We start from the raw sequence: 115,343 nt of genomic DNA, 5'->3' as shown, positions 1-115,343 counted from the left end.
AGCAATTTTACCATTAAGTTTTAAAAGGTAAGAACGCTCAAGTGTTTTAAAACCGAAATAATCGTAACCAAAATCACGATTATAAATGATAGACGAATCTAATTTGTCCTTATTATCCATGATGACTTTATAGACTTCATCACTTAATAAAGGTGCTTTTTTTCCTGTTCTCGGATTAACATATGTATATAAATCGGTCATGACCTCACTAAAGGTCTTTTTTGTGTTTTTATGTAAGTTAGATACCGAAATTCGAGCAGCCAAACGAGCATAATCTGGATGAGCAGTTGTCATGGTTGCAGCTTGTTCGGCAGCTAGATTATCTAATTCACTGGTGGTTACACCATCGTATAGACCATCAATAACTCGCATTGCCACTTTAATTGGGTCTACAAGTTCATTAAGACCATAACATAATTTACGAACTCTCGACGTGATTTTGTCGAACATTATTGGCTCTTTTCTTCCGTCTCTTTTTACTACATACATACGTTACACATTTTTTAGTTTTTTTCTGAAGCGACCATTCAGAAAAAGGGATTAGTTAGTTACTATTATTCAGTAGGAAACTGATTAATAGTTGATTAATTATTAGTTTTTATATTGAAATAAAACTGGTCGTTACTGTCTTAGGAAACTTAAAGGTTTCAGCAGAAGTGTAAACCAATTCAAACAATTCTGTTTTTACTTTTGAGTTCTAGAAATCGAAATTATCTGAACCAAAATCGTATTTGTTTTCTTCTTCTTCCTTATTTAGAACACCAGCTTTTTGATATTCTGAAACACGTTTTTCGAAGAAGTTTGTCTTTCCTTGTAATGAAATCATGTCCATGAAATCAAAAGGATTAGCTGTATTATATACTTTGTCACAACCAAGATCTGCAAGTAATCCATCGGTTACAAACTCAAGATATTGCGACATGAGTTTAGCATTCATTCCTATTAAACTTACAGGAAGTGATTCTGTAATAAATTCTCTTTCTATGTTTAGGGCATCTACGATAATTTCTTTAATACGCTCTTTTGGTACTTTGTTTACTAAGTGATTTTCGTGTAAGTGAACCGCAAAATCACAGTGCATACCTTCATCGCGTGAAATTAATTCGTTTGAGAATGTTAAACCAGGCATTAAACCACGTTTTTTAAGCCAGAATATGGAGCAAAAAGAACCTGAAAAGAAAATGCCTTCAACTGCTGCAAATGCGATTAAACGCTCAGCAAAGCTTGGAGATTCAATCCATTTTAAAGCCCATTCGGCTTTCTTTTTAATAGCAGGAAAGGTTTCAATAGCATGAAATAAAGTATCCTTTTCTTTTTCGTTTTTTACATAGGTGTCAATTAACAAAGAATAGGTTTCACTATGGATGTTTTCCATCATAATTTGAAAACCATAGAAAAACTTAGCTTCACTATATTGTACTTCATTTACAAAGTTTTCAGCAAGATTTTCATTAACAATACCATCACTTGCGGCAAAAAAGGCTAAAACATGTTTGATGAAATAGCGCTCGTCATCGGTTAATTTTTCTGTCCAATCTGTAATGTCTTGATGCAAATCAATTTCTTCTGCAGTCCACATACTTGCTTCAGATTTTTTATACCATTCCCATAAATCATGATGTTGAATAGGAAAAATAACGAATCTATCTTTGTTTTCTTGCAAAATTGGTTCTACAACTTGAGACATATTAGAGGTGTTTTTTATTAAAAAATTAACTGAAAAATTTCGTGTGATTTGGGACTAACAAAGATTCAAAAATGTATGAGATATTTTGCTTTTTTTTCGGAAACCTTTTCAACAAGTTTTTAACAATTGATAAATCGTTAAAAAAACTAAAGATTTGTTAAAAATAATTGTAATTACCTGTAAATCAACTAAATAAAATCAAGATAAATTATCAGAAAAAGTAAGTATAATCTTGTTAAATAGCCTCTTGAGACGCATGTTTACTGCGCTGAATAGATTGAAAATGTCTGTTTAAAATGCAACAAAAAAAGAGAGCGTCAACAGCTCTCTTTAATCCCTAATAATTAACATAACTAACTAAAACTATTGTATGATATAATAGTTAAAAGAAGATGATAAAATAGAAAGCCAGGATTAAACCTGACTTTCTATGATTAATAGCATTTAATCAAATAGTGAATCCCCACGATCACTTTTTTTTATATGTATTAATACATTGGTCATTAATGTTAGTTCAAATATGATATTTTTAATTTAATACTTAAATTGAATTTGTGTAGTTGGTATTAAAACATGTATAGTTGGTTGAGCTTTTTTTTAATGACTTATAAGTGTTTGTTTTTTGCTCAATACACATAAAAAAATGCTAACCATACATAATAGAGAGATTTTATTACATTATATAATATATTTGAAATTATGATTAAAGCTGTAATTGTAGACGATGAGCCAAAAGCAATCCAAAGTTTATCTTGGGAGCTATCTAACTTTAGTAATGAAATTGCTGTTATTGAAACGTTTTCTAATCCTGAAGAAGCAATCACATATTTAAACACGAATACACCAGATTGCTTGTTTTTAGATATTCAAATGCCAACGATGGATGGTTTTCAGTTTTTAGAAAAATTATCTAATAGAGATTTTGCTGTAGTAATTACTACTGCCTATGATGAATATGCCATTAAGGCTTTAAAGCATGAAGCTATTGATTACTTGTTAAAACCAATTGATTCGGATGATTTAGAGGTAACCATTCAGAAGATAAAAAAGCATAACTTTAGAGCTTTAAATGTTTCAAAAATAGAAGAAGTTCTAATTAATTTTAATGGCAAACTTGATAAAAAACGAATTACCATAAATGCAGATGGAAAGCTCATATTTCTTAGCATTGATGATATTCTTTATGTAGAATCTGATGGCAATTATAGTACTATATTTTTAGAGAATGCACCAAAATTAGTCATCACTAAAAAGTTAAAAGAAGTTGATGCAATTTTGCCAGAATATTGTTTTTTTAGAATTCATAATTCATACATCATCAATCTAAATAAAATTAAAGAGTTCATTAAAAGTGAAGGATATGTCGTGATGCAGTCTAATCACAAAATTCCAGTCGCAAGGCAACGCAAATCCGATTTTCTAGAGAAACTATAGAATGAAACTCTTACAGTATATAAATAGAGTTCTTTATGTTAAGAGTGTGTTAGTCATTCTTTTGATGTGTTATTTTTTGATGCCAATAAATCTTCAAGCGCAAAAGGTTTCAGGTTCTAGTTTTGCTTCTCGATTAACCTCTGTTATAAGCTCTAAACCTAAAACGGTTGAAGCTTTAGATTCTATTTTTTCAGATATTAAGAGAGATACAATAAAACTCAATCGACTAGCTCAAAAAGCGAAAGTGTATAGCTATCCTGAAGGCGAAAGTTTTGCACTAAATGCATTGGGTGTTTTTTATAGAAACAATTCGTTTTATGAAAAAGCAATAGAAGCACATCAAAAAGCCAATGCATTAGCTGTTGAGGTTGATAATTTTGAGTTGAATGTGATTAATCTAAATAATATTGGAGTGGCTTACCGAAGATTAGATTTGGTAAAGCCAGCATTAGATTTTCATACTAAAGCACTGGATATTGCTAGATCAATTGATAATCCTTCCAGAATTATAAAATACAATATTGCGGTTTCTCAAAATAGTATAGGAAATATTTATTTAGTCTTAGAACAGTATGAGCTCGCAATACGTCAATTTCAAAAATCTTTAATAATAGAAAAAGAATCGGGTAACCAATTAGGAATGGCTATCAATTACCAAAATATTGGATTTGCTTATGAAGCTCAAGGCGAATTAGATAATGCTCTACGTAACTATAACCTTTCATTAGATTATAATAATAAAATCGATTCTGAACTCGGACGCGTAATTTGTTACAATAGTATTGGTAAAATATATATCAAACAGAAACAGTTTAGTGAAGCAAGAGTAATTATTGAAGATGCCTTAGAAAAAGCCTTAATTATAGGAGATCAATTTTACATTGCGTCTTCATACATTAATTTAGGTTGGGTTCAAAAACATTTGAGATTGTTTGACTTGTCTGAAATTAATTTAAAAAAAGGATTAACTGTTGCGAAAACGTTTGGTTTAAAATCTTCAATTGTTGAAGCGCAAAAACAGTTGTCTTATTTGTATGAGCAAACCAATCAACCAAGTTTAGCATTAACAGCTTTTAGAGAAGCGATAGATTTAGAAAAAACAATTACTAATGATCGCAATTTACGATATGTAAATGATGTCATTATTCAATATGAAAATGAAGCTAAAAACAATCAAATTAAAGCTTTAGCTGACGAAAATGAGCTTGTGAAATCCAGATTAGAGCGTAACAAGAAGTTGTTTTGGTACTCTATATTAGCTTTAGTTATTATAGGAGCTATTTTGGTTGCGCTTTATAGAAATAGGCAATTGAAACAAGAAAAACAAATTCTTACACTTGAGCAAGACATGTTGCGAAGTCAGATGAATCCGCATTTTATTTTTAATTCGCTAAACTCTATAAAACTGTACATCATTAATAATGAAAAGGAAAATGCAGTATACTATCTCAATAAGTTTTCAAAATTAATTAGAAAAATTTTAGTCGCTTCAACCGAAAAAGAAATTTCTTTGGCAGATGAATTAGACACCATGAAATTGTATATGAATATTGAAAATATTAGATTTTCTAACGAAATTTATTTTGATATCAATATTGAAGACGATATCAATACAGCTCGTATTAAGGTGCCATCAATGATTTTACAACCATTCTTAGAAAACGCTCTTTGGCATGGTTTGTCGTCAAAAAAGGAAGGTCAGAAAAAAATTCTGCTTAATGTGTATCAAACAAATGAAGACTTTGTAAGCATATCAATTGAAGATAATGGTGTGGGAAGGCAGCGTTCTGCAAAAATTAAAAATGACAAATTATTAAAACGAAAATCTGTAGGAATATCTTTAACTAAAGCACGATTGGCGAATTTTTCAAAAGATTATACAAGTGATTATAACATACGTATAAAAGATCTATATGACACTAATCAAAATGCCGTTGGAACAAAAGTTGTTGTTGACATTCCAATTAATTCAACTGTATTAAAAACAACCTAAATCTTATTTGTGAGTTTTAGCAACCTTCTCTAATTCGGTATACCAATCTTCTCCAAATTTTCTAATAAGAGCTTCTTTGACAAATTTATACACAGGAACTTGTAATTCTTTTCCAAGAGTACAGGCATCATCACAAATGTCCCATTGATCATAATTTACTGCCGAAAATTCAGAATATTCCTTTACACGAATAGGATATAAATGACAGGATACGGGCTTTTTCCAAGAGATTTCACCTTGATTATAAGCCTCTTCAATACCACAAAGCGCAGTGTTTTTATCGTCAAAAATCACATAAGCACAATCTGCTCCATTTATAAGAGGTGTTTCAAAATCTCCAAAATCGGTTGTAATATGAGTGCCTTGAGTTTCAATAGCTTCTATGCCTTCTTTTCGTAAAAAGGGTTTGACTTTTGGGTAGATGTTTTTTAGAGTTTCTATTTCTTCAGCATCTAAAGGAGCTCCAGCATCACCATCAATGCAGCAAGCACCTTTGCAAGCAGAGAGGTTACACACAAAATCTTTTTCGATAATGGTTTCAGACACAATGGTTTTTCCTAATTGAAACATGAAAATTTTTAGCTTTTAAAGTGGTTGTAAAAATAGTTAAACTTTACGATTATTTAATGCTATAAAACGTTCTTAAAGCCTTATTTTTGCCGAAAATTTGTAAGTCATGAATCTTGAATTGAATTTTAAAGAAATATTTACTGCTTTTATGGTCTTGTTTGCGGTTATTGATATTATTGGAAACATTCCAATTATTATCGATTTACGTAAAAAAGTTGGTCATATTCAAAGTGAAAAAGCATCTATAATTGCTGGTGTGATTATGATTGTGTTTTTGTTTTTAGGGCAAAGTTTACTGTCGCTAATTGGAATTGATGTCAACTCGTTTGCAGTAGCTGGTTCTTTTATTTTATTTTTTATTGCACTCGAAATGATATTAGGAATCACCTTATATAAAGATGATGAAGATGGAGGTATAACAGCTTCAGTTTTTCCACTTGCATTTCCGCTTATTGCAGGTCCAGGTAGTTTGACAACTTTATTATCTTTACGTGCAGAATTTGCTACAGAAAATATTATTGTTGCTGTAATCTCTAATGTTCTTGTGATTTATCTTGTGCTAAAAACTTCGTCTAAAATTGAACGTATTATTGGCCCTAATGGAATTAAAATTATTAGAAAAGTATTTGGTGTAGTTTTGTTAGCTATTGCAGTAAAATTATTTGCTCAAAACATTAAGGAGCTGTTAGCATAAAACTTAAACTATGAAACTATTTACAATTATTGTAACTATTGTAGCCGTTGTATTAATCGGATTTAATATCATGCAAATTAATTTTAATGCACCATTTGAAGGGCAAAGTGTTGTTGCTTTAATCACAATATTTGCTTCATTATGTGCTATTGTTTTATTGCAGGTTTTAAGATTTTCTAAAAAAGTAAATCAAAAATTAAAAGAGAATAATTAATGTTTGATGCGTTTATAGTTGGAGGTGGAGCTGCTGGCATGTCTTGTGCTTTGGTTTTAGGATCGGCAAAATCAAAAGATTTTGCCAAAAACAAACGCATTGGGATTGTAATGCATCAACGTACATCGCACTTGCAAAATGCATTATTTAATAATGTATTAGGTTTAGCTCCAGGTACCACAGGAGCTTCAATATTAGAAGAAGGCAAAGCTCAATTATCACAATTGTATCCTCATGTTGAACAAATTGAAAACGAAAAGGTGAGTTCAATTCTTAAAACTTCGGAAGGATTTATTGTAACAACGAATAAGAACACTTATGCTTCAAAATTGGTTGTGGTTGCAGTTGGTTATACAAATTTGGTAAATATTAAAGGTTTAGAAAGTTTTATTGAAGCGCATCCTAGAGCAGTTGTAGAAAAAGAACGTATTTGGTTAAAAAATGAAAATCATTTAGTTGAAAACAACCTTTATGTTGCTGGAACAATGGCTGGATGGCGAAGTCAGTTTGCAATTGCTTCGGGAAGTGGAGCACAAGTTGCTACAGATATTCTCACAGTATGGAACGATGGAAAACATACCAAAGTTCATGATAAAATCTAATTTTAGACGATTTATTCGTTTAAAGTTTCGTTGGCTTTACTCAGCAAAACAACCTCTTCAATCATGGCATCATTTGTATTAATAATTTGCTCTGAAGCATTACTATTAAAAAGCTGGTTTGCCATTTCTGATTTGATAAGAAGTTTCATTTGCTCATAATAATTAACAAATGAAATGTTGGTTCTTTCTTTTAAATTAAGAAAGCCTTGAAATTCTTCAACCATATTATTGCTAACATTATAGGTTTCAATAAATTCTGAAATACTAAAATTGTTATATGTGCTTCGGTCTTTATCTAATTCTTCAAACACAAAATTACTCACATAGCCTCGACGCCTTATATAATTAAGTGTTTCGTTTTGAGCACTTGTATCTAAGGGTACAAATACATCTGGAATAATGCCTCCTCCTCCATAAACTATTTTTCCATTAGGCGTCGTAAATTTTAAGGAGTCTGCAATTTGAATGTTTTCGGCATTTTCAAATTCGCCATTACTTAATCGTTTGTAATAATCGTTATAATAATCTGTGTTGTTACCATTGTTGTATGGACGTTGAATTGAGCGACCTGTTGGTGTGTAGTATCTAGAAACTGTAAGACGAACAGCGCTTCCGTCACCAAGAGACATCTCACGTTGTACTAAGCCTTTACCATAACTTCGTCTTCCAAGAATGGTTCCTTTGTCGTTATCTTGCAAGGCACCAGCTATAATTTCACTAGCTGAAGCAGAGTTTTCATCTATAAGAATATAGACGTGTCCATCTTCAAAATCACCACGTCGAGTAGCATAATGATTTTCAATCTTACCAGCTTTGTTTTTAGTAAACAAAATAAGTTTATTGTTTTCTAAAAATTCATCAGCAATTTGTTTAGCAATTTCTAAAAGGCCACCAGGATTATCGCGAAGATCTAATGCTAATTTTGTTGCGCCTTGATTTTGCAACTTGTTCAAAGCTTTTTTAAACTCTTTATAAGTTGATTCGGCAAAACGATTAATTTTTATATAACCTAAATTATCGGTTAACATATACGATGCATCAACGCTTCTAATTGGAATATCAGAATATTTAACTTTAAAGGTTAGTAATTTATTTTCGCTAGGACGAAAGACTTTTAGTGTAATCTTGCTGTTTTTTTCGCCTTTTAGTTTTTTAATTATAGCATCGTTAGTCCATTCGCTTCCAAAAATCGAATCACCATTAGCCATAATAATTCGATCACCACCTTTAATACCAGCTTTTTCACTAGGACCATCTTCAATAGGTCTAATAACCGTTACAGTATCTTTATAGGTATAGAAGCTTACACCAATACCAACAAAATCACCTTTCATATTGTCTGTACTGCGTTGCATTTCGCTTTTTGGTATGTATATAGAATGTGGATCTAGATTTTCTAAAATGCCATTAACAGTGACATCTACAATGCTATCGGTATTTATATCGTCTACATATTCGTAATCGATGTAGTCTATAAGTCTGTTGAGTTTGTCTTTTTTACTGTTGGTTGTAAACAAACGATCAGAAGTATCAGTGAAATCTAATTTTCCACCAATAAATACACCAATTGCAATAGCGAGTCCTAATAGTAATGGTATGTATTTTCTTTGAAAGTTCATTTATGCTTTTAAATCTTCTATGTGTTCTAATTGAACGCCTGCTTTTTTTAAAAATTGTAACCCAGAATCATCCTTGTAACCTTGAGAGTAAACTACTCTAATAATTCCAGCCTGATGAATTAGTTTACTGCATTCTTTACAAGGAGAAAGTGTTACATATAATGTTGCACCTTTACAGGATTGTGTAGAAGCTGCTACTTTTAGTATGGCGTTGGCTTCAGCGTGAAGCACATACCATTTAGTGTAACCTTCATCATCTTCACAATAGTTTTCAAATCCGGTTGGAGTACCATTATAGCCATCAGAAATAATCATTCGATCTTTTACAATCAATGCGCCAACTTGTTTGCGTTTGCAATGTGAGAGTTTTCCCCATTCTTTGGCAATTCTTAAATAGGCTTTATCGTATCGAAGTTGTTTTTCTTTAGACATTTTAATGATTTAAAATCTACTGGACGAATATAAATTGTTTTTGAGTACTTTTCAAAAGTACTAATTAAACAAAAGAGACTGACATATAATTTTGAAGATTGCGTTAAAGTTTTACCAAAATTATAAGGGCTTTCTTAATATTTTAAGAGAAGAGTTCACTACGAATAAGCATTGGTAATACACAACCTAATACAACAGCAGAAATGACCATAATCCAATCACGTTTTGAAAATCTAAATATAGTTTGGCAAAGGAAACTTATAAAAATGACAATAAAAGCAATAACTAGTTGACCAATTTCCATACCCAATCCAATTTCTAAAATAGCTAAGAGTTTGTTTTCAGAAGCAGAAATTAGTGAGTTAAGCTCGTTAGTAAAACCAAGTCCATGAACCAATCCGAAAAACAGTGTGATAAAAAAGAGTAATCCAATTTTGGTGTGATGTGTTTTTTTGCCAGCAGTAAAAATATTGAAAAGCGCAACAACTAAAATGGTCAACGGAATTATAAATGAGATCACGTTGTTATTAACACTAATAACACCATAAGTTGCTAAAGTTAAAGATAAGCAGTGTCCAATAGTAAAAACGGTAATCAAGAATAAGATGCGTTTCCAGTCTTTAAAAAGGTAAGGAAGCATTAGTGCTGTTAAAAACAGAATATGATCGTAAGCATTAATATGTAGGATGTGGTAGATGCCATCTTGTAGGTTTGAAATAAAATTATCTATCATGATTAAAATATTTGGGTTGAACCAAAGTTACATTATATAATTTATACATAAAATAATATACCTATGATTAGTAGGTTGAAAACTGTTAAATAAGGAAGATTTTAACATTAAAATACATTTAAGTTAGTGAATACAAATCATTTTTATTTAAATTCGTAAAAAACTAGAATAAACTTAGGTATAATATAACGTTAAACCTTTATGCTCTAAGTGTGAATTTTATTTTTTAATTACAATTTTTTTATATCTTTAACGCTTAAACTAATAAAATTAAGAACTAGAACGATGAAAAGACTATTTTCTATCTTAGCCATAGCAGGATTAATGGCTTTCACTACTACTGTAAATGCTGCAACAACAATTGCAACAACATTACAAGACGCGGACGTACCAACTGAAGAATTATCTTTTACACAACAAGTAAAAGAACGTTTTATTGAAGGTGGTCCATTTTTTATGGGTATTGTATTGTTATGTTTAATCTTAGGATTAGCCATTGCTATTGAAAGAATTATTTATTTAAATCTTGCAACGACAAACACTAAAAAATTAACACAAAATGTTGAAGACGCACTTCAATCAGGTGGTGTTGAAGCCGCTAAAGAAGTTTGTAGAAACACAAAAGGTCCTGTAGCATCTATTTTTTATCAAGGTTTAGATAGAGCCGATGAGAGTGTAGAATCTGCCGAAAAAGCAGTTGTTGCTTATGGTGGTGTACAAATGGGACAGTTAGAAAAGAATGTGTCTTGGATTTCATTATTTATTGCTTTAGCACCTATGCTTGGTTTCATGGGAACTGTACTTGGTATGATTGATGCTTTTGATAAAATTGAAGCTGCTGGAGACATGAATCCTTCATTAGTAGCAGGAGGTATTAAAATTGCCTTATTGACTACAGTATTTGGTCTTATCGTAGCAATTATTTTACAGATTTTTTATAATTATATCATTGCTAAAATTGATAGTATAGTAAATGACATGGAAGATGCATCAATAACTCTTATGGATTTATTGGTAAGACATAAAAAGTAATAACCAAATTATTAAATCATAGTTTATTATGAATATTCAAAAAATAATCAAAATTGGTGCTTTAGTAATTGGTCTTATTGCAGTGTTTTTCTTAGTAAGAGTTATTATGATTGGTGATGAAGCATTTGAAGCAGATGCAGCCAATCATGGTGTCTTGTCAGGATTTGTTAATCTTGCACTTGTTGTACTTGCTATTGCAGCAATATCTGCAGTATTATTCAGTTTAGTAAATTTAGTAAGTAGTCCAGATAAGCTAAAAAAGTCACTCATTTCTTTTGGTGTATTTGCAGTAATTCTAATTTTAGGATACATGATGTCATCTGGAGAAGAAAGGTTACTAAATGATGGAACCACACTTACTGCAGCACAATCACAAATGATAGAAGGTGCTATCAAATCATTTTACATTTTAATAATGTTAGCAGCAGGTTTAATGTTGTTTTTCGGAGTTAAAAAGATGTTAAGTAAATAATAATACAAAACTAAATTATGGCAAAACGATCAGCACCAGAAGTAAATGCAGGATCTATGGCTGATATTGCATTCTTATTGCTCATATTCTTCTTAGTAACTACCACTATACCTAAAGATTCAGGTATTACTCGTAAGTTACCTCCAATCGAAGAAAATGATCAGGATGTAATTATCAAAGAGAAAAATATATTTACCGTATTATTGAATGGTAAAGACCAGCTTTTAGTTGAAGATGAATTGATGGAAATTGAAGATCTACGACAAGCAGCAGTAGCATTTCTAGACAATGGAGGTGATGGCTCGTGTTCTTATTGTAAAGGTGCTAAAGACCCGAAGTCATCTGATAATCCTGATAAAGCGATTATATCTCTCAAAAATGATAGATTAACGTCTTATAAAGCTTACATTACTGTTCAAAACGAATTGGTGGCAGCATATAATGAACTTCGTAACAGAAGAGCCTTAGAAATTGGCCCTAAAAGAGGATTTCCTGATATGGACTATATAGCTATGGAAAAAGCTTATGATGATGCAAAGTTTACTGGAAACAAAGAAAAACTTAAAGAAGTGATTGAGCAAATCAAAATTGAGATACCTCAAAAACTTTCTGAAGTAGAATAAATTAAAACATAAAACATGTCTAAATTTAAGAGTAAAAAAGATAATAGTTTGCCAGCAGTAAATACGGCATCTTTACCAGATATTGTATTTATGTTATTATTTTTCTTTATGGTTGTAACTGTTATGAGAGAAGATAATCTTATAATAGAAAATAGGTTGCCTCAAGCAGACCAAGTCGAAAAACTTGATAAGAAGTATCCTATTAGTTACATCTATGCTGGAAAACCTGCAAAAGGTTACGAAAAATTTGGAACTGAAGCGCGATTACAACTTAACGATAAATTGGCTGAAATTAGCGAAATTCAAGCATTCATAAATGCAGAAAGAGCTGCGCTTCGTGAAGAGTTAGTGCCTAAATTAACAGTGTCTTTAAAAGTTGATAAAGAAGCAAATATGGGTATTGTTGGTGATATCAAAAAAGAACTTAGAAAAGCAAGTGCTTTTAGAATCAATTATACTACTGCTACTGGAGATGCTAAGGCTAATCTAGATAGGTAAATTTAAGTTACATAAAATAAAAGCATCCTAAACTTAGGATGCTTTTTTTATTTATACTGTTTAATAATTTGTTCTCTATTACGTTATATTTGTAATATGAAGACAAGGGTTTTATACATTACTTTTTTTATCTTAGGATGTTACTTCTCTATGGCTCAAAATCCAAATAAGACTCCTGTTGAAACCGACACATCATTAGTCGATAATAAGTATAGAGAAGATCAGTTTTATATATCAGTTACCTATAACTTACTTGGTAACAAGCCCAGTGGAGTGGCTCAGAGTGGGTTTTCTAGTGGTTATCATTTTGGATTTATTAGAGATATGCCAATTAATAAAAGAAGAAATCTGGCTATTGGTGTAGGACTTGGGTTGTCTTCAAACTCTTATAATCAAACCTTACAAATCTCAGAAAACGATGATGGTTATCAATATGCTATTCTAAACGATAATGAAACAGAGTATAGTAAAAATAAATTTACAACCTACTTAGTTGAATTTCCCATTGAGTTTAGATGGAGAACATCTACAGCAACCGAATACGATTTTTGGCGAATATATACAGGCTTAAAATTGGGTTATGTGCTTTATAATTCTTCAAAATATAACAGTATTAATGGAGATATTAAATTATCTAGCATCGATGATTTTAATGCCTTTCAATATGGTTTAACCTTTAGCGCAGGATATTCTAATGTTAACTTTCATTTGTATTATGCTTTAAATAACATTTTTAATGAAGATGCTAAAGTAGATGGAAAATCTATTGAAATGAATTCAGTACGTATAGGATTAATGCTATACATCTTATAATACATTTAAATCCAATAATTCAATAATACCAGTTGAGGTATTAAACCAATAAAAAAGCCAATAAAAAGCTCTGTTGGAGTGTGAGCTTTTAAGTGTAGTCTAGATGTGGCAATTGCGCCAAGAATAATGCACATTAAAGCAATTGTTCCGTTGATATTGATTTTAAAATGAATGGCTAAAGCAACAGCAAACATAAAAAAGCCCGAAGCTGCTATCATATGAATACTTGCCTTAAATTTAATAACAGCTAAGGCAAAGCAAGTAATCGTTGAAATTAAAACTCCTATAAAGAAGAAATATAATTCTGGAATTTCATTTTGAGGAAGTACTCTAATTATAATCAAAAAGGTGATACAAATATTTAGAAATAATGGAAGTTTCCGTTCATTGGTTGTTTCGAGATGTACCGAATCTACTTTGTTTAGTGTTTTTAACAAATAATACAGCAACATTGGAAGAATTACTGTTAATATCGTTACCGAAAACAATTTGGCTTTAATAATGGGCTCAGGAATAAAACGAGGTGTTTTCGAAAAATAAAAAACGACTCCCAATAAAGGCATGAGCAACGGATGAAAAATGTATGATATGCTTTTTAGAAGTTGATTTGTCATATCTTCTTACGCAATCTCGCTACTGGTATATCTAACTGTTCGCGATATTTAGCTACTGTACGACGCGCTATTGGATAGCCTTTTTCTTTAAGAATGCTTGCTAATTTTTCATCAGTAAGAGGCTTACGCTTGTTCTCTTCTTCAACTACAGTTTCTAAAATCTTTTTAATTTCACGAGTAGATACTTCTTCGCCTTGATCGTTGGTCATAGATTCTGAGAAAAACTCTTTAATCAATTTCGTTCCGTAAGGTGTATCGACATATTTGCTATTTGCCACACGAGATACTGTAGACACGTCCATATCAATTTCATCGGCAATATCTTTAAGAATCATAGGTTTAAGCTTGCGCTCATCACCTGTAAGAAAGTATTCTTTTTGATAATGCATAATGGCACTCATAGTTACAAAAAGGGTTTGCTGACGTTGCTTGATAGCTTCAATAAACCATTTGGCAGCATCTAACTTTTGCTTGATAAACAGTACAGCATCTTTTTGTGATTTACTTTTATCTTTTGCTTCCTTATAGCCCTTCATCATGTTATTGTATTCTCTAGAGACATGAAGTTCAGGCGCATTTCTTCCATTAAGTGTTAAGTCTAGTTCACCATCAACAATTTTTATAGCAAAATCTGGAACCACATGCTCTACAATTTTATTGTTTCCAGCATACGAACCACCAGGTTTTGGATTAAGATGTTCAATTTCCTCAATGGCATCTCTGAGTTGAACCTCAGTAATGTCAAACTTTTGTAATAATTTTTTGTAGTGTTTTTTTGTAAATTGATCAAAAGCTTTATCTATAATATTGCAAGCCAACTCAATATCTGGATGCTTTTCTTTTCTGTGCAACTGAATGCTTAAGCACTCCTGAAGGTTTCGTGCTCCAACACCAGCTGGATCTAATTGATGGACTTTATGAAGGATGTTTTCAACGGAAGCTTCATCGGTATAAACGCCTTGAGTAAATGCTAAATCATCTACAATATCACTTAAAGAACGACGTATGTAGCCACTTTCATCAACACTTCCCACTAAAAATTCAGCGATATCACGTTCGTTATCATCTAATCTGAAAGTGTTTAACTGATTGGTTAAATGCTGTGTAAATGAAGTGCCAGCAGCATAAGGCACGCTTTTTTCTTCATCATCGCTACTGTAATTGTTTACTTGAGTTCGATAATCTGGAATTTCATCATCACTTAAATAATCATCAATGTTGATGTCTTCAGTATCAATGGTTTCATTGTCATTAAAGTCATCATCAGAATTGTCAAATTCATCAATAGCATCAAGCTCGTCTTTAGTTTCTTTTCCACTTTCTAAAGCTGGATTTTCTTCTAATTCTTGTTTTAATCGTTGTTCAAAAGCTTGCGTAGGCAATTGAATCAACTTCATTAATTGAATTTGTTGAGGTGATAACTTTTGAGAAAGTTTAAACTGTAAGTATTGTTTTAAAGCCATATAGTTTTAGCTCGAATTTAGCCAGTTTAATAATTAATTGTAAATACAATAGCTATAAATCTACAAGAATTATTCCAACTAAACTTAATTTTATTATTTGAATTACTTCTATATATAAAACTAATAAAATTGTCATTCAGAGTAAAGCGAAGAATCTATTAATTTTTAAGATTCTTTGGTCGTAGCAAAACTACTTCTATAAGATGCTAGATAATTGTGAATACTAAAATTCTGCATTTTGAGGTGTTCTCGGATAAGGAATCACATCTCTAATATTACCCATTCCTGTAGCAAACATGACTAAACGTTCAAAACCAAGACCAAAACCTGAATGTACAGCAGTTCCGTATTTGCGTAAGTCTAAGTACCACCACAATTCTTCTTCAGGAATATCTAAAGCTTTCATTTTTTCTTTCAAAACATCTAAACGCTCCTCACGTTGTGATCCTCCAACCATTTCTCCAATTCCAGGAAATAAGATATCCATAGCACGAACTGTTTTTCCATCTTCATTTAAACGCATATAAAAGGCTTTAATATTTGCAGGATAATCAAACAAAATTACAGGACATTTAAAATGTTTTTCAACTAGAAAGCGCTCGTGTTCACTTTGTAAGTCTGCTCCCCATTCTTCAATGATGTATTTGAACTTCTTTTTCTTGTTTGGTTTACAATTTTTTAAAATGTCTATGGCTTCAGTATAGCTTACGCGTTTAAAGTTATTATCGACTACAAATTTGATTTTTTCAATCAAACTCATTTCCGAACGCTGTGCTTGAGGCAATTTCTTTTCAACATCTTGCAAGCGCTTATCTAAAAACTCTAAATCTTCTTTATTATGCTCTAAAACATAACCTAAAACCGATTTCATAAAATCTTCAGCTAAGTCCATATTACCATCTAAATCCATAAAAGCAACTTCTGGTTCAATCATCCAGAATTCGGCTAAGTGACGTGACGTATTAGAATTTTCGGCTCTAAATGTTGGTCCGAACGTATACACTTTTCCCAGAGACATGGCATAGGTTTCGGCTTCCAGTTGTCCAGAAACTGTTAAGTTGGTTTCCTTTCCGAAGAAATCTTGTTTGTAATCAATATTACCTTCATCATTTAAAGGTGGATTTTTTGCATCTAAAGCACTTACTTTAAACATTTCGCCTGCACCTTCGGCATCACTACCAGTAATAATTGGTGTATGCATGTAGTAAAAACCGTTCTCATTAAAGTATTTATGAATGGCAAACGATAAAGATGAACGCAAACGCATTACTGCACTAAAGGTATTGGTTCTAGTGCGCAAATGCGCATTTTCACGTAAAAACTCGAAGGTGTGTTTTTTGGGTTGAATAGGATATGTGTCAGGATCTGAATCACCAAGAATTTCGATAGAGGTTACTTGTATTTCAATTTTTTGACCTTTACCTTGACTTTCAACCAAATCTCCTTTAATGTGTACTGCTGCACCTGTAGTAATTCGCTTTAAAATGCTTTCATCAGTGTTTTCAAAATCAACCACACACTGAATATTATTAATTGTAGAACCATCATTTAAAGCGATAAAGCGATTGGCTCTAAACGTTCTAACCCAACCTTTAATTTCGATGGGTTGCAAGGTGATATCTTGTGTTAATAATTGTGCAATTGAATATGTCATTTTTATAAAATTTTACGCAAATATAAATGTTTATGAAATGGTATCAACTTCTGAGTTATCATTGTCATCATCTGAATCTTCAGGAATGATATTTATTGTTGGCTCTTTTAATACTTCCTTATTAGCAATATTTCTTTCAAGAGATAATAAAAGAGAAGGTAGTAATAATAAATTAGACAGCATTGCAAATAATAAAGTTGCTGATACTAAAGCACCTAAGGCAACTGTACCTCCAAAACTTGAGGTTGTAAATACAATAAATCCGAAGAATAAAACAATAGAAGTATAGAACATGCTCACACCTGTTTCACGTAGTGCAGCATAAACCGATTTTCGTATTTTCCAATGATTGGCTTGAAGTTCTTGTCTGTATTTCGCTAAAAAGTGAATGGTATCATCAACAGAAATACCAAAAGCAATACTAAATACCAATATGGTTGAAGGTTTTATAGGCACACCTAAATAGCCCATTAATCCAGCAGTAATAAGTAATGGTAAAAGATTAGGAACTAGCGAAACAATAATCATTCTAAATGACCTAAACATATAAGCCATAAATAATGAAATAAGGAAAATAGCTAGACTTAACGAAATCACTAGATTTCGCACCAAATATTTGGTGCCTTTTTGAAATACTAAAGCTTTACCAGTCATTGTAACGTTGTAACGTTCTTTAGGAAAGACTTTGTTTATTTTTTCTTGAAGGTTTTCCTCTATGCGTTCCATTTTATCTGTACCAATATCTTTCATGAACGTAGTAATACGTGCATATTGACCTGTACTATCAACAAAATTTTTAAGCATATCTACATTAGAAGACGAGTTTTTAGCATAAGATAAAATAAAGCTGTTTTCTTGACTTGTTGGTAACTGGTAATATTTTGGATTGCCATTGTAGTATGCTTGTTTACTATACTTTACTAAGCTTACAGCCGAAATAGGTCTAGACAATTCTGGTGTTTCTATAATGAGTTCCTCAAGCTCATTCATACGCTTTAGTGTACTTAATTTCATAACACCTTTTTTTCGTTTGGTGTCTATCATAATCTCTAAAGGCATGATACCATTAAATTCACTTTCAAAAAACTTAATGTCTTTAAAAAATGTAGTATCCTTTGGCATATCTTCTATAAGACTTCCAGAAATTTTTATTTGATAAATCCCAATAATACTAGCAATTAACAGGATTAAAGACGTTATGTAGATGGTAATTTTTTTGTGCTTTACCATGCGTTCAATCCAATCTACAAATCCACCAATCCATCGTTTGTTTAAATGCTCTAAGTGTCTTTGTTTCGGATAAGGTAAAAAGGTGTAAATGATTGGAATAACCAACAAGCACAGCATAAAAATAGCTAATATGCTTAGTGAAGCCACAATACCAAATTCTTTAAGTAGTTTGCTTTCCGTTAAAATGAAGGTTGCAAAACCAGAAGCAGTTGTTACATTGGTCATTAAGGTTGCATTTCCAATTTTTGTAATGACACGCTGAAGCGATTTTACTTTATTACCATGTAATTTGACTTCGTGTTGGTATTTATTAATTAAGAAAATGCAATTTGGAATACCAATCACAATAATTAAAGGCGGAATTAATGCTGTTAGCACTGTAATCTCGTAGTTGAGTAATCCTAAAATTCCAAAAGTCCACATTACTCCAATGCAAACTACAATAAGCGAGATGAATGTCGCTCTAAATGATCTAAAAAACAAAAAGAAAATTAAGGAAGTAATACCAAGTGCCAAGCCAATAAAAAGCCCTATTTCATCTACAATATTTTGGGCATTTAAGGTTCTAATATATGGCATGCCAGAAACCCTAACATCAAGATTATAGTTTGCTTCAAAATCATCTACTTTATTTTGTAGTGTAAGTAAAACAAAATCTTTTCTAGCTGAAGTATTTACAATATCCTTTTTGAGATATATAGCAGTTCTAATGGTTCGAGTGTCTTTATTGAACAGGAAATTATCATAAAAAGGATACTTTTTAAATAATTCTTCTTGAAGCTTGTCGATTTGTTCAATAGATGTAATGGAGTCCTTAATAAAAGGCTCAAGATCAAATTTTTCAGCTTTGGTGTTTTTAACAAGCTTTTGAAGATCTTTAATAGATACTACAGTTTCAACTTCGTCATAAGACTTAAAATCTTCAGAAAGTTGGTTCCAAGCATTTAATTGTTCAACATTAAATAATGTTGAATCTTTAACACCAAGTACAATGAGGTTTCCTTCTTCACCAAAAATATCTAAAAACTCATTATAAACGAGATTAACCTCATGGTCATCAGGCAGTAAATTGGCTTCGGTATAAGTAAAACGCATGTGTTTCCATTGGTAACTAAAGAAAATAGTTGCCAAAATGATACTTATGAGTATGCCAATTTTGTTACGCAAAATTAAGCGCGCAACGACTTCCCAAAAACCTGTTGAAAATAATTTAAACATCTACCTATTAAAAAGGAGCGACAAAGGTAGAAAAAACCAAAGGATATGCTTTATAAATTATGACTAATTTCTAGTATTTATAAGCTGACATTAAATGTGAATTTTGCAGCAATATTATCTTCAATCTTAGGCAAGTGATAACCTCCATAGCGATACGCAAAACTGAGTCCGAAACCCAATAATAGTTTGTTAAGTTCAAATCCAGCTTCTGAGTAGCCTTTTTTAAGGGTATTGAAATAAATATTCTCGTGACGTTCAATATTACTCATGTTTCCTAAAGCAAATCTTGAAATTAAAACAAGCTGTGGTCTATAACGTTCACTTATTTTAAATGGTTTTACAAAGTGTTTTAGTTGAACAGTTGTAAATCGATCTGAAAAGAATTCGTTAAAATACATGGTTTCAAAACTGTTAACGCCTGCTACAGAAAAACGTTGCATAATGGTTTCTTTTGTAATATTGTTTGGATAAGCGTGATACAAATGGGTAAGAGGTGTGTTTCCAAATGCGAGTCCACTACTTAATACCATTTCTGTAAACACAGCATCATTATAATTAATTTTATGCTGAGTTCTAAAGTCTATTTTTGAAAAATTAAAATCGCCTTTTATTAAGTTTTTAAAACTTTGAGTGAGTTGAAGTGTGAATTTTGGAAATCCGTTTTTCACTTCTTTATCGACATCATTTATGGTTTCAAACTTGCTAAAAGGACTCCATTGCATACTAATTTTAGCCGTCGTAACATCAAATTTTGAATAGCTCTCATCATCAAGAATAAAATTGTAATTATAGGTTGGATTAATTTTACTTATGGCGAGTTCAGTTTCTGTTGTAAAATGGTTTGAAATTTGATGCTCAATGTTTATGGCTTTAGTGATGTGTTTATGAAACAAATTAATATTCAAAAGGCGAGGTTCAAAAAACTGAAAAAAGCGCTTGTCGGTTAAAAAACTTGAGCTTCCAGTTTCATTTAAATCATCAACGTATGAAAGATTAATCCAGGTATTTGTAGCTTCATTTACTCTAAAACCTCCTCCTATTTTATACTTAAAACGATGGTCTTTAAATCCATAAACAACATAGCTATCAATGCGATATTTTTCTGAAAATTCATTATTAGTAATTCCACCTAATCCAGTTCTTAGTCCTTCATATTGATTAAATTTGATTAGATACCTAAGATCGACATTTAAAAATCGAGTAGGAAAATATCCATTTCCTAGATGTCTGAGATAATCAATTTTAGTAATAGTATCTTTTTTGACACCTGTAGAATCTCGATGAGAAATTGAATTCTGAGAATGCAATGCATATGAACAAAGTGTTATAAATATTATAAGTAAACACTTGTGCATTGAGAAGGATAAAGGGTTAAATTATTAAAGCTTAAAAAAAAGCGACTTACTAAATGTCGCTTTTTTGGGTTTAAACAGTCATGATTTCATTTTCTTTGACTTCAAAAATGTCATCTATTTTTTTAACGTACTTATCTGTCATTTGTTGTACGTCAATTTCAGCATTTTTTTGTTGATCTTCAGAAACGTCATCAAGATGTTTAATATCATTATTTGCTTCCTTACGAGCATTTCTAACACCAACCTTAGCGTCTTCGGCTTCTGCTTTAGCTTGTTTAGACAATTCACGTCTACGTTCTTCGGTTAAAGGAGGAACGTTTATGATTATGGTTTCGCCATTATTCATAGGATTAAAGCCTAAGTTGGCAACCATTATACCGCGTTCAATTTCTTGAAGCATACTTTTTTCCCAAGGTTGAACAGTAATCGTTCTTCCGTCAGGAGTGTTTACATTGGCGACTTGATTTAATGCTGTTTGTGTACCATAATAATCGACCATGACACTTCCTAGCATTGCAGGACTTGCTTTTCCTGCTCTAATGTTTACAAATTGTTTTTCAAGATGCTTTAAAGCAGCATCCATAGCTTCTTGAGCTGTGTCTAATATAAATTTGATGTCTTCGTTCATGTTTAAAAACTTTAATTTGTAAAAAGCTTACCAAAAAATAAGCCAAACTTTATAGGTTAACTTTAGTGCCAATATTTTCTCCAGAAATAACTTTCATTAAGTTTCCTTTTTTATTCATATCGAACACAATTATTGGCAACTTATTTTCTTGACTTAGTGTAAATGCAGTAGTATCCATTACTTTGAGTCCTTTTCGTAACACATCATCAAAGCTAATGTGATCAAATTTTACAGCATTTAAATCCTTTTCAGGATCTGCTGTATAAATACCATCTACTCGAGTACCTTTTAAAATCACATCGGCTTCAATTTCAATGGCTCTTAAAACAGCAGCAGAATCTGTAGTGAAGTATGGATTTCCAGTTCCTCCACCAAAAATAACAACACGTCCTTTTTTGAGGTGGCTCATAGCTTTTCGTCTAATGAAAGGCTCGGCAACCTCATTAATTTTAATGGCTGTTTGTAAACGTGTTTTAACACCAGCATCTTCAAGTGCATTTTGTAGTGCTAATCCGTTAATCACTGTGGCTAGCATTCCCATATGATCGCCTTGAACACGATCCATACCATTCATAGCACCAGCAACACCTCTAAAAATATTTCCACCACCAATAACGATAGCAACTTCTACACCTAGATCTGTAATTTCTTTAATATCTTTAGCGTATTCAGATAATCGTTCGGGATCAATTCCGTATTGACGAGAACCCATTAGAGCTTCACCAGATAATTTGAGTAGAATTCTTTTGTATTTCATGTGATTGTGTCTACAAATTGTATAGATTCCTACTTTCGTAGGAATAAAGGTTTAGCAAATATAATGATTATTGTAATTTAGAAAAGTAGAATTTAAATATAAAAAAACCTCTCATTAATTGAGAGGTTTAATTTTATAAACGAATAAATAGATTATCCTACTGTAGCACGTTTAAATCCAGTAACAGTAACATCACCATAAGATTCAACATATTGAGCAACAGTTTTCTTTTCGTCTTTGATAAACTTCTGATCAAGTAAACATTGTTCTTGATCTAAAGTCGTGTTATCAGAAATAAAACGTTCCATTTTACCAGGTAAAATTCTATCCCAAATTTGTTCTGGTTTACCTTCAGCTTTCAATTCAGCTTTAGCAGCTTCTTCAGCAGCAGCTAACACTTCAGGAGTTAATTGCGCCATAGAAATGTATTGAGGTACATTTTTTAAGGTCTTGCCTAATCGTCCTAATTCGATATTATCTTTTTCGATAACTGCAATTCTTGCTTCAGTTTCTGAAGCGATAAATGCAGGATCAAAATCTTTGTAAGATAATGTTGTTGCTCCCATAGAAGCAACTTGCATAGCAACATCTTTTACTAATACTTCAGCGTTATCAACGTTTGCAGATAAACCTACTAAAGCAGCAATTTTATTGATATGAACGTATTGTCCAACGTAAGGTGCATCTAATCTTTCGAAAGCAGTGATGTCTAATTTTTCACCAATAACACCTGTTTGTTCAGTTAATTTTTCAGCAACAGTCATGCCTCCAAAATCAGCTGCTAAAAACTCTTCTTTAGTGTTGTAGTTTAATGCAACTTCTGCTAATTCGTTAGCTAATGCAACGAAGTTTTCGTTTTTTCCAACAAAATCAGTTTCACATCCTAAAACGATTGCAACACCAGAGGTATTATCTGCATTAATTTTTGCGATAGCAGCACCTTCAGATGAATCCCTGTCAGCTCTTTTTTCTGCTACTTTTTGTCCTTTTTTACGAAGTACTTCAATGGCTTTATCAAAATCACCTCCAGCTTCAACTAGAGCTTTTTTACAATCCATCATACCAGCTCCAGTAGCTTGTCTTAATTTATTTACTTCTGCTGCTGTAATTTTTACAGTATTTTCCATAGTGATATAAAATTTAAAAAAGTCGTTTAATCATTAGTTCTTAAAGACAACAATTAAACGACTTAATTATATTGTGTAATTGTTAATTTATTCTTCTTCGTTAGCGGCAACTGGTGCAACTGCTTCAGCTTTTTTCTCAGCTTTTACTTCTTTTTTTGCTGCTGGTGATTTTTCACTTTTAGCATCTTTCTCAGCTTTGTCTGATTTTCTTTCAGCTAAACCATCTGCTACTGCAGAAGTTACTACTGATAAAACTTTGTTGATTGACTTAGAAGCATCATCGTTAGATGGGATTAAATAATCTACTTCACGTGGATCAGAATTTGTATCGACCATAGCAAAGATTGGAATATTCAATTTTTGTGCTTCTTTAATTGCGATGTGCTCACGTTTAATATCTACAACAAATAATGCTCCAGGTAAACGTGTCATGTCAGAGATAGAACCTAAGTTCTTTTCTAATTTAGCTCTTTGACGATCAACCTGTAAACGTTCTTTTTTAGAAAGAGAGTTGAATGTACCATCTTTTTTCATACGATCGATCATAGCCATTTTTTTAACAGCTTTTCTAATCGTTACGAAATTGGTTAACATTCCACCAGGCCATCTTTCAGTAATGTAAGGCATGTTTACATTGCCAGCTTTTTCAGCTACGATGTCTTTAGCTTGCTTTTTTGTAGCAACAAATAAAATTTTCTTTCCTGAAGCAGCAATTTTGTGAAGTGCATCACAAGTTTCTTCAATTTTAGCTGCTGTTTTGTAAAGGTTGATGATATGGATACCGTTACGTTCCATATAAATGTAAGGAGCCATGTTTGGATCCCATTTTCTTGTTAGGTGACCAAAGTGTACACCTGCTTCTAGTAAGTCTTTGACTTCTACTTTTTCCATGTTGTAATTGTTTACGTTCTATTAAATTAGCAATGATTAAGTGGTCATTTATTTAAAATCGCCTTAATCATTTAGATGCTAAACTGTACCTGAACTCGTTTCAGGGTTTTTTAATTGTTTTGTAAAAGCTGTTCTGATGAATAACCAGAACAGCTTTTGAGATTTTTTATATTCCGAAGAAAATTCAGAATAATAAAAAAGAATAGGATTAACGTTTCGAGAATTGGAATTTCTTCCTTGCTTTCTTTTGACCGAACTTTTTACGTTCAACCATTCTTGAGTCTCTTGTTAATAATCCTTCTGGCTTTAATATTAGTCTGTTTTCTGCATCAACCTCACACATTGCGCGAGATAATGCTAAACGGATCGCTTCGGCTTGACCAGTAATGCCACCACCATAAACGTTTACTGTAATATCAAAGTTGCCATCGTTGTTAGTCATGGTTAAAGGTTGGTTTACCTTATACTGCAAAGTTGCAGTAGGAAAATAAACCTCCATGTCTTTTTTGTTTACCGTGATCTTGCCTTTTCCTTTAGCAAGGTACACACGAGCAACAGCCGTTTTTCTACGACCGATTTTGTGAATTACTTCCATTAGTTAACTTTGTTTAAGTCTATTGTTTTAGGTTTTTGAGCTTCATGTTTGTGCTCAGAACCTACAACAACATTTAGATTACGGAATAAATCTGCGCCTAATTTGTTTTTAGGGAGCATTCCTTTTACTGATTTTTCTACGATTCTTGCAGGATCTTTTCCAAACAATTCAGTCGCAGATAAACTTCTTTGACCACCTGGATAACCAGTGTGACGAATGTAAGTTTTGTCCGTCCACTTATTACCTGTTAAGTTGATTTTTTCTGCATTGATAACAATTACGTTATCTCCACAGTCAACATGTGGTGTGAAGTTAGGCTTGTGTTTACCTCTTAAAAGTATTGCTACTTTAGAAGCTAAACGACCTAGCGTTTGATTTTCAGCATCAACTAAAACCCACTCTTTATTAACAGTAGCTTTGTTTGCTGAAATCGTTTTGTAGCTTAATGTGTCCACACTTATTAATATTAGTTGCCTGTTCACGACAGGCGGTTAAACTGTTCTCTCTTAAAAAAGAGTTTGCAAATTTACGATTAAATATTTGATTAACAAATAGACTCGTGTGTTTTTTGATAGTAAAAAAACACCTATAATGTTTTACTGTTAAATTAAGCTTGAACAGTTGCACGTTGTAACCTGTCATTTATTGATTTTCCTAATCCGAAGTCTGGAAAACGTTCTGCAATAATAAGGTCTAATTCCTGTTTGTCGAGTTGATGCAATGCATCATATAATTTTGAAGCTGCTTCTTGAAGGTTTTGTGTTTCAGACAGTACAATTTGAAAAGCAACATTAGTATTTGTTTTAGGTGTTTTGAATGTTAAAATACCAATTTGTTTTCCTTGATGTATTTGTAAAGCTTCGGAAAGATTTTCTACTAAAATAGTTTGTGTTTTAGGTGCATAATGCCTGTCTAGCATTCCTGGAGCATCAGGAGTAATTTGTTTTTTATTCTTAATTTCAATTGTTCCTACGACAGCTTCAATAGCTTCAATAGGTGTAGAACCTAATCGGTAAATGATGGGTTCTTCATTGTTAAAGCCTATTATAGTTGATTCTATACCACGTTGACAAGAACCTCCATCGAGCACCATTGTTATATCATTTTCAAAATAATCGTTAACATGCTGAGCAGTTGTTGGACTAATACTTCCGAAGGGATTTGCACTTGGAGCAGCCAAAGGAAATTCTAAACGCTTTAAAAGTTCTAATGCAGTTGGGTGATTTGGAATACGAACTGCAACGGTATTTTTTCCTGCTGTAATTAAATCTGGAATATGTTGGTTCTTCGGAAGGACAAGTGTCAAAGGTCCTGGCCAAAAAGCTTCGGCTAATAATTTAGCTTTTAAAGGAACATGACTTACAATAGTTGGTAGCAAATCAATAGAAGCAATATGAACAATTAACGGATTAAAAAACGGACGCTTTTTAGTTTCAAAAATTAGTTTTATCGCTTTTTCTGAATAGATGTTTCCAGCCAATCCATATACAGTTTCTGTAGGAATAGCGACCAATTCTTCAGCTTCTAATAATTCTATTGCTTTCGATATGTCTTTTGAAATAATACTCATGTCTACTATACTTTGCAATATTACTTTAAAAATTCAAAATAGTTAAGAATTTTTATTGGCATAATGCTCATTTGTTTATTCTTAAAGTAGAAGCAGCAATTTTTGACTACTTTTGCAAAGGTATGAGTGAATTACAACTTTCAGATTGGTTACCTACCACGAACAAAGAGGTTAAGATACGTGGATGGGATGCGCTAGATGTTATTTTGTTTAGTGGAGATGCTTATGTCGATCATCCATCGTTTGGTCCTGCTGTGATTGGTCGTATTTTAGAAAGTTACGGATTACGAGTCGCTATTGTTCCGCAACCAAATGTTAATGATAATCTTCAAGATTTTGTGAAACTTGGTGCTCCAAAATTATTTTTTGGAGTTACAGGAGGTTGTATGGATCCTATGATTAGCAATTATAATGCTAATAAAAAGCGTCGTGATAAAGATGCCTATACGCCAAATGGAGATATTGGATTTCGACCTGATTATGCAACGACAGTTTATAGTAATATTTTAAAAGAAAAATGGCCAGAAGTGCCAATCTTAATTGGAGGTATTGAAGCGTCTTTACGTCGTGTCACACATTATGATTATTGGAGTGATAAATTAATGCCTACCATTTTAGAAAGTTCTAAGGCAGATATGTTGGTTTACGGAATGGGAGAGCAACCATTACGAGAAGTGGTTCGTTTACTTCAGAAAGGCGTTCCGTTTTCAAGTATTACAACGGTTAAGCAAACAGCTATTCTTATAGATAAAAATGCCAAAATTCCAAAAAATAGTAATTGGGAAGATGTAGAGATTGCTTCACATGAAACATGTTTGAAGGATAAAAAAACATATGCCTCTAATTTTAAAATTATTGAGCAAGAATCGAACAAACTTGCTGCTCGACGTATTTTTCAAAATGTTGGTGATAAGACTTTGATGATAAATCCGCCATATCCTACAATGACTGAGGATGAAATCGATGCCTCTTTTGAATTGCCTTACACACGATTGCCACATCCAAAGTATAATAAACGTGGACCAATTCCTGCGTACGAAATGATTAAGTTTTCTATTAACATTCATCGTGGTTGTTTTGGAGGTTGTAGTTTCTGTACTATTTCGGCACATCAAGGAAAATTTATTGCGTCCCGAAGTCAGGAGTCTGTATTAAGAGAAGTCGATACAGTAGCAAATATGCCAGATTTTAAAGGTTATTTATCTGATATTGGAGGACCAAGCGCCAACATGTATAAAATGAAAGGGAAGATACAATCTATTTGCGATAAATGTGTTGCGCCAAGTTGTATTTCGCCTGTAATTTGTAGTAATTTAGATACATCTCACAAGCCCTTGACAGAATTATATCAAGCTGTTGATAGTCATCCGAAAGTAAAGAAATCCTTTATAGGTTCTGGAATTCGTCATGATATGTTAGTGCCTGAGTTTAATAAAAATGCAGATCCGAAAGAGTTAGATGATTACACTGAAGAAGTGATGACTAAGCATGTGTCTGGTCGACTTAAAGTAGCGCCTGAGCATACAAGTGATCCTGTATTGAAATTAATGCGTAAACCGTCGTTTTCTTATTTTCATAAGTTTAAAGAACGTTTTGATAGGATTAATATTAAGAAGGGATTGAAACTTCAACTCATTCCTTATTTTATATCGAATCATCCAGCTTGTGAAGCTGAAGATATGGCAAATCTTGCAGCCGAAACAAAAGACATGGGTTTTCAGTTAGAGCAAGTACAAGGCTTTACGCCAACACCAATGACAGTAGCTACTGTCATTTATTATAGTGGCTACCATCCATATACTTTAAAACAGGTCAATACACCAAAAACACGAAAAGAAAAAGATGAGCAACATCGTTTTTTCTTTTGGTATAAAGAGGAGAATAAGGCTTGGATTAGAAAGACGTTAAATAAACTTGGTCGTCAAGATTTATTGGATGTACTACTGCCAAAAAAAGACGAAAAATGGCGTAAAAATAAACCTGGTAAACCCAAGCACACTTTTAATGATGCAGTGCCTTTTAATCAACGAAAGACTAAGGTGAAGTATAAGAAGAAAAAGAATAGGAGGTAGTTTTCTAATGCGCCTCCAACCAATTCAAACCAGTATCAATTTCAACATCTAAAGGTACTTCAAGTTTATAGGCATTCTCCATTTCAGATTTAATAAGTTTTGAAATATCTTCCAATTCAGGTTTAAAAACATCAAACACTAATTCATCATGTACTTGCAGTAACATTTTCGATTTGTAATTACTTGCTTGTAATTTTTTATGAATATTAATCATCGCAATTTTAATGATGTCTGCTGCACTACCTTGAATTGGTGCATTTACAGCATTGCGTTCAGCTGCTCCTCTAACCACAGCATTACGAGAATTGATGTCTTTTAAATAACGACGACGTCCTAAAATGGTTTGTACATAACCATGATCTCTTGCAAAATCAACTTGTTCGCTTATGTAGTTTCTGAGTTTCGGATAGGTTTCATAATAGGTGTCAATAAGATCTTTAGCTTCACCACGAGATAAATCGGTTTGATTGCTTAGTCCAAAGGCAGATACACCATAGATGATTCCGAAGTTAACAGTTTTGGCATTACTACGTTGCTCACGAGTGACTTCAGAAATAGGCACATTAAATACTTTTGAAGCGGTTGAGGTATGAATATCTTCACCATTTTTAAAGGCTTCAATCATAGTTTCTTCTTGACTCAAAGCAGCAATAATACGTAGTTCTATTTGTGAATAATCGGCTGCCAATAAGGTGTACTCTTCATTTCTAGGGACAAAGGCTTTACGTACTTGTCGACCACGTTCGGTACGAATAGGAATGTTTTGTAAATTTGGATTATTACTACTCAAACGTCCAGTAGCTGCAACGGTTTGCATATAATCTGTATGTACGCGATGTGTAGCTTCATCTACTTGAAGTGGTAAGGCATCAACATAAGTGCTTTTTAGTTTTGAAAGTCCTCTATAGTCTAAAATATCTTGAACAATTTTATGTTCTTTGGCTAAGTACGATAAGATGTCTTCACTTGTTTTATACTGACCAGTTTTAGTCTTTTTTGGTTTATCAACCAACTTCATTTTTTCAAATAAGATAATTCCTAATTGCTTAGGTGAGGCGATGTTGAACTCTTCTCCAGCAGCATCATAGATGCTTTTTTCAAGATTAATAATATCGTTGTTTAATTCTTTAGATAATGAATTTAAAAAGTCTTTGTCTAGGTTAATACCTTCTAATTCCATAGAAGCTAATACACGAAGCAACGGAATTTCAATCTCATCAAATAACTTTTGAGTGTTAGCTTCGCCTAATTCTTTTTCAAAATGTTCTTTTAATTGAAGCGTAATATCGGCATCTTCAACGGCGTATTCGGTTTGCTGTTCTAAAGGAACGTCTCTCATAGAAAGCTGATTTTTTCCTTTTTTACCAATAAGTTCTGTGATAGAAATAGGTGTATAATTGAGATAGGTTTCTGCTAGCACATCCATATTATGTCGCATATCTGGATTGATGAGGTAATGCGCCAACATGGTGTCGAAGAATTTGCCTTTGACATCAATATTGTACTTTGCTAAAACTTTGATATCGTATTTTAAATTCTGACCAATTTTCTCGATGTTTTCATTTTCGAAAAAAGGTCTTAGCATTTCAATTAATTTTTGAGCCTCACTTCTATCTTCTGGAAAAGGCATGTAAAAGCCTTTACCTGTTTCCCAAGAAAAAGCAATACCAACTAATTCTGCTTGTAACGGATTGATACTTGTGGTTTCAGTATCAAAACAAACTGAAGTTTGGTTGAGTAAGTTTTTTATAAATAGTTTGGTTGCCATTCCAGAAGCCACACTTTGGTAAAAATGTGAGGTGGTTTTGGCTGTTTTTCTAGTGTAATCGGAAACCACTTCTGTAGTATCTGAAGTGTCTCCTCCAAATAATGAAAATTGCCCTGAACCTGCGGTTTTTGAAGATGAAGTTGAAACCGAAGAAGATTTCTCGACAGAGCCTGTGCTGAGCGAAGTCGAAGTGCTCGAAATGACAGCAGTATTTTTTGAAGCTTTATCATCTTCTGTAGCAAAGGTTTTTAAGAAATTATCGGTGAGTCGTCTAAACTCTAAATTCTGAAAAATTTCTTTTACTTTTTCAACATCTGGATGGTCTAATTCAAAATCTTTAGCATCAAAAGTTACAGGAACATCCAACATGATGGTTGCCAGTTTTTTAGATAACAAACCTAATTCGCCATTAGCTTCTACTTTTTCTTTCATTTTCCCTTTTAACTGGTCTGTGTTAGCCAGTAAACCTTCCATGCTACCAAATTGATTGATGAATTTTTTAGCAGTTTTTTCACCAACACCAGGTAAACCAGGAATATTATCGGAAGAATCTCCCATCATGCCTAAAAAATCAATCACTTGTATTGGATCTTCTACTTCAAACTTTTTTTGCACTTCAGGAATTCCCCAAGTCTCGTAACCACCACCAAACACTGGTCTGTACATAAAAATATTGTCGGTTACCAATTGCGCAAAATCCTTGTCTGGTGTGACCATATAGGTTTTGTAACCTTCCTTTTCGGCTTGTCGCGATAAGGTTCCTATGATATCATCGGCTTCATAACCTTCTTTCATCACAATAGGAATGTGCATGGCTTTTAATATCTCATAAATATAAGGCACAGCAGTTTTAATGCCTTCTGGAGTTTCGTCACGATTAGCTTTATAAGCATCAAACATTTCGACACGATCTGCACTTCCGCCTTTATCAAAACAAACGGCTAAATGATCTGGTCGTTCACGTTTTATAACATCTAAAAGGGAATTCATAAAACCCATAATAGCTGAGGTGTCTTCACCTTTTGAGTTAATTCTCGGGTTTTTTATAAAGGCGTAATAGCCACGAAAAATTAATGCATAAGCATCAACTAAGAAAAGGCGTTTTTGATCAGACATTTGAATGAAATTGAAAGAAACTCAAAGCTACAAAAACTTATGCTTTAATGAATATTATTTGGAATGCAATTTGTAATTTTCGGCACTAAATTTTTTTTAATGAATACATTTTCAATAGCGATTCATGGTGGAGCAGGAACTTTAGTGAAAGGAATGATGACACCAGAATTGGAAGCCCAATATAAAACCGATTTAAAAGCAGCTTTAGATGAAGGCTATTTAGTGTTGTCTAAAGGAGGAACAGCTATTGAAGCTGTTGAGACTGCTGTGAAAATTTTAGAAGATTCACCATTGTTTAATGCAGGAAAAGGGTCTGTATTTACTGCTAACGAAACTCATGAAATGGATGCAAGTATTATGGATGGAAAGACCTTAAATGCAGGCGCTGTGAGTTTGATTTCTGGAATAAAAAATCCAGTAAGTCTTGCACGTGATGTAATGGAAAAAAGTGAGCATGTATTTTTAGCAGGAGAAGGAGCGATGCAGTTTGCAAAAGAATTGCATTATAAGGAAGAAGCAGCTTCTTACTTTTATGATGAATTTCGTCACCAACAATGGTTAGAGATAAAAGATACTGATAGTTTTCAGTTGGATCATTCTACAAAAAAGGATTCTAAGTTTGGAACGGTTGGAGCAGTGGCTTGTGACCAAGATGGAAATGTTGCAGCAGCAACATCAACTGGAGGAATGACTAATAAAAAATGGGGACGTGTTGGCGATTCTCCAATGGTAGGAGCAGGAAATTATGCAAACAATAAAACATGTGCTGTGTCTTGTACAGGAAGTGGTGAGTTTTTTATTAGAGGCGTTGTGGCTTATGATGTGGCTTGCTTAATGGAACATAAAGAAATGAGTTTGCAAGCAGCTTCAGAAGAAGTGATTAATAAACGTATTTTAGAAATAAAAGGTGATGGTGGATTAATTGCTGTTGATGCTAAAGGAAATATTGCCATGCCATTTAATACTGAAGGCATGTATCGCGCTTGTAAAACTTCAGAAGGGAGAGAAGAGATTGCGATCTATAAATAGCTGAGTTATATCTTTTTTCTTGATAATCTTATAGGTAAGAAGTAAAAAATAACACTCCAAATAAATATAGCGTTTAAAACAAATAATGCTGTTCTGTAGTTATAAAGAATGACATACATAGTCATATCTATAAACAAAAGGAACATAAAAAAGTTAGGTGTATATAAGAAGAGGTCTTTTAATGCATTATGATTATAAAGTGTTTTGCCTTTGGTTTTAAGACTTAACCAATGTTTATTTTCAGAAGTTAAAGAAGACCAAACCTGTTTATTGTCTCGATCTAAAAATTTAAAGAAACCTCTTAGTTTAATTAATATTTCCGACGGTTTGTAATTTACAATCAACTGCTCTTTTGGGATGCTTAAAAATGCTAATAATACAATAGCTAACGATTCAATAAAATGCCCAAATCGAAAAGCTGTAAGCGTGAAGAGTGTGGTATGAAAAATAATAATAAACCACAGTGTTAGAGATCTGGTTCTTCTAAATAAGATTAAGATTGCTATAGCAAATTCAGTAAACATAGCAATATATGATAGTAATTTTGCAAAGAGCATTTCGGGTAACGATTTAGAAATGTATAAATACACTGGATTTTCTCTTGCGCTTCCTAGCCAAGTATCCATAAATGCTCCAGACCACCAATCGGGTTCTAGGAATTTATTAATTGAAGCTCCAAAATATACCAAACTCAATTGAAAGATGAGCAAATAAGGAGGTTCTTTATCATTGGTTAATCCAGCTAAAAATAAGGCACAACCACAAATGAAATTATGGTTAAAAAACAAGGGTTTTGAAGCTAATATATTTAATATTACAACAAGTCCTATGATGATACTTGCTGTTCTCACTTTTATATTAAATAGTAAGGCAAACACACTACAAGCATAAACAGTTCTAAAAGTATATTTGAAAAGATTAGGATAATTATGAAACCAGTCTAATGCTGTAATAAAAGGAATATGCGGATCTTCAATTTTAAAAAACATATGATGTGCTGTCATTAAAATGACAAGTAATTTACACATCAATAACACATTTGGATGCAGCTTTGTGCCCTCAAATTGAAATGGTCTTAAGATAAATGTTGGAAAATTATTCATGCTTAAATGTCCATTTTTTTTCGTCATGACCATTTGTTGAATAAATCATAGTGACTTGTGCATTATCATCTTTACCATAAGTGTTTTCGTATTGAGATATTAATGAAAAAATATTATCAATAGAACGTTGTTCCCAGCCTTTCATTTTGTATTTATAACGAGCAACTGTTTCTTCTGGCGAAAGTGTTTTTCCATCTATAGAAACAAATACTTGAAATTTTGTGTGCTGATCATAAGGAGCCCAACAAAAAAAACGCTCAGGTATAAAACGAGCGTGGACAATTAATCCTATTTGAATGCATAAAAAAAGAATGCCTATGAAACCCCTAACTTTCATAAGACGAAAAGTAGACCTAATTACAATGTCTACAAAAAAAATTAGATAAAAGGCGCTTCTATTGGAAGAACTTCCACTTTTTTCTTTTTAATATTAAAGCGATCTCCATTCGATAAGATATGCGTTTTTAAGTTTGTGAGAGACATTGGAGTGCCTTCTTCTAAGATGTTATGGTTGTTATGCTTGATTTTACGACCATCAAAAACAATCACCATTCCTGAGCCTATAATTTCAAAGCAGTTGTTTTTTATAATTAAACCAGTGTCTTCAGCTAAACCTAAGCCTATAAGTTTAGGAAACTGCGCAACCGCTTCAGAAATTCGACCAAATCGTCCGCGTTTAATAAAATGAGTGTCAATGATTAATTCAGGAATTAAACCTAAACCTTTATACATGTTAACAGCGCCTTTAATAAAGGATTCAGTAGCACTTCCACCAGCAATCATTTCTTTCGCCATAGCCATAGCTCCTGCACTTGTACCTGCAATTACAAATCCTTCTTCATTTTTATAACGATGTAATAGAATGTCATGAATAATTGTTCCGCCAATTTTGTTTGCAATTTTTGATTGATCACCACCAGAAAACATAATGCAGTTGGCATTTTGAACTAAATCGATAGCATGTTGCGTTTCAGAATCTTCTTTTGAACGAATATCTAATACTTGAACATTTTTACAGCCTAATGTGTTAAAGGCAGTAAGATAATTTTCTCCAATTTCTACAGGAATACTCGATGCAGTAGGAATCACAACAATATTAGCATCTGTACCTCCAGCTTCTTTTACAACATGATATAAAATGCCTTCATCAATAAACTCTAAAGTATACATTTCATCAGCTTCGATCCCTTTATCTTCATTTCCTCCAATAGGAATTAATGTTCCTTTTATCTTCTGCATATTATCTGTTCTGTAGTTTTAATATTAAGCAAAAATAAACTAATTTTTCTATTGAAAAATGTTATATTTATAATCTTTCACATTAACTAACTGAAAATAAATTCGCATGGAAATTCGCAGTATAAATGCTATGAGAGGACCAAATTATTGGTCTGTTAGACGACATAAATTAATCGTAATGGTTCTAGATCTTGGAGGTATGGAGGAAAGACCTTCAGATACAATTGATGGTTTTTACGAGCGCCTTACCACAATGTTTCCAACGATGTACGAACATCGATGTTCTGTTGGAGAACCAGGAGGTTTTTTTCAACGTGTTAAAAGAGGCACTTGGATGGGACATATTGTTGAACATATAGCCTTAGAAATTCAAACGCTTGCAGGTATGGATGTTGGCTTCGGAAGAACTAGAGGTTATGGCGAATATGGTGTTTATAATGTGGTATTTGCTTATATGGAAGAGTCTGTAGGTCGCTATGCTGCGAAAGCATCAGTTAGAATTTGTGAAGCTCTAATAAAAGGAGAAGCATATGATTTATCTGAAGATATTCAGGAGATGAGAGAGCTTCGTGAGGCAGATCGATTAGGTCCTAGTACTGGATCTATTGTTGAAGAAGCTGAAGCACGTGGTATTCCATGGATTCGTTTGAATAAGTATTCACTATGTCAGTTAGGTTATGGCGCCAATCAAAAACGAATTCAAGCCACAGTTACTAGTGAAACAAGTAGTATAGGTGTAGAACTAGCCTGTGATAAAGAAGATACAAAGTATTTATTAGAGCAAGCCGAAGTAGAAGTACCAAGAGGCGATATTATTAGACGAGAGCGTAGCTTAGAGGACGCTTGTGATTATGTTGGATTTCCTTTGGTAATAAAGCCTATTGATGGAAATCATGGTCGAGGGATTACAGTCGATATTCAAAATTATGAAGACGCATTGCAAGCCTTTCATCATGCTAAAGAAAGTTCTAGAAGTGGTGCCATTATCGTTGAGAAATTTATTAAAGGTGACGATTATAGATTATTAGTGATTAATAATAAACTAGTTGCAGGAGCTATTAGAACACCTGCTCATGTTATTGGTGACGGAAAATCAACAGTTCAGGAGTTGATTGATGAGGTCAATAAAGATCCACGACGTGGTTATGGACATGAAAATGTACTGACTCAAATTTCTGTGAATGAATTAACAAAAACGATTATTAAAGATGCTGGGTATACTTTAGAGTCTGTAATTGCAGAAGGAGAAAGACTCATTTTAAAGGATACAGCCAATTTAAGTACAGGAGGAACTGCTGAAGATATTACAGATATTATTCATCCAGCAAATGTGAGTATGGCAGAACGTATTTCTAAAATTATTGATTTAGATATTTGCGGAATCGATATTATGACCACAGATATCACAAAACCTTTAAGTGAAACAGGAGGAGCAGTTTTAGAAGTAAACGCTGGTCCTGGATTTAGAATGCACTTAGCTCCAACAACTGGATTACCTAGAAATGTTGCTGCTCCAGTAATCGACAAATTATTTCCACAAAAAGGTGATACAGGTCGTATTCCTATTATAGCAATCACAGGAACAAACGGAAAAACAACAACCTCTCGTTTAATTGCTCATATTGCTAAAATGAAAGGCTATCGAGTTGGTTACACAACTAGTGATGGTGTGTATATTCAAAACCGATTATTAATGACAGGTGATTGTACTGGTCCTGCAAGTGCCGAGTTTGTACTTAAAGACCCAACCGTAAATTTTGCGGTTTTAGAATGTGCTAGAGGTGGATTGCTTCGTGCTGGTCTCGGATTTAAAAAATGTGATGTTGGTATTGTAACCAATGTGGCTGCAGATCATTTAGGACTTAAAGGCATTCATACTATCGAACAATTGGCTAAAGTAAAAGGCGTCATTCCAGAAACTGTTTTACCTGATGGTTATGCTATTTTAAATGCTGATGATGATTTGGTTTACGATATGCGTCGATCTGTCAATTGTAATGTGGCATTATTTTCTATGGACGAAAACAATCCTAGAATTAAAGCCATGCAACGCCTTAATGGAATTACAGCTGTGTACGAAAATGGCTATGTAACTATATGTAGAGGTGAATGGAAAATGCGAATTATGAAAGCAGAAAGTATTCCATTAACCTATGGTGGAAAAGCAAAATTCATGATTCAAAATGTACTGGCTGGAATTTTAGCAGCTCATGTGCAAGGCATTAGTATTGAAGATATGAAAGCTGGTTTAGAAACGTTTATTCCTTCAGCCTCTCAAACACCTGGACGATTAAACCTATTTAAATTTGAGAATTTCTCAATTCTGTTAGATTATGCACATAATGCTGCAGGTATGAGAGCTTTGCAAAAATTCACAGATGAACTTGATGCTACTGTAAAAGTTGGTATCATTGCTGGAATTGGCGACAGACGTGTCGAAGATAATAATGAAATGGGAGCTATTGCAGCCGAAATGTTTGATGAAATCATTATTCGTCAGGATAAACGCTTACGCGGAAAAACTGAAGAGGAGTTGATTAAAATGTTGAATGATGGTATTAAAATGAAGGATCCTAATAAGAAAACAACTATTATTCCTTCAGAAAAAGAAGCCATAACTTATGCAGTTAAAAATGCAGTCAAAGGGTCTTTAATTATTTTATGTAGTGATGTGATTCCTGATGCTTTAGATTTGGTCAAGAAATTTAAAGAACAAGAAGCAAAAGGTGAGTTAAATTTAGTGTAAGGCATCTGCAAATAGATATTATAATAAAAAAAGCCCGAAACTTAGTTTCGGGCTTTTTTTATTGAATTTATAATGTTCTTAACAAACTCTTACTTCTTTAACTTTAATGTTTAAGCTTTTTCTGTAAGCTTTAATGCTAATAATTGCGTTGCTTTTTTTACGATTATACTTAATAACTTGAGCTTTAATTGTAGACACTGCAGTAGTTTCTTTTTTTACTTCAGTTGTATTGCTTTTTTCAATTACAGTTTCCACAGTAGTAGTGTTTTTGATTTCTGTATTAGCTTCTTGAGCGAATGATAAAACTGGTAATAAAACTAAAACTAATATTGTAAAAACTTTTTTCATAATTGCTTGGGACTTTGTTTTAAACTCAGTTCAAAGAAACATCACAATTGAAGCTCAAGTTGAAATTTTTGGACAAAAGCGGCTGATTTTTAGATAAGATGAAATCGACTGTAAAAAATATCGATGAAATACACAAAAACAGCTTGTAGCCCAGTAAACACGTTGTCAGACGAAGTGTTTTATTTATTAGATAAGTGGTTTTTTGGTGTGTATTTCAACGGTAAAATTGACACTGTTTTTTGCAATCCCTTTGTTAGTGAGTGTTTCAAGTGTAATTAAGTGTTGGTTTGCCGTTCGTCGATGGTATTTTGAGTCTTATCGAGAAAATGATACGTTTGGATTTTTTGTATCTTTCAATTTTTACCAGAACAAAGCATGAATTACTCCAATAACACCTACGCAGCACTTTTTAATGCACAAAAAGAACATCAATTTCGTGTTGGTAATACGACTTATAAAGAGCGAGTCAAAAAACTGAAAGCCTTACAATATGCTATTGAAAAGACGTATAGAAAAGAAATAAGAGAAGCGCTTTATAAAGATTTTAGAAAACCTCAAATTGAGGTCGACTTAACTGAAATCTATTTAGTGGTTAAGGAAATCAAACATACCATCTCTCATTTAAAGGGTTGGTTGAATAAACAACGTGTAGATACACCTTTGTCTTTATTAGGAACATCATCTTACATAAAGTATGAACCCAAAGGTGTGTGTTTAATCATTTCTCCGTGGAATTATCCTGTAAATTTAACCTTCGGTCCATTAGTATCTGCTATTGCTGCAGGAAACACAGCTATTTTAAAACCTTCGGAAATGACGCCAAATACTTCTGCTGTAATGGCTAAGATTGTAAAAGAAGTGTTTAATGAAAATGAAGTGGCATTGGTAGAAGGTGAAGTTGAGGTGTCTCAAGAGCTCTTAAAGCTTCCATTTAATCATATCTTTTTTACGGGTTCACCTGCTGTTGGTAAGATTGTTATGCAAGCTGCTGCCAGACATTTAACGTCTGTGACCTTAGAGTTAGGAGGGAAATCACCAACCATTATTCATGAGTCTGCTCATATTGAAGCTGCAATAAAGAATATCGTTTGGGGAAAGTTTTTAAATAATGGACAAACCTGTATTGCTCCAGATTATGTGCTTGTTCATGAATCGATTAAGAATGAGTTTATTGATGCATTTAAACTGAAGGTGACTCAGTACTATTCTGAAAACCCTCAGGAATCCAATTCATATAGTAGAGTTGTAAACCAAAAACATTTCAATAGATTGGTTTCAGCAATTGAAGATGCTAAAGAAAAACATGCTAATTTTCATTTAGGAGGAGATTCTGATGCAGCTTCAAAGTATATAGCGCCAACTTTAGTGTCTAATCTTTCAGAGGATACTATATTATTGAATGACGAAATCTTCGGACCAATTCTTCCTATAAAAACATATACTTCTACAAAAGAAGTTGTTGATTATATCAATTCCAAAGAAAAACCTTTAGCATTATATATTTATGCTAATAATAGAGCGTTTGTGAATACCGTAATTCAGGAAACAAGAGCAGGAAGCACGTGTATTAATACCAATGCTATTCAATACTCCAATCATCATTTGCCATTTGGAGGTTCAAATAATAGTGGTATAGGAAAGTCGCATGGGTTTTTTGGCTTTCAGGAATTTACCAATGCAAGATCGGTGTTAAAGAAACATACTATAGGACCTTTACATTTGTTATTTCCACCTTATAATAACTTTAAAGAGAAAATAGCGAAAGCAACTGTGAAGTGGTTTTAAGCTTTATTAAAATAATCAGATTGTATTTGTTCATTCACACCATCTTGAAATTTGGTCATGCTAAACCATTGATGGATTGAGTAACTTCCTGTTTCGCCTTTTTTATTGACAGCAATATAACCAACTTGAAAATCTTTGTAATTGCTATTAGGTTTGTTGACGATTCTGCTAATAGCTTCTTCGCAAGCTTCTTGAGGTGATTTGCCTTGTCGCATCAATTCAACCACTAAAAAGCTGCCAACCGTTTTTACGACTTCTTCACCTAACCCTGTTGCTACACAAGCGCCAATTTCATTGTCTACAAATAAACCAGAACCAATAATTGGAGAGTCGCCAACGCGTCCTCCCATTTTATAAGCTAGTCCACTCGTCGTACAGGCTCCAGAAATATCACCATTTTTGTCAATAGCGAGCATGCCAATAGTATCGTGGTTTTCGATATTGATGATGGGTTTGTATTTCGCTTCAACTTTCCATTTTTTCCATGCTTTTTTTGAAGCATCAGTCAATAAATTTTCTGGATTGAAACCTTTAGAAATTGCAAATTGTTTGGCACCTTCTCCAGCGAGCATAACATGAGGTGTGTCTTCCATCACTTTTCTTGCTACTGAAACTGCATGTGTAATATTTTGAAGATAAACCACTGCACCACAATTACCATGCTTATCCATGATACAAGCATCAAGTGTGACATTGCCATCACGATCAGGCAAACCTCCTTTACCAACCGATTGTCCTTTTTCGTTAGCTTCTTCAATTCTACAACCTTGTTCTACGGCATCAAGAGCATTGCCTCCAGCTTGTAAGATTTCCATGGCTTTAGCAGTTGCATCTTTAACATGCCAAGTAGCAATCACTAATGGTAAAGTTGTTTTAGTTTCAGAAGCTGTGGTTACTAATTTTTTTTCTTTGGAAGGTGTTTCAGTACAACCAATAACAGTTGTGCTACTAACTGCCAGTCCAACTCCAGTTAATGATGCTTTTTTTAAAAAATTTCTACGTTTCATAGCATTGATTAACCATTAATAAGTAACGTTCTGTTTATCTAAAACTGTTTTAGTTCGGTATGCATAAAACAATAAATATGCAAAGCAAAATACAGCAATCCAATACGAGGATTGTATATTGAATACATCTGCTAGTTTTCCTTGAACAGGCGGAATGATTGCTCCACCTAGAATCATCATAATCAAAAATGCAGAACCTTGAGAAGTGTATTTTCCTAAGCCAGCAATACTTAATGTAAAAATACAAGGCCACATAATAGAGCAGAACAATCCACCAGATAAAAAAGCATATAAAGCCATGTTTCCAGATGAAAATAGACCAATCAACATTCCTAAAATTCCAAAAAAGCTAAATATTTTTAAAGTTTTAACAGGACTGTCTTTTGCTAAGAAGAATCCAAAAATTTGAACAGCGATACAAACTGCAAAAAAGAGGATTTCATTTGTTGTGAATGTGCTATTGAATGAATTTACCAAAAGAATAACTCCAAAAGCGATATAAGGAACGATAATAAGAAGGACTTTTTTTAATCCTTTACTCGGATTGAATACTGTAATAGCTCCAACCCAACGTCCAATCATTAATCCGCCCCAATACAACGAGATGTATTTGCCAATTTCAGAATCATTCAAGACAGGTAAGCTTAATGCATTTAAATTTGAATTTCCAACGCCTTGTTTTAATAGCTCTCCAAGGTTACTTCCAATAGTAACTTCAACACCAACGTATGTAAAAATAGCTAGCATGCCTAAAACGAGTTGAGGATATTTCATTGCTCCCCAACCTTTAGGTTGTTTTGATGCCATTGAGTTCGCTAAAAACACAGCAAGAATGACAGCAAAAAGTGCAACAAAAAGAATAATTAAACGTGTACTTTCAATAGCTTCATTTACATTGGTATCGTTAGAATAGGTACTAAAAATATAACCAAAGCAACCTAAGACCACTAAAGTTAGCAAGATTAATAAGTTACGCGCTTTGTTTGCAGGTTCAAAGACTGTTTCAGATTTTAAAGCAGGTAGTTTTTTTGAAAAATAAAATAATGCTGCAGCCACCAAAAATAATGCTCCAACACCAAGGTATAAGGTTTGTACAGTTACTAAAGTAATTTTATTTTCAGTAATCATTTGAGCTAATTCATCTGTGCTCCAAGTTGCAGAACCAAAGATTACAAAACTCACCACTATTGGACCTATGGTTGTTCCAAAGGAATTTATTCCACCAGCTAAATTTAAACGATGAGATCCAGTTTTTGGGTCGCCAAGTGCAATGGTAAAAGGGTTTGCAGCAGTTTGTTGTAATGAAAATCCTAGACCTACAATAAATAAGGCAATTAGTACTAAATAAAAGACACTAGTTTGACCTTGTTCAGCACCTGCTGTTGCTGGATACATGACAAATGCACCTAAAGCAGATAATAACAAGCCATAAACAATTCCGGCTTTGTAACCCCAATTATTAAGGATGTCTTTTTTGATTGCACTAGACATGACAAACAGTAAAAGTGCACCAATGTAATAAGCACCATAAAACGCAAAATCTACCAATTGCGATTGAAATTGATCAATATTAAAATAGGTTTTACAAAATGGAATAAACACGCCGTTTGATGCTGCTATAAATCCCCAAAAAAAGAACACAGTGACTAAAGTTGTTAATGCAGATTTGTTATTTTGATTTGTCATAAGTTAGTTTGTTAGTGTTATAAATATAGTTGAATATGTTTATCTAACTGAAATTTCATCAATAAAAATCCAGCTTCTGCCATCGTGAGGATGCCCTAAATGCCATTCTGGAAGTTCACCAAGTTTTTTGGCAATGATTTTTATGTGTTGAATTTTTTTATAGGATGGAATATTGAATGAAATAGTTTTGATTTTGGAATTTTCTGAAGGGATTGTATTGTCGATCTCAATTTTATCTATTGATTTAAAATCTTTTCCATTTACAGAATACAAACATTCAACACTATTTGGTAAGAAAATCCAACTGCGTTGATCTTCTAAAAAATTGATACTAACTTCTTTGAAAGGTGTGATTTTTCCAAAATCTACAGTAGCAATCACATCTTCGTTCCAATAGCCTTGCCAAGTTCCTGTTCTAAAATCTTGGGTTCCGAAAATACCATCAATTAGCGCATCATTTCCACCAGCATTGTACTGATTGGCATATTCGGTTTCTAGTTTAATGGATAGGTTAGGGTCAATTTTATAGAATTTGGTTTCAATCGTTGCACTTTTTTTTCCGTTCTTTTCAGAATAGATTTTAAGAGTTGTAGGTTCTGAAATGGTTAACGGATTGATGTATGCTTTATATTCTGAATCATCTATGCTGAAAAATATAGAAGTGTCTTTATCTACATTATCTAAAATCACTTTGGTTTGACCTTTAAAAGCAACATCGCCTTTGGCAATAAAAGGTACAGGAACGATAAGATGCTCATTAATGGTTGTAATAGGTTCTTGTCCTTTTTGAGTTCCCCAAACGGAAGGTTTATCTGTCATTTGAAACTCTAAAGTGCCACCATTGATAATATCTTGATGCGAGATAAATGTTTTTTGATGAGGTTTATCATTGAGTACAACCGATTCAATATAAATGTTACGATCATTCAAATTATGGGCTAGGATATTGAAGTGCTTTCCGTTTTCAAGATGTATAGTTGCGTTATCAAATAAAGGTGTTCCAATGATATACTGATTGCTTCCTGGTGTGACTGGATAAAACCCTAAAGAGGACAATACATACCAAGCACTCATTTGTCCGCAATCTTCGTTTCCTGAAATACCATCTGGAGCATTGGTGTATAATTCGGTTAAAATTTGACGAACTCTTTCTTGAGTTTTATGTGGTTTATTAACAAAATTATAGAGATAAGCCATATGATGACTAGGTTCGTTTCCGTGAGCATATTGTCCAATAAGTCCTGTGATATCAGCCTGACTTCTGCCTGAGGTTTTGGTTTCTGCAGTAAACAATTCATCTAATTGCGCTTCGAGTTGGTCTTTTCCGCCTAGCAACTTCATGAATCCTGAAATATCTTGAGGAACATAAAAACTGTATTGCCAAGAGTTTGCTTCGGTGTAATTAAAATTGACTTCGTATGGATCAAATGGTGAAAACCAAGTATTTCTAAATCGTCCTCGCATGAATTGTGTTTCTGGATCAAAAATGTTCTTATAATATTGTGCTCTTTCAGTATAAGTTTTATAATCTTCAGTTTTTCCTAATGCTTTAGCCATTTGAGCAATCGTCCAATCATCATAAGCATATTCGAGGGTTTTAGAAACCGATTCGCTTTCTTCTTCCACAGGAATAAAACCAAATTTCTTGTAGCTTTCTAATCCTAATTTATCTCTTGTTGCAGAATGTTTCATAGCCTCAAAAGCCTTTTCAGTGTTATAATCTTGAATGCCTTTTAAATAGGCATCTGCAATTACAGGAACTGCGTGATAACCTATCATACAACCTGTATAGTTAGCGCTCAAATCCCAAATAGGCATGATGCCACCTTCGTTGTATTTAGCTAAAAACGTATTAATGAAATTATTAGTTCTATCTTGCTCAATTATGGTATAAAGTGGATGTACAGCGCGATAGGTATCCCAAAGCGAGAATACAGTATAGTAATCAAAATCTTTTGTTTCATGGATTTTTAAATCCATGCCACGATAACGACCATCAACATCTTGATATAAATTTGGTGCAAGCATTGTATGATATAACGACGTGTAGAAATTAGTTTTATAATCGTTGTTTTCAGATTCAATAACGATTTTTTCCAGTTGACTTTCCCAAGCGTGTTGTGCTTCAGTTTTTATCTCATCAAAGAGTTTATTTCCTATTTCAGTCTCCAAATTTTTGCGAGCTCCTTCTTGATCTACTGCACTAATTCCGATAGATACAATAACAGGTTCGTTTGTTGGGTTGTCAAATTCAATAACAGCTTGCTTGCTTATAAATTTATAATTCTTTGAAATAGCTCTGCCTTCTTCAAGATAGGTAATGTTTTTTATTGTTTTTGAAAATTGAATATGATAAAAGAGACGTTGATCTGTTGCCCAAGCTTTAGAATGTCTGTATCCAGTAATTGTAGAATCGTTAAGCATTTGAATTTTATAATCTAATACTTCATCACGATGTTCTAAATCTAAAACGAGATATTGGTTTTCAGAGGAAGGATATGAGTATTTATGCATACCACTTCGGTTAGATACTGTTAATTCAACTTTAATATCTGTAGAATCTAATTTTACTTTATAGTAACCAGGTTCAGCAATTTCATTCTCATGAGAAAAGTGAGCACGATATCCAGATTTTCCATCATTACCGTTGTTAAAATGCATAGCGTTAGTTGGCATGAGCAAAATATCACCATAATCGCTAACACCTGTTCCGCTTAAGTGTGTGTGAGAAAAGCCATAGATGTAATTGTCGCTATAATGATAACCAGAACAGCCATCCCAACCGTCTAACCTTGTATCTGGCGAGAGTTGTATCATTCCAAAAGGCATTGTAGCTCCAGGATAGGTGTGACCATGACCTCCAGTTCCTATAAACGGATTAACATAGTTAATGAGTGATTTGTCTTTTTTTGCAATATGCTTTTCAGAAATTGAATTACAGCTTGTGAATGCTAGAAAAGTAAAAAGAAAGATAAATCTCATAAGAAGGGTTTAAATTTGATTGAAAAGATACTAAATCTTAACATACCGTTAAATGTAAATTGAGAATGAATTACCTTTTTAAATTCGGTTATATTTACGAAAAAAATTAGAATATGCCACGTTGGGTCATTCCGTTGTTGATATTTAGTGTGATTGTTATTTTGGTAGAAATCTATGCGTTTCAAGCTATTAAAACTTTAACCAAAAGTAAATTAATTCGTTATGGATGGTTGATTCTTGGAGTTTTGGCTTATGCTAATTTTTTCTTTATGATATTTACTTACGACCGATCTAATGGACAAACGAGTACTTTTCAATGGGCTTTGGCATTTGTGTTTATGGCATTGTTTCCTAAGTTGGTAATCTTATTGATAATGTTTGGTGAAGATCTTGTAAGATGGTTTGTAAAAGGATTAAGTTATGTGTCTTCAAATGAAACTGAAACAAAACCTATAGCTGGTCGACGCAAATTTATTTCTCAAATTGCCTTAGGATTGGCAGCTATTCCCTTTTTAAGTTTGCTTTATGGCGTTGTAAAAGGGAAATATAATTACAAGGTTTTAAAGTATAATCTTGAGTTTGATGATTTACCCGAAGCTTTTGATGGTTTTTCCATTTCGCATATAACAGATATTCATTCAGGTAGTTTTGATAATAGAGAAAAAATTGAATATGCTATTGATCTTATAAATCAACAAAAATCTGATGTTATTTTGTTTACAGGAGATGTGGTGAATAATTTTGCATCTGAAATGGATCCTTGGATTGATAGCTTTAAGCAGTTAAAGGCTAAGGTTGGTAAATATTCCATTTTAGGAAATCATGACTATGGCGATTATGCCGATTGGAAATCACCTGAAGCTAAAGCTGAAAATTTTCAAGCAATAAAAGAGATACATCCTAAAATAGGATTCGATTTGCTGCTGAATGAAAATCGATACATTGAAAAAGATGGACAGAAGATTGCGCTAGTAGGAGTTGAAAATTGGGGAAATGGCTTCAAAAAAGTAGGTGACTTAGTAAAAGCTTCGGAAGGTGTTTCAAAAGATGATTTTAAAATTTTAATGAGTCATGATCCAAGTCACTGGGAAAAAATGATAAAACGAGACGATTTTAATTATCAGCTTACTTTAAGTGGACATACACATGGTTTACAATTTGGAATCGAAATTCCAGGAGTTATAAAATGGAGTCCAGCTAAGTATGCCTATAAACAATGGGCTGGTTTGTATAAAGAGTTTAATCGTTATATCAATGTAAATCGTGGGTTTGGTTATCATGCTTTTCCTGGACGCGTTGGAATATGGCCAGAAATTACTGTTATTACACTTAAAAAGGGTTTGAATAACGCATAATGGTTTGTAAATGTTATATTTACACTAAAAATTGTTTATTTTTATAAATAAGTCTGAGGAAACCTACTAGGCAGCCTAATTTGAAGGGTTATCAAAAAAATGTGTAGGTTTGTATTAACATGTTTAATTTAAAGGTTTAAACGTATGTCAAAATTTGGGGAACTTATAGATGTTGATATTCCAGTTTTGTTAGATTTCTTTACGGAATGGAATGAACAATCTACAGCAATGCATCCTGTAATGCGTGATGTTGCAGCTGCTCTTGGAGATAAAGCCAAAGTGATAAAAATAGATGTTGATAAAAATAAAGAACTTGCTGAAGCGCTTCGAGTAAAAGGACTTCCTACATTAATTATCTATAAAAATGGCGAAATGAAATGGCGTCATAGTGGAGAACAAGACGCAAATACACTGATTGGAATTATTCAAGAATATATTTAAATCACTAACGATTTAAAAGCATACCCTTTATTATCAAAATGCTCTAAAACTTTAGGAAGTGCATACATCATGTTTTTTGAGGCTTTTATACTATCATGAAAAACAATAATACTTCCTACTTTAGTTTTAGAAAGTACGTTTTCGAGACATTCAGCTTCAGTAGTTTTCTCTTGCCAATCAAAAGATAAAACGTCCCACATTATTATTTTGTAACCTAATTCCATTAGCTTCTTGCCTTGCTTAGGTTTTATTTGTCCGTAAGGAGGACGAAATAAATTTGATTTTTTTTGTTGATGTAATTCAATGTGTTCTTCAGCATCTAAAACGTCTTTGATATAAGTTTTAGTTTTGGTTTTCCATCCTTTCACATGATGTTGTGTGTGATTACCAATTGTATGACCATTATTTATAATGCCTTTAAAGATGTCAGGATGCTTTTTAATGTTAGCTCCAACACAAAAGAAAGTGGCTTTAGCATTGTATTGCTTGAGTTGGTCTAGTGTCCAATTGGTGATTTCTGGAGTCGGACCATCATCAAAAGTTAAATACAACTCTTTAGCTTGATTAGGAATGTCCCAAATATAATTTGGAAACATTTTTTTAGCAATTAAAGGTGTTTTAACTGGAGTGATTTTCACAATTTACTATTGATCTAATTTCAAGATGCTATCTATAGTGTCTTTTGCTATATCACGATCTTCTTGATACAATTCTTCCTCATTAGGTTCTTCATCACCTATAAAGTGTTTAAAAAGTCTGAGGTAGTTGTTGAATTTTTCAGTTTCTTCTAAAGCCAAATCTGAATCATTATAAATAACTAGTAAATCAACTAAACCTCTGTAACGTTCAATATCTGAAACAATTTCATCAAGATAACGTGTTTGATTTTCGATGGTTAATTCACTGTAGTATTTTAGGTTTTCTTGATATTTTTTTGCAACATCATGATAAAGCTTTCTAGCTTTTTCAGTTTTTTCAATTTCGTAGTAACCTCCAATAAAAGGTTCAAGTAATGTGTAGTAACCAAATTTATCAACTGGCATTTTTTCCATTGCTAAGTCAGCAATTTGTTCTGCTTTATTAGCTTGGTCTTCATTGATGAGTTGCTCCATTAAACGTGCTAGGTTTCCTCTGTATGTAATACCATTTTTACGAGTTTCAACATCATGATAAATCGCGTCACTTCCACTATTTCCCCAATCCCAAGACATGACTTTGTCGTACATTAATTCAGAATCAATTCGTCCCATATCAAACGGATTTGCTCTATCAATAGGTGTTTTGATTGGTACTAATTTATAGCATAAACCATCTAATTGAAGGAAGTCTTTCATCCAAATATAATCTTCATCACCAAAAGCACCACCAGTAAAATAAATAGGACGTTCCCAATTGTTATTAGCAACAATATCTAACATTAACAATCTGTTTTTGTACAGTGCACTTCCTTTAATTTCAACATCTAAGTATGGTAAAATTTTATCTGCGTCTTTTTGTTTTACAATACCATTTTTTAGAACCGTTTGCTTGTCGACAGGAACTCTAATATTTCGGGTTGGGAAATAGTTAGAATTCAACAATTGTGAAGGATATACTGAAGGGTCCTCACCTTCACGTTGTAAGAGATATTTAAGCTTATATTTTGGATCTTCATTAGCAATAAAATTCATAAAGTCTTTTATCATTAATGTGTCGTCTGTTATTTCACGTTTCATGATATAATCTCTGGTTCCATATTTATATTGGTCATGAGTTAGTTGTGATGGAATAGGATCACTTTCGTAAGCTTTACGTTTCATTTGATCAATGTACCAATCGGTTTGAAATAGGCTAGTATTAACTACTCTTACATCTGTTCTAACACCTTCAATCTCTTGTAAGTACCAAAGAGGGAAACTGTCGTTATCTCCAATAGTAAATAATATGGCATTAGGCGCACAAGATTCTAAATACTTTCGAGCCATAGCATTGGCTGTGTATTTATCAGATCGATCATGATCATCCCAATTATTAGCGGCTAAAATTCCTGGAACTAGAACTAAACAAAGTACAGTAACGATTGGAGCTAAAACTTGAGATTTAACATGTGTCCTTAAAAAATCATAAATAGCATATACTCCAAAACCAATCCAAATGGCAAACACATAAAAAGAACCTACTACAGAATAATCACGTTCTCTAGGTTCAAAAGGTCTAATGTTTGTATAAAACTGAATGGCTAATCCAGTAAATAAGAAAAACACAAGCATTACCCAAAATCGTTTTGGGTCTTTGAGCATTAAATAAAAGAATCCGATGAGACCAAGGATGAAAGGAAGAAAATAGTACGTGTTTCTCGCTTTGTTGTTTTCAACATCACTAGGTAAATTGTCTTGCGACATTCCTAAATGTAACTCATCTATAAAATCAATACCACTAATCCAATTCCCATGTAAATCGGTGTATTTTCCTTGAATATCATCTTGACGTCCAGTAAAATTCCACATAAAATAGCGCCAATACATATAGCCTAATTGATAATCTATCATGTAGTAAAAATTATCAAGAAGTGAGGGTTTTTCAATATCTAAATACTCTTGTCCAAATTGCTTTAAAAATAAATGGTAGTCTTCATAATCAATTTGACCTTCCATGACATCTTTTCTAAAGGCGTTGACTTGCTCTTTAATTTTGCCTAATCTGAAGTTGGCATATTGACTAGCTTCTTCATTAGTATAGTTGGCATTTAATGCTTCATTATAAAACGAAAGACTTAAGTCTGGTTTAATTTTAAAATCCAATAATCCAGTAAACATCATGTAGTTTTCGGCATGTTCTGTACTCCACATTCGAGGTAATATAGCTGCTTGTTCCGAATTGTAATTCTGTTTTGAATTCTTATAGTCGTTAACAATAATATATTCCCCTTTTTCATAATCTTTTTCATATTTAGGTTTATCATCAACATAAGGATTGTTTTCATCTAAACCAGTATACTGTTCTGTAAAAAGTGGACCGTAAAACAAATGTGTTTCAGGGTATTGTTCTAAATTATAATACGCTAATAATTCTCTTGCACTTGAAGGATTGTTTTCATTTATAATAACATTAGCATTTGCACGTATAGGCAACATAAGCCAAGATGAGAATCCTATGAAAATAAAAATTAAACACAATATTAATGTGTTGGCATATTTATATCCTTTTTTTCGAGTTTCTTTTAAACCGAAGTAAAAAACAGCAATTAATACTAATCCTGCTATAATTGAGCCTGAATTAAACGGTAAACCAATAGTGTTTACAAAGAAAATTTCTGAAGCACTAAAGAGTTTAAGGGCATTTGGAAGTAATAATTTAAAAATGAATAATAAGATAGCAACTGCAATAATATTAGCAATGATAAAGTTTTTAGTGGTCACTTTTTCATAGTTTTTGAAAAAGTAAATTAAGCCAAGAGCTGGTATGGTCAATAATCCCATAAAATGAACACCAAAAGATAATCCAATAACAAAAGCAATTAAAATTAGCCATTTATGACCTCTAGGTTTATGCATGTCTTGTTCCCAACGCAACCCTAAATAAAATAAAATGGACATGATTAGAGTTGCCATAGCGTACACTTCGGTTTCAACAGCATTAAACCAAAAGGAATCTGTAAAAGTAAATGCTAAACTACCAACTAGCGCACTTCCTAAAATAGCTATAGAAGCATTTTGAGAGAGTTCATTATTACTTGAAATCAGTTTTTTTAACAACAGACTAATAGTCCAAAACATAAACAGAATTGTAAACGCACTAGCAACAGCACTCATCATATTCATCATCATCCCTATAGCTTCATTGTTTCCAAAAGTAAAGATTGAAAAGAATGCTCCTAGAATTTGAAACAAAGGAGCTCCAGGAGGATGACCAACTTGTAGTTTAGAAGAGGTCAATATATACTCTCCAGCGTCCCAAAAACTTACGGTTGGTTCAATGGTTAAGGCATAGGTAATCAATGCAATAGTAAAAGCAAACCATCCTAAAATGGTATTCCATTTCTTGAAGTTGAAATGTGTCATATTTAAGGTCTATTAGTGCGAGCGAATTTAATAATAATTATATGAAACACTCAATATTTTAAGTAAACGTTATGTTTTTTTGATTATTTTATAAAAAATTGTTTGCGCAAATAAAACTTTGTAGTAAATTTGCATCCTCATTTAGAGATTGGCCTATGGTGTAACTGGCAACACGTCTGGTTTTGGTCCAGAAGAGTCTAGGTTCGAGCCCTAGTAGGCCAACAAAATTTAATCCTGATTATTCATTTAATCGGGATTTTTCTTTTTGTACAAGAGATTAATGGATGAGAAATTTATGCTGAGCGTAGTCAAGGTGAACCTTTTAGTAGGTCAACAAAAAAGTCTTCCAATTGCGGAAGACTTTTTCTTTTTTAAATGCTTATTATGTTATATCTTAAACGTAATCACAGGTCGTTTTGCATGGTTCACTAAATCTTCACTAATGCTTCCGTTAAAGAAATGAGCAATACCTTGTCTGCCATGAGTACTTATTCCAATGAGGTCGGCATCAATGTCTTTAGAAAAATTCAGAATTCCTTTTTCTACGCTTTCGTCATTATAGATATTTATAGTGTAGTTTTTAAAGCTATAATCTTCAATAAAATTATGAATACGTTCTTTTGCTTTTTTGGTTGTAGTAAAATTTCCTGCAGTATTCACCATTAATAAATGAACATTAGCACCAAAAGCTGTCGCTAATTCTGTAGCTTGTCGATAGGTTTCTTTACTGTCGTTTTTAAAATCTGATGCAAACACAAAGTCATCAACACTAAACTCATCATGCTCGTTTTTAATAACTAAAACAGGAACATCAGAATTTCTTACAACTTTTTCGGCATTAGATCCCACAAACATTTCTTTAAGACCACTTGCGCCATGAGAGCCCATAATAATAATTTCGGCACCTTGTTCATGGCAAATATCAACGACATTATTAAATGAGGCTTCAGGTTTTACAATTTCATGAACTGTAATTCCTTTTAAATAATCACTCTCCATAATCTCTTCAAACTTTTTATGTGCCATTTTCATAAAAAACATCACTTCAGGAACATCAACATGCGCATTAACCTTATCAATTTCTTGCATAGGTATTTCTAACATGTGTAATAAATGAATTTCGCTACCATGTTTTTTTGCGATTTGAGCGGCTACTTTTAATGCATTTTCTGCTTCCTGAGAAAAGTCTGTCGGAACTAATATTTTTTTCATAAAATTTAATGTTGATATTGAGTACATAAAATTAATAATAAAAATCGACATATCACAGATTAGTGAAATCAATATAATTATTGTATATTTGCAGCGTTGTTTGAAGAAAAAAGAATAATGAGCGGACGAGAAGTCCGCTCTTTTTATACTAAAAATGTTCAAAGATTCTGTAAAAAAATTATTAGAAGATGGCTTAAATCAAAGAAAAGATTTGTTTCTAATTGATTTTGAAGTCTTAGGAGATAATACCATAAAGATTGTAATTGATGGCGACAATGGTGTTTTGGTTGAAGATTGCATGTTTGTTAGCAGAGCTATTGAACATAATTTAGATAGAGAAGAACAAGATTTTTCATTAGAAGTTTTGTCTGCAGGAGCGACTTCACCTCTTGTAAATAAGAGGCAATACAAAAAAAATATAGGTAGAACGCTAAGCGTTAAAACTGTAAATAATGAAAATATAGAAGGGAAACTTACAGAAGTAACTGACGAAAAAATTATTCTGGAGTGGAAAACTAGAGAGCCAAAACCTGTTGGTAAAGGCAAAGTAACAGTAAAAAAGCAAGCCGAATTATCGTACGATTCGATAAGTAAAGCTCAAGTTGTAATAAAATTTTAATTCATAAGAGTAATGGAAAATATTGCATTAATTGATTCTTTTTCAGAATTTAAAGATGAAAAGTTAATCGATCGTGTAACGTTAATGGCAATTTTAGAAGATGTCTTGAGAAATGCCTTAAAGAAAAAATATGGTGACGATGATAACTTCGATATTATTATCAATCCAGATAAAGGGGATTTAGAAATTTGGAGAAATAGAATTGTAGTTGCAGATGATGAAGTTGAAGAACCAAATCAAGAAATAGCCTTATCTGAAGCTCAAAAAATAGAACCTGATTTTGAAGTTGGTGAAGATGTGGCTGAAGAAGTAAAACTTGTAGACTTAGGTCGTCGTTCAATTTTAGCATTAAGACAAAACTTAATTTCTAAAATCCACGAGCATGATAATACTAACATCTATAAGCAATTTAAAGATTTAGAAGGTGAGATTTATTCAGCTGAAGTTCACCACATTCGTCACAGAGCCATCATTCTTCTTGATGATGAAGGGAATGAAATCATCCTTCCTAAAGACAAGCAAATTCCTTCAGATTTTTTCAGAAAAGGAGAAAATGTAAGAGGCATCATCGAAAGTGTTGAATTAAAAGGAAATAAACCAGCAATCATCATGTCAAGAACTGCTCCAGTATTTCTTGAAAAATTGTTTGAGCAAGAAATTCCAGAGGTATTTGATGGCTTAATTACGATTAAAAAAGTGGTTCGTATACCTGGTGAAAAAGCAAAAGTGGCAGTAGATTCTTACGATGATAGAATTGATCCTGTTGGAGCTTGTGTTGGTATGAAAGGATCTAGAATTCATGGTATTGTTCGTGAACTAGGAAATGAAAATATCGATGTTATTAATTATACAAATAACCTTAATTTATTTATCACACGAGCACTTAGTCCAGCTAGAGTAACGTCTATAAAAATTGATGAAGAAGGAAAAAGAGCTGAGGTCTTATTAAAACCAGAAGAAGTATCTAAAGCTATTGGTCGTGGTGGACATAACATTAGACTAGCAGGTCAATTAACAGGTTATGAAATAGATGTGTTTAGAGAAGGTGCTGAAGAAGATGTCGAGCTAACAGAGTTTACAGATGAAATCGAAGCTTGGATTATTGAAGAGTTTAGCAAAGCAGGTTTAGATACAGCAAAAAGTATTTTAGAACAAGATGTAGAAGACCTTGTAAAACGTACAGATTTAGAAGAAGAAACAATATTAGATGTTATTAGAATTCTAAAAGAAGAATTCGAAGATTAATGCCAATTAACAATGTTGTATTAATTTGGTATAAAAGATTTTTAAGTTATATTATAAGCAGTTTATGGCTCAAACAAGATTAAATAAGGTATTACGAGAACTCAATATTTCTATTGATCGTGCTGTTGATTTTTTAGAATCAAAAGGTGTCGAGATAGAAAAGAGCCCTAATACCAAAATATCAGAAGAGGTTTATGCAATTCTTTCCGACGAATTTCAAACAGACGCTAATAAAAAAATGGCGTCGCAAGAAGTAAGTGAAGCTAAGTTAAAGGAAAAGGAAGAATTGCGCGAACAACGTGAGCGTGAGCTTGAAGAGAGGGCTAAAGAAGCAGAAAAAAAGAAGAAAGAAGTTGTTAAGGCAAAAGCAGAATTAAGTGGTCCTAAACAAGTTGGTAAAATAGACTTAGACGCGTCTAAAAAAGAAGAAACTCCAACTGAAGAAAAGCCTAAAAAAGAAGCTGCACCTAAAGTTAAAAAGGAAACTGTTAAAGCTGAAGTTGTTAAGAAGGAAACTCCTAAAGTAGAAAAAGCTCCTGCTAAAACTGAAGAAAAGGTAGTTGCTAAAGCTGAAACTAAAGCTAAAACAGAAGAGCCTGTTGAGCCTGTAGACGAAACCTTAAAAACACAATATCAAAAACTATCTGGACCTAAAATTGCTGGAGAAAAAATAGACCTTTCAAAGTTTAATAAACCTAAAAAGAAAAAGGAAGAAAAGAAACCAGCAGAAAAGAAAACGGCTTCTGGAGATGCCAATAAAAAGAAAAGGAGACGTATTAGTAAAGGACCAGGTTCTGGTGATAATAACTTTAGAGGCGGAAATCAAAGAGGTGGATTTAAAGGAAAAGGAAAACGCTCTAATGTTGTAAAAGAAGAGCCAAGTGCTGAAGAAGTACAAAAGCAAGTTCGTGAAACACTAGAAAAACTTCAAGGAAAATCTAGCAAAGGAAAAGGCGCAAAATATCGTAGAGAAAAAAGAGAACAACATAGAGAGCAGTCTGAAATAGATGCGCAAATTGAAGATGCAGAAAGCAAAATTCTTAAAGTTACCGAATTTGTAACAGCAAATGAGGTGGCAACTATGATGAATGTGTCTGTAACCGAAATTATTTCAGCTTGTATGTCGCTTGGTATGATGGTTACCATGAACCAACGTTTAGATGCTGAAACCTTGTCTGTTGTTGCAGATGAGTTTGGTTATAAAGTTGATTTTGTCACTGCAGATATTGAAGAATCAATTGAAGAAGTTGAAGATAAACCTGAAGATTTAGTTGATCGTGCACCAATCGTAACTGTTATGGGTCACGTAGATCATGGTAAGACATCACTATTAGATTATATACGTAAAGAAAACGTAATTGCTGGTGAATCAGGTGGTATTACACAGCATATTGGAGCTTATGGAGTAACTTTAGATAATGGTCAAAAAATTGCCTTTTTAGATACACCAGGTCACGAGGCCTTTACAGCTATGCGTGCTCGTGGTGCTCAAGTAACCGATTTAGCTATTATTGTAGTGGCAGCAGATGATTCAATCATGCCTCAAACAAAAGAAGCTATTGCACATGCTCAAGCTGCCGAAGTGCCAATTGTTTTTGCAATTAACAAAATTGATAAACCTGGAGCAAATCCTGAAAAAGTAAAAGAAGGATTAGCAGGAATGAATTTATTAGTTGAAGATTGGGGTGGAAAAATTCAATCTCATGATATTTCAGCTAAAAATGGAACAGGAATTAAAGAATTACTTGAAAAAGTTTTGCTTGAAGCCGAGTTGTTAGAGTTGAAAGCAAATCCTAGTAAACCTGCTGTTGGAACTGTAGTCGAAGCCTTTTTAGATAAAGGTCGTGGTTATGTATCTACAATCTTAGTTCAAGCAGGAACATTAAAAGTTGGTGATTACGTCCTTGCTGGTAAAAATAGTGGTAAGGTAAAAGCTATGCATGACGAACGTGGTAACGAAATTAAAGAAGCTGGACCATCAACTCCTGTATCAATTTTAGGTTTAGATGGAGCGCCTCAAGCAGGTGATAAGTTTAACGTATTCCAAGACGAAAGAGAAGCGAAACAAATTGCAGCGAAACGTACACAATTGCAACGTGAACAATCTGTTAGAACACAACGTCATATTACCTTAGATGAAATTGGACGTCGTATTGCTTTAGGTGATTTCCAAGAGTTGAATATCATTCTTAAAGGTGATGTTGATGGTTCTGTGGAAGCCTTAACAGATTCGTTCCAAAAATTATCAACTGAAGAAATTCAAGTGAATATTATACATAAAGGTGTTGGAGCTATTACTGAAAGTGATGTGTTGCTTGCAACAGCTTCAGATGCAATTATTATCGGATTTAACGTAAGACCTATGGGTAATGCACGTCAAATTGCAGATAATGAAGAAATTGATATCAGAACATATTCTATCATCTATGATGCAATCAACGACTTAAAAGATGCGATGGAAGGCATGTTGTCTCCAGAGCTTAAAGAAGAAATTACTGGTACTGCCGAAATTAGAGAGACCTTCAAAATTTCTAAAGTCGGAACCATTGCTGGTTGTATGGTTACAGATGGTAAAATTTATAGAAACTCTGGAATTCGTTTAATTCGTGATGGTGTTGTGATTCATACAGGAGAATTGACGTCGTTAAAACGTTTTAAAGATGATGCTAAAGAAGTGGCTAAAGGTTACGATTGTGGTATCCAGTTAAAAGGCTATAACGATATTCAAATAGGAGATGTTATTGAAGCTTTCCAAGAAGTTGAAGTAAAAAAGAAATTAAAATAAAAAACATTAAGACTTAAAAAAGGCGACCAATTTGGTCGCCTTTTTTGTTTTATAAGAACGAGTAATTATTTCTTTTTGTCTTTCTTTGGCTCAAAAATAAAAGCATTGCTATATTTCTTTTTTATTTTTAAAAGAGCCTTGTCAGCTTCTAATCTACTTCTAAAATTACCAACCCATATTTTGGTGTTAGGAGAATCAAACTCCATACTAACAGGCCATTCATTAAACGAGTTTAAGAAATTCTGTTTCGATTTTTCAGCACCAGAACGTGTTCCCGAATAGACTTGAATCTTGAATAAATTTACAGTCTTAAGGTCTTTCTTAAATTCTAATAATTTATCAATATCACTATCTTGATCAACATTAACAATGCCTTCTTGAGCAAAACTACCAATTGTAAAACTTAAAAATACAATTGAAATTACTATAAACTTTATTTTACTTGTTATCATAACTATTTGATTTAATGCAAAGAAAATGATTTTTTTTAAGTGAGTCCATTTTTGTTTTATTTATATAGCTTGTTGAAGATTAAAACCGTTATTTAGAATCTGTATAAATTAACAATTAACAGTTCACTAACATTTCTAAAATCGACATTAAATGTTATTTTTGCGTGAGATTTTACAAACGGTTTTTTCAATTTAATTAATGAAAAAATCATACCAAAGTTTAGAAGATAATTCAACTAACACTATGATACAAGTGATTTACCGTAAACTAACATCAAAATTTCTCAATTTAGGGTTAGTTTTTTTACTCACGATTTCTACTTCACTTACTGCTCAAGAAGGTGATCCAGCAAAAGGAAAAACTTTATTTAATACTAATTGTGCTTCTTGTCATCAACTAGATAAAAAGATGACTGGACCTGCATTACGTGATGTTGAAACACGTTTGGCAGATGAAAAAGGCTTAGACAGAGAGTGGTTAGCTCAATGGATTCGTAACAGTGCTGGTATGGTAAAGGCTGGAGATTCTTATGCAAATGAAATCTTCAATGAGTACAACGGAACAGCAATGACAGCTTTTCCACAATTATCCGATCAAGATATTTCTGATATTTTAGCATATACAGCTCAGCCAAAAGCCGAACCTGTTCAAGCATCAACTTCTAATGTTGTAAATCAAGGTGGAGGAAATTCGGATGGAATTTCAAATAAATTGATTTTAGGTGCGTTAGCAATTTTATTTGCTTTATTGGCAATGGCATTAATCTTAGTGCGTAAGACTTTAAATCGTTTTGCAGAAGCTAAAGGTGTTGATGTAGCTAAAGAAGATAAAACGCTTCCGTTGTGGAAGGCTTTTGTTCAAAATCAATTTTTGGTTTTGGTTTCAGTAATATTCTTATTGCTAGCAAGTGCGTATTTTGTATATGGCTACTTATCTCAAATTGGTGTTGATCAAGGTTATGAGCCTGTGCAGCCAATTCATTACTCGCATAGAATTCATGCTGGTGATAATGGTATCGATTGTAAATATTGTCACTCTTCGGCTCGAGTTAGTAAAACATCAGGTATTCCTTCGTTAAATGTGTGTATGAATTGTCATAAGTCTATTTATGAAGTGGCACCAGAAACACAAGCTGAAGGAATGAATGAGTATGGTGTAGATTACAATGCCGAAATCAAAAAACTGTATGCTGCTGTAGGTTGGGATGATGCTGAGCAAAAGTACACAGGAGAAACACAACCAGTAAAATGGGTGAGAATTCATAATTTACCAGATTTCGCTTACTTTAATCACTCACAGCACGTTACTGTTGCTGGTGTAGAGTGTCAAACATGTCATGGTCCTGTTGAAGAAATGGAAGTGATGTATCAATACTCACCATTAACAATGGGTTGGTGTATTGATTGTCATAGAACAACTGAAGTTAAGGTAAAAGATAATGCGTATTACACAAAAATACACGAGCAATTATCTAAGAAATATGGTGTAGAGAAATTAACAGCTGCTCAAATGGGTGGACTGGAATGTGGAAAATGCCACTACTAATAAGTTTAATACGAAGTAATTCAATTATATAATATGTCATCAAACAAGAAATACTGGAAAAGTGTTGAAGAGCTAAACGAAAATAGCTCTATTGTTGAGACGCTAAAACAGAATGAATTTGTTAATGAGATTCCTACTGAAGAGTTTTTAGGTAATAAAGAATCTTTAGAATCTTCTAACACTACGCGTCGTGACTTTTTAAAGTACGTAGGTTTTAGTACTGCTGCAGCTTCACTTGCAGCATGTGAAGGACCAGTGATAAAATCAATTCCATATGTGGTGCAGCCTGAAGAGATTATTCCAGGTGTTGCTAACTACTATGCAACGACAATTGCTGATGGGTTTGATTTTGCTAGTATTTTAGTAAAAACTCGTGAAGGTCGTCCAATTAGAATTGAAAACAATACAATGGCAACTACTAATGGTAGTGCAAATGCCAGAGTGAACGCTTCAGTTTTAGGGCTATATGATATTATGAGAGTTAAGTCGCCAATGAAAGGTGGTTCTGAAATCTCTTGGTCAACTTTAGATACTGAAGTTGGTCAAAAATTAGAAGAATTAAAGACTTCTGGAAAGCAAATCGTATTGCTAACCCAAACCTTTGCTAGTCCTTCAACTGCAAAATTAATCTCTGAATTTTCTGCTAAGTATGGTAATGTGCGTCATGTAGTTTATGATTCAGTTTCTGAATCAGCAGCATTAGATGCTTATGAGGCTAAATATGGAGAACGTGGATTAGCGAATTATAATTTTGAAAAGGCAGCAACCATTGTTTCTATAGGTGCAGATTTCTTAGGTGATTGGCAAGGTGGAGGTTTTGATTCAGGATATGCAAAAGGACGTGTGCCTAATGAGGGAAAAATGTCTCGCCATATTCAGTTTGAATCAAATATGTCTTTGTCTGGTGCAAATGCAGATAAGCGTGTGCCTTTAACTCCTAGTCAGCAAAAACAAGCTTTAGCTAAATTATATAGTTTAGTTGTTGGTGGTTCTGTGTCAACAGATTTGCCAGAACATATCAATACAGCAGTACAAAATGCTGCAAATGAATTAAAGAAGGCAGGTAGTAATGGTGTGCTAGTAACAGGAATTCAAGACGTAAATGCACAAACAGTTGCTATTGCGATTAATGAATCTCTTGGTAGTAAGGCCTTTGATCCAAAAACACCAATAAAAACAAGACAAGGTAACGCAAAAGATGTGATGGCTTTAGTTGCTGATATGAAAGCAGGTAAAGTTGGAGCTATAATTATGAGTGGTGTAAATCCATTATATACGCTTCCAAATGCATCAGATTTTGCTGAAGGTTTAGGGAAAACTGAACTTTCGGTTTCATTTTCGATGAAAGCAGACGAAACATCTTCAGCATGTGATTATATAGCAGCAACACCTCACTATTTAGAATCTTGGGGAGATGTTGAAATGAAGAAAGGACATTATAGTGTAATGCAACCTACAATTCGTACATTGTTTGATACGCGTCAATTTCAAGAAGCTTTATTGAAATGGACAGATAATGATATGACTTACCGTGAGTATATTAAAGATGCTTGGGGAAGTTCAATATTAATGGGAACTGCTTTTAATAAAGCTGTTCAAGATGGTGTGTATGTGCCAGGAATGTTAGGTAGTAAGCCTAATAGCTCTACAACAACGACAACTCAATTAAAAGATAAAAAAGACAGAACATTTGTTGGAGGTGTTATTCACGATGTTGCTGTAGGTGTTGGTATTAAAGATGAGGACAAGGACGAATATGTAACGACTACAACGACTACAAGTAATGGTTCTGCTTCAGGAATAGCTGCAGTTGATGCAGGAACTGCTGCAAGAACGCTTTCTAAAGCTTCTAAATCTGAAGGTATGGAGTTACAACTCTATACTAAAACAGGAATGGGAGATGGCCAGCAAGCTAATAATCCTTGGTTACAAGAATTTCCTGATCCAATCACAAGAACATCTTGGGATAACTATATGACTGTTTCAGCTGCTGATGCAAAAGCATTAGGTTTGATAAATGAGAATGAAGCAACTGGAGCATTAAATGGAAGTTACGCAAATGTATCTGCTAATGGTACAACAATTAAAGTGCCTGTAATAATTCAACCAGGTCAAGCTAAAGGATCTGTTGGGTTATCATTTGGATATGGAAGAACTTCTGGTTTAAAAGATGAAATGAAAACAGGAGTAAATGCTTTTCCGCTTTACTCTAACTTTGATAATGCGCAAAGCGTAACCATTGAAAAAGCTACTGGAATGCATGAATTTGCTTGTGTTCAGTTGCAAAATACGTTAATGGGACGTGGTGACATCATCAGAGAAACAACACTTGAAGTATTTAATACTAAAGATAAAAAACATTGGAATCCAATTCCTGTAGTATCATTAAATCACGTTGAAACTCCAGTAACATCTCCTGAAGTTGATTTATGGGACGAGTTTGATCGCTCTATTGGTCATCACTTTAACCTATCTATTGATTTAAATTCATGTACAGGATGTGGAGCTTGTGTGATTGCTTGTCATGCAGAGAACAATGTTCCTGTGGTTGGAAAAGAAGAAGTAAGACGTAGTCGTGATATGCACTGGTTACGTATTGATAGATACTACTCTTCAGAAGATACTTTTGAACAAGATGATGCTAAAAAGGATGGTTTCTCAGGACTTTCTGGTGAAAAAGGATCGTTAGGAGGGTTTGGAGAAATGGAAAATCCGGCAGATAATCCACAAGTGGCTTTTCAACCAGTTATGTGCCAACACTGTAACCATGCACCTTGTGAAACTGTTTGCCCTGTGGCAGCAACTTCGCATGGACGTCAAGGTCAAAACCATATGGCTTATAATCGTTGCGTTGGTACACGTTATTGTGCAAACAACTGTCCTTATAAAGTACGTCGTTTCAACTGGTTCTTATACGCTCAAAATGATGAGTTTGATTATCATATGAATGATGATTTAGGACGTATGGTATTAAATCCTGATGTTGTAGTACGTTCGCGTGGAGTTATGGAAAAATGTTCAATGTGTATTCAAATGACACAGAAAACGATTCTTGATGCGAAGCGTGATGGACGTGAAGTTAAAACTGGTGAATTCCAAACAGCATGTTCAGCAGCTTGTAGTAGCGGAGCAATGGTATTTGGAGATATCAATGATAAAGAGAGTGAAGTTGCAAAACTTTTAAAAGATGATCGTATGTATCACTTATTAGAAAGCGTAGGTACTAAACCAAATGTTCAGTACCATGTTAAAGTGAGAAATACATCAGAAGCATAAAAATTAATTAAGAAACAATTATAATAACAAATTATGGCGTCTCATTACGAAGCACCTATTAGAAGACCCTTAGTTACAGGAGAAAAGTCATATCATGATGTAACACTTGATGTGGTAGCTCCAATTGAAGGCAAAGCAAACAAATCGTGGTGGATTGTATTTTCAATTTCATTAGTTGCTTTTCTATGGGGAATTGGGTGTATCATCTACACGATATCAACTGGTATCGGAACTTGGGGTTTAAATAAAACCGTTGGTTGGGCTTGGGATATTACTAACTTCGTTTGGTGGGTTGGTATTGGTCACGCAGGAACACTAATTTCTGCTGTACTTTTATTATTCCGCCAAAAATGGAGAATGGCAATTAACCGTTCTGCTGAAGCAATGACAATTTTCTCGGTTGTTCAAGCAGGATTATTCCCTATCATTCACATGGGTCGTCCATGGTTAGGATATTGGGTGTTGCCTATTCCAAATCAATTTGGTTCGTTATGGGTAAACTTTAACTCTCCATTACTTTGGGATGTATTTGCAATTTCAACATATCTTTCAGTTTCATTAGTATTTTGGTGGACTGGTTTATTACCAGATTTTGCAATGATTAGAGATAGAGCAGTAAAGCCATTCCAAAAGAAAATATATTCACTATTGAGTTTTGGTTGGTCAGGTCGTGCAAAAGATTGGCAACGTTTTGAAGAAGTATCTTTGGTTCTTGCTGGTTTAGCAACACCTCTTGTACTTTCGGTGCATACCATTGTATCTTTTGACTTCGCAACGTCTGTAATTCCTGGTTGGCATACTACGATTTTCCCGCCTTACTTTGTTGCTGGAGCGATTTTTTCTGGTTTTGCTATGGTAAACACTCTCTTAATTATTATGAGAAAAGTGTGTAACCTTGAAGATTATATCACTGTACAACATATAGAGCTAATGAATATTGTCATTATGATTACAGGTTCTATTGTTGGTGTGGCATACATTACTGAGTTGTTTATTGCATGGTATTCTGGAGTTGAGTATGAACAATACGCGTTCTTAAATAGAGCAACAGGGCCTTATGCTTGGGCATATTGGGCAATGATGACTTGTAATGTATTTTCTCCACAGTTTATGTGGTTTAAAAAATTACGTACAAGCATTATGTTCTCATTCTTTATTTCGATTGTTGTAAATATAGGAATGTGGTTTGAGCGTTTCGTGATTATCGTAACCTCATTACACAGGGATTATTTACCATCATCTTGGACGATGTTCTCACCAACATTTGTGGATATTGGAATTTTTATAGGAACGATAGGATTCTTCTTCGTATTATTCCTTCTATATTCTAGAACATTCCCTGTAATCGCTCAAGCGGAAGTAAAAACAATTTTAAAGTCTTCAGGACAGCGTTATAAAAATATTAGAGAAAGAGGTGATAGTTTAGTTGGTACTGGTTCTGATGAAAGAACATCTAGTAAAACAGTAGTTGCTACAACAAAATCTGAAACAAAAAAAACTAAAGAAGACAATTCTGCTAAAGTAAGTGACTTATTAGGAAGTATTGGAACATTTGATGCTAATACTGGTAAAGCAGATGAATTGCAAAAAATTAATGGTATTGGTCCTAAGATGGAAGATGTGTTAAATAGTATTGGTATTTACACATTTCTTCAAGTGAGCAAAATGACAAAGAGAGAATATGACTTGTTAGATTCAATTACAGGTTCTTTCCCAGGAAGAGCAGAACGTGATGATTGGTCTGGACAAGCTAAAAAATTAATAAACTAAAAATAGTACATGGAAGCTTCAAAAGTAATTCACGCTATTTACACAGATGATGACGTCTTAATGAATGCCGTTAAGAAGGTTAAAGCTGAAAGACATCACATCGAAGAAATCTATACGCCTTTTCCAGTTCACGGACTAGATAAAGCTATGGGATTAGAACCAACACGAATAGCTATTGCATCTTTTATTTATGGATGTATTGGTTTAACAGTTGCCATTGTGATGATGAATTTTATCATGATAGAGGATTGGCCTCAAAACATAGGTGGTAAACCAAGTTTTAGTTATATAGAAAACATGCCAGCTTTTGTACCTATTATGTTTGAGTTGACTGTGTTTTTTGCAGCGCATCTTATGGTAATAACGTTTTATTTAAGAAGTAGAATGTGGCCATTTAAAAAGGCTGAAAACCCAGATCCAAGAACGACTGATGATCACTTTCTTATGGAAATAGCGGTTCATGATAATGAAAATGAATTGTCAGACTTGTTAAAAGAAACTGGAGCAGTAGAAGTTAATTTAATTGATAAAGAGCACTAATTTATTCAGATGAAAAGCTTATTTAAAATTATAGTAGTATTAATGGTGTTTGCAAGTATGCTTTCTTGTAAGAAAGATACGAGACCAAACTATCAGTTCATGCCAAATATGTATGAGTCTGTAGGTTATGAAACTTATGCAGAATCTGATGCTTTTCCTGGAGGAGTAGAAGCTCAATTACCAGCTGAGGGTTCTATACCAAGAGGAGGCCATATGCCTCTCGAAATTGAAAATACAAATGATGGTTATCTTTTAGCTAAAACATCATTAATGAGTCCATTAGACTCAACTCAAATTGATAGCGAAAGAGGAAAAGAACTGTATGACATTTATTGTGGAATTTGTCATGGAAACAAAGGTAAAGGACAAGGGAAATTAGTAAAGCGAGAAAAAATACTTGGAGTACCAAGTTATGATGATGCTGGAAGAGCAATTACTGAAGGAAGTATTTACCATACTATTTACTATGGTAAAAATGCAATGGGTTCTTATGCCAATCAATTAAACGAAGAAGAACGTTGGCAAGTTGTAGATTACGTTTTAAAATTAAAAACGGATCTAGAAAAGTAATTTAGATAAAGATTATATATTCAGATATGTACACATTTTCAAGTAAATTAAAAATAGTCTCTATTATACTTATAGTTATAGGTGCACTTGGTGTAACTTATGGGTTTTTTGATTCTCATAAATCGTTAGATCAAGTTAAAGAGATGATTGCTCATGAAGAAGCTGGACATCATGGAGGAAGCCATGTAGCAGATATTGATACTCAAGATGAAGTTGTCCAAGGTCATGGAGAAGACACACATGCTGACGCTGAAGAGCATCATGGTGATGAACATGCAGAACATGTGATGCATCAAATACACAATAGACCTTATGCAGCTTTATATGTTGCAGCATTTTTCTTTTTTATGATAGCACTAGGAGCATTAGCATTCTACGGCATCCAATGGGCTGCTCAAGCTGGATGGTCTCCTGTATTATTTAGAGTTATGGAAGGGATTACGGCTTATGTTTTACCTGGTGGTTTAATTGTTTTATTAGTAGCATTTATAGCAGGAGATCATATCTTTATATGGATGGATCCTGAAGTTGTAGCTCATGACGAATTGATTCAAGGTAAATCAGGTTGGCTAAACAAAACAGGTTTCTTTATTAGAGGTGCAATCTTCTTAGCAGGTTGGGTGTTATACAGACAGTTTGCTAGAAAATTCTCTTTAGCTCAAGATAATGCAGACATAAATGATAATAAAAACTTCAAAAAGACGTTTAGAATTTCTGCAGCATTCCTAGTATTCTATATTTATACAGAGTCAATGATGTCTTGGGACTGGATTATGAGTGTTGATCCTCACTGGTTCTCTACATTATTTGGATGGTATGTGTTTGCATCTATGTTTGTGAGTGGTATTACAGTAATTGCATTAATAACGATGTACTTAAAGTCTAAAGGACATTTGCCATTTGTAAATGATAGCCACTTACACGATTTGGCTAAGTTTATGTTTGCAATTAGTATATTCTGGACCTACTTATGGTTCTCACAATTTATGTTAATTTGGTATTCAAATATACCAGAAGAGGTAACTTATTTTGTAACACGTTTCCAAGATTACCAATTACCATTCTTAGGTATGGTAGCCATGAATTTTATATTCCCACTATTGATTTTAATGAATAGTGATTATAAACGAATTCCTTGGTTTGTAGTAATGGCTGGTATTGTGATTTTATGTGGTCACTATATTGATGTGTTCAACATGATTATGCCTGCAACAGTTGGAGATAGATGGTATATTGGTATTCCTGAAATAAGTTCGATAATGCTTTTTGCTGGATTATTCATTTTTGTGGTATTTACTGCGCTTACAAAAGCTCCACTACTAGCAAAAGGGAATCCGTTTATTAAAGAAAGTGAACATTTCCATTATTAATAAATAAATAAAGAAGACAAACGACAATGACTGCTTTTTTAACACTTATAATAGTACTTTTTATAGCTATTGCTATTTGGCAAATGGTGAAAATATTTGACCTTGCTCAAGTAGGTTCAGATAATGGACAAGTAGCTACAGATAAAGATAATACGCTTAATGGCTATTTGATGATGGGATTTTTAGCCTTCATTTATATCATTACAATTCTTAGTTTTTGGTATTTAGGAGACTTGCCATTAATGTCTAACTCTGCTTCAGAGCATGGTCCACAAATTGATAATCTTATGATTATCTCGATGGTTATCATCTTTATTGTTCAAACATTTACGCAATTCCTATTACATTATTTTGCATACAAGTACAAAGGAGAAAAAGGACGTAAAGCATTGTTCTATGCAGACAATAATACTTTAGAAGCGATTTGGACATTCATTCCTGTTGTTGTTTTAGCTGGTTTGATTATTTACGGATTGTTTACATGGTCTAGCATTATGAATATTGATGAAAGTGAAGATCCTATTGTTATTGAATTGTATGCACAGCAATTTAACTGGAAAGCAAGATATGCAGGAGAAGATAATACTTTAGGTATGGCTAATGTAAGATTAATTGATATTGATCGTGCTAACATATTAGGTGTTGATGAATCTGATCCTAATGCTCAAGATGATATCATAACAACTGAACTTCACTTACCAGTTGGGCAACCAGTACTATTTAAGATGCGTTCGCAAGACGTATTACACTCAGCTTATATGCCTCACTTTAGAGCACAAATGAACTGTGTTCCAGGTATGATTACGCAATTTGGATTTACTCCAACTGTTACTACAGCTGAAATGCGTCAAAATCCTGATATTATAGATAAGGTAGCTAATATTAATGCTATTAGACTAGAAAACAAGGAAGAAATTGAAGCAAAAGGTCAAGAATTAACTTATGAATTTGATTACCTATTATTGTGTAATAAAATTTGTGGAAAGTCACACTACAATATGCAAATGAAGATTATTGTTGAAAGCCAAGAAGAGTATGATGCTTGGTTAAGTGAACAAAAAACATTCAAGAATTCTTTAATTAACTAAAAAAGATTTAAAAGAAATAGATTATGTCAGCACACGCAGATACTCACGCACACGACGATCATGGACATCATCATAAAGAGACTTTTGTAACTAAATATATATTTAGTCAAGATCATAAAATGATTGCTAAACAGTACTTAATTACTGGTACTATTATGGGAGTCATTGGAGTTTTGATGTCAATCATGTTCCGTATGCAAATTGCATGGCCAGAGCAACCTAATGTGCTTTTTGAAGCTTTATTAGGAAAATGGGCTCCAGAAGGAGTTATGGATGCAGATATTTATTTAGCATTGGTAACTATTCATGGTACCATCATGGTATTTTTTGTTCTTACAGCAGGATTGAGTGGTACGTTTAGTAACCTTTTAATTCCGTTGCAGATTGGAGCACGAGATATGGCCTCAGGATTCCTTAATATGGTGTCTTATTGGTTATTCTTCTTGTCTAGTGTGATTATGGTGATTTCATTGTTTGTTGAAGCTGGACCAGCTGCTGCAGGATGGACGATCTATCCACCTTTATCGGCTTTACCATTAGCACAATCTGGTTCTGGAATGGGAATGACATTATGGTTAGTATCAATGGCTATCTTTATTGCTTCTTCATTATTAGGATCATTAAATTATATCGTTACAGTAATTAACTTACGTACAAAAGGAATGTCTATGACAAGACTTCCGTTAACGATTTGGGCTTTCTTTGTAACAGCTGTAATTGGTGTTGTTTCATTCCCAGTATTATTATCTGCTGCCTTATTATTAATTATGGATAGAAGCTTTGGAACATCATTCTTCTTATCTGATATATTTATACAAGGTGAAGTATTACACTATCAAGGTGGTTCACCAGTTTTATTCGAACATTTATTTTGGTTCTTAGGTCACCCAGAAGTTTATATTGTAATTCTACCAGCAATGGGATTAGTATCCGAAATTATGGCATCTAATTCACGTAAACCTATTTTTGGATATCGTGCCATGATTATGTCTATACTTGCTATTGCATTTTTATCTACAATAGTTTGGGGTCACCATATGTTTATCTCAGGAATGAATCCATTCCTAGGTTCTGTATTTACATTTACAACCTTATTAATTGCAATACCTTCAGCAGTAAAAGCCTTTAACTGGATTACGACTATTTGGAAAGGTAATGTGCAGATGAATCCAGCTATGCTGTTTTCAATCGGTTTTGTGTCAACATTTATCACTGGAGGTTTAACAGGAATCATCTTAGGAGATAGTGCTTTAGATATTAATGTTCACGATACATACTTTGTCGTAGCGCATTTCCACTTAGTAATGGGTATCTCTGCACTTTACGGAATGTTTGCAGGAATCTATCATTGGTTCCCTAAAATGTTTGGTCGTATGCTAAATAAAAACTTAGGATATTTACATTTTTGGGTTACTGCAGTTTGTGCTTATGGTGTGTTTTTTCCAATGCACTTTATAGGAATGGCTGGTTTACCAAGACGTTATTATACAAATTCGAATTTCCCATTATTTGATGATACAGCTAATGCTAATGTTGTGATTACAATATTTGCAATCGTTGGTGGTATTTTCCAATTGGTATATTTATGGAATTTCTTTTATTCTATTTTCTACGGAAAGAGAGCTGTTAAAAATCCATGGAAATCAACAACCTTAGAATGGACTGCTCCTGTAGAGCATATGCACGGAAATTGGCCAGGCGAAATTCCTCACGTACACAGATGGGCTTATGATTATAGCAAACCTGGACATGATGAAGATTTTGTTCCTCAAAACATCCCATTAAAAGATGGAGAAGAAGAACTTCAGCATTAAAAGTCTAAATAAAATATTGAAAAGCCTTTCGTTAATTTCGAAAGGCTTTTTGTTTATATTTGCTTATATACTGAACTCGTTTCAGTACCTAATTAATAGATTATGAACGAAAACTTAGATCCTACAAACGATAACTTTTCTCCTGAAGAACTTGATGTAGAAAAAAAGTTAAGGCCTTTATCTTTTGATGATTTTACAGGTCAGGATCAAGTATTAGAAAACCTTCAAATTTTTGTTCAAGCGGCTAACGGAAGAGCCGAAGCTTTAGACCATACTTTGTTTCATGGACCTCCTGGACTTGGTAAAACAACATTAGCACATATCTTAGCGAGCGAGCTCAATGTAGGAATAAAAGTGACTTCTGGACCTGTACTTGATAAGCCAGGAGACTTAGCAGGTTTATTAACCAATCTAGAAGAACGTGATGTACTATTTATTGATGAAATTCATCGATTGAGCCCAATAGTAGAAGAGTATCTGTATTCAGCCATGGAAGATTATAAAATCGATATCATGATTGAGTCTGGTCCTAATGCTAGAACAGTTCAAATTAATTTAAATCCATTCACTTTAGTTGGTGCAACAACACGTTCTGGATTGTTGACTTCTCCAATGCGAGCACGTTTCGGGATACAAAGTCGCTTACAGTATTACAACACTAAATTGCTAACAACCATTGTGCAAAGAAGTGCGTCTATATTAAACGTTCCTATTTCAATGGAAGCTGCTGTGGAAATCGCAGGTCGTAGTCGAGGCACTCCAAGAATTGCTAATGCATTATTGCGTCGTGTTCGTGATTTTGCACAAATAAAAGGAAACGGAAGTATTGATATTGAAATTGCAAAATTCGCTTTAGAGGCACTTAATGTTGATGCACACGGCTTAGATGAAATGGATAATAAAATCCTCGAAACCATTATCGAAAAGTTTAAAGGTGGTCCTGTTGGAATTACAACGATCGCAACTGCAGTAAGCGAAAGTCCTGAAACTATTGAAGAGGTTTATGAACCCTTTCTCATACAACAAGGCTTTATTATGCGAACACCTCGTGGTCGTGAAGTTACAGAACAAGCATATAAGCATTTAGGTAAAATTAAAGGCCCAACACAAGGAGGTTTGTTTTAAATGAGTAGCGAAAAGCAAATACCTACAGTTTCACTAAACCGTTTCATTAAACATTCGTTAGAAATACTCCAAAACCCATTGCCATTTCATCATAACAATTTTATTGAACATGGTGACGTTTTTAGGTTGAAAATAGGTTTCAATACAGAAGCCTTTTTTTGTAGAGATGCAGCTTTAGCTGAATATGTCCTTCAGAAAAATCAAAAAAACTATGTCAAGTCTAAGATTCAAACCGAAGATTTAGCAAAATATGTTGGTAAAGGTTTGCTCACTTCAGAAGGTGAACACTGGCGAAAACAACGTAAGCTTATCCAACCAGCGTTCCATAAAAAACAGCTTCAGAACTTATTAGATTCTATTAAAAAAGCTATTCTTTCAGAATATTCTAGAATCAATACCAATAAAGTGATTGATATCTTTCCAATCCTAAATGATTTGGCATTTCAAACGGTTGTGAAATCACTTTTCAGTAGTGCTGCAAATCAAAACGATATTGATAGACTTCAATACATTACCGAATCTGCTCAAAAAATGTTGGTAAAAGAATTGCGACAGCCTTATTTAGGTTGGTGGTTTTCTTTGAGTGGTACAATTGATAAACATTTGAAGTTAACAAGAGAAGCAAGACAAATTTTAAAGAGAATTGTCAATGAGAGAAGAGCATCAAATATTAAGCAAAATGATTTGTTAGATATGTTGTTGGATGCTAAATATGATGATGGTAGTTTTATGGAAGAAGAACAACTTATAGATGAAATTCTTATTTTGTTTACAGCTGGTCATGAAACCACTTCAAATGCGTTGACCTTTACGTTTCAATTGTTGGCAAAGCATCCTGAATGGCAAGAAAACATCTACAAAGAATACATAGACATAAAACAGCAAACGGAAGATGTAATGACTCAAATTATGGCTTCTAAAATTTGCCAGCAAGTCGTAGAAGAATCAATGCGATTGTATCCTCCTGCGTATTTTATTGATCGCGTTAATCTGTCTCCAGATGATTTCAATGGCATGCATTTTAAAGCAGGTTCTAATTTGTTGTTTTCAGTGTATGAAATGCATCGACATCCTGATTTATGGGAACAGCCCGAAGTTTTTTTACCTCAAAGGTTTAAAGAAGGTGGACGTAAATTTTCATCTCAATATTTTCCGTTTGGAGCTGGACCACGAAAATGTATTGGCAATAATTTTGCCATGTTTGAAATGATAATTGCCGTAAGTGAATTGATCTCAAAATATAGAATTAGTCCAGAGTTTGATACTATTGAAATCACGCCATTAATTACGTTAAAGCCTAAAAATGCTTTTTTAAAGTTTGAACCAAGAACTAATAATTAAATGAATCTTAGTTTTTTAGCTTGATTATTAATCGTCTTATCGTCAGTGTTTTATGATTGTCTGATAAAAATGGATTTCATCTATTTTTTTGATGCTTTTAAATAAGACTTCATAATTTTCTTGAACAATTATAACCAATCAACATGAAACTTTCTAAAATTATTTGCAGGTTTTTTCCTGTAATATTGTTAATGGTAAGCACGTCTTGTGCTTCAGACGATGACTATGTTCAAGTTCCAATTGAGAATATTCTTGAGCAACGATTAGTAGATCTTTATGGATCTAAAGAAGCATTAATTTTACCATATTCAAACGAATTTAGTTCAATACCAAGTGATCCTAATAATCCAATAACAGAAGCAAAAGTAGCTTTAGGAAAACTGTTATTTCATGAAACAGGACTTGCAAAACTTCCTAATATGGAAGAAGGAATGCATACCTATTCTTGTGCAAGTTGTCATCATGCTAAAGCAGGATTTCAAAGTGGAATAAAGCAAGGTATTGGTGAAGGTGGAATGGGATTTGGGCTTTTTGGAGAAACACGTCATAAAAATCCAATGTATCAAGATGCCGATTTAGATATTCAGCCAATAAGAAGTCCGAGCATACTCAATGTTGCTTACCAAGAAGCTATGCTTTGGAATGGGCAATTTGGAGCCACTGGAATTAATCAAGGCACTGAAGCAAATTGGACGATAGGTACACCTAAAGAAGTTAATAATTTGGGTTTTGAAGGTGTAGAAATTCAAGCCATTGCAGGCTTAGATGTGCATCGACTTATGATTGATGAAACGTTTATTATAAATTCAGATTATAAAGATTTATTCGATGAAGCTTTTCCTAATATAGCTTTAGAAGAACGCTATTCAAAATTAAACGCTGGTTTAGCAATAGCTGCTTATGAAAGAACGGTCTTACCAAACCAAGCGCCTTTTCAAAATTGGTTGCGAGGTGATGTAAATGCTATGAATGCTAACGAAACCAAAGGAGCAATGCTATTTTTTGGAAAAGCTAATTGTTATTCGTGTCATTCTGGTCCAGGTTTAAATGGAATGGATTTTTACGCTCTAGGAATGAAAGACCTTGAAGGCGATGATGTTATTAATAGTGTTGATGAAGCGACTAAGAAAGGACGTGGAGGATTTACAGGAAATCTAGAAGATGATTATAAATTTAAAACACCTCAATTATATAATTTAAAAGATGTTTCCTTTTTTGGTCATGGTGGAAGTATAGAGACTATTAAAGCTGTTATAACTTATAAAAATCAAGCTGTAAAAGAAAATTCAAATGTACCTTCAGAATTAATATCACCTTTATTTGTGCCTTTAAACTTATCTGAAGTAGAAGTAAATTATATTACATCTTTCTTAGAAACTGCTCTTTATGATAATAACCTTCAACGATATCAACCAACCGAATTACCAACAGGAAATTGTTTTCCTAATGCTGATGAAGAATCTTCAATAGATATGGGATGTGATTAAACGGAAAGATTATTACAATCAAAAAAAATATTGCTATCTACTAACAATGTTTTAAATTTGATTGTGAATAAAGCTAAACATTCAAAAATGATTAAAGCCGAAGCTAAACGCCTCGGTTTTTTGTCTTGTGGGATTAGTAAAGCTGAATTTCTAGAAGACGAAGCGCCTAGACTTGAACGATGGTTGAAGAATAATTCACATGGCGAAATGCGCTATATGGAAAACCATTTTGACAAACGCTTAGATCCAACAAAATTGGTCGAAGGTTCAAAGAGTGTGGTATCGTTATTACTCAATTATTTTCCTTCGGAAATTCAAAATCCTGAAAGCTATAAGCTATCTAAATACGCATACGGAACCGATTACCACTTTGTAATTAAAGATAAACTAAAACACTTGCTGCACTTTATTCAAGAAGAAATTGGAGCGGTACATGGTCGCGCTTTTGTAGATTCGGCTCCTGTTTTAGATAAAGCTTGGGCAGCAAAATCGGGTTTAGGTTGGATTGGTAAGCACAGTAATTTATTAACGCAACAAGTCGGTTCGTTTTATTTTATTGCAGAATTAATTATCGACTTAGACTTAGAATACGATACACCAACCACAGACCATTGTGGAACATGTACTGCATGCATTGATGCTTGTCCGACAGAAGCGATTACCGAACCTTATGTGGTTGATGGCAGTAAATGCATTTCGTATTTTACGATTGAGCTCAAAGACAATATTCCATCAGAGTTTAAAGGACAATTTGACGATTGGATGTTTGGTTGTGATGTGTGTCAAGATGTTTGTCCGTGGAATCGGTTTTCAAAACCACACAGCGAACCCTTGTTCAATCCGCATCCAGAATTATTGTCGATGACCAAAAAAGATTGGGAAGAGATTACTAAAGACACGTTCAATAAAGTGTTTAAAAAATCGGCAGTAAAGCGTACCAAATTTGAAGGCTTACAACGCAATATTAAGTTTATTAAAGATTAAACTACTTAAACGTAAAGCCCATAGCGAACTTAAATACAAAATTATCGTTAGAGTCTGGTAAGTGATGAAATCCGTAACGATAAAAGCCTCCAGCACCAACACCTAAATAGCCAAGATCTAAATAATTAATTTTAATAATATTTCGTAGCTCTAAACCTGTTTCTAAAAAGAGCTCTTCTTTAGTTTTAAATGCAATATTTTCATGGTTAGATGCTTCAGATAAATCTCCTATGCCAAAGTTATTATGTAATACAACTTCAGGAGTAAAAAAGCCTTTATTATTAAGTAACATTCCGAAGTTATGATTGGTAAACAAGTGCGCATACCTGTCAGATAAAAACTCATAAGGCGTTGTGGTTTGAAAGTAATTTTGAAACACATAAGGGAAGTTGTCGTCATAACTACCTTCACCAGTAAACAATTGTCCGTAAGGAATAGATGAATCAATATACCCTAAATCTAATCGATATGTGGTTTTTCCGAGAGCTTTTATTCTAAAGCTATGATCTAATGTAAACTGAATTTTATGATAGTTAAAATCACTTCCAAAAAGGTTACTTAAACCTTTAGAGTAGTTTAGATTTAAAACAGGATCGTCACTTTCTAGTCGTGTGATAGCATTAAAGACATTGTTTAATTTTTCGTTTACAAAATAACTAATGCCAATGTGTATTTCAGAATTGGTATAGTTGGTAATGGTTTTAGAATTAGAGTTAAAATGATAGTTATAAAGCGGAACCACTTCCGAAGTATACAACCCAATAGACCAATCAATATTTCTGTAAAGCTTCATTTTGGTTTTAAAACTAAAGGCTTTTATCTGGTCCATTTGTTCAGCTAAAACGCTACGCGTATTAAATAAAGACAGATTATGCTTAGTAAATGAAGTTCCAGTTTCTTTTAAATTGTTTTCGTATTTGAATTGTATTTTAATATCCTTTTTACTTGGCACGTCAATTAAGAGCGAGCCACCATATTTCCATTCGTAATCTTGAAAACCATATCCTGCAAATCCTCCAATCGAAACGTGCTTAAATACAGTTTCGTTGGTATAAAAACCAGCACCAAGTCTTACACCTTCATGTTTGTTGTAGCTAATAATTTTAGATAAATCTAGATCAATGTATTTTAAAGGAAATCGTCCTTTAGCTATTTTTTCAGTGTACGAAAGAAGTTTGTCAAACTTGAGTTTTTCTCCAATACTATCGACTACAACATAGGTTCGAATTTCTTTAGTGTTTAACGAATCATGCCTTGCAGCATTCCAAAATAAACGATCTTTTTTTGTTGCCTCTTTTTGAATTCCGATAGGTAATACAGCAAAGTCTTTTTTGGTTAGCTGTGTATTGAGTTCAATTTCTGAAAGATAACTCTTACCAACATATTTAATACGTCCAAATTGTTCTCCAATAGTAATCTGAAAATTTAACTGTTCTGGAAACCAATGCTTATTATCTATAAGATTATATTTCTGTTGAATAGTCATTTCTATTTTTCCAGAGTTAAAGGTCGTTGCATCAACACTTTGAACTGCATAATTATTAGAATTGATATAGATAAGTCCTTTTAATCCTTCAAAATTTCTATTAGCATTCGGTTCAAACGAAATGACAAAAATGGTATCCTTGTCTCTAAGGTATTCGTCTTGAAGTCTAAATTTATATTTCTTGGTACTTCCTTTAGATATCGGATTTAAATAATCGGTTTCAAATAAAGAAAGATAGTCTTCGTAAAACGAAAAGGGTTGAATGGTATTGGCTAAAAAAGCAAAATTTGGTGTTTTAAATCCGGAGCTTCTGGTAGCAATGATGCTGTCTTCATAAAGCTTTGGCTTTAGGTACTTTCGTTTAGCAACAGTTTCGGTAATAAACAAGTACGATTGTTCTAAAAACTTGTCTATTTCTTTTAAAGAGTCTTCTTCAACTTTCATGTCTTCGGCATCAACAACAACTTTATCATAAGATTGATAAGAGAAAGCACTTAGGTTTTCAGGATTATTTAACGCCTTGTTTTTAACAGCAAGCTTAATAATGCGATGCGCAGGATTTACAGTATTTGTAATCACAACCTCATCTAAAGCACTTGCTTTTTGTTTGAGAAAAATAATCTTTGAAGTTAAATTAGAAACCTCAAGAGTTTTAGATTCGTAGCCAATATAACTAATGCTAATCGTTTGAACCCGTTTAGGAAAACTAAATATACCATCAATATCAGAAATGGTGCCACTGTAAACATCATTATCAAAAATGATATTGGCAAAAGCAACAGGTGCTTTTGTATTAAAATCTAGAATGGTAAACGAATTGTTTTGCGAATAACTTTTTAAGGCAAATAATGCAATTAGTACAATGAGTTTTTTCATTTTATTAATAGTAGTTGATTATTCTTACAACGTATTGAGTAAAAATAAAGTATCTATTTTTAAAAAAGAGTCTTTTGAAATTCCTTTTGCTATAAAACTGTTACATTTGTAGCTTAGTTTTTATTCAAGTTGAATTTTTGATTTAAATCACAATTCCATGAGCAAACAGAGCAAAAGAAGAGAAGCCTTAGTATATCACGCTAAACCTAAACCAGGAAAAATAGAAGTCATTCCAACAAAAAAATATGCGACACAACGAGATTTGTCCTTAGCATATTCTCCTGGTGTTGCAGAACCTTGTTTAGAAATCGAAAAAAATAAGGAAAATGCTTATAAATACACTGCTAAAGGAAACTTAGTAGCTGTGATTTCTAACGGAACAGCAGTTTTAGGCTTAGGAAATATTGGTCCAGAAGCTTCAAAACCTGTCATGGAAGGAAAAGGTTTGCTCTTTAAAATCTTTGCAGATATTGATGTATTCGATATTGAAGTAGATACCGAAAATATTGATGAGTTTATCCAAACAGTAAAACATATAGCGCCAACGTTTGGTGGTATTAATCTTGAAGACATAAAAGCACCTGAAGCTTTTGAAATTGAAAAACGATTAAAGGAAGAACTTGACATTCCTGTCATGCATGACGACCAACATGGTACTGCAATCATTTCTGCAGCAGCTTTAATTAATGCCTTAGAACTTGCTGAAAAAAAGATTGACGAAGTACAAGTCGTTATTAGTGGAGCTGGAGCAGCAGCAATTTCATGTTCTAGATTGTACCAAGCTTGTGGTGCGAAACGAGAAAACATGGTGATGCTTGATAGCAAAGGTGTGATTAGAAAAGATCGTGACAACCTAACGTCTCAAAAAGCCGAATTTGCTACAGGTCGAAACATTGATACACTTGAAGAGGCTATGAAAAATGCCGATGTGTTTATTGGCTTATCAATGGCAGATATCGTGACGCCAGAAATGCTTAAAACAATGGCAGCAAATCCAATAGTATTTGCCATGGCAAATCCAGATCCTGAAATAGATTATAAACTCGCTGTCGATACTAGAGATGATATCATAATGGCTACAGGACGAAGTGATCATCCTAACCAAGTTAATAATGTACTCGGATTTCCATTTATTTTTAGAGGTGCTTTAGATGTAAGAGCAACTAAAATTAATGAAGCCATGAAAATGGCAGCCGTTAAAGCCTTAGCAAAATTAGCAAAAGAGCCTGTTCCTGAGCAAGTAAATATTGCTTATGGCGAAACTAGATTAACCTTCGGAAGAGATTATATCATTCCTAAACCTTTTGACCCAAGGCTTATTGCAACAGTGCCTCCAGCAGTCGCTAAGGCAGCAATTGAAAGTGGTGTTAGTAAAGAACCTATTGAAGATTGGGATGCTTATGAAGAAGAATTGTTACAGCGATTAGGTTCTGATAATAAGATTGTACGTTTACTTCACAATCGTGCTAAAATAAATCCGAAACGTGTCGTTTTTGCCGAAGCAGATCAGCTAGACGTTCTTAAAGCAGCACAATTTACTTATGATGAAGGGATAGCTATTCCTATTCTATTAGGAAGAAAGGATGCTATCTTAGAACTTATGGAAGAGATTGAATTTGATGCCAATGTAGAGATAATCGATCCAAAGTCTGACGAAGAATTAACACGTAAAAACAAATATGCCGAAGTTTATTGGAAGAACAGAAAACGTCATGGAGTAACATTGTATTCGGCTAAAAAAGTAATGCGTGAACGTAATTATTTTGCGGCTATGATGGTAAATGAAGGTGACGCAGATGCTTTAGTTACTGGGTTTTCAAGAAGTTATCCTTCTGTAGTGAAACCTATGTTAGAGCTTATTGGTTTAGCACCAGGAGCTACTCGTATTGCAACCACGAATGTGATGATGACAAAACGCGGACCAATGTTTTTGAGTGATACATCAATCAACATTAATCCTTCAGCAAACGACTTAACACGAATTGCTCAAATGACTGCTAAAGTGGTTCGTATGTTTGGTATGGAGCCTGTAATGGCAATGACATCATATTCAAATTTTGGCTCTTCAAAAAACCAAACAGCAACTAAGGTTAGAGAGGCTGTTGAATATTTACATAAGCGTCACCCTAATTTATTAGTCGATGGAGAGTTGCAAACAGATTTTGCACTTAATAGTGAAATGCTTCAAGATATTTTTCCATTTTCTAAACTTGCAGGTAAAAAGGTGAACACACTTATTTTTCCAAATCTAGAATCTGCAAATATTACTTACAAACTCTTAAAGGAATTGAATAAAGCCGACTCAATTGGTCCAATTATGATGGGAATGCGTAAGCCTGTTCATATCTTGCAATTAGATGCTAGTGTAGATGAAATTGTTAATATGGCAGCCATTGCTGTTATAGATGCACAGCAAAAGGGAAAACTAGAAAGAGAACGCCTAAAACATTAGCAAAACATCATCTCAAAAATGTAAATAATTTTATTACATTTGAGCTTTTAACCTAAGCTAGTAAATGATTACGCATATTCAGGGGAAATTAGTAGAGAAAAACCCAACAGATGTTGTTATAGACTGCAATGGTGTTGGTTACTTATTAAACATATCTCTACATACTTATTCACAAATTCCCGATCAAGAAAACTTAAAGTTGTATGCGTATTTAATTGTGCGAGAAGATGCACATACCTTATATGGCTTTTCTTCAGTTTCTGAACGTGAAATCTTTAAGCTTTTAATATCAGTAAGTGGTATTGGAGCAAGCACAGCAAGAACCATGTTGTCTTCATTATCTCCTCAACAAGTTAAAGAAGGTATCGCTCATGGAGATGTGGCATTAATTCAATCTATCAAAGGAATTGGAGCTAAAACTGCGGCAAGAGTTATTTTAGACTTAAAAGATAAAGTTTTAAAAGTTTATGATATCGATGAAGTTTCTGTTAATACAAACAATACAAATAAAGATGAAGCGTTATCTGCTTTAGAAGTTCTCGGATTTGCTAAAAAGCAATCCGAACGTGTTTTAGATAAATTATTGTCTCAACAACCAGATGCAAATGTAGAAACCCTTATTAAGGATGCATTAAAAAATTTATAAATTTGATTACAACAACTAACTATACTTTGCTTAAATCTTTACAACGTGTTATCTTAATTCCAATTTTGATGTTGGTGAGCACAATTACATTAGCTCAACAAACGCCAACTACGCAAGATACTACGTCTACTCCAAAAACAGGATTCTCATTAGGAAACATGAATATGCCTAATCCGCAAAGTATTGTTTCAAAATATACTTACGATCCAGTTACAGATCGTTACATTTATACAGAGTCGGTTGGAAAATTCAATATTAACTATCCAATCATATTAACACCTGCAGAATATCAAAAATTAGTATTGCAAGAGCAGCAACAATTGTACTACAAGCAAAAAATCGATGCTGCAGATGGTAAGAAAGAAGGAACTGAAGATGAACAGAAAAACTTACTGCCAGAATTTTATATCAATTCAGGATTTTTTGAAACCATTTTTGGAGGTAACACTATAGAAGTTATTCCTCAAGGTTCTGTTGAGATGGATTTGGGAATTTTGTTTACCAAGCAAGAAAACCCTACATTCTCTCCGAGAAACCAAAGTAATTTTACTTTTGATTTCGATCAACGTATTAGTCTAAGTTTACTTGGTAAAGTTGGAACAAGATTGCAAGTTACAGCAAACTATGATACCGAATCTACTTTTGACTTTCAAAACTTGGTTAAGTTAGAGTACACTCCAACGGAAGATGATATCGTTAGAAAAATTGAAGTTGGTAATGTGTCTATGCCATTAAATAGTTCACTAATAACAGGAGCTCAAAGTTTATTTGGTGTAAAAACCGAATTGCAATTTGGAAAAACAAGAGTGACAGCCATATTTTCTGAACAACGTTCGCAATCACAATCTGTAACAGCTCAAGGAGGAGGAACACTTGAAGAGTTTGAGTTTTTTGCAAGGGATTATGATGAAAATAGACACTTCTTCCTCTCTCAATATTTTAGAAATAATTATGACGAAGCTATGCTTCGTTACCCGTTTATAAGTAATAATATCCAGATCACGAGAATTGAAGTTTGGGTTACTAATAGAAGTAATCAAACCAATAATGTTAGAAATGTTGTGGCCTTACAAGATCTAGGAGAATCTGATATTATAGGTTTAAACAATCCTCCATCAGGATTTGTAAATGTTGGTGCAAATCAGCCTCCTGATAATGGGAATAATGACTTTGACCCAACTAATATAGGTGGTCCTGGTTCAGAATTAAACCTTTTAATAAGAGATGTTACAACGGCTGGTCAAGGAATCAATTCAACATTAAATGCCAACGAAGGGTTTGATTTTGGGAAACTAGAAAACGCTAGAAAATTACAGCAAGGAACCGATTATCAGTTACAACAACAGTTAGGTTATATTTCGCTTAATCAAAGACTTTTAAACGATGAAATTTTAGCAGTAGCTTTCCAATATACGATTGGTGGAGAAGTCTATCAGGTTGGTGAATTTGCTAATGATGGAGTTAATTCTACAGCAACAAATAATGATGATGATGGAGATGGCATTCCTAATGATGCCGATGCTGATTTTGATTCTAATGGTGATGGAACTCCAGATAATGGAACAGATACTGATGGCGATGGGATACATGATGCTGCTGATGCAGATGTTAATGGCGATGGTGTAATCGATAATGGAGTAGATTTAAATGGAGACGGAATTAATGATAATGCCACAGTTGCCGATGGTTCTACGCAAAGTTTAGTTGTTAAAATGCTGAAGAGTCCTATTACAAACGTCGATCAACCGATTTGGGACTTAATGATGAAAAATATTTATGACACAGGTGCTTTTCAATTAGAGAAGGATGATTTTAAATTAAATATATTTTATACTGAAGCGTCTCCTCTAAATTATATTTCACCTGTCAAAGATGAGGATGGTAATATCATTGAACCTTTCCCTGTTTTTGATAATAATTCACCTTTTGATACTTCAGATGATGGTCAAATTGTAGACACACCTTTAATTCGCTTATTTCATTTAGATCGACTAAATTTTAATAACGATCCACAAGCTGGAGGTGATGGTTTTTTTGACTACGTTGAAGGCATGACTGTATTAAGTCAAAATGGTAAAATTATATTTACAAAAGTGGAACCATTTGGTCGTTACCTCTTTGATATTCTTGATACTGATGGTAACGCAAATAATAATGAAGTCGATTACGAGCAAGAGACTTACGCAAACATAAATCAAGAAAAATATGTTTACGATATTCTTTATAAGCAAACTAAAACAGCAGCATTAGATGAAGCTGAAAAAAATAAATTTCAAATAAAAGGACGTTATAAATCTTCTGGAAGTGATGGTATTCCTCTTGGAGCTTTTAATGTGCCAAGAGGTTCTGTTGTAGTTACAGCTGGTGGTCGTACTTTAGTTGAAGGTGTCGATTATACAGTGAATTATCAAATTGGACGTGTGCAAATTTTAGACGAAGCATTAAAAGCATCAAACATACCAATTAATGTTTCCGTAGAAAACAATGCAGTTTTCGGGCAACAAACTAGGCGTTTTTCAGGAGTTAATGTTGAACACCAATTCAATGAGAATTTTGTTTTAGGAGCAACGTTTTTAAACCTTAATGAGCGACCAATTACTCAAAAAGCTAATTATAATACCGAACCAATAAACAATACTATTTTTGGCTTTAATGGAAACTATTCTACCGAAGTTCCATTTTTTACTCGATTAGTTAATAAACTTCCAAATGTTGATACAGATGTGCCTTCAAATTTATCTGTTAGAGGTGAATTTGCATATTTAAAACCTGGAGCTCCTAAAGGAACAGATTTTAATAATGAGGCAACAGCCTATGTTGATGATTTTGAAGGGACTCAAGGCGCAATAAATTTATTGTCACCTCAATCTTGGGTGTTATCAAGTAGGCCAAGAGAATTAGGAAAATCTTATCCAGGATTTAATGACGAAGATGAAAATGGTTTGCAAAATGGATTTGATAGAGCCATGTTGAACTGGTATACCATTGATCCAATTTTTTATAGCAACCAAAGACCTGGAGGAATTACAGATGACGACGTATCAGATGTATATACAAGACGAATATTTATTGATGAAGTGTTTCCTGAAGTTGATGTAGCTCAAGGGCAACAAACTGTTATTAACTCTTTAGATCTGGCATATTACCCAACCGAAAGAGGGCCTTATAATTTTGATCCAGATGCTATAGATGGAACTATTGATGCTAATGATAGTTGGGCAGGTATTACAAGACAAATTACTTCTACAGACTTTGAACAAGCTAACGTAGAATATATTGATTTTTGGCTTCAAGATCCTTTCTTAGATGACACTGCACCAGCTCAAGGAGGAAAACTTTTCATAAACTTAGGTAACATCTCAGAAGATGTTTTAAAAGATGGTAAAAAACAATACGAAAATGGACTTCCTGAAAATGGAGATATTAGTGATTTAATAGCAACTAGTTATGGCACAGTTGTACCTAGAAATCAATCGTTGATTTATACGTTTTCGACAACTGGGCAAGAACGAACTAACCAAGATGTTGGTTATGATGGCTATGATGATAACGAAGAGGCAGTTCTAAGGGTTAATGGAACGGTTACTGGAGCGGATTTTGGATTAGACCCAGCAAATGATAATTATACATACTACTTAAATACTGATGGAGATATTTTTGAACGCTATAAGCGTTACAATGGTTTACAAGGAAATACTCCAGATGAATTTTCAGATACCAATAGAGGTTCTACTGCACAGCCAGATGTTGAGGATATCAACAGAGATAATACAATGAATACGATTGATAGTTATTTTCAGTATGAAATAGATATCACACCAACCTCTTTGGCTCTTGGAACTGCAAATCCTCAAATTAATGACACTAAAACTAGGAATGTAACACTTCCAAATGGAGAAGAACGCCAAGTGAAATGGTATCAATTTAGAATCCCAATTTCAAATCCTTCTGATGCTATTGGTGGTATTACAGATGTTCGATCTATTCGATTTGCAAGATTATTCTTAACAGATTTTCAGCAACCAAGAGTTTTACGTTTTGCAACTTTAGACTTGGTAAGAAGTGATTGGAGGCGATATACTTTAAGCCTTGATGACGAACCAAATAATGATAACGATAATACAGATTTAAGCGTTGGTGTAGTTGGACTTCAAGAAAACGATGGTAATTATGTGTTACCTCCAGGAGTAGAACTTGAACAGCTTAACAACAATAATAACATTATTAGGCAGAATGAACAATCGTTACAGGTTGAAGTTTGTGAGTTAGAACCAAGAGACTCTAGAGGTGTCTTTAAAAATATTAATATAGATATGCGTCAGTATAACAAATTACGTATGTTTATACACGCAGAAGAAGGTGAAACAGGTAGTTTAGGCGATGGAGATATGGTTGGTTTTATCCGAATGGGTAATGACTTTACTCAAAATTTTTATCAAATTGAAGTACCATTACAAGTGTCTTCTGGTGTGGCTTCTGCCGAAAATATATGGCCAGAGGTTAACGAAATTAATTTAGAACTGAGTGTTCTAGAACAAATAAAATCACTTGGAATTGCTAATGGAACGTTAGCTAATGAAGATCCTACTTTTTATAATTTAGTTGATGGTCAGCTAACTGAAGTTGATGAGTTTGATCCTCACACAATTGGTCAACAAAGAGTAGCAATTAAAGGAAATCCAAATTTTGGAGATGTAAGAGTATTGATGGTTGGGCTTAAAAATCCAGATAATACAGGCTTGAATATTTGTGGAGAAGCGTGGTTTAATGAGCTTCGTTTATCCGATTTAGACAATGAAGGTGGTTGGGCTGCAGTAGCAGCAGTTGATGCAAATTTTGCAGATTTTGCAGATATTAGTGCTACAGGAAGAAAGAGTACCATTGGGTTTGGCTCAGTGGAACAACGACCTAACGAACGTAGTAGAGAAGACGTTCAACAATATGATGTTGTTACTAATATGAATTTAGGACAACTTTTGCCAAAAAAATGGGGTATACAAATCCCATTTAATTATGGTATTGGAGAAGAAGTAATAACACCCGAATACGATCAGTTTTATAGAGATATAAAACTAGAAACACAATTAGATAATACCAATAATAAGGATTCTATACTAAATGTCAATGAAAGTTATACAAAGCGACAAAGCATCAACTTTATTGGAGTTAGAAAAAATAGAACAACAGAAAAGAAACCACGTTTTTACGATGTAGAGAACTTAACGTTTAATTATTCGTACAATAAAACTGAACATAGAGATTTTGAAATCGAAAATTCTTTAGAACAAAACATCAGAGCAGGAGTTAATTATAACTATAGTTTTGAACCAAAAAACATTGAGCCATTTAAGAAGAACGATTCTTTGTTTAGAGGAAAATATTGGAAGATATTTAAAGACTTTAATTTCAATCCGATTCCAACAAGCTTTTCTGTAAATACTGATATTATTAGGCAATTTAACAAACAAAAGTTTAGAGAAGTTGATTTAGCAGATGGTAATATTGGTCTTGAAGAACTCTTCAGACGAAATTATAATTTCAACTTTCAGTATGTTATAAATTATAATTTAACTAAAGCGCTAAGTCTAAACTTTACAGCTTCTAATTCAAATATTGTAAGAAACTATTTTATTGATGATAATTTAAAAGGGAGACAAGATCCTAACTTAGATGTTTGGGATGGCTTCTTTGATTTAGGAGACCCAAATATTCAAAATCAACAGCTTCAACTTAATTATGAAATTCCATTGTATAAAATTCCAACGTTTAGCTTTCTAAGAGCCACATATTCGTATACTGGAGATTTTCAATGGCAAAAAGGATCAGATTTAAATGATAATATTCCATTAGAGGTAACCGATGAAAATGGATTAACAAGAACACGACTCTATAATTTAGGAAACTCCATTCAAAATGCAAATACACATAATATCAATTCAACATTAAATATGGAGAACCTTTACAAGTATGTTGGGCTTGTAAAAAAACCTATTCGAGGAGCTAAAGGTGGACGTATACGAAGTGGAGCTCTGCCTAAAGGACTTAAATCTAAAGATAGTAAACTAGATCAAAAAAGTAAAGATTCTAATGATCCTACAGATGCAAATGGAAGCTCTAAAAAGAGTAAAGTTCCCGTAGGAACTAGAATTTTAAATGGAGCTATAGATTTAGCCACTAGTGTTAAACGAATTCAGATTAATTATTCAGAAAACAATGGTACATTTTTACCAGGTTACTTACCAACTCCAGGGTTTTTAGGAACAATTAAACCATCTTTAGGATTTACATTTGGTAGTCAAGCAAATATTAGAGACAAGGCAGCTCGAAATGGTTGGTTAACCATATACGATCAATTTAATCAGCAATATACCGAAGTCACTACAAAAATTCTTGATGTATCTGCTAATGTAGAACTAATCAAAGATTTAAAAATAGATCTTACTGGTAATAGAACTTATTCAGAGAATCTTACGCAAAACTTTAATACATCAGATTTAAATGATGATGGATTAAGTGATAGATACAATGAATTACTAACAAATTCATTTGGTAATTTTAGTATATCTACTGCTTTAATCAAAACCGCTTTTCAAAAAAGTGATGAAACACAATCTGAAGCTTTTGACGATTTCAGATCAAACCGATTAATTGTTGCAAAACGTCTTGCAAGAAAATTTTATGGCTCAGATAACTATGCTACAGATGGCGAAGGGTATCCTTTAGGTTTTGGTAAAAATAATCAAGCGGTTTTATTACCAGCATTTTTAGCAGCATACAAAGGGCAGAAAGCAGATAAAATAGGATTGTCGGCATTTAGAGATATTCCAATCCCTAACTGGCAATTAAAATATACAGGTTTCATGAAAATGAAATGGTTTAAAAAGAACTTTAAACGTTTCTCAATCACACATGGTTATCGATCGGCATATACAATCAACCAGTTTAGATCAAATCTAGATTTAAATCCAGGAGACTTACAACCAGGAGTGGCTTATGAAGATCAAGAACTAGATAAAGTAACAGACCAATCAGGAAACTTTAAAAATGAAACAATTTTTAGTAATATTAACTTAGAAGAACAATTTAGCCCATTATTTAGATTGGATTTTGAAATGAAAAATTCAATAAAAATATTGGCCGAAATGAAGAAAGATAGAATTTTATCGTTGAGTTTTGATAATAACCTGTTAACAGAAATTCAAGGTAATGAGTATATCTTAGGATTAGGCTATCGTATTAAGGATGTTCGAATTCGTTCTAAATTAGCTGGACCTAGAAGAATAATTAAGAGTGATTTAAATTTAAAGGCTGATGTTTCAGTTAGAAATAATAAAACAATCATTAGGTATTTAGATATTGATAACAACCAAATTACTCAAGGTCAAACTATTTGGGGAGCTAAATTTGCAGCAGATTATGCCTTTTCTAAAAACTTAACAGCTATTTTCTATTTTGATTATACATTCTCTGAGTACGAAATATCTACAGCATTTCCGCAAACCACTATACGTTCAGGATTTACATTGAGATATAATTTTGGAAATTAGTTCAACAATTAAATCAAAAAAATTATTTTTGTAAACACATAATAACACCACTAATAGTAATGAATATACCATCAGATTTAAAATACACTAAAGACCACGAATGGGTTAAAATTGAAGGAGATACTGCAACCATAGGAATTACAGACTTTGCTCAAAGTGAACTAGGTGATATAGTATATGTTGAAGTAGAAACTGTTGATGAAACGCTTGATATTGAAGAAGTTTTTGGAACAGTTGAAGCTGTTAAAACAGTTTCAGATTTATTTTTACCATTATCAGGAGAAATAACTGAATTTAATGAGGCTTTAGAAGATGAACCTGAAAAAGTAAACTCAGACCCTTATGGAGAAGGATGGATGATTAAAATGACATTTTCTGATGCTTCTGAGATAGAAAGTTTGCTTTCAGCAGATGACTACAAAGCTATCATTGGTGCTTAAACGCTGGTCGTTACCAATTGTTTTGGCTTATCTTATTGTGCTTACAATAGGAAGTTTAGGCAATGTTAGTGGAGTTCCAAAATTAGGATTCTCATTTGATGATAAAATCTATCATTTTTTAGCCTATGCCATTCTTACATTGGTGTTGTTTAATTATTTTAGAACAACAACTGTAAAACCTAAAATTGGACTCTCAACAAGTATTGCAATTATTTATGGCATTATTATTGAGGCTTTACAAGCCATAGTAACAGATTTTAGAACACCAGATTATTATGATGTTTTAGCTAATACTGTTGGAGCTGTAGTTGTGATGATATTACTACAAAAATTTAAAAACAAACTAGCGTTAAAATAAATAATAGCTTGCTTTTTTAACTTATTTTTGGTTAATTTAGCAACCTTAATAACTTGATAGATATGGAACCTAAGAAAAATCCAAAATCAGATGTGAGCAGAAATGCATCACTTTATTTTGCAGTAGGTTTAGCGTTAATGATGACGCTAACTTATTTAACTATTAATTATAAGTCATACGATAAATCTAATATTGATATTGGAATGGTCGATGTTGATGATGAATTAGAAGAAGAAGTTCCAATCACGCAACAAGAAATAATTCCACCTCCACCTCCACCTCCACCTCCAGTAGTACCAGAGGAAATTGAAATTGTTGAAGATGAAAAAGAAATTGAAGAAACTGTTATAGAGTCTACTGAAACCGATCAAGAAGAAGAAATTGTTGAAGTAGAAGAGGTTGAAGTAGAAGAGGTCGAAGAAGATCTTGAAATCCCATTCGCAGTTATTGAAAATGTACCAATATTTCCAGGTTGTGAAAAGAAACAAGGTAACAATGCTAAAAAGCAATGCATGTCTGATAAAATTGCGAAATTTGTAAATAGAAAGTTCAATACTGAGTTAGCAAGCGATTTAGGTTTGTCTGGAAAGCAGAGAATTAGCGTTATTTTTAAGATTGATAAAAGCGGTAATATTACTAATGTAAGAGCAAGAGCACCTCATCCAGGTTTAGAAAAAGAAGCTAAACGTGTTATTGGATTGCTTCCAAAAATGCAACCAGGAAAACAAAGAGGAAAAGCAGTAACAGTGCCTTACTCGTTACCAATTTTATTTCAAGTGCAAGACTAGTTTATTTTTAAATAGATTATATATTCAAAATCCCATCTAATTAATTAGATGGGATTTTTACTTTGGTATGCTTATTGTGATTTTATCATAATATTAACATTAACATTTTAGTATTATGAAAAGTTTTAAAAAAACGCACAGTATTGCTGGTCAGAGCAATGCTAAAGTGCAAAAATCACAAAAGCATGATGCAAATTTACGAAAAAACTCAACGCTCTATTTTCAAATAGGACTTATTCTGTGTTTGTTAGGCACTTATGGTTTGTTTGAAATGAAGTTTGAAAAGAAAGAATTTGTTATTCCTGAAGTTGCACTTAATGATGATTTTACAGACATTGTTGTTAAAAACTATGTTGTACAACCTGATGTAGTCGTCAAGAAACAAGTAAAGCAAAGCACTCAAAAATTAGCAGATAAACCACCTATTGTTGTAGACGATGATGTGGTAATTGTTGAAAAAACGATAGACTTAGTCAAACCAGAGGTGTTAAATAAACCTGTTCCAGTAAACAGTATTGAAGATTTTGATAAACCTAAAGAAATTGAAAAACCTTTCAGTATGATTAATGTTGAAGTGGTTCCTATATATCCAGGATGTGAAAAAGCGTCAACTAATAGCGAACGTGTAAAGTGCATGTCTAAAAAACTCGGTAAATTAATTCAAAGAAAATTTAATACAGATATCGCAAGTAATTTAGGTTTGTCAGGCATTCAAAAAATTAATGTTCAATTTAAAATTGATAAGAATGGTCAAATCTCCGAAATTAAAACAAGAGCTCCCTTTCAGCAATTAGAGAATGAAGCAACACGAGTGGTAAATAAAATTCCTCAAATGATACCAGGTAAACAACGAAATGAGCCTGTTTCAGTAATATATAATTTGCCAATTAAGTTTCAAGTTAGATAATCAGCAAGTATTTATAAGATATAAGCCGTTGTTATATAGATAACGGCTTTTTTTATATTAAAAATGTATTATACTGGTTTTGTTATCACTTTTGAAAAAAATAGTATCTTTCCAGCATTTAAAACGCATCCCTTGTTTATGAAAAAATGCTGCATTATTATTTTTACTTTTTGTATAGGTCTTTTAAATGCACAAACTATTGAAACCTACGAAAAGCCACCAATATTTCCTGGATGTGAAGATCAACCAATTGAAGCGCTTAAAGTATGTTTTAACAATAAGCTCAATCAGCATATATTTAACACCTTTAAAGTACCACAAATTGTTAGTGACGATGCTTATAATGGAGATATAAAGATTCTTTTTGAAGTTGATAAAGATGGTAAAATAAACCTCCTTTACATCGATGCAGTATATAACGAACTAAAAGATGAAGCTAAGCGTGTTTTTGAAGATGTATCTAAAGTTACACCAGGAACTTATAATGGTAAACCTACCTACTTTCAATATTCATTAAATATAAAAATACCTCTTGTAAATCCTGAAATTTTATCTGCCGAAGCTAAACCATTACCAAGTGTAAAAGAGGTTGTAGATTTAAACGACTTAGTAAGTAACGAATTTGATAGTGTTAATCTTAATACTACTAAATATGAAAAACTTGAATATCAAAGCCAGCTAAACATTCCGTTTACTCATAATTATTACGCCAAGTTTGATCAGCAAATGAATGGTTTAGGAACCAATAGTCATACAGCAGCAAAGCCTTTTGTGTATGATGAAGTTGTGAAGTATTATGATTTTAAAGCAGAAAAAGAGGCCTTAATTAAAGGAACTGATACATGGTTAAGTAGAAAATTATGGAATGAAAACTTTATTGCTGTTCAAGGCAAAAATTATTGGTTTATTGTAGATCCAATTTTCGATTTACAGGTAGGTAAAGATACTGAAGCAGATTTTAGTTCAACGTTTAATAATACGAGAGGGATTAGACTTCAAGGTGGTCTTGGCAAAAAGTTTAATTTTTCAGCATCAGTTTATGAAAGTCAAGGACGATTTGCTCAATATTTTAATGCTTATGCTGAGAGCTTAAAAGCATCAGGATCAGACCCAGCAATAATACCAGGTCGAGGAATTGCTAAACGATTTAAAAAAAATGCTTACGATTATCCAGTAGCAGAAGGTTATTTGTCATATACACCTAGTAGTTTTTTAAATGTTCAATTTGGTCATGGTAAAAATTTTATAGGTGATGGGTATAGATCTCTATTACAAAGTGATGCTGCGAGTCCTTATCCTTTTTTGAAAATAAATACTAAGTTTTGGAAAATTAAATACACAAGCACATGGATGTGGCTAAGAGATGTGCGACCAGAAGCTACTGAAGATGATGCCTTTTTAACTAAATATATGGCCAATCATTATTTGAGTTGGAATGTTTCTAAACGCTTAAATGTAGGTTTGTTTGAATCTGTAATGTGGATAGATTCTAACGATAGAGGATTCGATATTAATTATCTTAATCCAGTGATTTTTTATAGAGCTATTGAGTTTTCTACAGGACCAGAAGCTGGTAATGCTATTATAGGTCTTTCGGCTAAATATAAGTGGAATAATAAAGTAAATCTTTACGGACAATTTATTTTTGATGAATTTTCTCTTGATGATATCACTGGAGGGAATAAAAGTTGGAAAAACAAGTTTGGATATCAAATAGGTGCTAAATACTTTGATGCTTTCAAAGTAAAGAATTTAATGCTTCAGGTGGAATATAATAGAGTTCGACCTTATACCTATTCACACAATTCAATCGTGTTAAACTATGCTCATAACAATCAGCCAATGGGACATCTTTGGGGAGCCAATTTTAGTGAAGCCATATTAATTGGAAGATATAATTACAAACGTTGGTTTGCAGATGCTAAATTTATTTTTGGTAAGCGTGGTTTCGATTTTAATGATGGAAGTGATTTTGCAAACTATGGAGGAAATATATTTAGAACCGAAAATGATCGAGTTGGTAATGTTGGAATAACGGTTGGGCAAGGTAATACCACTAATGTATTTCAGGCAGATGTAATAGCAGGATATATTATTAATCCTGTTAGTAATTTAAGATTGTTTGCTAATGCAACTTTTAGAAATTACAGTCCTGAAAAAGATACAGGAACAGCCATAAATACAAACACTGCTTGGTTTAATGTTGGTATTAGAACCGATTTGTTTAATTGGTATAATGATTTCTAAGGCTATTTATTCAGTCAGTAATAAAAAGAGAATTACTTTTGATTAGCATTGCCCAAAAGCTTTTTTCAAAGTATCTTTGCAATCGCAATAAAACCACTTGTATTGTCAACGTTAAAAACATCAGTTCCTAAAGCATCTATAATTTCTGATTTTAAAGAAATTACTAAGATACGTTTGTCTGTAAGCGTCGTTTTTTCTGCTCTTGCAGGATACTTACTAGGTGCAGTTAATGTTGATGTTCAAACATTAATTTTATTAGCCTTTGGAGGTTATTTTATGGTTGGAGCGTCTAATGCGTTTAATCAAATAATTGAAAAAGATTTAGATGCTTTAATGGATCGCACTAAAAACAGACCTGTTCCAGCAGGACGAATGTCTGTTACAACAGCATTTATTATTGCTACAATATTTACTGTTGCAGGTATTGTTACACTGTATGTTATTAACCCAAGAACTGCAATGTATGGAGCTATCTCAATCTTTTTATATACTTGTGTTTATACACCTTTAAAAACAAAAACACCTTTAGCTGTTTTTGTAGGAGCCATTCCAGGAGCCATTCCTTTTATGTTGGGATGGGTTGCTGCACGAAATGATTTTGGGATAGAACCAGGTACACTTTTTGCCTTACAGTTTTTTTGGCAATTTCCTCATTTTTGGGCTATTGGTTGGTTTTTATTTGACGATTACAAAAAAGGAGGCTTTTTTATGTTGCCAACTCGTAAACGTGATAAAGGCACAGCTGTTCAAACGATTATGTATACCATTTGGACAATTTTAATATCAATTGTTCCAGTGTTTGGTGTTACAGGAGATTTAAAATTATCTATTGTAGCGGCAGTTATTGTTTTCCTTTTAGGATTGGTGATGTTATACTTTGCATTTGAATTGTTTAAAAAACGAACTGCGAAAGCTGCAAAGCAACTAATGCTATCTAGTGTGTCCTATATTACATTGTTACAAATAGTTTATGTGGTTGATAAGTTTTTAAGATAAATATGGATTTAACAGAAGGAACAATACAAGAAAAAAATAACAGAGCAAAACGAATGATGCTCTGGTTCGGAATTATTTCATTAATCATGTCTTTTGCAGGATTAACGAGTGCTGTTTTGGTAAGTAGAAAGCGTGAAGATTGGTTGCACGATTTTGAAATGCCTAATGCATTTTTAATAAGTTGTATACTTATCATTATTAGTAGTATAACGTTTGTTTTAGCAAAAAGAGCTTTAAAAAGTTCTAATAGAAGTCTAACAACGCTTATGCTTTTATTAACCTTTGGTCTAGGAATTGCATTTATATGGTGTCAATTTTACGGGTTTGGTCAAATTGTGTCTTCTGGCTATAATTTTACAGGTCCAACAAGCAATGTGACAATGAGCTTTATTTATGTCATTGCATTTGTACATATTTTACATGTCATTGCAGGACTTATTTCTTTGCTAGTCGTAATTTATAATCATTTTAAACAAAAATATACAGCAACAGAAATGCTAGGCATGAACCTTTCGGCTACCTTTTGGCATTTCATAGATATACTGTGGCTGTTCTTGTTTTTGTTTTTATCATATTTAGTGTAATTTTTTTGCTATTTTGATTGGCTAAAAGTCTATATATAGACTAGTATTGCTCTATGTTTTTAATTTTTAGAACATGATGTTTTTTTAGATAGATAAAATGATTATTTTTGTGCAACTTTTAACAACTAAATGCTTTATATGGATACTACAGTAGCAAGTACTGGAACAGAAGGCAAAACTTGGGGAGGAGGAAACCAGCCCTTAAAAGCTAGTTATGGTAAAATGATGATGTGGTTCTTTATCGTATCTGATGCCTTAACATTCTCAGGATTTTTAGCAGCTTACGGATTTTCAAGATTTAAGTTTATTGGCTCATGGCCAATCGCAGATGAGGTGTTTACGCACATTCCATTTTTTCATGGTAACTATCCAATGATTTATGTTGCTTTTATGACATTTGTTTTAATCATGTCATCTGTAACAATGGTACTAGCTGTTGATGCTGGTCATCACATGAAAAAAGCCAAAGTTACATTTTACATGTTTTTAACTATTATTGGTGGTTTGATTTTCGTTGGTTCTCAGGCTTGGGAGTGGGCAACTTTCATTCAAGGAGATTATGGAGCTGTTCAAACTAAAGGAGGAAACATTCTTCAGTTTGGAGAGTATCAAACTGTAGATGGAAAAGAAGTGTTTAAAAGAGTGGCTGTAAGTGATATTGCACTTGACGAGCATGGAGAAAGAATACAACATGAACGTAAAAGCGGACTTTGGTTTGTGAGTGAAGGAGCTTTACCTTCATATACAATAGATGAAGTATATCATGGTTTAGAAGCGAATCCTAATGTTTTAGTGAGAACACAAATACTAACCGAAGAAGGCGAAAAAACGGTGTTGTCTAGAGAAGAATCTTTGAAGCAGATTAAAGAAAACGGAAGACTTGTCGTTGAAGGTGCTAATCTTCATGTTAACGAATATGGGACATCTTTATTTGCTGATTTCTTTTTCTTTATTACTGGGTTTCACGGTTTTCACGTATTCTCAGGTGTAGTAATTAATATTATTATATTTTTCAATGTTATCTTAGGAACTTACGAAAGAAGAGGAAGCTATGAAATGGTTGAGAAAGTTGGATTATATTGGCACTTTGTAGATTTAGTTTGGGTATTTGTATTCACTTTCTTCTACTTGGTTTAATTTAGAATAATTGTATTTAAAATGGCACACACACATAAATTAGAAATATTTAGAGGATTATTAAAGTTTAAATCAAACACTCAAAAAATTTGGGGAGTTCTAATTTTACTTTCAGTAGTTACTGCAGTAGAAGTGGTTTTAGGTATATATAAGCCAGAAATTTTGATGACTAAAGTTTTAAGTATGAAACTTTTAAACTGGATTTTCATCATACTAACCATTGTTAAAGCCTATTACATTACTTGGGATTTTATGCACATGAGAGATGAGACTAAAGCTTTAAGACGTATGGTAGTATGGACGACAATATTCCTAATTTGCTACCTTATTTTTATTCTTTTACAAGAAGGTGGTTACATTGAAGGTGTATATTCTAACGGATTTGTAAAAAGAGATTTTTAACATGTTAGAAATAATATAAAGTATATAAAAAGACGGTTTATTTAAACCGTCTTTTTTATTTTTGCAAAACAAATCAAACACCAAACGCTATGAAGAAAATGCCATTGAAAACAATACTTGTTTTAGGTATTTTATTCTTTCTACCAGTTTTATTTTTATTGTTTTTATATCCTTCGACTCATAATTACAATCCCTTAGATATTGTAGATGACTCTGTGAATGAGTTGCAATTTTTTTCTTCAAATTCTGAAGATGAAATTCTACTCAAAGACCATATTACTATTTTAGGATTTTTAGGGAACCAACCAGAAGACCATGTGATTGCTGCTTCAAATTTAAAAGAGTTGGTCTATGATAAATTTAAAGGATTTAAAAAATTTCAAATTGTAATTGTACTTCCTAAAGGCACTGAAGCTAAAGCAATTCAGCTTCAAAAAGAGATTAATAATTATGACGATATGCGTTTTTGGCATTATGTTTTTGGAGAACCAAACGATATCAAAAACCTATTCAGCAGTTTAAAAACTGAAGAATCCTTAGATGAACACATTTTTACAGACCATATTTTTATAGTTGATAAAGATCTAGCACAACGCGGCAGACTAGACGATAGAGAAGATAAAGAAAAAGAAAGAAAGGAAGTCGCTTATCCTTTATATTCTTATGATTGTATTGAAGTTGCAGAAATTAAAAACAAAATGAGTGACGACCTTAGAATTTTATTTACCGAATATCGTCAAAAGCGTAAAGGCAAGTTCGATTCTTCATCACGACGTGCAGAAGATTTAAATGATATTAATTAAATATATAGATTGAATTTTTATTTTTTAAAATTTGATATTTATACAGATTATGAACACTAAAAAAACAAATTATTCTTTTATAGGTATTGCTTTTATAGTTTTGGTTTTCGGAATCATTTTTATACCTAAAATTGTCGATAGAATCACAGGTGACGATGTGACAAGAACAGAAAGTAGAAGTCAAAATGTATCTACAAAAACGGAAGGGTTTGTATCAGATCTAATGTTTCTAGAAATCAATGGAGCACCTAAAAAAGTACCTCAATTTTCTTTTGTAAATCAAAATGGTAAAACAATTACCAATAAAGATTATGAAGGAAAAGTGTATGTTGTTGAATTTTTCTTTACAACATGTCCTACGATTTGTCCTAGAATGAATCGAAATTTAGTGCAGATTCAAAATACATTTTCAGAGTTTGAAGATTTTGGTGTTGCGTCGTTCACAATTAATCCAGATTATGACACACAAGACATACTAAAAGCTTATGCAGATAATTATGGGATTACCAATCCAAACTGGCATTTAATGACAGGAGATAAGGATGTTATTTTTGATCTAGCTAATGTTGGTTTTAATATTTATGCTGGAGAAAACCCTAATGTTGAAGGAGGTTTTGAGCATTCAGGTAACTTTGCGCTTATTGATAAAAACGGATTTATTCGCTCTAGAAAAGACAATTTCGGAAACCCTAAAATATTTTATAAAGGCATTATTAGTGAAGAAGAAAAACAAGATGATGATGGAGAAACAGAAGAAATAAGCTTGTTGAAGGAAGATATTGCTAAACTTTTAAAAGAAGATTAAGACCAAATGAATGTAACTCAAAATAATTCCGAAGAAAAAAAATATAATAAATGGATTGTAGTATTGGCCATTGTAATTCCATTAGTAGTAGCTGTGCTTTCAAGAATGAAACTCCAAGATTTCGGAATTGAAGTTGAACCACTAACGTTTTTACCTCCAATCTATGCAACTATTAATGGTTTAACAGCATTAATTTTAATAATTGCTGTGATTGCTATTAAAAACAAAAACAGAGTACTTCATGAAAACTTAATGACAACAGCTATTTGGTGCTCTGCTTTATTTTTACTCATGTATGTAGCTTATCATATGACGAGCGATTCTACAAAGTTTGGAGGAGAAGGTCTGGTTAAATACATCTATTACTTTATCTTGATAACACATATTTTATTGTCTATAATTATCATTCCATTTGTTCTAATTACTTACGTGAGAGCTATAACTAATAATATAGAACGTCATAAGAAGATTGCAAAAATCACATTTCCTTTGTGGTTATATGTTGCAATTACAGGAGTAATTGTTTACCTAATGATTTCACCTTATTACATTCATTAAATGAAACGTTATATAATCTTCATTCTTTTTTCTTTTCTTTTTTTTATAAAAAGTAACGCTCAATGTGCGATGTGTAGAGCTGTCTTAGAAAGCGAAGAAGGTCAATCTACTGCAGAAGGTGTAAATGATGGTATTATGTATCTCATGGCTGTTCCGTATATTTTGGTTGGAGGTATAGGAATTATAATCTATTGGAAATTCTTCAGAAAGAAAACTGAAATAAATTAAAGAAAACATCGTTTTAGTGTAACATTTCTACGAGTTAGAAGTCTTTTAAATATCAATCAGAAATTGAATTCTTAACAAATAGTTGGGATAATCCGTTTAATGATTATTGTAATTTTGCTAAGAATTAACCATCGCCATCATGATACAAATCAAAGATTTACACAAATCTTATCACATGGGAAGCAATTCGCTTCATGTTTTAAAAGGAATTAATTTTAAGGTAAAAGAAGGTGAACTTGTATCTATAATGGGTTCTTCAGGATCTGGAAAATCGACACTTCTTAATATTTTAGGAATGTTAGATGAAGCTGATACAGGAAACTACATTCTTGACAATGTTCCTATTAAAGACCTAAATGAAAAATTAGCTGCTAAATACCGAAACGAATTTCTTGGGTTCATCTTTCAATCTTTTAATCTTATTAATTACAAAAGTGCTTTAGACAACGTATCTATGCCATTATATTACAAAGGCATCAAACGTAAGGAACGTACAGATCGTGCCATGCATTACCTTGAGAAAGTTGGCTTAGCACAATGGTCACATCATTTACCAAGTGAGTTATCTGGAGGACAAAAACAACGGGTTGCTATTGCTAGAGCATTGGCAAGTGATCCAAAAGTACTGTTAGCAGATGAGCCAACAGGAGCTTTAGATACAAAAACATCTTATGAGGTTATGGAACTCATTCAAGGAATTAATGATGAAGGTAAAACCATCTTAGTCGTTACACATGAACACGATATTGCACAAATGACCAAGCGTATTGTAAACCTTAAAGATGGTGTTATTATAGATGATAGCAAAGTAGAACAAGTAAGAGCTTCGACTCATGTTTGATTTAGAACGTTGGCAAGAAATATTTGAAACACTTCGTAAAAACAAATTGCGTACGTTTTTAACTGGGCTTTCAGTGGCTTCTGGTATCTTTATTTTAGTGATTCTTCTCGGATTTAGTACTGGACTTGCAAATGGTGTGAAGTCTGAGTTTGAAAGCGACGCTACAAATCTTCTTACGGTTTGGACTGGTAGAACTACTAAAGAGTATAAAGGCCTTAATCCAGGTAGATATATTCAAATGAAGAATGAAAATTTCAATCTAATTTCTGAAAAATATAAAAATAATATAGAGTATGAGACTGCTTTATATTCTATTTGGGGAGCAGATATAAGCTATAAAAACGAAAGTGTTAGATATCAAGTTAGAGGCGCAATGCCAGATCATCAGTTTATAGAGAATGCTGATATGGAAACTGGAAGATTTGTGAATCAAACCGACTTAGATGAAAATAGAAAAGTAGCAGTTATCGGAAGAAAACTCAAGCAAGACTTGTTTAAAGATGAAAACCCAATTGATAAAGAAATTAAAATTTATGGAATGAGTTTTAAAGTTGTTGGTGTTTTTATCGATCCTGGTGGAGAACGAGAAGAACAACAAGCTTATATTCCATTAACAACCTCTCAAAAAGTGTTTGGAGCTGGTGATGACATTAGAAACATTCTTGTAACCGTTAAAATGTCAGACAATTTTGATGAGGCTGTTGCGCTGTCAACCAACATGTCTAATGCCATAGAAGATGAATTAAAACGAGTACACAAAGTTGCGCCAAACGATATTAGTGCTGTTAGAGTTTATAATACTTTAGAAAGTGCTCAAGAAATTTATTCAATAATCGGCATCATTCAATCTGTATTTTGGTTTGTTGGCATTGGGACAATAGTTGCTGGAATTGTTGGTGTAGGAAATATTATGCTCATTATTGTAAAGGAACGTACAAAAGAAATTGGTATTAGAAAAGCGCTTGGAGCTCTTCCAATGTCTATTATTGGAATGATTCTTCAAGAAGCTGTATTTGTAACAATGTTTGCTGGATTATTCGGATTAATTTTTGGATTAGGTCTACTTGAATTAGCTGGACCATATGTACAGCATGATTTTATAAAAAATCCTCAAGTCAATTTTAATATTGCTTTGACCACTGTATTTATTTTGGTGTTTGCTGGTGCATTGGCTGGATTTATTCCAGCGTATCGTGCAGCAAAAATTAAACCTATTGTTGCATTAAGAGACGAATAAGATGTTTGATAAAGAAAGATGGAACGAAATATTAGAAGCGCTAAATGCCAATAAGCTCAGAACTGCTTTGACTGCTTTTGGCGTGTTTTGGGGCATATTTATTTTGGTAGCTTTATTAGCATTGACTAATGGTTTGAAAAATGGTGTCATGGCAGATTTTGGTGACTTTGCGACCAACTCAATGTTTATGTGGACTCAAGGAACGTCAAAGCCTTACAAGGGCTTGCCAAAAGGACGTTATTTTAGTTATAAGATTGATGATGTTGCTGCCATAAAAAATGGAGTGCCTAATCTAAAATATGTGTCGCCTAGAAATCAATTAGGTGGATATAGAGGTAACAACAACGTTATTAGAGGAACTAAAACAGGAGCTTTCGAAATTTATGGAGATTACCCTGAATACATCAATCAACAACCTTTAGATATTCTGCAAGGACGATTTATTAGTTATTCAGATATCGAAACGAAACGGAAAATTTGCATTATTGGTACTGGAGTTATAAGAGGTTTATATGATAAGGATGAAGATCCAATAGGAACTTATATCAAAATCAATGGTGTTAATTTTTTAGTTGTCGGAACATTTAAAAACACCAAAAGTCGAGGTGATAGTGAAGAGGAAGCAAATACAATTTATATTCCATTTACAACATTTGGGCAAGCCTTTAATAGAGGTGATCGTGTAGGATGGATGGCGATTACAGCAATAGATGATGTTCCTATTACCTCTATTAAGCAACAAGTGTTTGATTTGATGAAATCAAGACATAAAGTGCATCCTGAAGACGATAGAGCTATAGGTCATTTTGACTTAGCCGAACAATTTTCGCAAATGCAAGGCTTGTTTACAATTCTAGCTTTTGTTGGCTATTTTGTTGGTGCTTTGGTACTCATGTCTGGTATTATTGGAATTAACAATATCATGCTTATCGTTGTAAAAGAACGAACCAAAGAGATCGGAATTAGAAGAGCTTTAGGTGCCTCTCCTTGGGACATTAAAGGTCAAATTTTACACGAAAGTTTAATATTAACCATTATTTCAGGTATGCTAGGTGTTTCTTTTGCAGCATTTTTTATTTGGGGATTGAATACTGCTTTAGATAGTATAGGTCCTACCGAAAATTTCGCAAATCCAAGTGTAGGAATGCCAGTGGTTATTACAGCCTTAATTATATTAGTGGTTTCTGGCTTGGCTGCTGGATTTATTCCAGCGAGTAGAGCAACAAAGATGAAACCTGTTGACGCATTAAGAATAGAATAAATAATCAATCATTAAAAAATGAAAAGAACCAAAACATTAATCGCATTATTACTTATTGTTGTTCTCTTTGGGGCAGCATTATACTATTTATGGCAAAAAAATCAAGAAGATCCAGTTACGTATACAACCGAAGCTCCATCTGAACAAACCATTGTTATTAAAACAGTAGCTACTGGTTCTATTGTTCCAAAAGAGGAAGTTTTAATAAAGCCTAATATTTCAGGAGTTGTAGAAGAAGTGTTTATTGAAGCAGGAGAATATGTAAAGCAAGGTGACTTAATTGCTCAAATTCGTGTGATTCCTAATGTGTCTAACCTTACAAGTGCAAAAAATAACATTGCATCTAATAAAACAGCGTTGCAAACTGCTGAAATCAACTTTAAAACACAAAAAGCCATTTATGATCGTCAAAAAGAATTGTTTGAAAAAGGGGTTATAGCTGCTAACGAATTCGACCAAGTAAATAACACGTATTTACAAGCAAAACAGCAAGTTGAACAAGCCAGAATTAATGTAACGCAATCCCGTCAAAATTATGATATTATTAAAACAGGTACCACGTCTGGTTTAGGTAATATTGCTCAAACTCAAGTAAGAGCTACAGTGGCAGGAATGGTTTTGGATGTTCCTGTAAAAGCTGGAAACCAGGTGATTGAAGCTAATAATTTTAATGAAGGAACTTCAATTGCGTCTTTAGCAGATGTTACTAAAATGATTTTTGAAGGAAAAGTAGATGAAAGTGAAGTTGGTAAGATTAAAGAAGGTTTGCCTCTAGAAATTACTGTTGGAGCAATTGAAGATGAAACATTTGATGCGGTTTTAGATTATATTGCACCTAAAGGAGTTGAAGAAAATGGAGCTATTCAATTTGAAATAAAAGGAACACTTAAAAAGATGGATTCAACATTTATTCGTGCAGGATTAAGTGCTAATGCATCTATTATTTTAGAAAAAGCAGAAAAAGTTCTCGCAATTAAAGAAGCTTTAGTTCAGTACGACAAAGATACTAAAGAGCCTTATGTTGAAATTGAAATTGGAGATCAAAAATTTGAACGTAAAGATTTAGAATTAGGAATTGGTGATGGGATTTTTGTAGAAGTAAAAAATGGAATCACTAAAGACGATAAAATTAAAGTTTGGAATCCAATTCAAGGAGGACAACAATAATTTTAACATTTATTGTAACACTTTACCAATTATCAAGACTTACTAAATATCATGAAAAGAATAATTTTTATCATCATACTACTTTTTGGAGTTTTTGTTAATGCTCAAGCAAAGAAATGGACGTTATTAGAATGTGTGAATCACGCATTAGAAAATAATATTTCTATCGAACAATCTCAACTAGATGTTAATTTAGCCGATATTAATAAAAACCAAGCCTTAAGTAATTTTTTACCAACACTAAATGCTAATGGTTCTTATAATATAAATACAGGTGCAAATATTAATCCAGCAACGAATCAGTTTGAAAATAATATATTCAGATCTGCTTCTGGTGCTATCAATTCTGGAATCAATATATTTTCAGGACTATCTAATTGGAAAACACTTCAACGTGCCAAACTAAACCAGGTAGCAGCAATGTATCGTTTAGATAAAATGAAAGACGATATCTCATTATTTGTTGCTAATTCTTTTTTACAAATTTTGTTTAATAGAGAACAGTTAAAAGTATTGCAAGCTCAAAATGCTGTAACAAAAGAAAATATTACTAATACTCAAGAACTAGTTGATGCAGGAGTTTTACCTCAAGGTGATTTGTTAGAGTTGAAAGCAACTGATGCAACACAACTACAACAAATAATAGCTGCTGAAAATGCTTTATTTATTTCTAAATTGGGATTAGCGCAAACACTTCAATTAGAAGATTATGAAATATTTGATGTTTCTGATGAAGATTATGGTCTTATTGCAGATGATGTCTTAAATAAACAAGCATCAGAAATCGTTGAAAAAGCTAAAGAAGAAGTAAACGATGTCAAAATAGCTCAAACTAATTTTGAATTGGCTGAAAAAGACTTAGAGTTAACAAGAACAAATTATTTTCCTACACTTTCAGGTTTTGTAGGTTATAATACCAGATGGGCAAGCACACAGATAAATCCGTTTACAGGAGATGATATTCCTTTTGTTGACCAATTATATTTGTTTGATGGTACTTCAGTCGGACTTCAATTAAACGTGCCAATATTTAATAGATTTACAACACGTAATAATGTAAAACGTAGTAAAGTAGAAGTAGAACGTTCTAAGTATTTGCTAGAGCAAGCAGAATTAGATTTAGAATCAACAGTATATACAGCGTATAATGATGCCAAAAATTCTAAAAAGGCGTATGAAGCTGCTTTACAAACAGAAGAAGCTCGTCAATTAGCTTTTGAATATGCAAAAGAACGTTATGATGTAGGTTTGTCAAATGCTTTCGATTTTAATCAGTCTCGTACTGCTTTTGAAAATGCACAATCTGATGTCATTAGAACCAAATATGATTATATTTTCAAACTCAAAGTCTTAGAGTTTTATTTTGGGCTGCCTATAACCGACTTAAATTAATATAAAATGAGTAAAACAGTAAAAATTAGTCTTATAGTTATCGGACTTCTAATTGTTGCCTTAGTATTAGGTAAATCAATGGGATGGTTTGGTAAAAAAGGTAATTTTAAGCAAGTAGATATTAAAAAAGTTGCTTTGGTTGATATTATTGAAACTGTTTCGGCAACTGGAAAGATTCAGCCTGAAGTTGAGGTGAAAATTTCAAGTGAAGTTTCAGGAGAAATTTTAGATCTTCCGTTCAAAGAAGGTCAACAAGTTAAAAAAGGGGATTTACTTGTAAGAGTTAATCCAGATTTAATTCAATCTGCAGTAAGCAGATCACAAGCAACGTATCAAAATGTAAGAGCAAGCTTAGAACAAGCTGAAGCAACTTTAAAGCAAGCTAAGGCAGATTATGATAGAAACAAGGCACTTTTTGAAAAAGGTGTTATTTCTAAAGCAGATTGGGATAGATCTATCGCATCTTATGAAACTGCTGTTGCAGGAAAAAGCTCGGCATATTATAGCGTACAAAGTGCAGCAGCTTCTGTAAATGAAGCTAAAGATAACTTGAGTCGTACCGAAATTTATGCGCCAATGAGTGGCACAATATCGTTGTTAAATGTAGAATTAGGTGAACGTGTTGTTGGAACGCAACAAATGGCAGGAACCGAAATATTAAGAGTTGCCAATCTCAATAACATGGAAGTTGAAGTTGATGTGAATGAGAATGATATTGTAAAAGTACAAATAGGAGATTCAACAATTGTTGAAGTTGATGCCTATTTAAAGAAAGAATTTAAAGGAGTTGTTACAGAAATCGCCAACTCTGCAGCAGGTACTTTAACTGCAGATCAAGTTACTAACTTTAGAGTAAAAGTTAGAATTCTTGAAGAGTCTTATCAAGATCTTATGGAAGGGAAGCCAGAGCATTTTTCTCCATTTAGACCTGGTATGACTGCTACTGTTGATATTATAACAGACACGCGAAATAAAATTGTAGCTGTTCCTATTAGTTCAATTGTGATAAAAACAGATACATCTTCAGTAAAAAAAGATTATAAAAACCGAACGTCAAACGATATTAAATCTGAAAATGAAGAGAAATTTGAATGCGTTTTTGTTTCTAAAAATGGAGAGGCTAAACTAAGAGTCGTTAAAACAGGAATTCAAGACGATACGAATATTGAAATTGCTTCAGGATTACAAGAAGGAGATGAAATTATTACTGGTCCGTATAATGTAGTTTCAAAAACATTAAAATCAGGAGATAAAATAGAAAATAGAGACAAAAAAAATGATAAAAGCGAATCTTCTGAAGATTAATCTTATAACCAAATTAATATGGCAATCATATTAAATATAGAAACATCGACAACAAATTGTTCAGTCTCTCTTTCAAATGAAGGAGAGACTTTGGTTTTAAAAGAGGATAATAATGTTAATTATTCGCATGCCGAATCTTTACATGTTTTTATAGATGAAGTTATTAAATCATCACAATTAACCTTAAACAATATTGATGCTATAGCAGTAAGTAAAGGTCCAGGTTCGTATACAGGTTTACGTATAGGAGTTTCGGCAGCCAAAGGACTTTGTTATGCGTTGAATGTGCCACTTATTTCGGTGTCTACTTTAGAGGCACTTGCGCATCAAGCAAATGTTGAAAATGGAGTTATTGTACCAATGTTAGATGCTCGTCGTTTAGAAGTGTACTCTGCTATTTATTCTGCTTCATATAGCGAAATACGAGGTGTTGAAGCTCAAGTTTTAAATGAAGATTCATTTTTAGAATATCTTGATAAAGACCAAACTCATTTTATTGGGAATGGTGTTGAAAAAACCAAACAGTTGATTTCGCATAAAAATGCGAATTTTATTGAAGGTAAACTACCTTCAGCAAGAGAGATGGGTCAATTAGCTTACCAAAAATATAAAAAAAGCGACATCGAAGATGTCGCCTATTTTGAACCATTTTATTTAAAAGATTTTATTGCATTAAAATCTAAAAAATAGATTAGTCTTGTTTTTGGATTTCGACTTGATGAGGATATGGAATTTCAATTCCTGCAGCATCAAGAGCTTCTTTAGTGTTTTCTGTTACATCAAAATACACATCCCAATAATCTTCAGTGTTGCACCAAGGACGAACAGCAAAGTTTATTGAGCTATCTGCCAATTCTTTAACGGTTACAGCTGGTGCAGGATCTTTAAGTACTTTTGGGTGAGAGGTTAAGACCTTCATTAGTACATCTTTAGTTTGTTTAATATTAGAATCGTAACCAACTCCAAAAACTAAATCTACACGTCTTGTGCCTTCAGTTGTATAGTTAACAATGTTTCCATTAGATAACGCAGCATTTGGAATGATAATTTCTTTATTAGAAAGGCCAGTTAATTTTGTTGTAAAGATTTCAATTTCTTTAACCACACCTATTTCACCTTGAGCTTCAACTAAATCTCCAACTTTTATTGGCTTAAAAATCATGAGTAAAACTCCTCCAGCAAAATTTGCCAGAGAACCTTGAAGTGCTAAGCCTATGGCTAAACCAGCAGCAGCAATAATAGCGGCAAATGAGGTTGTTTCAACTCCAACAGTTCCAAGAACAACTATGATAAGTACAATTTTTAAAACCCAACCAAGCAGATTAAGTAAGAATTTTTTAAGACTTTCATCATAATCTCTTTTTTCCATAGCTTTTCTTAAGCCTTTTGTTATGGCTTTGATCATCCATGATCCAATAATCCATATGGCAATTGCAGCCAATAATTTAGGTCCAAAATCAATAATAATTTCGTAACCTTTGTCAATCCATTTTTGTAAATCCATTAGTGTTTAAATTTTAGTATAACAAAAATAAAAAAACCGAATGGATTATTTTATAGATAACACATTCGGTTTCAATATATTTAAGTTTGACTTTTTTAAAGTGTATTAATAAAATTAATAAGCTTAAGTAAACCCTCTTCCTTTGAGACTTTAATTTTATTTGATTTTATATAATCTGAAATTACATTTGAGTTTTTAGGAAACAATTTAAGAATATCTTTTTTCTTTTTAGAAGCTAGTACAGCTATATTCTCTCCAATTTTTATATAGTATTGGTCTGGGATTTTATTATATGAAGCAGGTTTAGGCTTATCATAAGCATTAGTAGCAGGTTTTGCATCAGTAAGTTTAATTTTTTTTCTTTTAAATAATTTTACAGTATTAGCTATAGGTGTCACATGAGTTAAATAGCCTTTTTTTACTCCAGAATCTTTTTCTTGAAATTCAATAAGTTCGAATGCTTCCTCTGTATTAATCACTGTAATAATTAAGTTTTCAATTGATTTATTAATTGAAAATATTTTATGATTCTCATCTTGTAGTTCGATGACATCTAAATAAGCATTGTATCTTATACTATAAATTTTTTCTCCATCATCTGATGTTATTCTGGCTAGAACAAACTCTTTGTTTAGGTATTGAGAGCCTTGAATGCTTGTGTCATTCTCTATATTAGCATTACCTAAAAGCCTATACTTGTCATTTACTTGTATTCCGCTTTGTTGAGCTAGTAGCGAAGAAAAACCAGTAAGTGTTATAAACAGTACAAATGAGATAAATATAATCTTTTTCATCTTTTCAATTTTTTTTAAAAATATTAAATATGTTTTGTAATTAATCTTTAGGATGAATTAAAATTTTAACCATTAACAGCCTCAACAGTATTAACTTTTCCGTTAAGCATTTCTTTTAACATGTTTTCAATGCCATTTTTAAGTGTGAATGTAGATGAAGGGCAACCACTACAAGCACCTTGTAAGATTACTTTTACAGTCTTGCTGTCAGCATTATAAGATTGAAATTCTATATTGCCACCATCGCTAGCTACAGCAGGTTTAATGTATTCTTCAAGAATATTAATTATTTCTTTTGAGACATCATCATGCGCCTCAAATTTAGTGTCAAGTATTTCATTAGATTTTTCAGCAGATAACTGTTGGTCAACTTTTAATATCTCTTTAGAGTTTTCGATATAATTTCTTATAAATTCACGTAATTCCATAGTGATTTCATTCCAATCTGCTATGTCATATTTGGTTATTGACACAAAATTTTCATCTAAAAAAACACTTTTTACAAATGGGAAATGAAATAATTCAGAAACAAAAGGTGAGTTTTTTGCTTCATCAATAGATTTAAACTCATGGTAATTATTTACTAACTTTTTATTTGCAACAAATTTAATAACAGATGGATTTGGAGTGCTTTCAGCATAGACAGTAACAGGAACTTTCTTTTTTGCTGAACTATCAGTTATAATAACTCCATTGTTGTTAATGTAAGTTTCAATTTGTTCGGCAACCTCATTTTGTACGTCTTGCCATTCTACAATATTAAAACGCTCAACAGCAATAAAATTACCTGATATGTATACTTTTTTAACAAAAGGTAAGTAAAATAATTGTTGTGCTATTGGAGATGGAGTAGCCTCATCAATAGTGTTAAATTCATAACTTTCATGTTGAGTTAAGAAGGTATTTGCCTCAAATTTTAGTATAGTTGGATTTGAAGTATTTTTTATAGAAATTTTTACATTTTTCATGAAACTAATTTTTTGCAAAAATACTAAACAATAGTTTAATATTATGTTTTTTGTGAATTGACAAGACTTAGAATCTATTATAAAAACACTAAACTTGAAAAAAATGAGTTATAAAGTCCAAGACTTAATGATTTAGAATTGTTAAACTATTAATTTGTGTTAGATAACAGGATGTAATTAGTTAAAATTTACTAAATTTCGCATTTATTATGAAAAGCTTAAATGTCACGCTAAACGTTATTAGTGTAATTTTTTTGTTTGACTATTAATTATGAATGATTTATATGTTTGTTTTTGAGGGACTTAATTTTTATAACATTTTCTAATAGAGATTTAGATTAATGATTAGTCAAGTATTATGAAGAAACTATATACGTTACTTATATTATTGCTTTCATTTAGTTCTTATGCCCAAGATCTTTTAATGCAGGCTGGTACATTTAATAGATGTGAACCTGATGTGTTTTATGATTCTGGTGGTGTGGCTGGTTCTTATTCAGATGACGAAAATATTGTGACCACTATTTGTCCTAATAATACAGGAGATTTTATTAGTCTTGATTTTACTTCATTTAGTACTCAACTAAATACAGATATTTTAACTATTTATGATGGAGATGATATTACAGCTCCAGTTATCGGTTCTTATTCTGGAGTTGCTGGGCCAGGAGTTGTCACAGCATCCGATACAAATACGAGCGGTTGTATTACTTTTGAGTTTGTATCTAATGGGACAGGGAATACAGTTGGTTGGGAAGCAGCTATTACATGTCAAGAACAATGTCAAGTTATTACTGCATCAATAGATTCTACTGATCCAGTTGCAAATGGTTCAGGTGTCATTGAGATTCCTCCAGGAACAACTGTCGACTTTGTTGGAAGTGCAATGTTTTCTAACGATGATACAGGTGCAACTTATAACTGGAATTTTGGTGACGCTACAACGGATTCTGGAACTTCAGTCTCACACCTTTATACAAACCCAGGAACTTATACTGTAACATTAACTGTAACAGACCCAAATCCAACAGGATGTTCAGATATTGCAACAATAACAGTTTTAGTATTAGAGCCAATTGTAACTATTAATAACCCAGCTTATCCTGAATCTTCATATACACCAGAAGAACTTATTGAAAATGTTCTTGTTTCAGGAGGATGTTCTGGAGTTGATAACTTTTCGTTTCAAGTTAGTGGAGCGCCAAATGCTTATCAAACAAAAAGCTATGGATACTTTACAAAAGGAGGAGCAGTTAACTTTCCATTTGAAGAAGGTATAGTGTTATCTACAGGAATGGCTTCTGAAGGAGGAAATCAGGATGATGGTCCTGGAACTACAGCTTCTACTAATGTTGGGCTTTCTGGAGATCCTGATTTAGAAGCATTTTTCTTGCCTTCAGATCCAAATTTTGATACAAATGACGCTACTTTCATAAAATTTAATTTTGTTCCTACTGCTGATACCATAAGCTTCCGTTACATTATGTTTTCTGAAGAATATGATGGAAACACAGAATGTAGCTTTGCTGATGGCTTTGCCTTTCTTCTTAGAGAAGTTGGAACGACAGTATATCAGAATCTTGCAGTGTTACCTGATGGTACTCCTGTGAGTGTTACAAATATTAACGATTCTGGAACCTGTACTAGTAATCCTACTTATTTTGAAGGGTATGAATTGGGCGATACAAATTATGGAGGAAGAACAGTAGTTTTAACAGCAACAGCAAATGTTATTCCTAATACAACATACGAAATTAAGCTTGTTGTTGCAGATGAAGGAGATTCGATTTGGGATTCAGCTATATTTCTTGAAGCTGGTAGTTTTAACCTAGGAGGTGAGTTAGGAGATGATATTACAATTGCAGCTGGTACAGCTCAGTGCGAAGGTCAGGTTGTTACATTAGATACAGAGGCTCCATCTGCTACACACACTTGGTTTTTAGATGGTAATGTAATACCAGGAGAAACAGGTTCAACTATTGATATTACTCAAGGAGGAATATATTCTGTTGATGTTGTATTTGCTCCAGGTTGTGAATCTTCAGACTCTATAGAAGTCGAGTTTAAGCCAAGTCCAATAGCAAATCCTGCACCTGATCTTAATATTTGTAGTTTAACAGGTGTTGGAGAGTTTAACTTAACAGATAATGATGCTGAAATTTTAGGAACTCAAAACCCTACAGATTTTGTTATAACGTATCACCCAACACAGGCAGATGCAGATGCTAATACCAATGCACTTGTAAGTCCATATACCAATACATCCAATCCTCAAACCATTTATGCGAGAATTGCTGATATAACTCAAGAGTGTTATTCAATAACAACATTCGATTTAGTGTTTAGTACATTAGCAATTAATTCAGTTACACCATTACAGGTTTGTGATGATGACACAGATGGTTTTGCAATGTTTGATTTAAGTGTAAAAAATACTGAAGTAATTGGATCTTTGGATCCAGCTACTGTTAATGTAACTTATTATGCTACTCAAGCTGATGCTGATGCTGCTATAAACCCATTACCAATACCTTTTACAAATACTGTAGTTAGTAATCAAACTATTTATGCTCGTTTAGAGGCTAATAATGAAGCAAGTTGTTACAACACTACGACATTGGATTTAGAGGTTATAGAGAATCCAATAGCGAATGTAGTAACAGCGATAGAGGTTTGCGATGATGACAATGATGGTTTTACGAGTTTTGATTTAAGTTTAGCTGATGCACAGGCCATAGGAGGACAGGTTGGTATGGTAGTGACGTATCATGAGACACAGAGTGATGCCGACAATGGTGTTAATGATTTACTGGTTCCATATGATAATATTGTACCAAATGTACAGACGGTTTATGTTCGAGTAGAGAGTGGTTCGACAGGATGTTATGACACAACAGATTTAACATTGATAGTAAATCCATTACCAGATACAGTTCCAGTGACAGCATATGAGTTATGTGATTATGATTTACCTGGCGATGAGGTAGAGTTATTTGATTTAACGACAAAAGATGTAGAGGTTGCTAATGGTCAATCGGTAGCTGTAAGTTATTATGAGAGTTTAGCTGATGCACAGGGTTTAGTTAATCCATTAGGGAGTCCATATAGTAATACGAGTAATCCACAGACGATTTATTATGCCTCGGTAAATATGGCTACAGGCTGTATAGCAACAGGGAGTTTTGATTTGGTAGTTAATCCATTACCAGCATTAGTAGTTCCATCAGATTTAGAGGTTTGTGATGATGGAGTTCCAGATGGATTAACGAGTATAGATTTGAGTATAAAGAATGTAGAGATAACAGGTAATAATCCTAATTATACAGTAAGTTATTATTTAACACAATCAGATGCCGATAATGCGGTAAATCCTTTACCAATTCCATATACTAATACGATTAATGGGCAAATAATTTTTGTAAGAGTTCAGGATATCAATACAGGCTGTTATGCAACAACGACCTTAACATTGGTTGTAGAGCAGGCACCAGTAGCATCTACACCAACGCCAATGGAGTATTGTGATGCAGATAGTGATGGGTTTGGAGTGTTTACCTTAACCGATGCAAATACAGAGATAACAGGAGGCGATCCGACGCTGACAGTAAGTTACCATGAGACAATGGCAGATGCAGATAATGATGTTAATGCCTTAACGAGTCCGTATAACAATATAGTAGAAGATCAACAAACGATTTATGCACGTGTAGAGAGTGCTACTATAGCGACAGATTGTGCGACTATAGTAGAGCTTATATTGATAGTAAATCCGACACCACAGATAGAGGACCCAACACCACTAGAGGAATGTGATGATGTTTTAGCAGATGGCTTTGCACAGTTTGATTTAACGAGTAAAGACTTAGAGATATTAGATGGTTTAGATCCTTTACAGTATATAGTAACTTACTATGAAGTAGAGGCAAATGCCGATTTAGGGGTTAATTCAATTTTAAATCCAACAGGTTATATTAATACGACAGCTTTTATGCAAACTTTATCAGTTCGTGTAGAAGACACAGTCAATGGATGTTATAAGTTAACGAGCTTAGAATTGATTGTAAATGCGCTTCCAGTATTGGTTCAACCACAGCCATTAGAGTTATGTGATGATAATAACCCAGGCGATGAGGTGGAAGCCTTTACCTTAGAGGATGCTAATGCGGAGATGTTAAATGGTCAAACAGGAATTAGTTTTACGTATTACGAGACGCAGTTAGATGCAGATAATGGGACGAATCCTATTGTGAGTCCTTATATGAATACGAGTAATGCTCAAACGATATTTGTTAGGGCTACCGATGATGTAACAGGATGTTCAGTTAGTACAACAGCGACGATACTTCTAAGAGTAAATCCAATACCATCACCAGCAGCACCAACAGATTTAGAGGTTTGTGATTTAGATAATGATGGTTTTGAGGCGTTTGATTTAGAGAGTAAGACTGTAGAGATAGAGAATGGAGAATTAGATATTGAAATTACCTACCATGAAACGCAGAGTGATGCAGACATGGATATAAATGCACTTACGAGTTTATATACAAATATTGTTATGGATGAGCAAGTGATTTACATTAGAGCAGAGAATATCAATACAGGCTGTTACAATACCTCACAGACATTAACCATACGTGTATTACCATCTCCAGAGGTTCCAACAGCGATAGATGATTATGTGATATGTGATACGAATGATGATGGCTTTGCCCAGTTTGATTTGAGCAGTAAGGATTCAGAGATTTTGGGCACACAAGTTCCATCAGATTTTATGCTCACTTATCATGTGACAGAAGCAGACGCAGATTCAGGAGCAAATCCAATAGCTAATGTTACCAATTATACCAATGTTACTAATCCGCAGACGATTTATGTACGCTTAGTAAGTAATGTAAATGGATGTGTTACTTCTACAGGTTTCTTTGATATTCGAGTAGAATTACCACCAGAGGCAGTGCAACCAACACCATTAGAGTTGTGTGATGATTTAATAGCCGACGAGGTTACTGTTTTTGATTTAACAGTAAAGGATAATGAGATTACAGGAGGTGAGGCAAGTTGGAGTGTGTCTTATTATGAGACAGATGCAGATGCACAGGCAGAGATTAATGCAGTAGATGCAGAGAATTACACTAATACTTCAGTTAATGGAGCACCAGCAGCCAATCCACAGACTTTATATGTTGTAGTTACCGATACTGATACAGGTTGTGTAGATTATACAACACTAACCATACGTGTGTTACCAAACCCAACACCGAGTTTAGATCCAGAGGATTTAGAGTTGTGTGATGATGTGAATCCTAGTGATATGGAAGAGGAATTTGATTTGACATTGAATGAGGCTTATATCATTAATGGTGAGTCAGGAGTAACGGCAACCTATCATGAATCTGAGGAAGATGCAGAGCTAGACCAAAATGCTATAGCAGATCCAACAGCTTATACCAATACGAGTACACCACAGACGATTTATGTACGTGTAGAAAATGATATTACAGAATGTTATACAATAGTTACTTTTGATATCATAGTGAATCCATTACCAGATGTTGTAGCAGTTACAGATTTTATACTTTGTGAGTTAAACACCGATGGTATTGATGAGTTTGATTTAACTAGTAAAGATGCCGAAATATTAAATGGACAAGATCCTATGTTATTTACAGTAACGTATCATGTATCACAAACAGATGCTGATGATTTGGCCAATCCATTAGTGAGTCCGTATATGAATGTTACGAATCCACAACCGATTTATGTAGCAATTACAAATAACAATACAGGTTGTTCAATAAGTACACCAGTGTTTAATATAGAGGTTCATGAGGCAGCCGAGGCAACATCACCAGCACCATTAGAGGAGTGTGATGATGAGATGGATGATGATGGTGATCCAAGTAATAATAGTACACAGTTTAATTTAACTGATGTAGAATCTCAGGTATTAAATGGTCAAGATCCAGCAAATTATATAGTGACTTATTATGAGACAGTTGCAGATGCTGAGTTAGGAGTAAATCCATTACCATTTTTATATGAGAATATTGTCAATCCACAGGTGATTTATGCACGTGTTGATAATGACACACAAGAAGTAGCGTTGTTGAATTTAGATTTATCAGCAGTAACTATGGCATTAGATTTTGATGGTGATGGTAATGACGATACAATAGATGTTGATAACGATGGCGTATTTGATTTAATAGATGTAAATAACGATACGTTACCTGATGGATTTGATGTTGATGGCGATGGACTTATTGATTATATAGATTTAGATGGTGATGGTTTAGGAGATTTTGTAGATATCGATAATGATGGCGTTATAGATAATTCAATTGATTCATCAATTTGTTATGCAGTAGCACCAGTTGAATTAATAGTACATCCACGACCAGTATTTGATTTAGAAGACAGTTATATATTGTGTGTAGATACAAATGGAACGGAAGTTTTAAATGTACCAGTCTTAGATACAGGACTAAGTACACCAGATTATTTGTTTGAATGGAGTTTAGATAACATGGTGATACCAGGAGCTACAGAAGGGAGTTATATACCAAGTGTTGGAGGAACTTATAGTGTTATCGTTACAGATGCAGTGACAGGATGTTCAAACTTTGATAATCCAGTTGTTACAGAGGTTATAGAGAGTTCACCACCAACAAGTATATTGACAGATGTAACGACAGATGCGTTTTCAGAGTTACATATTATAGAAGTTACAGTGACAGGTTTAGGAGTTTATGAGTATAGATTAGATGGAGGCGCATGGCAGGAGAGTCATATTTTTGTAGATGTCTTGGCAGGCGATCATGTTGTAGAGGTAAGAGATACGATAGGTTGTGGATATGCAGTTGATACGGTAACAGTGATGGATTATCCGAAATACTTTACACCAAATGGCGATGGATTTAATGATACATGGAACATAAAAGGTATTGCTGACCAACCAAGCGCAAAAATTTATATATTTGACAGGTACGGAAAACTAATGAAGCAGATAAGTCCAACAGGCGAAGGCTGGAATGGAACCTATAATGGAAGCCCAATGCCATCGAGTGACTACTGGTTTGTGGTTGAGTACATTGAACCTAATACATTACAACAAAAAGAATTTAAAGCCCATTTTACCCTGAAAAGATAAATTAG

Annotated in this window: 89 protein-coding genes and 1 tRNA gene (1 of these 90 running past the window's edge); 56 read left to right on the top strand and 34 right to left on the bottom strand. The window is 33.2% G+C overall.

Going from position 1 to position 115,343, the window contains the following annotated elements:
• Both ACP15M_RS05315 and ACP15M_RS05310 read right to left on the bottom strand, forming a co-directional pair.
• Positions 1-489: the 5' portion of a ribonucleoside-diphosphate reductase subunit alpha gene (locus ACP15M_RS05315; protein WP_425076149.1), read on the bottom strand. Its footprint begins 1,989 nt before the window's first position; the window shows 489 of its 2,478 coding nt (coding positions 1-489); the start codon lies at positions 487-489; its stop codon lies off the left edge, out of view.
• A 208-nt stretch (positions 490-697) separates the two neighbouring features.
• Positions 698-1,687: a ribonucleotide-diphosphate reductase subunit beta gene (locus tag ACP15M_RS05310; RefSeq protein WP_425076148.1), complete on the bottom strand. Its 990-nt coding sequence runs from the start codon at positions 1,685-1,687 to the stop codon at positions 698-700.
• Positions 1,688-2,386: 699 nt separating this feature from the next.
• Between ACP15M_RS05310 and ACP15M_RS05305 the strand changes: the two genes are divergently transcribed.
• Both ACP15M_RS05305 and ACP15M_RS05300 read left to right on the top strand, forming a co-directional pair.
• Positions 2,387-3,121, top strand: a complete 735-nt coding sequence (locus ACP15M_RS05305; protein ID WP_425076147.1) for a LytR/AlgR family response regulator transcription factor — start codon at positions 2,387-2,389, stop codon at positions 3,119-3,121.
• A gap of 1 nt (position 3,122) precedes the next feature.
• Entirely contained in the window at positions 3,123-5,114 is a 1,992-nt protein-coding gene (locus ACP15M_RS05300) for a tetratricopeptide repeat-containing sensor histidine kinase (RefSeq protein WP_425076146.1), read from the top strand.
• Positions 5,115-5,117: 3 nt separating this feature from the next.
• On the opposite strand, the gene ACP15M_RS05295 is transcribed toward ACP15M_RS05300, so the two are convergent.
• Positions 5,118-5,684 (bottom strand): DUF3109 family protein, encoded by a 567-nt coding sequence (locus tag ACP15M_RS05295; RefSeq protein WP_425076145.1) that lies wholly within the window; start codon positions 5,682-5,684, stop codon positions 5,118-5,120.
• A gap of 106 nt (positions 5,685-5,790) precedes the next feature.
• Here ACP15M_RS05295 and ACP15M_RS05290 point away from each other — a divergent pair, with 106 nt between their 5' ends.
• The 3 genes from ACP15M_RS05290 to ACP15M_RS05280 are packed head-to-tail and all read left to right on the top strand — an operon-like array spanning position 5,791 to position 7,194.
• On the top strand, positions 5,791-6,378 hold the full coding sequence (locus ACP15M_RS05290; RefSeq protein WP_425076144.1) for a MarC family protein: 588 nt from the start codon (positions 5,791-5,793) through the stop codon (positions 6,376-6,378).
• A 10-nt stretch (positions 6,379-6,388) separates the two neighbouring features.
• Complete coding sequence (locus ACP15M_RS05285) at positions 6,389-6,592, top strand: hypothetical protein (RefSeq protein ID WP_425076143.1); 204 nt, start codon at positions 6,389-6,391, stop codon at positions 6,590-6,592.
• Complete coding sequence (locus ACP15M_RS05280; protein WP_425076142.1) at positions 6,592-7,194, top strand: FAD-dependent oxidoreductase; 603 nt, start codon at positions 6,592-6,594, stop codon at positions 7,192-7,194. The genes ACP15M_RS05285 and ACP15M_RS05280 overlap by 1 nt, the downstream gene beginning before the upstream one ends.
• An 11-nt stretch (positions 7,195-7,205) precedes the next feature.
• Here ACP15M_RS05280 and ACP15M_RS05275 read toward each other — a convergent pair whose 3' ends face one another.
• The 3 genes from ACP15M_RS05275 to ACP15M_RS05265 form a co-directional block, all read right to left on the bottom strand.
• On the bottom strand, positions 7,206-8,813 hold the full coding sequence (locus tag ACP15M_RS05275) for a S41 family peptidase (RefSeq protein WP_425076141.1): 1,608 nt from the start codon (positions 8,811-8,813) through the stop codon (positions 7,206-7,208).
• Positions 8,814-9,245: a deoxycytidylate deaminase gene (locus ACP15M_RS05270; protein WP_425076140.1), complete on the bottom strand. Its 432-nt coding sequence runs from the start codon at positions 9,243-9,245 to the stop codon at positions 8,814-8,816.
• Between the two features lie 142 nt (positions 9,246-9,387).
• On the bottom strand, positions 9,388-9,978 hold the full coding sequence (locus ACP15M_RS05265; protein WP_425076139.1) for a HupE/UreJ family protein: 591 nt from the start codon (positions 9,976-9,978) through the stop codon (positions 9,388-9,390).
• Between the two features lie 285 nt (positions 9,979-10,263).
• Between ACP15M_RS05265 and ACP15M_RS05260 the strand changes: the two genes are divergently transcribed.
• The 5 genes from ACP15M_RS05260 to ACP15M_RS05240 all read left to right on the top strand — a co-directional run bounded on the left by ACP15M_RS05260 (position 10,264) and on the right by ACP15M_RS05240 (position 13,416).
• Complete coding sequence (locus ACP15M_RS05260; protein ID WP_425076138.1) at positions 10,264-11,010, top strand: MotA/TolQ/ExbB proton channel family protein; 747 nt, start codon at positions 10,264-10,266, stop codon at positions 11,008-11,010.
• 28 nt (positions 11,011-11,038) lie between these two features.
• Positions 11,039-11,482, top strand: coding sequence for a hypothetical protein (locus ACP15M_RS05255; RefSeq protein WP_425076137.1), 444 nt, complete (start codon positions 11,039-11,041; stop codon positions 11,480-11,482).
• Between the two features lie 17 nt (positions 11,483-11,499).
• Positions 11,500-12,105, top strand: coding sequence for an ExbD/TolR family protein (locus tag ACP15M_RS05250; protein WP_425076136.1), 606 nt, complete (start codon positions 11,500-11,502; stop codon positions 12,103-12,105).
• Between the two features lie 15 nt (positions 12,106-12,120).
• Positions 12,121-12,603, top strand: a complete 483-nt coding sequence (locus ACP15M_RS05245) for an ExbD/TolR family protein (protein ID WP_425076135.1) — start codon at positions 12,121-12,123, stop codon at positions 12,601-12,603.
• A gap of 96 nt (positions 12,604-12,699) precedes the next feature.
• Positions 12,700-13,416, top strand: coding sequence for a porin family protein (locus ACP15M_RS05240; protein ID WP_425076134.1), 717 nt, complete (start codon positions 12,700-12,702; stop codon positions 13,414-13,416).
• Between the two features lie 5 nt (positions 13,417-13,421).
• On the opposite strand, the gene ACP15M_RS05235 is transcribed toward ACP15M_RS05240, so the two are convergent.
• The 12 genes from ACP15M_RS05235 to ACP15M_RS05180 form a co-directional block, all read right to left on the bottom strand.
• Positions 13,422-14,030, bottom strand: coding sequence for a hypothetical protein (locus tag ACP15M_RS05235; RefSeq protein WP_425076133.1), 609 nt, complete (start codon positions 14,028-14,030; stop codon positions 13,422-13,424).
• Complete coding sequence (gene rpoN / locus ACP15M_RS05230; protein ID WP_425076132.1) at positions 14,027-15,493, bottom strand: RNA polymerase factor sigma-54; 1,467 nt, start codon at positions 15,491-15,493, stop codon at positions 14,027-14,029. Before rpoN ends, ACP15M_RS05235 begins: the two co-directional genes overlap by 4 nt.
• A gap of 223 nt (positions 15,494-15,716) precedes the next feature.
• Positions 15,717-17,147, bottom strand: a complete 1,431-nt coding sequence (gene asnS, locus ACP15M_RS05225; RefSeq protein WP_425076131.1) for an asparagine--tRNA ligase — start codon at positions 17,145-17,147, stop codon at positions 15,717-15,719.
• A 30-nt stretch (positions 17,148-17,177) separates the two neighbouring features.
• Positions 17,178-19,595: an efflux RND transporter permease subunit gene (locus ACP15M_RS05220; RefSeq protein WP_425076130.1), complete on the bottom strand. Its 2,418-nt coding sequence runs from the start codon at positions 19,593-19,595 to the stop codon at positions 17,178-17,180.
• 77 nt (positions 19,596-19,672) lie between these two features.
• Positions 19,673-20,950 (bottom strand): DUF5686 family protein, encoded by a 1,278-nt coding sequence (locus tag ACP15M_RS05215; RefSeq protein ID WP_425076129.1) that lies wholly within the window; start codon positions 20,948-20,950, stop codon positions 19,673-19,675.
• A gap of 70 nt (positions 20,951-21,020) precedes the next feature.
• On the bottom strand, positions 21,021-21,578 hold the full coding sequence (gene frr / locus ACP15M_RS05210) for a ribosome recycling factor (protein ID WP_425076128.1): 558 nt from the start codon (positions 21,576-21,578) through the stop codon (positions 21,021-21,023).
• Positions 21,579-21,627: 49 nt separating this feature from the next.
• Positions 21,628-22,335, bottom strand: a complete 708-nt coding sequence (gene pyrH, locus ACP15M_RS05205) for a UMP kinase (RefSeq protein WP_425076127.1) — start codon at positions 22,333-22,335, stop codon at positions 21,628-21,630.
• Positions 22,336-22,487: 152 nt separating this feature from the next.
• Positions 22,488-23,462: a translation elongation factor Ts gene (gene tsf / locus ACP15M_RS05200; protein ID WP_425076126.1), complete on the bottom strand. Its 975-nt coding sequence runs from the start codon at positions 23,460-23,462 to the stop codon at positions 22,488-22,490.
• Positions 23,463-23,549: 87 nt separating this feature from the next.
• Positions 23,550-24,353: a 30S ribosomal protein S2 gene (gene rpsB / locus ACP15M_RS05195; protein ID WP_425076125.1), complete on the bottom strand. Its 804-nt coding sequence runs from the start codon at positions 24,351-24,353 to the stop codon at positions 23,550-23,552.
• Positions 24,354-24,561: 208 nt separating this feature from the next.
• On the bottom strand, positions 24,562-24,948 hold the full coding sequence (gene rpsI, locus ACP15M_RS05190) for a 30S ribosomal protein S9 (protein WP_425076124.1): 387 nt from the start codon (positions 24,946-24,948) through the stop codon (positions 24,562-24,564).
• Entirely contained in the window at positions 24,948-25,403 is a 456-nt protein-coding gene (gene rplM, locus ACP15M_RS05185) for a 50S ribosomal protein L13 (protein ID WP_425076123.1), read from the bottom strand. The genes rpsI and rplM overlap by 1 nt, the downstream gene beginning before the upstream one ends.
• Before the next feature lie 152 nt (positions 25,404-25,555).
• On the bottom strand, positions 25,556-26,518 hold the full coding sequence (locus ACP15M_RS05180; protein ID WP_425076122.1) for an L-threonylcarbamoyladenylate synthase: 963 nt from the start codon (positions 26,516-26,518) through the stop codon (positions 25,556-25,558).
• A gap of 122 nt (positions 26,519-26,640) precedes the next feature.
• Here ACP15M_RS05180 and ACP15M_RS05175 point away from each other — a divergent pair, with 122 nt between their 5' ends.
• Entirely contained in the window at positions 26,641-28,590 is a 1,950-nt protein-coding gene (locus ACP15M_RS05175; protein WP_425076121.1) for a YgiQ family radical SAM protein, read from the top strand.
• 4 nt (positions 28,591-28,594) lie between these two features.
• On the opposite strand, the gene polA is transcribed toward ACP15M_RS05175, so the two are convergent.
• A complete protein-coding gene (gene polA, locus ACP15M_RS05170) occupies positions 28,595-31,474 on the bottom strand; it encodes a DNA polymerase I (protein ID WP_425076120.1) in 2,880 nt (959 codons plus the stop codon).
• A 99-nt stretch (positions 31,475-31,573) separates the two neighbouring features.
• Between polA and ACP15M_RS05165 the strand changes: the two genes are divergently transcribed.
• Entirely contained in the window at positions 31,574-32,503 is a 930-nt protein-coding gene (locus ACP15M_RS05165; protein ID WP_425076119.1) for an isoaspartyl peptidase/L-asparaginase family protein, read from the top strand.
• Positions 32,504-32,508: 5 nt separating this feature from the next.
• Here ACP15M_RS05165 and ACP15M_RS05160 read toward each other — a convergent pair whose 3' ends face one another.
• From ACP15M_RS05160 to ACP15M_RS05150, 3 genes are read right to left on the bottom strand one after another with little or no spacing between them, the layout of a single operon-like run.
• Positions 32,509-33,633 (bottom strand): HTTM domain-containing protein, encoded by a 1,125-nt coding sequence (locus tag ACP15M_RS05160; protein WP_425076118.1) that lies wholly within the window; start codon positions 33,631-33,633, stop codon positions 32,509-32,511.
• Positions 33,599-33,943, bottom strand: a complete 345-nt coding sequence (locus ACP15M_RS05155) for a hypothetical protein (RefSeq protein ID WP_425076117.1) — start codon at positions 33,941-33,943, stop codon at positions 33,599-33,601. The genes ACP15M_RS05160 and ACP15M_RS05155 overlap by 35 nt, the downstream gene beginning before the upstream one ends.
• Positions 33,944-33,984: 41 nt before the next feature.
• Positions 33,985-34,845, bottom strand: coding sequence for a cyanophycinase (locus ACP15M_RS05150; protein ID WP_425076116.1), 861 nt, complete (start codon positions 34,843-34,845; stop codon positions 33,985-33,987).
• Positions 34,846-34,951: 106 nt separating this feature from the next.
• On the opposite strand from ACP15M_RS05150, the gene cphA reads away from it, so the two are divergent.
• Complete coding sequence (gene cphA / locus ACP15M_RS05145) at positions 34,952-37,591, top strand: cyanophycin synthetase (protein ID WP_425076115.1); 2,640 nt, start codon at positions 34,952-34,954, stop codon at positions 37,589-37,591.
• Positions 37,592-37,669: 78 nt separating this feature from the next.
• Here the strand turns inward: cphA and ACP15M_RS05140 are convergent, their stop codons facing one another.
• Complete coding sequence (locus ACP15M_RS05140; RefSeq protein ID WP_425076114.1) at positions 37,670-37,939, bottom strand: hypothetical protein; 270 nt, start codon at positions 37,937-37,939, stop codon at positions 37,670-37,672.
• A 375-nt stretch (positions 37,940-38,314) separates the two neighbouring features.
• Between ACP15M_RS05140 and ACP15M_RS05135 the strand changes: the two genes are divergently transcribed.
• Entirely contained in the window at positions 38,315-39,724 is a 1,410-nt protein-coding gene (locus ACP15M_RS05135) for an aldehyde dehydrogenase family protein (RefSeq protein WP_425076113.1), read from the top strand.
• Here the strand turns inward: ACP15M_RS05135 and ACP15M_RS05130 are convergent.
• The 3 genes from ACP15M_RS05130 to ACP15M_RS05120 are packed head-to-tail and all read right to left on the bottom strand — an operon-like array spanning position 39,721 to position 45,399.
• Positions 39,721-40,731 carry a N(4)-(beta-N-acetylglucosaminyl)-L-asparaginase gene (locus ACP15M_RS05130; protein ID WP_425076112.1) on the bottom strand — a complete coding sequence of 337 codons (1,011 nt, stop codon included), beginning with the start codon at positions 40,729-40,731 and terminating at the stop codon, positions 39,721-39,723. The two genes, ACP15M_RS05135 and ACP15M_RS05130, sit on opposite strands and share 4 nt — an antisense overlap.
• Before the next feature lie 15 nt (positions 40,732-40,746).
• The gene (locus ACP15M_RS05125; RefSeq protein ID WP_425076111.1) at positions 40,747-42,417 is read right to left on the bottom strand and encodes an MFS transporter; all 1,671 of its coding nucleotides are present in this window, start codon (positions 42,415-42,417) and stop codon (positions 40,747-40,749) included.
• Between the two features lie 39 nt (positions 42,418-42,456).
• Positions 42,457-45,399 carry a GH92 family glycosyl hydrolase gene (locus ACP15M_RS05120; RefSeq protein ID WP_425076110.1) on the bottom strand — a complete coding sequence of 981 codons (2,943 nt, stop codon included), beginning with the start codon at positions 45,397-45,399 and terminating at the stop codon, positions 42,457-42,459.
• Positions 45,400-45,512: 113 nt separating this feature from the next.
• Between ACP15M_RS05120 and ACP15M_RS05115 the strand changes: the two genes are divergently transcribed.
• Both ACP15M_RS05115 and ACP15M_RS05110 read left to right on the top strand, forming a co-directional pair.
• Positions 45,513-46,754 (top strand): metallophosphoesterase, encoded by a 1,242-nt coding sequence (locus ACP15M_RS05115; RefSeq protein ID WP_425076109.1) that lies wholly within the window; start codon positions 45,513-45,515, stop codon positions 46,752-46,754.
• Positions 46,755-46,898: 144 nt separating this feature from the next.
• A complete protein-coding gene (locus ACP15M_RS05110) occupies positions 46,899-47,195 on the top strand; it encodes a thioredoxin family protein (RefSeq protein ID WP_425076108.1) in 297 nt (98 codons plus the stop codon).
• Here ACP15M_RS05110 and ACP15M_RS05105 read toward each other — a convergent pair.
• Both ACP15M_RS05105 and ACP15M_RS05100 read right to left on the bottom strand, forming a co-directional pair.
• Positions 47,192-47,833 carry a polysaccharide deacetylase family protein gene (locus ACP15M_RS05105; RefSeq protein ID WP_425076107.1) on the bottom strand — a complete coding sequence of 214 codons (642 nt, stop codon included), beginning with the start codon at positions 47,831-47,833 and terminating at the stop codon, positions 47,192-47,194. The genes ACP15M_RS05110 and ACP15M_RS05105 overlap by 4 nt on opposite strands.
• A 6-nt stretch (positions 47,834-47,839) precedes the next feature.
• Positions 47,840-51,235, bottom strand: a complete 3,396-nt coding sequence (locus tag ACP15M_RS05100; protein ID WP_425076106.1) for a DUF2723 domain-containing protein — start codon at positions 51,233-51,235, stop codon at positions 47,840-47,842.
• A gap of 149 nt (positions 51,236-51,384) precedes the next feature.
• Here ACP15M_RS05100 and ACP15M_RS05095 point away from each other — a divergent pair.
• A tRNA-Gln gene (locus tag ACP15M_RS05095) sits at positions 51,385-51,457 on the top strand.
• A gap of 165 nt (positions 51,458-51,622) precedes the next feature.
• Here the strand turns inward: ACP15M_RS05095 and ACP15M_RS05090 are convergent.
• Positions 51,623-52,447: a universal stress protein gene (locus ACP15M_RS05090; RefSeq protein WP_425076105.1), complete on the bottom strand. Its 825-nt coding sequence runs from the start codon at positions 52,445-52,447 to the stop codon at positions 51,623-51,625.
• Between the two features lie 154 nt (positions 52,448-52,601).
• Here ACP15M_RS05090 and rimP point away from each other — a divergent pair, with 154 nt between their 5' ends.
• From rimP to infB, 3 genes are all read left to right on the top strand, one after another.
• Positions 52,602-53,066, top strand: a complete 465-nt coding sequence (gene rimP / locus ACP15M_RS05085) for a ribosome assembly cofactor RimP (RefSeq protein WP_425076104.1) — start codon at positions 52,602-52,604, stop codon at positions 53,064-53,066.
• 12 nt (positions 53,067-53,078) lie between these two features.
• Complete coding sequence (nusA, locus tag ACP15M_RS05080; protein WP_425076103.1) at positions 53,079-54,311, top strand: transcription termination factor NusA; 1,233 nt, start codon at positions 53,079-53,081, stop codon at positions 54,309-54,311.
• Positions 54,312-54,375: 64 nt separating this feature from the next.
• Positions 54,376-57,096 carry a translation initiation factor IF-2 gene (gene infB / locus ACP15M_RS05075; RefSeq protein WP_425076102.1) on the top strand — a complete coding sequence of 907 codons (2,721 nt, stop codon included), beginning with the start codon at positions 54,376-54,378 and terminating at the stop codon, positions 57,094-57,096.
• Positions 57,097-57,161: 65 nt separating this feature from the next.
• Here the strand turns inward: infB and ACP15M_RS05070 are convergent, their stop codons facing one another.
• A complete protein-coding gene (locus ACP15M_RS05070) occupies positions 57,162-57,548 on the bottom strand; it encodes an SPOR domain-containing protein (protein WP_425076101.1) in 387 nt (128 codons plus the stop codon).
• A gap of 244 nt (positions 57,549-57,792) precedes the next feature.
• Between ACP15M_RS05070 and ACP15M_RS05065 the strand changes: the two genes are divergently transcribed.
• From ACP15M_RS05065 to queG, 12 genes are all read left to right on the top strand, one after another.
• Positions 57,793-59,094: a cytochrome c3 family protein gene (locus tag ACP15M_RS05065; RefSeq protein ID WP_425076876.1), complete on the top strand. Its 1,302-nt coding sequence runs from the start codon at positions 57,793-57,795 to the stop codon at positions 59,092-59,094.
• Positions 59,095-59,127: 33 nt separating this feature from the next.
• Positions 59,128-62,370, top strand: a complete 3,243-nt coding sequence (locus ACP15M_RS05060; RefSeq protein ID WP_425076100.1) for a TAT-variant-translocated molybdopterin oxidoreductase — start codon at positions 59,128-59,130, stop codon at positions 62,368-62,370.
• Between the two features lie 33 nt (positions 62,371-62,403).
• A complete protein-coding gene (gene nrfD, locus ACP15M_RS05055; protein WP_425076099.1) occupies positions 62,404-64,140 on the top strand; it encodes an NrfD/PsrC family molybdoenzyme membrane anchor subunit in 1,737 nt (578 codons plus the stop codon).
• Between the two features lie 9 nt (positions 64,141-64,149).
• Positions 64,150-64,680, top strand: coding sequence for a DUF3341 domain-containing protein (locus tag ACP15M_RS05050; protein WP_425076098.1), 531 nt, complete (start codon positions 64,150-64,152; stop codon positions 64,678-64,680).
• A 9-nt stretch (positions 64,681-64,689) separates the two neighbouring features.
• Complete coding sequence (locus ACP15M_RS05045; protein ID WP_425076097.1) at positions 64,690-65,250, top strand: c-type cytochrome; 561 nt, start codon at positions 64,690-64,692, stop codon at positions 65,248-65,250.
• Between the two features lie 26 nt (positions 65,251-65,276).
• The gene (locus tag ACP15M_RS05040) at positions 65,277-66,620 is read left to right on the top strand and encodes a quinol:cytochrome C oxidoreductase (protein ID WP_425076096.1); all 1,344 of its coding nucleotides are present in this window, start codon (positions 65,277-65,279) and stop codon (positions 66,618-66,620) included.
• Positions 66,621-66,646: 26 nt separating this feature from the next.
• Positions 66,647-67,708 (top strand): cytochrome c oxidase subunit II, encoded by a 1,062-nt coding sequence (locus ACP15M_RS05035; RefSeq protein WP_425076095.1) that lies wholly within the window; start codon positions 66,647-66,649, stop codon positions 67,706-67,708.
• A 23-nt stretch (positions 67,709-67,731) separates the two neighbouring features.
• Positions 67,732-69,522 (top strand): cytochrome c oxidase subunit I, encoded by a 1,791-nt coding sequence (locus ACP15M_RS05030; protein ID WP_425076094.1) that lies wholly within the window; start codon positions 67,732-67,734, stop codon positions 69,520-69,522.
• Positions 69,523-69,624: 102 nt separating this feature from the next.
• Positions 69,625-70,647 carry a Holliday junction branch migration DNA helicase RuvB gene (gene ruvB, locus ACP15M_RS05025; RefSeq protein WP_425076093.1) on the top strand — a complete coding sequence of 341 codons (1,023 nt, stop codon included), beginning with the start codon at positions 69,625-69,627 and terminating at the stop codon, positions 70,645-70,647.
• Positions 70,648-71,988, top strand: coding sequence for a cytochrome P450 (locus ACP15M_RS05020; RefSeq protein ID WP_425076092.1), 1,341 nt, complete (start codon positions 70,648-70,650; stop codon positions 71,986-71,988).
• Positions 71,989-72,131: 143 nt separating this feature from the next.
• Positions 72,132-73,475, top strand: coding sequence for a cytochrome-c peroxidase (locus ACP15M_RS05015; RefSeq protein WP_425076091.1), 1,344 nt, complete (start codon positions 72,132-72,134; stop codon positions 73,473-73,475).
• Positions 73,476-73,562: 87 nt separating this feature from the next.
• The gene (queG, locus tag ACP15M_RS05010) at positions 73,563-74,459 is read left to right on the top strand and encodes a tRNA epoxyqueuosine(34) reductase QueG (protein ID WP_425076090.1); all 897 of its coding nucleotides are present in this window, start codon (positions 73,563-73,565) and stop codon (positions 74,457-74,459) included.
• 1 nt (position 74,460) lies between these two features.
• Here the strand turns inward: queG and ACP15M_RS05005 are convergent, their stop codons facing one another.
• On the bottom strand, positions 74,461-76,821 hold the full coding sequence (locus ACP15M_RS05005; RefSeq protein ID WP_425076089.1) for a DUF5686 family protein: 2,361 nt from the start codon (positions 76,819-76,821) through the stop codon (positions 74,461-74,463).
• Positions 76,822-76,978: 157 nt separating this feature from the next.
• On the opposite strand from ACP15M_RS05005, the gene ACP15M_RS05000 reads away from it, so the two are divergent.
• From ACP15M_RS05000 to tsaB, 23 genes are all read left to right on the top strand, one after another.
• Positions 76,979-79,273, top strand: coding sequence for an NADP-dependent malic enzyme (locus ACP15M_RS05000; protein ID WP_425076088.1), 2,295 nt, complete (start codon positions 76,979-76,981; stop codon positions 79,271-79,273).
• A gap of 64 nt (positions 79,274-79,337) precedes the next feature.
• Positions 79,338-79,919, top strand: coding sequence for a Holliday junction branch migration protein RuvA (ruvA, locus tag ACP15M_RS04995; RefSeq protein WP_425076087.1), 582 nt, complete (start codon positions 79,338-79,340; stop codon positions 79,917-79,919).
• Positions 79,920-79,924: 5 nt separating this feature from the next.
• Positions 79,925-87,466, top strand: coding sequence for a cell surface protein SprA (sprA, locus tag ACP15M_RS04990; protein ID WP_425076875.1), 7,542 nt, complete (start codon positions 79,925-79,927; stop codon positions 87,464-87,466).
• A gap of 59 nt (positions 87,467-87,525) precedes the next feature.
• On the top strand, positions 87,526-87,906 hold the full coding sequence (gcvH, locus tag ACP15M_RS04985) for a glycine cleavage system protein GcvH (RefSeq protein WP_425076086.1): 381 nt from the start codon (positions 87,526-87,528) through the stop codon (positions 87,904-87,906).
• Positions 87,878-88,264, top strand: a complete 387-nt coding sequence (locus ACP15M_RS04980; RefSeq protein WP_425076085.1) for a VanZ family protein — start codon at positions 87,878-87,880, stop codon at positions 88,262-88,264. Before gcvH ends, ACP15M_RS04980 begins: the two co-directional genes overlap by 29 nt.
• Before the next feature lie 62 nt (positions 88,265-88,326).
• Positions 88,327-89,052, top strand: coding sequence for an energy transducer TonB (locus ACP15M_RS04975; protein WP_425076084.1), 726 nt, complete (start codon positions 88,327-88,329; stop codon positions 89,050-89,052).
• A gap of 115 nt (positions 89,053-89,167) precedes the next feature.
• Positions 89,168-89,959 (top strand): energy transducer TonB, encoded by a 792-nt coding sequence (locus ACP15M_RS04970; RefSeq protein WP_425076083.1) that lies wholly within the window; start codon positions 89,168-89,170, stop codon positions 89,957-89,959.
• Between the two features lie 138 nt (positions 89,960-90,097).
• A complete protein-coding gene (locus tag ACP15M_RS04965; protein ID WP_425076082.1) occupies positions 90,098-92,206 on the top strand; it encodes a gliding motility protein RemB in 2,109 nt (702 codons plus the stop codon).
• Between the two features lie 102 nt (positions 92,207-92,308).
• Positions 92,309-93,202: a heme o synthase gene (cyoE, locus tag ACP15M_RS04960; protein WP_425076081.1), complete on the top strand. Its 894-nt coding sequence runs from the start codon at positions 92,309-92,311 to the stop codon at positions 93,200-93,202.
• Between the two features lie 2 nt (positions 93,203-93,204).
• A complete protein-coding gene (locus tag ACP15M_RS04955) occupies positions 93,205-93,786 on the top strand; it encodes a cytochrome c oxidase subunit 3 (RefSeq protein WP_425076080.1) in 582 nt (193 codons plus the stop codon).
• 138 nt (positions 93,787-93,924) lie between these two features.
• The gene (locus ACP15M_RS04950) at positions 93,925-94,923 is read left to right on the top strand and encodes a cytochrome c oxidase subunit 3 (RefSeq protein WP_425076079.1); all 999 of its coding nucleotides are present in this window, start codon (positions 93,925-93,927) and stop codon (positions 94,921-94,923) included.
• A 21-nt stretch (positions 94,924-94,944) separates the two neighbouring features.
• A complete protein-coding gene (locus ACP15M_RS04945; protein WP_425076078.1) occupies positions 94,945-95,325 on the top strand; it encodes a cytochrome C oxidase subunit IV family protein in 381 nt (126 codons plus the stop codon).
• A 98-nt stretch (positions 95,326-95,423) separates the two neighbouring features.
• Positions 95,424-96,128, top strand: coding sequence for a hypothetical protein (locus ACP15M_RS04940; protein WP_425076874.1), 705 nt, complete (start codon positions 95,424-95,426; stop codon positions 96,126-96,128).
• 49 nt (positions 96,129-96,177) lie between these two features.
• Complete coding sequence (locus ACP15M_RS04935) at positions 96,178-96,933, top strand: SCO family protein (RefSeq protein WP_425076077.1); 756 nt, start codon at positions 96,178-96,180, stop codon at positions 96,931-96,933.
• Positions 96,934-96,939: 6 nt separating this feature from the next.
• Positions 96,940-97,491 carry a DUF420 domain-containing protein gene (locus ACP15M_RS04930; protein WP_425076076.1) on the top strand — a complete coding sequence of 184 codons (552 nt, stop codon included), beginning with the start codon at positions 96,940-96,942 and terminating at the stop codon, positions 97,489-97,491.
• 69 nt (positions 97,492-97,560) lie between these two features.
• Positions 97,561-97,719 (top strand): hypothetical protein, encoded by a 159-nt coding sequence (locus ACP15M_RS04925; protein ID WP_425076075.1) that lies wholly within the window; start codon positions 97,561-97,563, stop codon positions 97,717-97,719.
• A 139-nt stretch (positions 97,720-97,858) separates the two neighbouring features.
• The gene (locus ACP15M_RS04920; protein ID WP_425076074.1) at positions 97,859-98,560 is read left to right on the top strand and encodes an ABC transporter ATP-binding protein; all 702 of its coding nucleotides are present in this window, start codon (positions 97,859-97,861) and stop codon (positions 98,558-98,560) included.
• Positions 98,553-99,797 carry an ABC transporter permease gene (locus tag ACP15M_RS04915; protein ID WP_425076073.1) on the top strand — a complete coding sequence of 415 codons (1,245 nt, stop codon included), beginning with the start codon at positions 98,553-98,555 and terminating at the stop codon, positions 99,795-99,797. Before ACP15M_RS04920 ends, ACP15M_RS04915 begins: the two co-directional genes overlap by 8 nt.
• 1 nt (position 99,798) lies before the next feature.
• Positions 99,799-101,058 carry an ABC transporter permease gene (locus ACP15M_RS04910; protein WP_425076072.1) on the top strand — a complete coding sequence of 420 codons (1,260 nt, stop codon included), beginning with the start codon at positions 99,799-99,801 and terminating at the stop codon, positions 101,056-101,058.
• Between the two features lie 18 nt (positions 101,059-101,076).
• Positions 101,077-102,225: an efflux RND transporter periplasmic adaptor subunit gene (locus ACP15M_RS04905; RefSeq protein WP_425076071.1), complete on the top strand. Its 1,149-nt coding sequence runs from the start codon at positions 101,077-101,079 to the stop codon at positions 102,223-102,225.
• A 51-nt stretch (positions 102,226-102,276) separates the two neighbouring features.
• Positions 102,277-103,617, top strand: coding sequence for a TolC family protein (locus tag ACP15M_RS04900; RefSeq protein WP_425076070.1), 1,341 nt, complete (start codon positions 102,277-102,279; stop codon positions 103,615-103,617).
• Positions 103,618-103,623: 6 nt separating this feature from the next.
• Positions 103,624-104,922, top strand: coding sequence for an efflux RND transporter periplasmic adaptor subunit (locus tag ACP15M_RS04895; protein ID WP_425076069.1), 1,299 nt, complete (start codon positions 103,624-103,626; stop codon positions 104,920-104,922).
• Positions 104,923-104,940: 18 nt separating this feature from the next.
• The gene (tsaB, locus tag ACP15M_RS04890) at positions 104,941-105,612 is read left to right on the top strand and encodes a tRNA (adenosine(37)-N6)-threonylcarbamoyltransferase complex dimerization subunit type 1 TsaB (protein ID WP_425076068.1); all 672 of its coding nucleotides are present in this window, start codon (positions 104,941-104,943) and stop codon (positions 105,610-105,612) included.
• 1 nt (position 105,613) lies between these two features.
• Here tsaB and ACP15M_RS04885 read toward each other — a convergent pair whose 3' ends face one another.
• The 3 genes from ACP15M_RS04885 to ACP15M_RS04875 form a co-directional block, all read right to left on the bottom strand.
• The gene (locus ACP15M_RS04885) at positions 105,614-106,426 is read right to left on the bottom strand and encodes a mechanosensitive ion channel family protein (RefSeq protein ID WP_425076067.1); all 813 of its coding nucleotides are present in this window, start codon (positions 106,424-106,426) and stop codon (positions 105,614-105,616) included.
• Positions 106,427-106,521: 95 nt separating this feature from the next.
• Entirely contained in the window at positions 106,522-107,220 is a 699-nt protein-coding gene (locus ACP15M_RS04880; protein ID WP_425076066.1) for a hypothetical protein, read from the bottom strand.
• 65 nt (positions 107,221-107,285) lie between these two features.
• On the bottom strand, positions 107,286-108,188 hold the full coding sequence (locus tag ACP15M_RS04875; protein WP_425076065.1) for a NifU family protein: 903 nt from the start codon (positions 108,186-108,188) through the stop codon (positions 107,286-107,288).
• Between the two features lie 358 nt (positions 108,189-108,546).
• Between ACP15M_RS04875 and ACP15M_RS04870 the strand changes: the two genes are divergently transcribed.
• Positions 108,547-115,338, top strand: a complete 6,792-nt coding sequence (locus tag ACP15M_RS04870; RefSeq protein ID WP_425076064.1) for a choice-of-anchor L domain-containing protein — start codon at positions 108,547-108,549, stop codon at positions 115,336-115,338.
• The last annotated feature ends 5 nt before the right edge of the window (positions 115,339-115,343 follow it).

The sequence above is a fragment of the Psychroserpens sp. S379A genome (genome assembly GCF_049800755.1).
GTDB lineage: Bacteria > Bacteroidota > Bacteroidia > Flavobacteriales > Flavobacteriaceae > Psychroserpens.
This window is presented reverse-complemented; position numbering and strand designations above follow the sequence as displayed.

Excerpts from the sequence above, each read along its gene's own strand:
- ACP15M_RS05300 (WP_425076146.1), top strand. The coding sequence starts at position 3,123 with ATGAAACTCTTACAGTATATAAATAGAGTTCTTTATGTTAAGAGTGTG.
- ACP15M_RS05260 (WP_425076138.1), top strand. The coding sequence starts at position 10,264 with ATGAAAAGACTATTTTCTATCTTAGCCATAGCAGGATTAATGGCTTTC.
- ACP15M_RS05280 (WP_425076142.1), top strand. The coding sequence starts at position 6,592 with ATGTTTGATGCGTTTATAGTTGGAGGTGGAGCTGCTGGCATGTCTTGT.
- queG (WP_425076090.1), top strand. The coding sequence starts at position 73,563 with ATGATTAAAGCCGAAGCTAAACGCCTCGGTTTTTTGTCTTGTGGGATT.
- ACP15M_RS04885 (WP_425076067.1), bottom strand. The coding sequence starts at position 106,426 with ATGGATTTACAAAAATGGATTGACAAAGGTTACGAAATTATTATTGAT.
- ACP15M_RS05255 (WP_425076137.1), top strand. The coding sequence starts at position 11,039 with ATGAATATTCAAAAAATAATCAAAATTGGTGCTTTAGTAATTGGTCTT.
- ACP15M_RS05000 (WP_425076088.1), top strand. The coding sequence starts at position 76,979 with ATGAGCAAACAGAGCAAAAGAAGAGAAGCCTTAGTATATCACGCTAAA.
- ACP15M_RS05250 (WP_425076136.1), top strand. The coding sequence starts at position 11,500 with ATGGCAAAACGATCAGCACCAGAAGTAAATGCAGGATCTATGGCTGAT.
- gcvH (WP_425076086.1), top strand. The coding sequence starts at position 87,526 with ATGAATATACCATCAGATTTAAAATACACTAAAGACCACGAATGGGTT.
- ACP15M_RS04900 (WP_425076070.1), top strand. The coding sequence starts at position 102,277 with ATGAAAAGAATAATTTTTATCATCATACTACTTTTTGGAGTTTTTGTT.
- nusA (WP_425076103.1), top strand. The coding sequence starts at position 53,079 with ATGGAAAATATTGCATTAATTGATTCTTTTTCAGAATTTAAAGATGAA.
- ACP15M_RS04870 (WP_425076064.1), top strand. The coding sequence starts at position 108,547 with ATGAAGAAACTATATACGTTACTTATATTATTGCTTTCATTTAGTTCT.
- ACP15M_RS05070 (WP_425076101.1), bottom strand. The coding sequence starts at position 57,548 with ATGATAACAAGTAAAATAAAGTTTATAGTAATTTCAATTGTATTTTTA.
- ACP15M_RS05035 (WP_425076095.1), top strand. The coding sequence starts at position 66,647 with ATGACTGCTTTTTTAACACTTATAATAGTACTTTTTATAGCTATTGCT.
- ACP15M_RS05115 (WP_425076109.1), top strand. The coding sequence starts at position 45,513 with ATGCCACGTTGGGTCATTCCGTTGTTGATATTTAGTGTGATTGTTATT.
- frr (WP_425076128.1), bottom strand. The coding sequence starts at position 21,578 with ATGAACGAAGACATCAAATTTATATTAGACACAGCTCAAGAAGCTATG.
- ACP15M_RS05245 (WP_425076135.1), top strand. The coding sequence starts at position 12,121 with ATGTCTAAATTTAAGAGTAAAAAAGATAATAGTTTGCCAGCAGTAAAT.
- infB (WP_425076102.1), top strand. The coding sequence starts at position 54,376 with ATGGCTCAAACAAGATTAAATAAGGTATTACGAGAACTCAATATTTCT.
- ACP15M_RS05100 (WP_425076106.1), bottom strand. The coding sequence starts at position 51,235 with ATGACACATTTCAACTTCAAGAAATGGAATACCATTTTAGGATGGTTT.
- ACP15M_RS05090 (WP_425076105.1), bottom strand. The coding sequence starts at position 52,447 with ATGAAAAAAATATTAGTTCCGACAGACTTTTCTCAGGAAGCAGAAAAT.
- ACP15M_RS04950 (WP_425076079.1), top strand. The coding sequence starts at position 93,925 with ATGGATACTACAGTAGCAAGTACTGGAACAGAAGGCAAAACTTGGGGA.
- ACP15M_RS05285 (WP_425076143.1), top strand. The coding sequence starts at position 6,389 with ATGAAACTATTTACAATTATTGTAACTATTGTAGCCGTTGTATTAATC.
- ACP15M_RS04880 (WP_425076066.1), bottom strand. The coding sequence starts at position 107,220 with ATGAAAAAGATTATATTTATCTCATTTGTACTGTTTATAACACTTACT.
- ruvA (WP_425076087.1), top strand. The coding sequence starts at position 79,338 with ATGATTACGCATATTCAGGGGAAATTAGTAGAGAAAAACCCAACAGAT.
- rimP (WP_425076104.1), top strand. The coding sequence starts at position 52,602 with ATGTTCAAAGATTCTGTAAAAAAATTATTAGAAGATGGCTTAAATCAA.
- ACP15M_RS05125 (WP_425076111.1), bottom strand. The coding sequence starts at position 42,417 with ATGACAAATCAAAATAACAAATCTGCATTAACAACTTTAGTCACTGTG.
- tsf (WP_425076126.1), bottom strand. The coding sequence starts at position 23,462 with ATGGAAAATACTGTAAAAATTACAGCAGCAGAAGTAAATAAATTAAGA.
- asnS (WP_425076131.1), bottom strand. The coding sequence starts at position 17,147 with ATGACATATTCAATTGCACAATTATTAACACAAGATATCACCTTGCAA.
- ACP15M_RS04945 (WP_425076078.1), top strand. The coding sequence starts at position 94,945 with ATGGCACACACACATAAATTAGAAATATTTAGAGGATTATTAAAGTTT.
- ACP15M_RS04955 (WP_425076080.1), top strand. The coding sequence starts at position 93,205 with ATGGATTTAACAGAAGGAACAATACAAGAAAAAAATAACAGAGCAAAA.
- rpoN (WP_425076132.1), bottom strand. The coding sequence starts at position 15,493 with ATGGCTTTAAAACAATACTTACAGTTTAAACTTTCTCAAAAGTTATCA.
- ACP15M_RS04925 (WP_425076075.1), top strand. The coding sequence starts at position 97,561 with ATGTGTAGAGCTGTCTTAGAAAGCGAAGAAGGTCAATCTACTGCAGAA.
- polA (WP_425076120.1), bottom strand. The coding sequence starts at position 31,474 with ATGTCTGATCAAAAACGCCTTTTCTTAGTTGATGCTTATGCATTAATT.
- ACP15M_RS04965 (WP_425076082.1), top strand. The coding sequence starts at position 90,098 with ATGAAAAAATGCTGCATTATTATTTTTACTTTTTGTATAGGTCTTTTA.
- ACP15M_RS05220 (WP_425076130.1), bottom strand. The coding sequence starts at position 19,595 with ATGTTTAAATTATTTTCAACAGGTTTTTGGGAAGTCGTTGCGCGCTTA.
- ACP15M_RS04940 (WP_425076874.1), top strand. The coding sequence starts at position 95,424 with ATGCCATTGAAAACAATACTTGTTTTAGGTATTTTATTCTTTCTACCA.
- ACP15M_RS05030 (WP_425076094.1), top strand. The coding sequence starts at position 67,732 with ATGTCAGCACACGCAGATACTCACGCACACGACGATCATGGACATCAT.
- ACP15M_RS05015 (WP_425076091.1), top strand. The coding sequence starts at position 72,132 with ATGAAACTTTCTAAAATTATTTGCAGGTTTTTTCCTGTAATATTGTTA.
- ACP15M_RS05065 (WP_425076876.1), top strand. The coding sequence starts at position 57,793 with ATGATACAAGTGATTTACCGTAAACTAACATCAAAATTTCTCAATTTA.
- ACP15M_RS04920 (WP_425076074.1), top strand. The coding sequence starts at position 97,859 with ATGATACAAATCAAAGATTTACACAAATCTTATCACATGGGAAGCAAT.
- ACP15M_RS04980 (WP_425076085.1), top strand. The coding sequence starts at position 87,878 with ATGACTACAAAGCTATCATTGGTGCTTAAACGCTGGTCGTTACCAATT.
- ACP15M_RS05135 (WP_425076113.1), top strand. The coding sequence starts at position 38,315 with ATGAATTACTCCAATAACACCTACGCAGCACTTTTTAATGCACAAAAA.
- ACP15M_RS05150 (WP_425076116.1), bottom strand. The coding sequence starts at position 34,845 with ATGCAGAAGATAAAAGGAACATTAATTCCTATTGGAGGAAATGAAGAT.
- ACP15M_RS04975 (WP_425076084.1), top strand. The coding sequence starts at position 88,327 with ATGGAACCTAAGAAAAATCCAAAATCAGATGTGAGCAGAAATGCATCA.
- ACP15M_RS05310 (WP_425076148.1), bottom strand. The coding sequence starts at position 1,687 with ATGTCTCAAGTTGTAGAACCAATTTTGCAAGAAAACAAAGATAGATTC.
- ACP15M_RS05050 (WP_425076098.1), top strand. The coding sequence starts at position 64,150 with ATGGAAGCTTCAAAAGTAATTCACGCTATTTACACAGATGATGACGTC.
- ACP15M_RS04905 (WP_425076071.1), top strand. The coding sequence starts at position 101,077 with ATGAAAAGAACCAAAACATTAATCGCATTATTACTTATTGTTGTTCTC.
- ACP15M_RS05045 (WP_425076097.1), top strand. The coding sequence starts at position 64,690 with ATGAAAAGCTTATTTAAAATTATAGTAGTATTAATGGTGTTTGCAAGT.
- ACP15M_RS04915 (WP_425076073.1), top strand. The coding sequence starts at position 98,553 with ATGTTTGATTTAGAACGTTGGCAAGAAATATTTGAAACACTTCGTAAA.
- ACP15M_RS05130 (WP_425076112.1), bottom strand. The coding sequence starts at position 40,731 with ATGAAACGTAGAAATTTTTTAAAAAAAGCATCATTAACTGGAGTTGGA.
- pyrH (WP_425076127.1), bottom strand. The coding sequence starts at position 22,335 with ATGAAATACAAAAGAATTCTACTCAAATTATCTGGTGAAGCTCTAATG.
- ACP15M_RS05235 (WP_425076133.1), bottom strand. The coding sequence starts at position 14,030 with ATGACAAATCAACTTCTAAAAAGCATATCATACATTTTTCATCCGTTG.
- ACP15M_RS05140 (WP_425076114.1), bottom strand. The coding sequence starts at position 37,939 with ATGAAAAAAGTTTTTACAATATTAGTTTTAGTTTTATTACCAGTTTTA.
- ACP15M_RS05305 (WP_425076147.1), top strand. The coding sequence starts at position 2,387 with ATGATTAAAGCTGTAATTGTAGACGATGAGCCAAAAGCAATCCAAAGT.
- ACP15M_RS05040 (WP_425076096.1), top strand. The coding sequence starts at position 65,277 with ATGTACACATTTTCAAGTAAATTAAAAATAGTCTCTATTATACTTATA.
- tsaB (WP_425076068.1), top strand. The coding sequence starts at position 104,941 with ATGGCAATCATATTAAATATAGAAACATCGACAACAAATTGTTCAGTC.
- ACP15M_RS05155 (WP_425076117.1), bottom strand. The coding sequence starts at position 33,943 with ATGAAAGTTAGGGGTTTCATAGGCATTCTTTTTTTATGCATTCAAATA.
- ACP15M_RS04970 (WP_425076083.1), top strand. The coding sequence starts at position 89,168 with ATGAAAAGTTTTAAAAAAACGCACAGTATTGCTGGTCAGAGCAATGCT.
- ACP15M_RS05180 (WP_425076122.1), bottom strand. The coding sequence starts at position 26,518 with ATGAGTATTATTTCAAAAGACATATCGAAAGCAATAGAATTATTAGAA.
- ACP15M_RS05165 (WP_425076119.1), top strand. The coding sequence starts at position 31,574 with ATGAATACATTTTCAATAGCGATTCATGGTGGAGCAGGAACTTTAGTG.
- ACP15M_RS05120 (WP_425076110.1), bottom strand. The coding sequence starts at position 45,399 with ATGAGATTTATCTTTCTTTTTACTTTTCTAGCATTCACAAGCTGTAAT.
- ACP15M_RS05160 (WP_425076118.1), bottom strand. The coding sequence starts at position 33,633 with ATGACGAAAAAAAATGGACATTTAAGCATGAATAATTTTCCAACATTT.
- ACP15M_RS05265 (WP_425076139.1), bottom strand. The coding sequence starts at position 9,978 with ATGATAGATAATTTTATTTCAAACCTACAAGATGGCATCTACCACATC.
- cphA (WP_425076115.1), top strand. The coding sequence starts at position 34,952 with ATGGAAATTCGCAGTATAAATGCTATGAGAGGACCAAATTATTGGTCT.
- ACP15M_RS05270 (WP_425076140.1), bottom strand. The coding sequence starts at position 9,245 with ATGTCTAAAGAAAAACAACTTCGATACGATAAAGCCTATTTAAGAATT.
- ACP15M_RS04895 (WP_425076069.1), top strand. The coding sequence starts at position 103,624 with ATGAGTAAAACAGTAAAAATTAGTCTTATAGTTATCGGACTTCTAATT.
- ACP15M_RS05175 (WP_425076121.1), top strand. The coding sequence starts at position 26,641 with ATGAGTGAATTACAACTTTCAGATTGGTTACCTACCACGAACAAAGAG.
- ACP15M_RS05005 (WP_425076089.1), bottom strand. The coding sequence starts at position 76,821 with ATGAAAAAACTCATTGTACTAATTGCATTATTTGCCTTAAAAAGTTAT.
- rpsI (WP_425076124.1), bottom strand. The coding sequence starts at position 24,948 with ATGGAAGTAATTCACAAAATCGGTCGTAGAAAAACGGCTGTTGCTCGT.
- ACP15M_RS04930 (WP_425076076.1), top strand. The coding sequence starts at position 96,940 with ATGAATGTAACTCAAAATAATTCCGAAGAAAAAAAATATAATAAATGG.
- ACP15M_RS05020 (WP_425076092.1), top strand. The coding sequence starts at position 70,648 with ATGAGTAGCGAAAAGCAAATACCTACAGTTTCACTAAACCGTTTCATT.
- ACP15M_RS05110 (WP_425076108.1), top strand. The coding sequence starts at position 46,899 with ATGTCAAAATTTGGGGAACTTATAGATGTTGATATTCCAGTTTTGTTA.
- ACP15M_RS05275 (WP_425076141.1), bottom strand. The coding sequence starts at position 8,813 with ATGAACTTTCAAAGAAAATACATACCATTACTATTAGGACTCGCTATT.
- ACP15M_RS05240 (WP_425076134.1), top strand. The coding sequence starts at position 12,700 with ATGAAGACAAGGGTTTTATACATTACTTTTTTTATCTTAGGATGTTAC.
- ACP15M_RS04875 (WP_425076065.1), bottom strand. The coding sequence starts at position 108,188 with ATGAAAAATGTAAAAATTTCTATAAAAAATACTTCAAATCCAACTATA.
- ACP15M_RS05215 (WP_425076129.1), bottom strand. The coding sequence starts at position 20,950 with ATGCACAAGTGTTTACTTATAATATTTATAACACTTTGTTCATATGCA.
- nrfD (WP_425076099.1), top strand. The coding sequence starts at position 62,404 with ATGGCGTCTCATTACGAAGCACCTATTAGAAGACCCTTAGTTACAGGA.
- ACP15M_RS05295 (WP_425076145.1), bottom strand. The coding sequence starts at position 5,684 with ATGTTTCAATTAGGAAAAACCATTGTGTCTGAAACCATTATCGAAAAA.
- ruvB (WP_425076093.1), top strand. The coding sequence starts at position 69,625 with ATGAACGAAAACTTAGATCCTACAAACGATAACTTTTCTCCTGAAGAA.
- rpsB (WP_425076125.1), bottom strand. The coding sequence starts at position 24,353 with ATGGAAAAAGTAGAAGTCAAAGACTTACTAGAAGCAGGTGTACACTTT.
- ACP15M_RS04935 (WP_425076077.1), top strand. The coding sequence starts at position 96,178 with ATGAACACTAAAAAAACAAATTATTCTTTTATAGGTATTGCTTTTATA.
- ACP15M_RS05290 (WP_425076144.1), top strand. The coding sequence starts at position 5,791 with ATGAATCTTGAATTGAATTTTAAAGAAATATTTACTGCTTTTATGGTC.
- ACP15M_RS04910 (WP_425076072.1), top strand. The coding sequence starts at position 99,799 with ATGTTTGATAAAGAAAGATGGAACGAAATATTAGAAGCGCTAAATGCC.
- ACP15M_RS05060 (WP_425076100.1), top strand. The coding sequence starts at position 59,128 with ATGTCATCAAACAAGAAATACTGGAAAAGTGTTGAAGAGCTAAACGAA.